Source organism: Formosa haliotis (assembly GCF_001685485.1).
Classification (GTDB): domain Bacteria; phylum Bacteroidota; class Bacteroidia; order Flavobacteriales; family Flavobacteriaceae; genus Formosa; species Formosa haliotis.
Window position 1 is genome coordinate 2945997 of sequence record NZ_BDEL01000001.1, and the last position, 115343, is coordinate 3061339.

89 protein-coding genes, 2 tRNA genes and 2 pseudogenes (2 of these 93 cut by a window edge) are annotated in these 115343 nt (G+C 35.1%); 60 read left to right on the forward strand and 33 right to left on the reverse strand.

Annotation, left to right across the window (positions count from 1 at the left end; translation table 11 throughout):
- Together A9D35_RS12280 and A9D35_RS12285 are read left to right on the forward strand one after the other, a co-directional pair.
- Positions 1–2727: the 3' portion of a PA domain-containing protein gene (locus A9D35_RS12280; RefSeq protein ID WP_066223437.1), read on the forward strand. It extends 480 nt beyond the left edge of the window; the window shows 2727 of its 3207 coding nt (coding positions 481–3207); its start codon lies off the left edge, out of view; the stop codon is at positions 2725–2727.
- Positions 2728–2918: 191 nt separating this feature from the next.
- Positions 2919–3794, forward strand: coding sequence for an alpha/beta hydrolase (locus A9D35_RS12285; RefSeq protein WP_066223439.1), 876 nt, complete (start codon positions 2919–2921; stop codon positions 3792–3794).
- Positions 3795–3812: 18 nt separating this feature from the next.
- Here A9D35_RS12285 and dxs read toward each other — a convergent pair whose 3' ends face one another.
- A complete protein-coding gene (gene dxs / locus A9D35_RS12290) occupies positions 3813–5585 on the reverse strand; it encodes a 1-deoxy-D-xylulose-5-phosphate synthase (protein WP_066223441.1) in 1773 nt (590 codons plus the stop codon).
- Between the two features lie 40 nt (positions 5586–5625).
- Here dxs and A9D35_RS12295 point away from each other — a divergent pair, with 40 nt between their 5' ends.
- Positions 5626–6075 carry a nucleoside deaminase gene (locus tag A9D35_RS12295; RefSeq protein WP_066226062.1) on the forward strand — a complete coding sequence of 150 codons (450 nt, stop codon included), beginning with the start codon at positions 5626–5628 and terminating at the stop codon, positions 6073–6075.
- On the opposite strand, the gene A9D35_RS12300 is transcribed toward A9D35_RS12295, so the two are convergent.
- From A9D35_RS12300 to A9D35_RS12335, 8 genes are all read right to left on the reverse strand, one after another.
- The gene (locus A9D35_RS12300) at positions 6072–6311 is read right to left on the reverse strand and encodes a hypothetical protein (protein WP_066223444.1); all 240 of its coding nucleotides are present in this window, start codon (positions 6309–6311) and stop codon (positions 6072–6074) included. The two genes, A9D35_RS12295 and A9D35_RS12300, sit on opposite strands and share 4 nt — an antisense overlap.
- A gap of 188 nt (positions 6312–6499) precedes the next feature.
- Positions 6500–8287 (reverse strand): chloride channel protein, encoded by a 1788-nt coding sequence (locus A9D35_RS12305; protein WP_066223446.1) that lies wholly within the window; start codon positions 8285–8287, stop codon positions 6500–6502.
- Positions 8288–8339: 52 nt separating this feature from the next.
- Entirely contained in the window at positions 8340–10133 is a 1794-nt protein-coding gene (locus A9D35_RS12310) for a chloride channel protein (RefSeq protein WP_083191692.1), read from the reverse strand.
- Positions 10134–10173: 40 nt separating this feature from the next.
- Positions 10174–11928 (reverse strand): aspartate--tRNA ligase, encoded by a 1755-nt coding sequence (gene aspS, locus A9D35_RS12315; RefSeq protein ID WP_066223450.1) that lies wholly within the window; start codon positions 11926–11928, stop codon positions 10174–10176.
- A gap of 105 nt (positions 11929–12033) precedes the next feature.
- Positions 12034–15513, reverse strand: a complete 3480-nt coding sequence (locus A9D35_RS12320) for an efflux RND transporter permease subunit (RefSeq protein ID WP_066223453.1) — start codon at positions 15511–15513, stop codon at positions 12034–12036.
- A gap of 9 nt (positions 15514–15522) precedes the next feature.
- A complete protein-coding gene (locus tag A9D35_RS12325; protein WP_066223455.1) occupies positions 15523–16689 on the reverse strand; it encodes an efflux RND transporter periplasmic adaptor subunit in 1167 nt (388 codons plus the stop codon).
- A gap of 14 nt (positions 16690–16703) precedes the next feature.
- Complete coding sequence (locus A9D35_RS12330; RefSeq protein ID WP_066223458.1) at positions 16704–18044, reverse strand: TolC family protein; 1341 nt, start codon at positions 18042–18044, stop codon at positions 16704–16706.
- Complete coding sequence (locus A9D35_RS12335) at positions 18044–18652, reverse strand: TetR/AcrR family transcriptional regulator (RefSeq protein ID WP_066223459.1); 609 nt, start codon at positions 18650–18652, stop codon at positions 18044–18046. The genes A9D35_RS12330 and A9D35_RS12335 overlap by 1 nt, the downstream gene beginning before the upstream one ends.
- Before the next feature lie 128 nt (positions 18653–18780).
- Between A9D35_RS12335 and A9D35_RS12340 the strand changes: the two genes are divergently transcribed.
- Entirely contained in the window at positions 18781–19755 is a 975-nt protein-coding gene (locus A9D35_RS12340; protein ID WP_066223461.1) for a polyprenyl synthetase family protein, read from the forward strand.
- 14 nt (positions 19756–19769) lie between these two features.
- Entirely contained in the window at positions 19770–20117 is a 348-nt protein-coding gene (locus A9D35_RS12345; RefSeq protein WP_066223463.1) for a hypothetical protein, read from the forward strand.
- Between the two features lie 243 nt (positions 20118–20360).
- Here the strand turns inward: A9D35_RS12345 and A9D35_RS12350 are convergent, their stop codons facing one another.
- From A9D35_RS12350 to A9D35_RS12365, 4 genes are all read right to left on the reverse strand, one after another.
- A complete protein-coding gene (locus A9D35_RS12350; protein ID WP_066223465.1) occupies positions 20361–22370 on the reverse strand; it encodes a TonB-copper family protein in 2010 nt (669 codons plus the stop codon).
- A 90-nt stretch (positions 22371–22460) separates the two neighbouring features.
- The gene (locus A9D35_RS12355) at positions 22461–23312 is read right to left on the reverse strand and encodes a hypothetical protein (protein ID WP_066223468.1); all 852 of its coding nucleotides are present in this window, start codon (positions 23310–23312) and stop codon (positions 22461–22463) included.
- Between the two features lie 107 nt (positions 23313–23419).
- Positions 23420–23689, reverse strand: coding sequence for a hypothetical protein (locus A9D35_RS12360; protein ID WP_141675532.1), 270 nt, complete (start codon positions 23687–23689; stop codon positions 23420–23422).
- Between the two features lie 222 nt (positions 23690–23911).
- Positions 23912–24310 (reverse strand): alpha-ketoglutarate decarboxylase, encoded by a 399-nt coding sequence (locus A9D35_RS12365; protein ID WP_235817896.1) that lies wholly within the window; start codon positions 24308–24310, stop codon positions 23912–23914.
- 246 nt (positions 24311–24556) lie between these two features.
- On the opposite strand from A9D35_RS12365, the gene A9D35_RS12370 reads away from it, so the two are divergent.
- Together A9D35_RS12370 and odhB are read left to right on the forward strand one after the other, a co-directional pair.
- Positions 24557–27316, forward strand: coding sequence for a 2-oxoglutarate dehydrogenase E1 component (locus tag A9D35_RS12370; protein ID WP_066223472.1), 2760 nt, complete (start codon positions 24557–24559; stop codon positions 27314–27316).
- A 33-nt stretch (positions 27317–27349) separates the two neighbouring features.
- Complete coding sequence (gene odhB / locus A9D35_RS12375) at positions 27350–28567, forward strand: 2-oxoglutarate dehydrogenase complex dihydrolipoyllysine-residue succinyltransferase (protein WP_066223474.1); 1218 nt, start codon at positions 27350–27352, stop codon at positions 28565–28567.
- 615 nt (positions 28568–29182) lie between these two features.
- Here odhB and A9D35_RS12380 read toward each other — a convergent pair.
- Together A9D35_RS12380 and A9D35_RS12385 are read right to left on the reverse strand one after the other, a co-directional pair.
- Positions 29183–29815 (reverse strand): response regulator transcription factor, encoded by a 633-nt coding sequence (locus A9D35_RS12380; RefSeq protein WP_066223476.1) that lies wholly within the window; start codon positions 29813–29815, stop codon positions 29183–29185.
- A gap of 42 nt (positions 29816–29857) precedes the next feature.
- Complete coding sequence (locus A9D35_RS12385; RefSeq protein ID WP_066223478.1) at positions 29858–30310, reverse strand: retropepsin-like aspartic protease family protein; 453 nt, start codon at positions 30308–30310, stop codon at positions 29858–29860.
- 52 nt (positions 30311–30362) lie between these two features.
- Between A9D35_RS12385 and A9D35_RS12390 the strand changes: the two genes are divergently transcribed.
- The 8 genes from A9D35_RS12390 (at position 30363) to A9D35_RS12425 (ending at position 35585) form a co-directional block, all read left to right on the forward strand.
- Positions 30363–31130: a TatD family hydrolase gene (locus tag A9D35_RS12390; RefSeq protein ID WP_066223480.1), complete on the forward strand. Its 768-nt coding sequence runs from the start codon at positions 30363–30365 to the stop codon at positions 31128–31130.
- A 2-nt stretch (positions 31131–31132) separates the two neighbouring features.
- A complete protein-coding gene (locus A9D35_RS12395; RefSeq protein ID WP_066223482.1) occupies positions 31133–32164 on the forward strand; it encodes an asparaginase in 1032 nt (343 codons plus the stop codon).
- 73 nt (positions 32165–32237) lie between these two features.
- A tRNA-Ser gene (locus A9D35_RS12400) sits at positions 32238–32325 on the forward strand.
- Positions 32326–32413: 88 nt separating this feature from the next.
- Positions 32414–33184, forward strand: a complete 771-nt coding sequence (locus A9D35_RS12405; RefSeq protein ID WP_066223484.1) for a MotA/TolQ/ExbB proton channel family protein — start codon at positions 32414–32416, stop codon at positions 33182–33184.
- Positions 33185–33292: 108 nt separating this feature from the next.
- On the forward strand, positions 33293–33616 hold the full coding sequence (locus A9D35_RS12410) for a hypothetical protein (RefSeq protein WP_235817897.1): 324 nt from the start codon (positions 33293–33295) through the stop codon (positions 33614–33616).
- A 6-nt stretch (positions 33617–33622) separates the two neighbouring features.
- Positions 33623–34261 (forward strand): ExbD/TolR family protein, encoded by a 639-nt coding sequence (locus A9D35_RS12415; protein WP_066223488.1) that lies wholly within the window; start codon positions 33623–33625, stop codon positions 34259–34261.
- 14 nt (positions 34262–34275) lie between these two features.
- On the forward strand, positions 34276–34761 hold the full coding sequence (locus tag A9D35_RS12420; protein WP_066223490.1) for an ExbD/TolR family protein: 486 nt from the start codon (positions 34276–34278) through the stop codon (positions 34759–34761).
- A gap of 104 nt (positions 34762–34865) precedes the next feature.
- A complete protein-coding gene (locus tag A9D35_RS12425) occupies positions 34866–35585 on the forward strand; it encodes a porin family protein (RefSeq protein ID WP_066223492.1) in 720 nt (239 codons plus the stop codon).
- On the opposite strand, the gene A9D35_RS12430 is transcribed toward A9D35_RS12425, so the two are convergent.
- Positions 35580–36176, reverse strand: coding sequence for a hypothetical protein (locus tag A9D35_RS12430; protein ID WP_066223494.1), 597 nt, complete (start codon positions 36174–36176; stop codon positions 35580–35582). The two genes, A9D35_RS12425 and A9D35_RS12430, sit on opposite strands and share 6 nt — an antisense overlap.
- Before the next feature lie 361 nt (positions 36177–36537).
- Between A9D35_RS12430 and A9D35_RS12435 the strand changes: the two genes are divergently transcribed.
- Both A9D35_RS12435 and A9D35_RS12440 read left to right on the forward strand, forming a co-directional pair.
- Positions 36538–39564, forward strand: a complete 3027-nt coding sequence (locus tag A9D35_RS12435) for a SusC/RagA family TonB-linked outer membrane protein (RefSeq protein WP_066223496.1) — start codon at positions 36538–36540, stop codon at positions 39562–39564.
- Positions 39565–39581: 17 nt separating this feature from the next.
- The gene (locus tag A9D35_RS12440; protein WP_066223497.1) at positions 39582–41123 is read left to right on the forward strand and encodes a RagB/SusD family nutrient uptake outer membrane protein; all 1542 of its coding nucleotides are present in this window, start codon (positions 39582–39584) and stop codon (positions 41121–41123) included.
- Positions 41124–41196: 73 nt separating this feature from the next.
- On the opposite strand, the gene rpoN is transcribed toward A9D35_RS12440, so the two are convergent.
- From rpoN to rplM, 10 genes are all read right to left on the reverse strand, one after another.
- A complete protein-coding gene (gene rpoN, locus A9D35_RS12445; protein ID WP_066223498.1) occupies positions 41197–42660 on the reverse strand; it encodes an RNA polymerase factor sigma-54 in 1464 nt (487 codons plus the stop codon).
- A gap of 88 nt (positions 42661–42748) precedes the next feature.
- Positions 42749–44182 carry an asparagine--tRNA ligase gene (gene asnS, locus A9D35_RS12450; RefSeq protein WP_066223500.1) on the reverse strand — a complete coding sequence of 478 codons (1434 nt, stop codon included), beginning with the start codon at positions 44180–44182 and terminating at the stop codon, positions 42749–42751.
- Between the two features lie 49 nt (positions 44183–44231).
- Complete coding sequence (locus tag A9D35_RS12455) at positions 44232–46643, reverse strand: efflux RND transporter permease subunit (protein ID WP_066223501.1); 2412 nt, start codon at positions 46641–46643, stop codon at positions 44232–44234.
- Positions 46644–46702: 59 nt separating this feature from the next.
- A complete protein-coding gene (locus A9D35_RS12460) occupies positions 46703–47980 on the reverse strand; it encodes a DUF5686 family C-terminal domain-containing protein (RefSeq protein WP_066223503.1) in 1278 nt (425 codons plus the stop codon).
- 106 nt (positions 47981–48086) lie between these two features.
- Positions 48087–48644: a ribosome recycling factor gene (gene frr, locus A9D35_RS12465; protein WP_066223504.1), complete on the reverse strand. Its 558-nt coding sequence runs from the start codon at positions 48642–48644 to the stop codon at positions 48087–48089.
- A 46-nt stretch (positions 48645–48690) separates the two neighbouring features.
- The gene (gene pyrH, locus A9D35_RS12470; RefSeq protein WP_066223506.1) at positions 48691–49398 is read right to left on the reverse strand and encodes a UMP kinase; all 708 of its coding nucleotides are present in this window, start codon (positions 49396–49398) and stop codon (positions 48691–48693) included.
- A 225-nt stretch (positions 49399–49623) separates the two neighbouring features.
- The gene (gene tsf / locus A9D35_RS12475) at positions 49624–50589 is read right to left on the reverse strand and encodes a translation elongation factor Ts (protein WP_066223508.1); all 966 of its coding nucleotides are present in this window, start codon (positions 50587–50589) and stop codon (positions 49624–49626) included.
- 100 nt (positions 50590–50689) lie between these two features.
- Positions 50690–51454, reverse strand: coding sequence for a 30S ribosomal protein S2 (rpsB, locus tag A9D35_RS12480; protein ID WP_066226065.1), 765 nt, complete (start codon positions 51452–51454; stop codon positions 50690–50692).
- A gap of 202 nt (positions 51455–51656) precedes the next feature.
- Positions 51657–52043, reverse strand: coding sequence for a 30S ribosomal protein S9 (gene rpsI, locus A9D35_RS12485; RefSeq protein WP_066223510.1), 387 nt, complete (start codon positions 52041–52043; stop codon positions 51657–51659).
- Positions 52043–52498 carry a 50S ribosomal protein L13 gene (rplM, locus tag A9D35_RS12490; RefSeq protein ID WP_066223511.1) on the reverse strand — a complete coding sequence of 152 codons (456 nt, stop codon included), beginning with the start codon at positions 52496–52498 and terminating at the stop codon, positions 52043–52045. The genes rpsI and rplM overlap by 1 nt, the downstream gene beginning before the upstream one ends.
- 373 nt (positions 52499–52871) lie before the next feature.
- Here rplM and A9D35_RS12495 point away from each other — a divergent pair, with 373 nt between their 5' ends.
- From A9D35_RS12495 to A9D35_RS12505, 3 genes are all read left to right on the forward strand, one after another.
- Positions 52872–53204, forward strand: coding sequence for a DUF2853 family protein (locus A9D35_RS12495; RefSeq protein WP_083191693.1), 333 nt, complete (start codon positions 52872–52874; stop codon positions 53202–53204).
- 205 nt (positions 53205–53409) lie between these two features.
- Positions 53410–53970: a type 1 glutamine amidotransferase domain-containing protein gene (locus A9D35_RS12500; protein WP_066223513.1), complete on the forward strand. Its 561-nt coding sequence runs from the start codon at positions 53410–53412 to the stop codon at positions 53968–53970.
- Between the two features lie 124 nt (positions 53971–54094).
- The gene (locus A9D35_RS12505; RefSeq protein ID WP_066223514.1) at positions 54095–54904 is read left to right on the forward strand and encodes a TspO-related membrane protein; all 810 of its coding nucleotides are present in this window, start codon (positions 54095–54097) and stop codon (positions 54902–54904) included.
- A gap of 33 nt (positions 54905–54937) precedes the next feature.
- Here the strand turns inward: A9D35_RS12505 and A9D35_RS12510 are convergent, their stop codons facing one another.
- From A9D35_RS12510 to polA, 3 genes are read right to left on the reverse strand one after another with little or no spacing between them, the layout of a single operon-like run.
- The gene (locus A9D35_RS12510; protein ID WP_066223515.1) at positions 54938–58075 is read right to left on the reverse strand and encodes a DUF3427 domain-containing protein; all 3138 of its coding nucleotides are present in this window, start codon (positions 58073–58075) and stop codon (positions 54938–54940) included.
- A complete protein-coding gene (locus A9D35_RS12515; protein ID WP_066223517.1) occupies positions 58072–58458 on the reverse strand; it encodes a (deoxy)nucleoside triphosphate pyrophosphohydrolase in 387 nt (128 codons plus the stop codon). The genes A9D35_RS12510 and A9D35_RS12515 overlap by 4 nt, the downstream gene beginning before the upstream one ends.
- Positions 58459–58461: 3 nt before the next feature.
- A complete protein-coding gene (gene polA / locus A9D35_RS12520) occupies positions 58462–61293 on the reverse strand; it encodes a DNA polymerase I (RefSeq protein ID WP_066223519.1) in 2832 nt (943 codons plus the stop codon).
- 199 nt (positions 61294–61492) lie between these two features.
- Here polA and A9D35_RS12525 point away from each other — a divergent pair, with 199 nt between their 5' ends.
- The 4 genes from A9D35_RS12525 to A9D35_RS12540 all read left to right on the forward strand — a co-directional run bounded on the left by A9D35_RS12525 (position 61493) and on the right by A9D35_RS12540 (position 65266).
- A complete protein-coding gene (locus A9D35_RS12525; protein WP_066223521.1) occupies positions 61493–62116 on the forward strand; it encodes a TetR/AcrR family transcriptional regulator in 624 nt (207 codons plus the stop codon).
- The gene (locus tag A9D35_RS12530; RefSeq protein ID WP_066223523.1) at positions 62109–63506 is read left to right on the forward strand and encodes an aldehyde dehydrogenase family protein; all 1398 of its coding nucleotides are present in this window, start codon (positions 62109–62111) and stop codon (positions 63504–63506) included. The genes A9D35_RS12525 and A9D35_RS12530 overlap by 8 nt, the downstream gene beginning before the upstream one ends.
- Positions 63507–63605: 99 nt before the next feature.
- Positions 63606–64841 carry a metallophosphoesterase gene (locus A9D35_RS12535; RefSeq protein WP_066223527.1) on the forward strand — a complete coding sequence of 412 codons (1236 nt, stop codon included), beginning with the start codon at positions 63606–63608 and terminating at the stop codon, positions 64839–64841.
- Positions 64842–64969: 128 nt separating this feature from the next.
- On the forward strand, positions 64970–65266 hold the full coding sequence (locus A9D35_RS12540; protein WP_066223529.1) for a thioredoxin family protein: 297 nt from the start codon (positions 64970–64972) through the stop codon (positions 65264–65266).
- On the opposite strand, the gene A9D35_RS12545 is transcribed toward A9D35_RS12540, so the two are convergent.
- Both A9D35_RS12545 and A9D35_RS12550 read right to left on the reverse strand, forming a co-directional pair.
- Positions 65263–65889, reverse strand: coding sequence for a polysaccharide deacetylase family protein (locus tag A9D35_RS12545; RefSeq protein ID WP_066223531.1), 627 nt, complete (start codon positions 65887–65889; stop codon positions 65263–65265). The two genes, A9D35_RS12540 and A9D35_RS12545, sit on opposite strands and share 4 nt — an antisense overlap.
- 3 nt (positions 65890–65892) lie before the next feature.
- The gene (locus tag A9D35_RS12550) at positions 65893–69198 is read right to left on the reverse strand and encodes a glycosyltransferase family 117 protein (protein WP_066223533.1); all 3306 of its coding nucleotides are present in this window, start codon (positions 69196–69198) and stop codon (positions 65893–65895) included.
- Positions 69199–69350: 152 nt separating this feature from the next.
- Between A9D35_RS12550 and A9D35_RS12555 the strand changes: the two genes are divergently transcribed.
- Together A9D35_RS12555 and A9D35_RS12560 are read left to right on the forward strand one after the other, a co-directional pair.
- A tRNA-Gln gene (locus A9D35_RS12555) sits at positions 69351–69423 on the forward strand.
- A gap of 126 nt (positions 69424–69549) precedes the next feature.
- The gene (locus A9D35_RS12560; protein ID WP_066223536.1) at positions 69550–70005 is read left to right on the forward strand and encodes a hypothetical protein; all 456 of its coding nucleotides are present in this window, start codon (positions 69550–69552) and stop codon (positions 70003–70005) included.
- Between the two features lie 612 nt (positions 70006–70617).
- On the opposite strand, the gene A9D35_RS12565 is transcribed toward A9D35_RS12560, so the two are convergent.
- Positions 70618–71445, reverse strand: coding sequence for a universal stress protein (locus tag A9D35_RS12565; RefSeq protein ID WP_066223538.1), 828 nt, complete (start codon positions 71443–71445; stop codon positions 70618–70620).
- 155 nt (positions 71446–71600) lie between these two features.
- On the opposite strand from A9D35_RS12565, the gene rimP reads away from it, so the two are divergent.
- From rimP to infB, 3 genes are read left to right on the forward strand one after another with little or no spacing between them, the layout of a single operon-like run.
- Positions 71601–72062, forward strand: coding sequence for a ribosome assembly cofactor RimP (gene rimP, locus A9D35_RS12570; RefSeq protein ID WP_066223540.1), 462 nt, complete (start codon positions 71601–71603; stop codon positions 72060–72062).
- A 12-nt stretch (positions 72063–72074) separates the two neighbouring features.
- Positions 72075–73307 (forward strand): transcription termination factor NusA, encoded by a 1233-nt coding sequence (nusA, locus tag A9D35_RS12575; protein WP_066223542.1) that lies wholly within the window; start codon positions 72075–72077, stop codon positions 73305–73307.
- Between the two features lie 30 nt (positions 73308–73337).
- Positions 73338–76283, forward strand: coding sequence for a translation initiation factor IF-2 (gene infB / locus A9D35_RS12580; RefSeq protein WP_066223545.1), 2946 nt, complete (start codon positions 73338–73340; stop codon positions 76281–76283).
- Positions 76284–76339: 56 nt separating this feature from the next.
- Here the strand turns inward: infB and A9D35_RS12585 are convergent, their stop codons facing one another.
- Positions 76340–76735, reverse strand: coding sequence for an SPOR domain-containing protein (locus tag A9D35_RS12585; RefSeq protein WP_066226071.1), 396 nt, complete (start codon positions 76733–76735; stop codon positions 76340–76342).
- A 210-nt stretch (positions 76736–76945) separates the two neighbouring features.
- On the opposite strand from A9D35_RS12585, the gene A9D35_RS12590 reads away from it, so the two are divergent.
- The 31 genes and pseudogenes from A9D35_RS12590 to A9D35_RS12740 all read left to right on the forward strand — a co-directional run.
- Positions 76946–78235, forward strand: a complete 1290-nt coding sequence (locus A9D35_RS12590) for a c-type cytochrome (protein WP_066226074.1) — start codon at positions 76946–76948, stop codon at positions 78233–78235.
- Between the two features lie 30 nt (positions 78236–78265).
- The gene (locus A9D35_RS12595; protein WP_066223546.1) at positions 78266–81550 is read left to right on the forward strand and encodes a TAT-variant-translocated molybdopterin oxidoreductase; all 3285 of its coding nucleotides are present in this window, start codon (positions 78266–78268) and stop codon (positions 81548–81550) included.
- Positions 81551–81580: 30 nt separating this feature from the next.
- A pseudogene (nrfD, locus tag A9D35_RS12600) lies at positions 81581–83002 on the forward strand (NrfD/PsrC family molybdoenzyme membrane anchor subunit); the annotation flags it as partial.
- Between the two features lie 39 nt (positions 83003–83041).
- Complete coding sequence (locus tag A9D35_RS12605) at positions 83042–83575, forward strand: DUF3341 domain-containing protein (RefSeq protein WP_066223550.1); 534 nt, start codon at positions 83042–83044, stop codon at positions 83573–83575.
- A gap of 9 nt (positions 83576–83584) precedes the next feature.
- Positions 83585–84142 (forward strand): c-type cytochrome, encoded by a 558-nt coding sequence (locus A9D35_RS12610; RefSeq protein WP_066223552.1) that lies wholly within the window; start codon positions 83585–83587, stop codon positions 84140–84142.
- Between the two features lie 28 nt (positions 84143–84170).
- Positions 84171–85535, forward strand: a complete 1365-nt coding sequence (locus A9D35_RS12615; protein ID WP_066223554.1) for a quinol:cytochrome C oxidoreductase — start codon at positions 84171–84173, stop codon at positions 85533–85535.
- 41 nt (positions 85536–85576) lie between these two features.
- Positions 85577–86647, forward strand: a complete 1071-nt coding sequence (locus A9D35_RS12620; RefSeq protein ID WP_066223556.1) for a cytochrome c oxidase subunit II — start codon at positions 85577–85579, stop codon at positions 86645–86647.
- 32 nt (positions 86648–86679) lie between these two features.
- Positions 86680–88473, forward strand: coding sequence for a cytochrome c oxidase subunit I (locus A9D35_RS12625; protein ID WP_066223558.1), 1794 nt, complete (start codon positions 86680–86682; stop codon positions 88471–88473).
- 84 nt (positions 88474–88557) lie between these two features.
- Positions 88558–89373: a DNA/RNA non-specific endonuclease gene (locus A9D35_RS12630; RefSeq protein ID WP_066223560.1), complete on the forward strand. Its 816-nt coding sequence runs from the start codon at positions 88558–88560 to the stop codon at positions 89371–89373.
- A 59-nt stretch (positions 89374–89432) separates the two neighbouring features.
- On the forward strand, positions 89433–90455 hold the full coding sequence (ruvB, locus tag A9D35_RS12635; RefSeq protein ID WP_066223561.1) for a Holliday junction branch migration DNA helicase RuvB: 1023 nt from the start codon (positions 89433–89435) through the stop codon (positions 90453–90455).
- 242 nt (positions 90456–90697) lie between these two features.
- Complete coding sequence (locus tag A9D35_RS12640) at positions 90698–91375, forward strand: hypothetical protein (protein WP_066223563.1); 678 nt, start codon at positions 90698–90700, stop codon at positions 91373–91375.
- Complete coding sequence (queG, locus tag A9D35_RS12645) at positions 91368–92288, forward strand: tRNA epoxyqueuosine(34) reductase QueG (RefSeq protein ID WP_066223565.1); 921 nt, start codon at positions 91368–91370, stop codon at positions 92286–92288. The genes A9D35_RS12640 and queG overlap by 8 nt, the downstream gene beginning before the upstream one ends.
- A 176-nt stretch (positions 92289–92464) precedes the next feature.
- Complete coding sequence (locus A9D35_RS12650) at positions 92465–94738, forward strand: NADP-dependent malic enzyme (protein WP_066223566.1); 2274 nt, start codon at positions 92465–92467, stop codon at positions 94736–94738.
- 74 nt (positions 94739–94812) lie between these two features.
- Positions 94813–95394 (forward strand): Holliday junction branch migration protein RuvA, encoded by a 582-nt coding sequence (gene ruvA / locus A9D35_RS12655; protein ID WP_066223568.1) that lies wholly within the window; start codon positions 94813–94815, stop codon positions 95392–95394.
- Positions 95395–95400: 6 nt separating this feature from the next.
- Positions 95401–102603: a T9SS outer membrane translocon Sov/SprA gene (gene sov / locus A9D35_RS12660; protein WP_066223570.1), complete on the forward strand. Its 7203-nt coding sequence runs from the start codon at positions 95401–95403 to the stop codon at positions 102601–102603.
- Positions 102604–102671: 68 nt separating this feature from the next.
- Positions 102672–103052 carry a glycine cleavage system protein GcvH gene (gene gcvH, locus A9D35_RS12665; RefSeq protein ID WP_066223572.1) on the forward strand — a complete coding sequence of 127 codons (381 nt, stop codon included), beginning with the start codon at positions 102672–102674 and terminating at the stop codon, positions 103050–103052.
- Positions 103045–103425, forward strand: coding sequence for a VanZ family protein (locus A9D35_RS12670; RefSeq protein ID WP_235817978.1), 381 nt, complete (start codon positions 103045–103047; stop codon positions 103423–103425). Before gcvH ends, A9D35_RS12670 begins: the two co-directional genes overlap by 8 nt.
- Before the next feature lie 60 nt (positions 103426–103485).
- The gene (locus A9D35_RS12675; RefSeq protein WP_066223573.1) at positions 103486–104205 is read left to right on the forward strand and encodes an energy transducer TonB; all 720 of its coding nucleotides are present in this window, start codon (positions 103486–103488) and stop codon (positions 104203–104205) included.
- A 130-nt stretch (positions 104206–104335) separates the two neighbouring features.
- On the forward strand, positions 104336–106447 hold the full coding sequence (gene remB / locus A9D35_RS12680) for a gliding motility outer membrane protein RemB (RefSeq protein ID WP_066223574.1): 2112 nt from the start codon (positions 104336–104338) through the stop codon (positions 106445–106447).
- Between the two features lie 130 nt (positions 106448–106577).
- Positions 106578–107404, forward strand: a pseudogene (gene cyoE, locus A9D35_RS12685) (heme o synthase).
- 1 nt (position 107405) lies between these two features.
- On the forward strand, positions 107406–107987 hold the full coding sequence (locus A9D35_RS12690; RefSeq protein WP_066223576.1) for a cytochrome c oxidase subunit 3: 582 nt from the start codon (positions 107406–107408) through the stop codon (positions 107985–107987).
- A gap of 44 nt (positions 107988–108031) precedes the next feature.
- Positions 108032–109012 (forward strand): cytochrome c oxidase subunit 3, encoded by a 981-nt coding sequence (locus A9D35_RS12695; RefSeq protein WP_066223578.1) that lies wholly within the window; start codon positions 108032–108034, stop codon positions 109010–109012.
- 25 nt (positions 109013–109037) lie between these two features.
- On the forward strand, positions 109038–109418 hold the full coding sequence (locus A9D35_RS12700) for a cytochrome C oxidase subunit IV family protein (protein WP_066223580.1): 381 nt from the start codon (positions 109038–109040) through the stop codon (positions 109416–109418).
- Between the two features lie 141 nt (positions 109419–109559).
- The gene (locus A9D35_RS12705; protein WP_066226079.1) at positions 109560–110276 is read left to right on the forward strand and encodes a hypothetical protein; all 717 of its coding nucleotides are present in this window, start codon (positions 109560–109562) and stop codon (positions 110274–110276) included.
- On the forward strand, positions 110269–111015 hold the full coding sequence (locus A9D35_RS12710) for an SCO family protein (protein WP_066223582.1): 747 nt from the start codon (positions 110269–110271) through the stop codon (positions 111013–111015). The genes A9D35_RS12705 and A9D35_RS12710 overlap by 8 nt, the downstream gene beginning before the upstream one ends.
- A complete protein-coding gene (locus tag A9D35_RS12715) occupies positions 111008–111556 on the forward strand; it encodes a DUF420 domain-containing protein (RefSeq protein WP_066223583.1) in 549 nt (182 codons plus the stop codon). Before A9D35_RS12710 ends, A9D35_RS12715 begins: the two co-directional genes overlap by 8 nt.
- The gene (locus A9D35_RS12720; RefSeq protein ID WP_066223584.1) at positions 111556–111777 is read left to right on the forward strand and encodes a hypothetical protein; all 222 of its coding nucleotides are present in this window, start codon (positions 111556–111558) and stop codon (positions 111775–111777) included. The genes A9D35_RS12715 and A9D35_RS12720 overlap by 1 nt, the downstream gene beginning before the upstream one ends.
- A 130-nt stretch (positions 111778–111907) precedes the next feature.
- A complete protein-coding gene (locus tag A9D35_RS12725; protein ID WP_066223586.1) occupies positions 111908–112609 on the forward strand; it encodes an ABC transporter ATP-binding protein in 702 nt (233 codons plus the stop codon).
- The gene (locus tag A9D35_RS12730) at positions 112602–113846 is read left to right on the forward strand and encodes an ABC transporter permease (RefSeq protein WP_066223587.1); all 1245 of its coding nucleotides are present in this window, start codon (positions 112602–112604) and stop codon (positions 113844–113846) included. Before A9D35_RS12725 ends, A9D35_RS12730 begins: the two co-directional genes overlap by 8 nt.
- A 1-nt stretch (position 113847) precedes the next feature.
- Positions 113848–115107, forward strand: coding sequence for an ABC transporter permease (locus tag A9D35_RS12735; RefSeq protein ID WP_066223588.1), 1260 nt, complete (start codon positions 113848–113850; stop codon positions 115105–115107).
- A gap of 21 nt (positions 115108–115128) precedes the next feature.
- On the forward strand, positions 115129–115343 hold the 5' portion of the coding sequence (locus A9D35_RS12740; RefSeq protein WP_066223591.1) for an efflux RND transporter periplasmic adaptor subunit. Its footprint extends 943 nt past the window's final position; only the first 215 of its 1158 coding nucleotides appear in the window; the start codon lies at positions 115129–115131; its stop codon lies beyond the right edge, outside the window.

Here is a 115343-nt window from a genome sequence, read left to right on the forward strand (position 1 = left end):
TGGAGAAATACTAAAATATCCGATCCTAATTCGGTTTGGACGAGTGTAAATATTCCAGAAAACTTAAATATTACTTGTATTACTGTCGATCCTAATAACTCTAAAGTCATGTACTTGGGTACAGGTGAATCTTATGTCTCTGGCGATGTTAATGGGAATGGTGTTTGGAAATCTACAGATGGTGGTAATTCTTGGTCTCATATTTTTGGAGGTCCAGTTGGTGAAACCATTATTCAAACAAGTGCAAGTGTGGTAATTAATGCTCCGAATACTATAGCAGGAACCAATGTAGCCTCTAGTGCTAGTTTTGGCCCTAAACCTTTAGAAGACATAACTAGCAATTTGGTAATAGCTACAGACGGTACCGCTTTACCAAACGAGGGATGTAATGCTTTAACCAATGCAGCGGCTATAAAAGGTAAAATTGCCTTAGTTTATCGAGGAAGTTGCGATTTTGTTGTTAAGGTTAAAAATGCTCAAAATGCTGGAGCGATTGGTGTAATTGTTATAAATAATGTGGCTGGAAATCCGATTGGAATGGGAGGCGATGATCCTTTAGGAGATATAAAAATTCCTGCGGTTATGATTTCTAATACCAATGGAGCTAAAATAAAAGCTCAAATAGATGCTGGAAATACGGTTAACGGTACCATTAAAGGTGGTTATGGCGATTTTGTTGGACAATATGTTCTTAATGGAAATCAGCATGTAAACGATATCGCAGTACGAAATAATAATGGCGTATCCGAAGTGTATATTGCTGCAGGAGCAACAGGGTATTTTGTCTCGAATCCAACTACAGTCTTAGGACCAAATGATTATGGTTTATATAAATCTGTAGATGGCGGAGCTTCTTGGGCCGAATTAGGCTTGCCAACAACCGATTCAGGTTATAAATTCGAACCAAACGATATTGAAATTGGCCCAGATAACACTGTGTGGGTGGCTACAAGACGTAGTGCATTATACGGAGATGGCGGCGGAACAATATTATCATCGAAAGATGGTGGTATATTTACGGTAAAACACACGTTGGCTGCTAGACGTACGCAAATAGCAGTATCTTCTACAGATGCTAATAAAATTTATGTGTTAGCAGAAGGGACTAATGTTCCTGTTATTATTGAAAAAACAACCAATGGGTTTGCAACAACGACATCTATGCCTTTACCAAACGATGCCGATGATGATATATCAGCCGATGATTTTTGTAGAGGGCAAGCATATTACAATTTGGTAATAAAACTAGATCCTAAAAATGATGAAACGGTGTTTGTAGGGGGTATCGATTTATTTAAAAGTGTAAATGGAGGTAATGCCTGGACTCAATTATCGCACTGGCATGGGGGTTACGATTTACCTGAAATGCATGCCGATCAACATGCCATAGTATTTGGGCAAAACGACACCTCTAAAATGTTATTTGGTAACGATGGTGGGGTATATTATTCTACTACATCTGGAACAAACCCAGAAGTAAGAAACGATGGTTATAATGTAACACAATTTTATACCGTAGCGGTGTCTCCAACTTCGCCTTTTACCGAAGAGCTTATGGTCGCTGGGTCTCAAGATAATGGGAGTCAATTTTTTCAACAGGTAAGCGAAGGTATTAATTCTACATTTCCTGTGTACGGCGGCGATGGAGGAGCAACCTTTTTCGATCAAGATGGTACAGATACCTATTGTATCGTAAATTATGTGTATAATCTTGCCATTACTAAAATAGATTATGCTACAGGAGCTCGAACAACCATAAATGAAGAAGAGGAGCAGTATGGAGAATTTATAAACCCACAAGCCCTAGATTCTCGTTTAGATTATTTATTCTCAAATTACTCAAAAGGTAACGATTATGCCTATAGAACTTATCGTACCAAATTAGCAATTGGCCAACCTGGTTTCTTAGTAAATACCATTAAAAACGATGCTTTAGATGCCTCAGCAACAGCTATGGCAGTATCTCCACATCAAACAACCGGAGATCATAGTATATTGTATTTAGGTTTAGAAAACGGAAAATTATTAAAGGTGACGAATGCTAGTGCCCCTTTATTTCAAACGTGGACAGATATTTCTTCACCTCAGTTTCTAGGAAGTATTTCAGATATTGAATTCGGACAAACATCAAACGATATTTTTGTGACGTTCCATAATTATGGTGTAAATAATATTTGGTACACCACTGATGGAGGAACCACTTGGAGTCAGAAAGATGGAAATTTACCAGATTTACCTGTTAAAGCCATTCTTCAAAATCCATTAAAATTAGATGAAGTAGTCGTAGGAACAGAATTAGGTGTTTGGTATACGGCTAATTTCTCTAGCAATTCTCCAACTTGGAAATCGGCTTTTAATGGTATGAGTAATGTTAAAGTGTTAGACCTTGATATGAGAGATAATAATACTATTTACGCAGCAACATACGGAAGAGGTGTTTTTTCGGGGAAATTTACAAGTGCCAGTTTAAGTGTAGAAGACAATGTATTGGCTTCTGGAATTTCGTTGTATCCAACAGTATCTAATGGTGAATTTAAAATTAATTCTAAATCGAATTTAGGAAAGGTAAATCTTCAAATCTTCAATTTAAACGGACAGTCGGTTTATGTTAAAGATCTAGAATTAAACGGTAATACTGCTCAAGATGTGCGCTTAAATGTGTCATCGGGTGTGTATTTAGCGAAGTTTACTGAAGGGGCAATAACCACAACAAAAAGTTTATTGTAAAATAATATTCAAGCTTTTATAGTCTTTAAATAGGCTGTCTGAAAAAAAATCGGAATGACGGATTTTAATACTTTTTTAGACAGCCTATTTTTTTTTTGTGCCATAAATTCTGCAACAGTAGAGTTTAACAGCGTTAAGAGTTGATTTTCTATTATATTTGCTTTTATGATACATCTAAATTTAAACGACTAATGAAAGCTTATTTTTTATTATTTGTACTCACTTTAGGAAGTTTTTTTAAGGTGTCCGCTCAAGAAACCTCGTATAAGCCTGTTGCCTTTCCAGCAGGTTATAAAGCTGAAATAGATGTGGTTTATACTACCGTTAAGGATTGGGAAGGCCGGATGGATATATATTCCAATCCTAGCGCAGAAGCACCTACCCCTCTTGTTATTAATATTCACGGTGGCGGATGGAGTCATGGGGTTAAAGAATCTCAAACGGGTTTTGGTTCCTTTTTTAAGGAAGGATATGCCGTGGCCAATGTTGAATATCGCTTGGTAGACGTTTCGCCCGCTCCGGGATCGATCGAAGATGTGCGTTGCGCTCTAATTTATCTTGTTAAACATGCTAAAACATTAAATATAGATACCACTAAAATTGTGATTAAAGGTGGCTCTGCTGGAGGGCATTTAGCACTCATGACGGGTTTGTTGGCCAACAATACTAAATTCGATACAAACTGCGAACACGAGTCTAATATTAAAATCGCAGCGATTATAGATCAATACGGGCCTACAGATTTAACGCTAATTTTAAAGGGGTCTGTTAAGAGATGGATGGGAAATCGGTATCAGGATATAGATTTTGTAAAGTCGGTTTCGCCGCTGTATTATGTCGATAAAAATAGTCCGCCCATATTTATTGTTCATGGCGATGCAGATACCGTTATTCCTTATAATCAGTCTAAAATTCTTTATGATGCACTGAAAGCGCACCAGGTAAAAACCGCATTTTTAACCATAGAAGGGGGAGGCCATGGAAAGTTTTCAAAAGAAGATAAATCTAAATTAAATGAAAACATGTGGAAATTTTTATCTGAATTAGGTTTAACCAAACCAAAATAGACACTGTTCCATAAAAAATTATAATGTTTTTAAAAACGTTTCGGCTAAATGTTTTGCGTCGAGATGGAGTTCGGTTTGCAGTTCGGCTACCGATCCTTGTTCTATAAATGTATCCGGTATGCCTAGTACTTCAATAGTTGTTTTGTAATGGTGTTTTGCAGCAAATTCTATTACGGCGCTTCCAAATCCACCTAAAATAGTACCGTCTTCAATAGTAAAGACTTTGGTGTAGCTACTTAAAATATTATGAAGCAAGTCTTCGTCTAAAGGTTTTACAAATCGCATATTGTAAAAAGCAATCTCCTCTTGGTCTGTATGTTCTAATAGTTGTAGGGCATCTTCAACATTGTAAGCCATAGTGCCTATAGATAAAACAGCAATCGATTTTCCTGATTTTAATTTTTCAGCTTTACCAATTTCAAGTTTCGAAAAGGGCTGTTTCCACTCTAGTTCCCGGCCTCTTCCACGCGGATATCTAATCGCGATAGGATGTTTTAAACCTTGTTGAGCGGTATACATGATGTTTCGTAATTCGACTTCGTTTCTAGGTGCAAAAATGATGAGGTTTGGTATGCATCGTAAATACGCCAAATCGAAAACTCCTTGATGAGTTGCGCCATCTTCACCAACCAATCCGGCACGATCTAAACAAAATATTACCGGTAAATTTTGAAGCGCCACGTCGTGAATGATCTGATCGTATGCCCGTTGTAAGAAGGTAGAGTAAATATTGCAAAATGGTATAAAGCCTTGAGTTGCCAATCCTGCCGATAAGGTTACAGCATGTTGCTCGGCAATCCCGACATCGAAGGCGCGATCGGGATAGGCTTCCATCATATACTTTAACGAACTTCCTGTAGGCATGGCAGGCGTAATACCTATAATTTTTTCGTTGTCTTTTGCTAATTCTACTATGGTTTTACCAAAAACATCTTGAAATTTTGGAGGCATCACCGTGGTCGATTTAGCAAATAAATCGCCAGTTTTAGCATCAAATTTACCAGGTGCGTGGTATTTTACTTGGTCTAATTCGGCTTGTTTTAACCCTTTTCCTTTGGTGGTAATAAGATGAAGAAATTTTGGTCCGGGAATGTGTTTTAAACGCTCCAATTCCGAAATTACTTTAGGTAAATCATGTCCGTCTATAGGGCCAGAATAATTAAAATTTAGGGCTTCAAAAATATTGTCTTGTTTTTGCGTGCCTTTTTTAACATTGGTTAAATACATTTTTAAGGCTCCTACACTTGGGTCTATTCCTATAGCGTTATCATTTAAAATAACGAGTAAATTGGTATCTGTAACTCCCACATGATTAAGGCCTTCAAAAGCCATCCCGCTAGCAATTGAGGCGTCTCCAATAACAGCGATATGTTGCTTGTTAAAATCGCCTTTAAGTTTAGAGGCAATGGCCATACCTAAGGCAGCAGAAATGGAGGTAGAAGAGTGTCCGACCCCAAAAGCATCATAGGCACTTTCTTCCCGTTTTGGAAATCCGCTTAAACCACCAAGTTGTCTGTTGGTGTCGAATTGTGCTTTTCTGCCCGTTAATAATTTATGTACGTAAGCTTGGTGGCCAACATCCCAAATTAAAATATCGTCGGGCGTATTAAATACATAATGCAAGGCTATTGTAAGTTCTACAACACCTAAACTAGCACCCAAATGCCCTTCTTTAGTAGCTACAATTTGAATTATAAATTCGCGTAATTCTTTAGCGAGTTTAGGTAATTCAGATTTCGATAACTTACGAAGTTCTAGGGGCGAATTTATATGTTGGAGTAAATGTGTCATGCAGGTACAAATGTACGTTTTGAAATTGTATTTTTACATTATGGAAAATATTTTTGATGATACTTATTTTATGAAGAAAGCGCTTCAGGAAGCCGAAGCGGCATTCGATAAAGGTGAAATTCCTGTTGGAGCGGTTATTGTTATTGATAATAAAGTGATTGCTCGAGCTCATAATTTAACAGAAACCCTAACCGATGTTACTGCACATGCAGAGATGCAAGCCATTACAGCTGCAGCGAATTATTTAGGCGGGAAATATTTAAAAAAATGCACCTTATATGTTACTCTAGAACCCTGCCAAATGTGTGGCGGTGCGTTATATTGGAGCCAAATTGCAAATATAGTTTATGGTGCTAGAGATATAGACCGAGGATGTATCAATTTAAATACTAAGTTACATCCTAAAACAACTTTAAAGGGAGGCGTGTTAGCAGAAGAAGCGTCTGCATTAATGAAGCGTTTCTTTATTGAAAAACGAAATTTAAACTAGATTTTTCTATCGTCGCCTTCGCGCTCTCGCATTTTAGCTAAATTTTCTTTAGTAAGCATGTAATCTTTTGGGTCTTTATCTTTCCATCGGTAATAAGAAAATAATGGGAATACGAGAATAAATAAACCTAGTACCCCAAAGCCTATTAGTTTTTGAGCATAGGGAACATCTAGAATTAATCCAGAAAATATACTTCCTAAAGCCAATAGAGTTAAAATGATAATGAGGTATTTCATATTACTTTGTACTGTTTATTAAGTGGTATTTATAAGCCGTTAAAAGTACCAATTACTTATAAATATTTAGTGGTTTACGCTCTTATAATATTAAATGTTTTAATATTTAATAAGGTTTCGATACTAACCGATGTGGGGTGTATCTCTAACTTTTTCGTAATTATTTGGAATTTAAGGTACTCATAATTTTAACTGGTAAATTCTATAAGTTGATGCCTATAGGCTGTTAAAAGCTTCGATTTAGAGATATAGCCATAGTATTTTTCATCTTTAATTACAGGTAAATTCCATGCACCACTCGTTTTAAATTTATCCATAATAACGTTCATGGAATCTTTATTGTAATCAATAAGATTTGTAGGAACTTGCATCAGGTTTGAAACCGTAACAGTGTCGTACTTCTCTGTATCAAACATAATGTGTCTAATGTCGTCTAGCCTTAACGATCCTAGAAATTCATGATTGTCATTAACGACAGGAAAGTGATTTCGTGACGATTTAGATACTGCATTCTTTAAAATATGCCCCAGTTTCATATCGGGTTTTAAAATGATAAAGTTTTTTTCAATAACCTTATCAATATCTAAAACCATGAGTACATTTTTATCTTTATCGTGGGTCATAAGTTCGCCGCGCTCGGCCAATCTCATGGTATAAATAGAGTGTGATACGTAGTGTTTTGTTATGGCAAACGAAATGGCAGAAACTATCATTAAAGGCACAAATAATTCGTAACCACTGGTAATTTCTGCAATAAGGAAAATAGCCGTAAGCGGTGCATGAAGTACGCCTGCCATGAGTCCGGTCATGCCAATGAGTGTAAAATTGGTTTCCGATACATGAAACCCAAATCCGATATTGTTTATTATTTTTGCGCAAGCATGTCCTAAAGTAGAGCCCATAACAAGGGTTGGAATAAAAATACCACCTACACCTCCGGCTCCAAAAGTCGTGGTCATGGCTATGGCTTTAAATGCTGAAATCCCTAAAAGTAGAACAATAACTATCCAAATGTTAGATAAGTCTATATTAAAAGGGGTGTGACCAATAGCAGTGATATGATCGCCTTTTAAAAGATTATTCATGAGGCCGTAACCTTCACCGTAAAGTTGAGGTATAAAATACAACATGGTCCCAATGGCAACACCTCCTATTAAAAGACGTAAAGCACGACTTTCAAATTGTTTAAAAAACGCGGTAATCGTGAAAAACACTTTTGAAAAATAGATAGAAGCGAATGCAGTAACTAAACCTAATAGGATGTAAAACGGGATGTCTTCAACCATAAATTGTTCAATTAATTTAAAATTAAGTAGCACATCGGTTCCTAAAAACAAGTAGGAGGTAACTACTGCAGAAATGGATGCTAATAAAAGCGGAACTAAAGAAACAAAAGCAATATCTAAGCTAAAAATTTCTACAGCAAAAACGATTGCGGCTAATGGCGCTTTAAACATTGAAGCCATAGCACCAGCTGCAGCACAACCTATTAACAGCATTCTTGTTTTTGTATTCATGTGAAACAATTGCGCGGTGTTAGAACCCAAAGCAGCACCAATACTAACGGCTGGACCTTGTAATCCTACCGATCCTCCAAATCCGGCTGTTAATGGCGCTGTAATTAAGGAGGCATAAATGTTGTATCTAGGGATGATACCATTAAGTTTAGAAATGGCATGTAGAGTAGATGAAATACCGTGTCCGATATGTTTTGTTAGCCAAGTTTGTTTAATGATGTATACTAGTAATAGACCAATAATTGGAAGAATAAAGTATAAGGCACTTTCAGAGTCCTTGAATATCTCTAAGTCGAAAAGTGAGCGAATAAAATAGGTGAGGTTTTTAAGAATTACCGTACCCATTCCAGATAAAAAGCCAATAAGTATACTAAGGATATAAACAAATTGCCGTTCGGAAATATGTTTGTATTTCCAAATTAAAAATTGACGAAGAAGGCTTTTTGTGCTAAATGGCATAGTATAAAAATACTAAAAATTAAAACGCGTCAAAAGATTTCGTTTTCTGGTATTAACTCGTGAAATTAATAAGTTGACGACGGTAAGCCGTTAATAATTTAGATTTAGAAATAAAACCTATGTATTTATCGTCGCGTACTACAGGAAGATTCCAAGCGCTAGTGTCCTGAAATTTTTTCATAATATCTTTCATTCTATCCACGTTCAAATCTATAATTTCTGGTGGTGCTTGCATAACATCGCGAGCAACCACATCATCGTATAAAGTTTGATCGAACATGATAGGGCGTATGTCGTCTAACAAAATAATTCCTTCAATTTTTTTCGTTTTAACACTTATAACAGGAAAAATATTTCGATTCGATTTTACAACTGCTTTATGAACAATATCCCCTAAGGTCATATCTGGACTAACCTTAACAAATTTGGTTTCAATTAGGTTTTCTATATTCATTAATGTTAAAACAGCCTGATCCTTATCGTGTGTAATTAAATCGCCTTTTCGTGCTAACTCCATACTGTATACAGAGAACGGTAAGAAGTATTTGGTTACGGCAAAACAAATGGCAACGGTAATCATTAAAGGGGTAAATAGTTTATAACCACCAGTTAATTCGGCAATTAAAAATATGGCCGTTAACGGAGCTTGTAGTACACCTCCTAAAACGCCAGCCATTCCAACTAGTGTAAAGTTACTTTCGGATAAATGAATTTTAAAAAAGTCTAAAGTGTTTATAAATTTTGCAAATCCGAAGCCTAATACAGAGCCCATAAATAAACTTGGAGAGAAAATACCTCCAATACCACCAGCACCAAAAGTTAAGGAACTAGCAATAACTTTAAATAGTACCAACCCAATAAGTAAAGCTATAATTGCCCAATTATTGGTAATATCGATATGCATAAAGTTGTTGGTAACAACTTCGTTAAAGTTTCCGGTAACCATATTATTGATAACTTCGAAACCTTCACCATATAAAGGCGGAATGAAAAATACGATAATTCCCAGTCCGACTCCTCCAATTAATAATCGTTTTATAGGAGATTTAATATGGTCGAAAAAATCGTGAAAATACTCGTATACTTTTGTGAAGTAAATCGAAGTTAATGCTGCTAATACACCAAATACGATAAAAAATGGGACTTGACTTAATTCAAAATTATCGACTAACTCAAATGGTAATATTGTATCCGATCCGTAAAAGAAATACGATAACAATACGCCAGAAATAGACGAAATTAATAAAGGCAATAAGGAAATTAAGGTGAGGTCTAGGCTAAAGACTTCAATCGCAAACACAATCGCAGCAATAGGTGCTTTAAAGATACATGCAATGGCTCCAGCAGCAGCACAACCAATTAATAAGGTTCGAGTAGATTGGTTAGTATGAAATAATCTGGAGATATTAGAACTAATAGCAGCAGCGGTAGACACGGTTGGTCCTTCTAGACCTACAGATCCACCAAACCCAACGGTTAAAGGCGCAGTTAATAAGGCCGAAAACATTTGAAACTGGCGCATAATCCCTTTTTTCTTGGCTATAGCTTGTAGCGTAGAGGGAATACCATGGCCAAAATCTTGTCTTATTACATATTTTTTAACCAAATAGGTTAGGGTTAAACCTATAATTGGAAACAAAAAGTAAAACGGATGATGGTAACTACTTACCACTTTATTCTCCATTAAATGCTGAATAAAGTGTGTGGAGTTTTTAAGTATAACCGCACCTAAACCAGCAATTAAACCTACTAACACACTTAAAAAGAAAACAAAGTTGGTATGCGAAACATGTTTCGTTTTCCAAAGTAAAAATCTTGTAAGTAATGATCTTTTCTGTGTCGGCATAGTTAAAGGGTTAAAATCCCGCCGAGGCGGGATTTTAAATTTACGCTTTTATATTAAGTTTTAAGCTAAGCTCTTCAAGTTGATTATTATCTATTGGTGCGGGAGCATCAATCATAACATCGCGACCAGAGTTGTTTTTCGGGAAGGCAATAAAATCTCGAATTGTTTCTTGTCCACCTAAAATGGCTACCAATCTATCTAATCCGAAGGCTAATCCGCCGTGTGGTGGTGCGCCGTACTCAAAAGCATTCATTAAGAATCCGAATTGAGCTTTAGCCTCTTCTTCTGTAAATCCTAAATAATCGAACATTAAAGATTGTGTTTTCTTATCGTGAATTCTGATAGATCCTCCTCCGATTTCATTTCCATTTAAAACTAAATCGTAAGCATTAGCTTTTACCTCGCCAGGGTTGGTAGACAATAATTCTAATTGTCCTGGTTTTGGAGATGTAAACGGATGGTGCATCGCATGGTAACGTTCTGTGTCTTCATCCCATTCTAAAAGTGGGAAATCCATTACCCATAATGGTGCAAATACTTTAGGGTCTCTTAAGCCTAAACGCTCTGCCATTTCCATACGTAAGGCACTTAATTGAGTACGCACTTTATGGGTTGGCCCTGAAAGTACACAAACTAAATCGCCAGGTTTTGCGTTTGTAATTTCCGCCCATTTTGCTAAATCGTCTTGATCGTAAAATTTATCTACCGAAGATTTAAATGTACCATCGTCGTTACAACGTGCGTACACCATGCCTAGAGCGCCAATTTGCGGACGTTTAACCCAGTCTATTAATTTATCAATGTCTTTACGGGTATAACTATTTCCGCCAGGGATGGCGATACCAACCACCAATTCGGCTTCGTTAAACACTTTAAAGTCTTTGTGTTGTGTCACGGCATTTAGTTCTCCAAATTCCATCCCAAAACGGATGTCTGGTTTGTCGTTTCCGTATAAACGCATGGCATCATCGTAAAGCATTCTTGGGAAGGCTTCTACTTCTACGCCATTTACTTCTTTAAGTAAGTGTCTTGTTAAACCTTCAAAAACATTTAAAATATCTTCTTGCTCTACAAACGCCATTTCACAGTCTATCTGTGTGAATTCTGGTTGTCTGTCTGCACGTAAATCTTCGTCTCGGAAACATTTTACAATCTGAAAATATTTATCCATGCCTCCAACCATAAGTAATTGCTTAAAGGTTTGTGGCGATTGGGGTAGGGCATAAAATTCGCCTTCGTTCATTCTAGATGGAACCACAAAATCTCTTGCTCCTTCTGGAGTCGATTTTATTAAGTAAGGCGTTTCAACTTCTATAAAATCTTGGTTTGATAAATAGTTGCGAACTTCTTGCGTTACTTTATGACGGAATATCAGACTGTTTTTTACCGGATTACGACGAATATCTAAATAACGATATTTCATACGTAATTCTTCGCCACCATCGGTTTCATCTTCAATGGTAAAAGGTGGTAGAAGCGCATTGTTTAAAATGGTTAATTTAGATACTAAAATTTCAATATCACCAGTAGCAATATTTGGATTTTTAGATGTACGTTCTATAACCGTTCCTTCTACTTGAATAACAAATTCACGTCCTAGTTTTTGAGCCTGTTCCATCATGGCCTTTGGCGTGCGTTCTTCATCAAAAATAAGTTGAGTAATTCCGTAGCGATCGCGTAAATCTACCCAAATCATAAATCCTTTATCACGTACTTTTTGAACCCAACCAGAAAGAGTTACTTCGTTATTTATATGTGAAGATCTAAGTTCTCCACAATTATGACTTCTATACATATCTAAAATTTTGAAGTGCAAATTTAATGAAGTTAAATGACTAAAAAACAAAAATCCGAAGCATTATGCCTCGGATTTTCACTTTATAACGTTATATCGTTTTTATTATGCGGGAATTGATTTGGTAGTTTTTTTACGTAACCACATTTTAAAGCGGGTTATTAAGAAGAAAAATACCGGTACAACTATTAAAGTTAAGAAGGTGGCAATGAATAAACCATAAATTACGGTCCATGCTAGAGGCCCCCAGAATACCACATTATCTCCACCCATGTATATATTAGGATCGAAATCGCTAACCAGAGTAAAGAAGTTAATATTTAACCCAATGGCTAAAGGTATTAATCCTAGAATAGTTGTTATAGCCGTTAAAAGTACTGGGCGTAAACGGGCTTTTCCGGCTTTTACTATACTTTCATATAAATCTTTACTAGATAGATATTTGTCTTCATCTAAACCTAAGGCATTCTTTTTTCTATCTATTAAGAGTTGTGCATAATCGAGCAATACCACACCGTTATTTACTACAATACCAGCAAGGGAAATAATTCCCATCATGGTCATCATAATCACGAAAGCGTCTCCCGTAATTACCAATCCGCCAAATACACCAATAAAACTTAAGAAAATAGCTAACATTATAATTCCTGGTTTTGAAACCGAGTTAAATTGGAAAATTAGAATGAAAAAGATAAGTGCTAAACCTGTAAAGAATGCTCCAACTAAAAAGGACATTTGCTTGTTTTGCTCTTCGATTTGTCCTGTGTAATCAATTTTTACATTGGCAGGTAAATCTTTAAACGTTTTCATTTCACGTTGAATTTGACCTACAATTGCTGCCGCATCTGTAAACCCAGGAGATAAAGCTGAATACACGGTCACTACACGCTTGGTATCTTTGTGTTTAATAGCATTAAACCCAGATGTGTTATTTTGCTTGGCAACAGCCGATACAGGAATTTCTTTAATTTGACCTGTATTGTCTCTAAAAGTCATTTTCTGGTTGAAAATAGCACTAGTATTGTATCTGTTAGCTTCGTTGAAACGGACATAGATATCGTAATCGTCGCCATTTTCTTTATAAACACCAGCTTTACTACCAAAAATAGAGTTTCGTAATTGTGTACCTACCTGACTTGCGCTTACACCAAGTTCACCAGCAGTCTTACGATCTACTTCTACTTGCATGGCAGGTTTGTCTTTATTAACATCTATTTTTAATTCGTCGATTCCGGCAATATTCTTTTCGTTAATAAAATCGCGCATTTCTTGTGCGATACCTATCAATTCAGAATAATCGTCTCCTTCAATTTCAATGTTTATAGGAGAACCTGCAGGTGGACCATTTTGATCTTTTTCAACAGATATTAATACCCCAGGGTAAATACCTACTAATGCTTTTTGTACTTTCTGACGTAATAATTCACTATCGGCACCTCTTCTGTATTTATACTCACGCATCGAGGCCGTAATTTTTGCTTTATGAGGCATTTCGGCAGAAGATCCACCATCGGTTTGAGGGTTACCAGCACCTTCTCCAACTTGAGATACTGCACTTTCTACCATGAAATTATAGTCGCCATCTTTATACTCGTCTTGATTAACAACACTGTATACGCGTTCTTCTATTTCTTTGGTTATGGCGTTTGTTTTTTCAATATCTGTACCTTCAGGATATTCGATGTAAACAATAATTTGGTTGGGTTTGTTGTCTGGGAAAAACTCAACCTTAGTACGTTGCGATGCTAAAGATGCTCCGAAAGAAATAAAAGAAATAATTAATAAAACAAAAGTAGTGATGCTTACAAAAATAGGCCATTTTTTACTTAAGGCACGTCTTAACTCACGCTCGTAAAGGTTTTCAAGTTTTACTAGCGTATTTGTTTGGAAGTAGTTTGCAGCTTTACGTAAGAACAAACGGTAAATCCATAGCATTATGGCTGTAAAAAGCATAAGACCTCCAAAGCCTCGGTAAGCACCTCCAAAAATTAATATTAAAAGTCCGATTCCTCCAACAATACTCGTTATAAAAATAATATTACGTAGAGGCATATCTTTATCTTCTGTGGTCATGAATTTTGAAACCAATACAGAGTTAAAGAAGATAGCTACAAATAACGAAGATCCTAATACAGTTGATAAGGTAATAGGTAAGAGAATCATAAATTTACCCATTACACCTGGCCAAAGGCCTAGTGGAATAAATGCGGCTACTGTAGTCGCGGTAGAAATGATAATTGGAAAGGCAATTTCCCCGATACCCACTTTTGCTGCTTCCTTTCGGCTCATGCCTTCTTCGTCCATTAAACGGTAAACGTTTTCTACAACCACAATACCATTATCTACTAGCATTCCTAGTCCCATAATAAGTCCGAAAAGAATCATGGTATTTAAGGTATATCCTAGTAAGTTTAATATTACTAGCGACATAAACATGGACATAGGGATGGCAAAACCAACAAAAAGTGCATTTTTAAACCCTAAGAAAAACATAAGTACCACAACCACTAGTATGATACCAAATATGATATTGTTTACTAAATCGTCTACTTGACCAATAGTAACTGGCGATTGGTCGTTAGCAATAGTTACCGTTACATCTTGCGGGAAGACATTTTCTTTAGTGTCTTTTACAATTTCTTGAATTTGATTGGCGGCATCGACCATGTTTTTACCAGCACGTTTTTTAACGTCTAGCATAACCACACGATGGCCAAATTCTCTTGCGTAGGTTGTTCTATCTTTTTCTTTAAACGATACTTTAGCAACGTCCTTTAAATAGATAGGATTATTATGATCGGATTTTATTACGAAATTCTCTAACTCATGTGGGTTGTCTATTTCTCCTAAAATACGAATAGTACGGCGTTGCCCGCTAGAAATTAAGTTACCCGCAGACATGGTAACATTACCGCCTTTAATGGTGTTTATAACATCGTCGAAACTTACTTGTGCCGCCATCATTTTATAGATGTCTACAGCAACTTCTACCTCTTTTTCTTGGGCACCACGAATGTCTACTTGTTTAATTTCTTGTAAATCTTCAATTTCATCTTGAAGGTACTCACCAAATTCTTTTAACTTTTCTACCGGATAATCTCCAGAAATGTTAATGTTTAGAATTGGCATTTCTTCAGATAAATTTAAATCGAAAGCCGATGGTTCTACCTTTGCACCATTAAATGTAGGCCAATCTTCGCTCGCGGTTTGCGAATCTATTTCGTCTTTAACTTTTTGTTTGGCGTCATCAACGGCGATGTTTTCATCGAATTCTACAATAATCATAGAATAATCCTCTTGCGAAGTCGAAGTAATTTCAACCACATTACTTATGGTTTTTAACTTGTCTTCTAACGGATCTGTGATAAGCTTTTCTATATCTTCGGCCGTGTTTCCAGGGTATAAAGAGCTTACATAAATTTTAGTTTCCTTAATTTCGGGAAAGTTTTCTCTAGGCATATTGTAATAGGCTTTTACACCTAAAAACAATATAACAGCCATTAAAACGTAAATCGTAGTTTTGTTATTAATGGCCCACGACGACATTCCAAATTCCTTGTCTATTTGTTTTTTTTGTTTTGACATGTCTTGGTCTTAATAGGTTATTACTTTTACGGTTTGGCCGTCTCTTACACTACGAGCACCTTCTTTAATAATTTCGGCACCATCCTCTATTCCGTCTAATATTTCAATGATATCGCCTTGTGTTTTTCCTGTTTTAATTATAACACGTTTAGCGGTAGCCTCATTATCTTTATTTTTGTTTTCAATAACATAAATGTATTGCTCGCCGTTAGCATTTTCTGAAATAATACTTAACGGAATTAGCATAGCATTTTCGCTAGAATAATCGTTTATTTTAAGTTTAGCCGTTAAGTTTGGTTTAATGTTTTCTTCTTTATTAGGAACAGGAACTTCTACTTTAAACGTTCGGTTTGCTGGATTGATAAAGTTGCTAGCTTGGCGTACTTTAGTTTCTAAATTAGTGCCTAATACAGGGAATTCTACCAATACTTTTTTGTTTACTACAACATCTGTAATATAGTTTTCTGGAACTTCGGTTTCTATATACATGTTTTTAAGGTTTACAATACGCATAAGTTGCGATTGTCCTGGGCCAACAACACTTCCTTTTTCGGTAATAATATCGTCTATTACACCAGTAAAAGGCGCAGAAATATTAGTTTTTGCCAATTGAATTTTGGTTTGGTCTACCGCTTGTTGTTGTGCTTCGAAATTAGATTTTGCTTGTAAAAACTGAATTTCACTCCCGATTTTTTGATCCCATAAACGTTTTTGGCGTTCATAAGTTGTCTTAGCTAATGCCAATTGAATTTCCATTTGAGACACTTGCTGGCCCAAACCACCATCGTCTATTTTAGCTAAAATTTGGCCTTTAGTAACATGTTGCCCTTCTGTAACGTAAATTTCTTCTAAAACTCCAGAAGTTTCTGGGTAAATAACAATGTTTTCTTTGGTTTGTACGCTACCTTGTAACTCTAAATAATGAACAAACTGCTGTTCTTCTGCTGTTACGGTAGTAACAAGTGGAAGTTTTTTGTTATCGTCTAATTCGGCAATTCTTTCGTCTATTTCTTTTAATTGCTCGCTTATAGCAATGTTTTGAGTTTCAATTTCTACACGTTTAGCACGAATAGCTTCTAGATTGCCTTCTGCTAAAATTTGATCTAAAGATTGTTCTTTTCCTCCGCATGAAATTAAAAGAAAAGTAAAAGCGGCGATTGTGTATATATGTTTCATTAGTGTATGATTTATTAATTAATTGTACTTAAAATAGAATCTAGTTCTGCCTTTTTGTTGATGATGTCTAACATGGCTTTCAAATATTCCTGTTGCGCGGTATATAATTGAGTTTGTGCCTGACGTAGGTCGAAACTTGAAGCGATTCCTTCAAAAAATTTGGTTTCATTTTTACGTTCTATACGTTCGGCTAATTCTAAGTTTTCTTTTTTATTGGCGAAATCTTCAATAGCATATTGGTATTCGCTTTTTGCGGTTGCAATTTGAAATTTAAGGTTTTGCTCGGTATCTATTAAAATTTCGTTGGCTTTGTCTAAATCTATTCGGGCTTGTTGAGTTGCCGCCGAACGTCCTAAAGAGCTAAAAATTGGAATATTTAAACTTACTCCAAACAAAGAGGAACCGTACCATTTTTGATCGCTATTAAAAAATCCGAAGGTTTGGCCAAAGGCGCTATAGCCACCATTTATAAATGCGCTAAGCGTTGGCATACCTTTACTCATTGCTAGTTTTACCAGTAAATCTTTACTTTCTACGTCGTTTTCTGCAATAAGGTAGTCTATAGTTTGTTCTACATTTTCATCGGCAGTTAATGCTTCTAAAGAGGTATATTGCAGACTTAACATTTCTAAATCGTCGGTTAGAGTAATGTCTGTATTGTAATCTAGCCCTAAAGTAATGTTTAGCATTTTGTATGATAATACATTTAAACGGCTCACATTATTTAAATCGCTAATTAAGCTAGAAAGGGTAATTTTTATTTGTTCTACACTTTCTTCTTCTTCTAAACCATTTTCAAAAGTTTTCTGAATTTCATTTAAATTCGATTCTAAAATGGCTTTGTTACTCTTTAAAATCTTTAAACTTTCTTCAGATAGTAATACATTTCCATAGGCATTTATCACGGCTTTTCTTATTTCTAAATCGGTTTTTACTTTAGCATTTTCTGCTATTTCTAAATACACTTTAGCCGCTTGTAAACCCACTAAATAAGAGCCGTCAAATAATAACTGACTTAAGGTTGCTGTAGCTCCTATATTTTGTTTCGGACTAAATTCTACAGGAATAAATGTCCCTGCTTCCCCACCAACAATTTCGGCAGGAAGTAAAGATACTTGCTGCTTAATCCAGTTTTGATAGTCTACACCTGCATTTATTTGCGGTAAACCAATAGCTGTGGTTTCCCATTTCTTTTTCTCGGAAATTTCTATATCTCGAACTGCATTTTTTACAATTCTGTTATTTTGTAAAGCATAATCTATAGCTTCTTGTAAGCTAAAAGATACCGGGCCTTCTTGCGCAAAGACCGAGAAGCTTATACATAAACTAAATAATAGGATTAGTTTGTTTCTCATTAGTTATTTTTAATTGTTTTGTGATTCGTTTTTAAATATTCTAAACCTTTTTCTGAACAGATTCCCCTTAAATGATAGTCTAGAAAATTGTTTAATAAGTCTTGAGGAGTAAATAATTCTTGAGGAAAAAGTTCGTGATCCTTTATAGAGACCAAGAAATTAAAATACATTCTAGAGATGAAATCGATATTAACACTGCTACGGTACAATCCTGCTTTAATACCACGATCTAAATTTCCAGAAATACACTCTTTCATGACGTTGAATTGTTTCTGTTTTAAAACTGTAAATATTTTAGGATAATATTTTTTAAACTGATATTGAGCCGATGGCCTTTCATCATTAAGATGTGTTAGTATAAAATGTTTCATTTCAAAAATTTCATCAATCGGGTTAATGTCTTGTTTGAAAATGGAGTTTATCGATTTGTTAATACAGTTAAATTTAAATGAGGCCGTGGCTTCAACTAATTTTGTTTTTGTTTCGAAGTATTGGTAAATCGTTTTTTTAGATATTCCCAATTCACTGGCAATATCGTCCATAGTCACACTTTTAAAACCTAGATTGGTAAAAAGTTGTTCAGATTTCGCTATAATTTTATCTTTCATCTTGCGTAAATTCGGTGCAAATATACACTAGGAAACTTATAAAACAAAAAAAGTTTCCTGAGTTTTACGGTTTCTTAACATTTACAATCTGTTTATGGTAATTACGTTTATTCTACTATTTTTGCAAGATGCAAAACATACTATTCTACCAAGAGGCTTTTGTGTCTTACTTGAAGCAATTTAAAACCGATAAAGAACCCCAATCTTTATACGAACCTATTGACTATATCTTAAATTTAGGAGGTAAGCGTTTACGTCCGGTGTTAACCTTAATGGCGGCAGAGATTTTTAATACCGATTATAAAACGGCTTTAAACGCAGCACTGAGTATTGAGGTGTTTCATAATTTTTCGCTGATTCATGACGATATCATGGATGATGCGCCTTTGCGAAGAGGCCATGAAACAGTTCATGAAAAATGGGATGTAAATACGGGAATTTTATCTGGTGATGCTATGTTGATTATGGCATATCAGTTATTCGAAAATTACGAGCCAGAGATCTTTAGAGATTTAGCTAGGCTTTTTAGCAAAACAGCTTTAGAGGTGTGTGAAGGTCAGCAATACGATGTCGATTTTGAAAATAGAGACGACGTAACTATACCCGAATACTTAAAAATGATTGAGTATAAAACGGCAGTTTTAGTAGGTGCTGCTATGCAAATGGGGGCTATAGTGGCACGTGCCACTATAGAGGAGCAACAAGGGATTTATAATTTTGGTAGATATTTAGGAATTGCATTTCAGTTACAAGATGATTATTTAGATGCCTTTGGAGATCCAAAAACGTTTGGAAAACAGGTGGGAGGAGATATTATTGAAAATAAAAAAACCTTTTTATACCTAAAAACCTTAGAGTTTTCTGATAAAGGACAACAGCAGGAATTACAAGATTTGTTTAGTATCTCGCCAACCGAAAATGATGATAAAGTGCAGTCTGTAAAACAGTTGTTTTTAAGTAGTGGAGCTGCTGATGCGACTACAAAAGAAATTGAAAACTATACCAATAAGGCGTTTTCGGTGTTAGAAACTCTAGATATAAGTGAAGATAAAAAGAACTTACTTAAAACTTTTGGAGAGAATTTAATGACTAGAAAAGTATAATTCGTCTATAAATAATGGAGATAAAAACCATACAAGAGTTATTAAATACATCGTTGCAATACGAATTGTATGGAAATTTGGTATTTCAGCTTAATAAGGATTTTAGACTTGCAAATATCGATTTTGAAGTGGAGGCTTCTATTTTACCAGAAGATTTAAAACTCCAACTTCACGAAACGGTGTTTCGTTTAATTCAGGAAGCCTTTGCCGATTATTTGAATTTACTGTACATAATAGATGTGTCTGAAAAATCAATTAAACAATTAGATGGTAGCGATGCTTTAAAACTCTCTGAGCAAGTTGTTTTTTTAATTTTGAAACGCGAATGGCAGAAAGTGTGGTTTAAACATCAGTATAAATAGTTTCGGTGGTTGTTAGTAGATTAGATAATAATTAACAGTAAATGTTAGATCGCTCGAAATGCCCTTTCGACAAGAAGTGAATTTTATTAAAACGACGTTATTCTGAACGTGTTTCAAATCTCCATTAGTAAGACCCTGAAAGGAATTCAGGGTGACGATGAAGGGTAATTAAAGTATAACACCTATTCACTTCTTTAAATCACTACTTTTATCTTATTGCTACACTATTACATTAATCAATTTTTACCGAAATATATACGAAATGTTGGCATAAAAATTACGGCCTTGTCTTGGGATATTGTTCCAATCGGCATAAGTAGAGTAGTAGGCATCTAGTACATTTTCTACACCGTATTTTAAAATGAATGAATTCGATTTAAAATCTATTACATTCCCAAAATTCAAGTTCAGGATGGCGTAATCTGCAGTTTCGCTTTCACCAAAATAGCTGCTATATCTGCTTTGGTTTCCATTTCCATCAACTTGTACGGCAACATTAAATTTTTCGGTTTTGTAGTTGATTTCTCCTAGATATGAAAACGGTTTAATAAGTGGTAAGTTTTCGCCGGTATTACTACTTCCGTAATTATACCCAATACTTGCATTTATAGATAAGCGCTCGGTAAACCTATACGATGTATTTAAATACGTATCGAAAATCGTGGCATAATCTAAAGCTGTGTAAATGCGAACACCATCTGCCCCTATAGTCATGGGGCTTAAGTTTGGATCGGTTTCTCCTATAATGTAATCTAAAATATGAAAATAAGAAGCTTCAAGGCCGATAGTAAATTTAGTGAAGTTGAAATCTGCTTCAGCGTTTGCTTCAAGTGATTTTTCATTCTTCAGTAGAGGATTTCCAATATAATCGTAATTATCGAAACTATTAAAAAGGAAAAATCCATAACCCTCGCTAACCGAAGGAGCGCGTTCGCCATAACCTAGGCTAAAATTGTAAATCGCGTTTTGTTTTTTTAACTGATAGTTAGAAGTAATACTGGTTAAAAACCGTTGTTTACTATCATCTAAATCTGGATAAAAAATCTGTAAACTTTCTAATCCAACTTGGCTTGCAATATGGTTGTTTTGAAATCCGAATCTTATCGATGAGGTTAAACTTGAGTTTTCATTTATTTGCACATGATCTTTAGCAAAAATACCAGTATATAACGTGCGAACATCTGGCCAAGTGTACATAAACATATCTGCCTCGTTAGGATTGTTAGGGTACATGGTCATCTCGGCAAGCGATCTATTGTAATAGCCGTTTATATTTAAATTTAGGTGATGCTTATCGTTAAGCGTCGTTTTTGCTTTGGTATAAAAACCGTAGGTATCGCTCCAGCCAGGCATATCCATACGGATGGGAACATCGGGACGTTTGGAGTCGTCCATAACATGGGTAATTGTATTATAATATAATTTGGTTTCCCAGTGGTTAAAGGTTGCCTCAGAATTAGAATAAGTATGAGCAATAGAACCAATAGAAGCTTTAGCTAAAGACACATCCATTGGTAATGCAGGATATCCTACGTTGTTGGCTTGGTCGTAAATGAAATTTACATTAAGCGTATTGTTTTCATTTAGTTTATACCCGGTTTGTAGTGAAATATTATACTTCTCGAACTGAGAATACATAATTTCTGTATCATTCCCAGCCTTATAATTATCGGAATTCCTATAAATACCATCTACATTAATATAGAAGGAATTTGTAGAATAATTTAAATCTAAACCAGCTGCCTTGTAGTTTCCGTTGGTTTCGTAACCGATATCTGCACTGCCTTGTAGGCCTTTATTGTAGAATGTAGATTTAGATAATTGTAAATCGATACCCCCGCCTATACTATGCCCGTTTTCTGTACCTTCTTGTCCAGATTGAATACTAACTTGGTCTAGGTTCGATACGTCTACATACGACGTTATCGGGTCCATTTTATCTGTACATGCTCCAAAAATTTGCATCCCGTCTATGGTCAGGTTTAAACGCTCGCTAGTCATATTATTAAGGGTAGGTTCCCAAGCGTAGTTACCACGTTTTATCATGGTTGCTTTGTTAGATTTCTCTAAATAATCATCTATACTCGAAAGCGTTTTTTCTTGCCTGTAATTACTGAGTTTATATTGCCCAACGAGAATGACCTCTTTTAAAATAGTGGTGTCTTGTTGTACTTTAATATCGGTATGTTGTTCTTGCGCCAGACTATAGGTTGAAAAGATTAGCACACAAAAAAGCACGAGGGAGTTTTTCATTTTAAAATGAATTTAAAGTTGAAAAAGTTCTATACACCGCTTAAAGTTTATTGCGGTGTATAGAATGAAATTGTAAAAGCAGTGACTTGTTTAGAATTCTATTTCTAAGTTTAAGCTGCTTTCTTCGTGGTCATCGGTAATAGTTTCACCTTTTAAAAGGTTACCAAATGTGTCGTAAAGTTGTAAGTTTAATACCCAGTACCCACTCATAGTTAAATTAAGTTTTCCTTGATACATCATGTTGTCTGATGTATAGGTTAAATCTTCATTATTTGGCGAGCTATGATTTCCCATACTTGGCATACGCGGATCTAAAGTGATGGAGTAATCTTTGACAATAGGAAAACTCATCATACTTTCCATTTTGTATAAACCTAAATTTAGGTCGTTGCTACCAATAATAGGATCTTGAGGTGCAATGTAGGCAAGGATATACTTTGTTTCATCTGCACCTGTAAACGTAGTCACATTTTTTAATTCAGATTGAGTAACTGTGATAGGCGAAGACAAATTATATGAGATATCGTTAATCATAATGTCGAAATCTAGAGACCAACCAGAACCATCTTCAAAAGTCATCTGGTATATTACCATAGCATGCTTAAGGGTGTTGGTGTTTTCGGTGTTCTCGAAATTTGAATGCGGACAAGCATGTTCCATGGTTCCCATATCCATTTTTGGCATCCAAGAGGTAATGGTGTAATTTTCTATATACATATCGGTAGATTCGTCTTTAATTCTAACCGTTACATCATTATAGCCTGTTTCAAATTTTCCGGCGGCGTTGTAGAGTTCTAAGGTGTAACCATCGGTTTCAATATCTTGTATTTTTTTTAAATCGCCTATTTCATCAATGATATCAGAAGTGTTATCATCGTCAGAGCTACACGATGTCATAAATAAAGCAAATACGATTACAGGAAGTATAAATTTTAATTTCATTTTAGTGTTTTTTATGTGTTTTAATAGGGTACAACGAAGTATTCAGCACAAATCGTTGTGTGAGTTGAGGTTTCAATAGAGGGAATTGAAATAAATGCTATAAAAAATTAAATGAAATTGGGTGGAGGTGTATCGATATCTAAAACCAGACTCGAAACATTAAAGGTATACGTAATTATAATTTTTTTATTCTCTAGAGTTTGATTCCAAACGGGAGGAATGTGATTTATTGTAGGTAATTGGTAAATGTCTAAAGCTAATCGTTTTTCGGCCGAAATAGGGGTTTTAGTAGAGTCGTTTAATTCGTGTTTTCTTAACTCGTTTATTAAGTGACATTTACCATTACACCCTTGTTGATCGCTTTTTTGAACACACAAATTTTTAGCAATGTCGTCTTGGTTAACAATAAAGTTTGATATAATCAATAAATTTCCAACACTATGAGCGCTTAAAATAAGAGTCAGTGCAGAAGCTATGATGATATTAAAAAAAGTAGATTTCAGGGCGCAAAATTATACTTGCAAATATACTGTTTTTAATGATACAACGATCTAAAAAAGATAAATTTGTCCGATAATAATTATGCTACAGTTTCCTTTCTAAAAATAGACTCTAATAAAAGGCGCCCACGGCGATGCGTAAATACTTTTGTAGTCGTCGTAAAGCACATCGTAACGCACACCAACAGTAACGTTTTTTGTTTGAAATCCAATACCAAACAACAAGGCAGGTGCCCAATACTTTTCGTCTTGATATAATACGCGGTCGTTATCATAATTTCTGTTTACGTGCAATTGTTGGTATTCTCCAGAAATTTGTAGGTACGAAATAGGATTGTAAAGCGCGGTAAGTGTACCTCCTAAAATGGTAGAATGATAAAAATCTTTTTGCGAGTTATAGGTAAAATTTATACCTGCACCCAAAGCAAATTGTGGGTTAAATTGATACAGTGCAGTTGGTTCTAAAGTCCCGCTAAAGAATTCGTTACCAAAACTCAATCCGATACCACCTCCATATCTAACTTTTGAGAAAAATTTGAGTTTTGCGCAACAATTGTCTTAAAACACAATAAAAATAATAATATTAAGATTGTGTTATTGATAAAAATTCTGCTAGATTTTTTCATAGTTCGGAAAAATATTCTTTAAATAGAGCTTATAAATATAATAAAATCACAGCTAATTTTAGTAAAAGTTGTATTTTTGACAAAATTTAGTCTAAGCGAGAATGTCTCAAATAAAATAATGGATAAGTATTCCTTTTTAAACACAGCACACACAGCATATTTTGCTGAATTATACGATCAATATTTACAAAACCCTGATTCTGTTGAAGCTAGTTGGAGAGCCTTTTTTCAAGGCTACGATTTTGGTAGTGAAAACAGCGAGGTGGACGCAGAACAAATGGAAAATTTCTCCTGCGACCATGTCTCTGAAAATCTAACAAAAGAATTTCAAGTAGTTCAGCTTATCGACGGTTACCGTACCCGAGGGCATTTGTTTACAAAAACAAATCCTGTTCGCGATCGTAGAACCTACACACCAACATTAGCCATAGAAAATTTCGGATTATCTAAAAATGATTTAGATACCGTGTTTTCTGCCGGTGAAATTCTTGGTATTGGTTCCCAAACCTTAAGAGAAATTATTATTCACCTTGAAAAAATTTACTGTAGCTCTATTGGTATAGAGTATATGTATATTAGAAATCCGGAACGTAGAACCTGGATTCAAAACAAGTTGAATGATAATGATAATCAGCCTAACTTCGACATAGAGCATAAGAAATACATTCTTAAAAAGCTAAACGAAGCGGTTTCTTTTGAAAGCTTTTTACATACCAAATATGTAGGGCAAAAGCGTTTCTCTCTAGAAGGAGGGGAGTCTTTAATCCCTGCTCTTGATGCAATTATTGAAAAAGCTGCAGATTATGGTGTAAAAGAATTTGTAATGGGTATGGCTCACCGTGGTCGTTTAAGTACACTTACAAATATTTTCGGAAAATCTGCTAAAGATATCTTTAGTGAATTTGATGGAAAAGATTACGCAGAAGAAATCTTTGATGGTGATGTTAAATACCACTTAGGGTGGACGAGTAATCGTGAAACCGTTACAGGTAAAAAAATCAATCTAAATATTGCACCAAACCCTTCGCACCTAGAAACTGTTGGTGCGGTTGTAGAGGGTATTGTTCGTGCAAAGCAAGACGATAAGTATGCCGAAGATCCATCTCAAGTATTACCAATCGTAGTACACGGAGATGCTGCTATTGCAGGTCAAGGTTTGGTTTACGAAATTGTACAAATGGCACTTTTAGATGGTTATAAAACCAATGGAACCATACACATTGTAGTAAATAACCAAATTGGTTTTACAACAAACTATTTAGATGCGCGTTCAAGTACCTACTGTACAGACGTAGGTAAAGTAACTTTATCTCCGGTATTACACGTTAATGCAGACGATGTTGAAGCCGTAGTACATGCCGTACTTTTTGCATTAGATTTTAGAATGCAATTTCAACGTGATGTCTTTATCGATTTATTAGGATATAGAAAATACGGACATAACGAAGGTGATGAACCGCGTTTTACACAACCTAAATTATATAAGGCAATTGCAAAGCATAAAAATCCGAGAGATATTTATGCCGAAAAGCTTTTAAAAGAAGGTGTTATAGATAAGGATTACGTTTCTGAATTAGAAGCGGCATATAAAGCGACTTTAGAAGAAGAATTAGTTGATTCTAGAAAAGAAGAAAAGACCGTAATTACACCGTTCATGCAAGATGAATGGCAAGATTTTGTTCGTGTAACAGAACAAGATATGATGGAGCCTGTAGATACGACTTTTCCTAAGGAAAAATTAGCAGAAATTGCCGATGTTGTTTCGACGCTTCCAGCAGATAAAAAGTTTATTCGTAAAATTGAACGCCTAGTACAATCGAGAAAAACGATGTTCGACGAGAATAAGTTAGATTGGGCTATGGCCGAACATTTAGCATATGGAACCCTATTAGAAGAAGGATTCGATGTTAGAATGTCTGGACAAGATGTTGAGCGTGGTACCTTCTCTCACCGTCACGCTGTAATAAAGGTTGAAGATAGTGAAGAAGAAGTTGTATTATTAAACAACTTAAAAAATGCGCCAGGTAAATTCTTTATATTTAACTCACTATTATCAGAATACGGGGTTGTAGGTTTCGATTATGGTTATGCTATGGCAAGTCCTAAAACCTTAACCATTTGGGAAGCACAATTTGGAGATTTCAGTAACGGCGCTCAAATTATGTTAGACCAATATATTTCTGCAGCAGAAGATAAATGGAAACTTCAAAATGGTTTGGTAATGCTATTACCACACGGTTATGAAGGTCAGGGTGCAGAACACTCATCGGCACGTATGGAGCGTTATTTACAATTGTGTGCAAAAGATAATATGTTTGTAGCCGATTGTACAACACCTGCTAATATTTATCATTTGTTACGTAAGCAAATGAAATCTAACTTTAGAAAACCTTTAATTGTTTTTACACCGAAGAGTTTATTACGTCATCCAAAAGTTGTATCTACTGTAGACGAATTTGCGAACGGTAGCTTCCAAATGGTTATCGATGATGAAACAGCTCAGGTAGATAAAGTAAAATCTCTTGTTTTTGTAACGGGTAAATTCTATTACGATTTATTAGAAGAAAAAGAAGAACAAGGAAGAGACGATGTTGCTTTAGTAAGAATAGAACAATTATTCCCATTACCAGCAACAGCCATTAGAGATGCAATTGCAAAATATAGCAATGCCGAGGAAGTGGTTTGGGCCCAAGAAGAACCTAGAAACATGGGGGCTTATGCACATATGTTAATGCATTTAGATGAAGCAAAAACATTTAGATTTGCATCTAGACGTCCTTATGGAGCACCTGCAGCGGGTAGTTCAACACGATCTAAACGCCGCCATAAAGAAGTGATTGACTTCGTTTTTGATAAAACAAAAAACAACCAACGATAATTAATAAATAAGATTAAACTAAAATATTGAACGATGATTTTAGAAATGAAAGTACCTTCTCCGGGAGAGTCTATAACAGAAGTTGAAATAGCAACATGGTTAGTTCAAGATGGTGATTATGTAGAAAAAGATCAAGCCATTGCTGAAGTTGATAGTGATAAAGCAACATTAGAACTTCCTGCTGAAGAAAGCGGAATTATAACGCTTAAAGCAGAAGAAGGAGATGCTGTTGCCGTTGGTGAAGTTGTATGTTTAATAGATACAAGTGCAGCAAAACCTGAAGGTGATGCTCCAGCGAAAGAAGAGAAAAAAGAAGAAGCACCTGCTCCTAAAGCAGAAGCACCAAAAGCTGCTCCTGCACCAGAAAAAACATATGCATCTGGAACAGCAAGTCCTGCTGCTAAAAAGATTTTAGCAGAAAAAGGGATGGATGCTGCTAGTGTTGTAGGTACTGGTAAAGCAGGTCGTGTAACTAAAGAAGATGCTGTACAAGCTAAACCATCTATGGGTACGCCTACAGGTGGAAGCAGAGGAGAATCTCGCACTAAATTATCTATGTTACGTCGTAAAGTGGCAGAACGTTTGGTTACTGTGAAAAACGAAACAGCCATGCTTACTACGTTTAATGAAGTAGATATGTCTCCTATCTTTGCATTAAGAAACGAGTATAAAGATGCGTTTAAAGCGAAACATGGCGTTGGTCTTGGTTTTATGAGTTTCTTTACTTTGGCAGTAGTTAGAGCATTAGAGTTGTATCCAGCTGTAAATTCTATGATGGATGGTAAAGAAATGATTTCTTACGATTTCTGTGATATTAGTATTGCTGTATCTGGTCCGAAAGGATTAATGGTACCTGTAATTCGTAATGCAGAAAACTTAACGTTTAGAGGTGTTGAAGCCGAAGTTAAACGTTTAGCACTTCGCGCAAGAGATGGTCAAATCACTGTCGATGAAATGACAGGAGGGACCTTTACAATAACAAACGGAGGGGTATTTGGTAGTATGTTATCTACACCAATTATTAACCCACCACAAAGTGGTATTTTAGGAATGCACAATATAGTAGAACGTCCTGTAGCTGTAGACGGTCAGGTTGTAATTAGACCTATAATGTATGTTGCCTTATCTTACGATCATAGAATTATTGATGGTAAAGAAAGTGTTGGTTTCTTAGTGGCTGTAAAAGAAGCTTTAGAGAATCCTCAAGAATTTTTAATGAATAACGATGTTAAGAGAGCGCTAGAACTATAGTCTAATCTTAATATTAAATATAAAAAAAAGCAGAATCGTGAGATTCTGCTTTTTTTATGTCTTATCGTAAAAAATAAATAAAAAGGTTCAAGCCTATAACAGCTAAAGCTAAAAGGAATAGGCCTACAATAAGAAATTGGTTTTCTGAATTGGTAGAGTTTTCCATCATACTTGAATTGACAGTTTTTAGATTGAATAAAATCAAAAACTCTGCACTGTTACCATGCAGAGCTTTCTTTTTAATAATTCTCCCTAAGAACTAATTAATAGCATTGTAAAGATAAAGGATTGGTTTGATGTATGAAATACGTATATATGTGTATTTTTTTCGAGTAAGGTTCTAAAAAACAAAACTCTACACCAGTTACGATGTAGAGTTCCTTAAATAATTCTCCCTAAGAACTAATTAATAGCATTGTAAAGGTAAAGGATTGATTTGTAGTATGAAATACGTATATATGTGTATTTTTTCTGAGAAGGTTTCTTAAAAAACAAAAACCCTACACCGGTTAAGATGTAGGATTTTCTGAATAATTCTCCCTAAGAACTAATTAATAGCATTGTAAAGGTATAAGATTAATATATAGTATGAAATACGTGGATATACGTATTTTTTTAAAAGATTTCCTTGTTTTCAACAGCCCACATGTATAGGGCATTGTGTTTCCCGTGAAGTTTTAGTTTGGTAACAATGTTGCTTCGGTGTTTTTCTACGGTTCTTGGTGATATTCCAATTTCTTCAGCAATTTCGTTGCTGGTTAAATTACTAGCAATAAACTTAAGAATTTTTATTTCAGTTTTTGTAAGCTTATTTAAGGCTATTAAATCGGAATGTTTATATGTTTTTTCAAGGCTAGGAATAAGATCTCTGCTAAAATAAGGGGTGTTGTTTTTAACACATTCAATACAGTTTTCTAACTCTTCGACAGCAAATTCTTTTAATATATAGCCATAAACGTTTAATTCTTTTGCTTTTAGGTAAATATCTTCACGCTTTTCAAAAGTAAATAATATGATTTTCGTAGGAATTTCATTGATTTTACAATCGGCAGCAATTTCTAAACCCGTTTTGTATGGCATTCTTATGTCTAAAATTGCTATTTGGGGTTCTAATTTTATAATTAGGTTATAGGCTGCTCTCCCGTCTGTAGCTGTATCTAAAACTTCGTATCCCGCAGAAGTTAGGAAATTAGTCATGCCTTTTAGCATTAAAGGATGATCGTCTGCTAATACGATTGAAGTTTTCATTGAGGGAGTTGCTTATTAATTTGACTTTTAAAGATAAGAAACTTATTTAATAATCAGTCTTTTAAGGTATAGATATTTCCGGTCGTAATCAATAATTCCTTTTCCTTTTTTCAAAATATCGGCACCAATAATACCATCTACAGGAGTGGAATTATGATTAACCAAAGCGGTATTTACATGGGTCATATTAAACAAAATTAAAGCAACCTTGTCTTTTTTCCACTTTCCAATTTTTATATTATTTTTTTTAGACAGTTGGGTAGTCATATTAATAGCACCGGCTCCAGCGGCTTTTATTTCAGAATCTTTTACCTTTAAATTAAAGTTTTCTATAGCATCAAAATCGACGCAAGAACTAGAAGCGCCCGTGTCTAATATAAAAACACCTTTTTTACCATTTATACTCGCCTTAATTTCAAAGTGATTGGTTTTAGTAAGTTTCAATTTTATTTTAACGTAATCTCTGTTTAATAGAAATTCTTGAAGTGAAGTCATCTTAAAAATAATTTACACAAAGATAGTAATGTAAAACTATTAATTTTGCAAAATGATAATTACAGATACACACACACATTTATATAGTGAAGCTTTTGAAGCTGATAGGGATGAAATGATTCAACGTGCAATTGATGCTGGTATTTCGCGATTTTTTATTCCTGCTATCGACTCTACTTATTCGGAACGTATGTTGCAGTTAAAACGTGATTTTCCAGAACATATGTTTTTAATGACAGGTTTGCATCCCACACATGTTAAAGACGATTTTAAAGACGAGCTACTTCATGTGCAAACACTATTAAAGGAGCACAAATATTATGCAATTGGCGAAATAGGTATTGATTTGTATTGGGATCAATCAACTTTAGCCATTCAGCAAGAGGCTTTCAGGCAGCAAATTCAGTTAGCAAAACAATGCAATTTACCTATTGTAATTCACTGTAGAGATGCTTTCGATGAGGTTTTTGAAATTTTAGAAGAAGAAAAGGGAGATGATTTATTCGGAATTTTTCACTGTTTCACTGGGGATTTCGAACAGGCACAACAAGCCATTTCTTATAATATGAAATTAGGTATTGGTGGCGTTGTAACCTTTAAGAATGGTAAAATAGATCAATTTTTAAATAAAATCGATTTAAAACATATTGTTTTAGAAACCGATTCGCCGTATTTGGCCCCTGTTCCGTATCGCGGGAAACGCAATGAAAGTTTTTATATTATGGAGGTTTTAGAAAAGCTTTCTGGATTATATCAGCTTTCAGAAAAGGAGATTGCTAAAATAACTACAGAAAATTCAAAAGCCATTTTTGGTATCTAATTATGACAAAAACAAGACCAAATATTTTACTTATATATACAGGTGGTACTATAGGTATGGTAAAGGATTTTGAAACAGGAGCTTTAAAAGCCTTCGATTTTGAGAATTTATTAGTCCGTATTCCAGAAATAAAACAATTAGATTGTAATATTGAAACATTTTCGTTTGCCGAACCTATAGATTCTAGCAATATGAATCCGGTATACTGGGTGGAGATTGCTGAAATTATAGAACGCAATTACGATACTTTTGATGGATTTGTAGTGTTGCATGGTAGCGATACGATGAGTTATACTGCTTCTGCCTTAAGTTTTATGCTAGAACATTTGGCAAAGCCTGTAGTGTTTACCGGTTCGCAATTGCCTATTGGAGATTTACGTACCGATGCCAAGGAAAATTTAATTACCTCGATACATGTGGCATCACTCCAGCGTTATAATAAGCCCGTAATAAAGGAGGTGACCTTGTATTTCGAGTATAAATTATATCGTGCAAATAGAACTACAAAAATAAACGCCGAACATTTTGAAGCTTTTGCATCACTTAATTATCCAGAATTGGTAACCTCTGGGGTGCATTTAAAGGTAAATCATGATTATTTATTTAAACCAAATACCAAAAAACGACTTAAAGTACATAAGAATTTAGACGAAAATATAGCCCTTGTAAAATTGTTTCCAGGCATATCTTCGCCTTTGCTTTGTAGTATTTTTAATACACCTGGATTAAAAGGTGTAATTTTAGAAACTTATGGAGCTGGAAATTGTACAACAGAAAATTGGTTTTTAAATATTTTAAAAGAAGCGATTTCTAATGGAATACATGTGGTAAATATTACACAATGTTCGGGAGGAAGTGTGCTTATGGGCCAATATCAAAGCAGTGAAAAGTTGAAAAAAATAGGTGTTATTTCTGGAAAAGACATCACAACAGAGGCGGCTATTTGTAAAATGATGTATTTGTTAGGCCAAAATGTTTCGTCTAAGGTCTTCAAAACCATATATGAAACTTCTTTAAGAGGAGAATTGACTTAAAATTAACTGATAAAATTTTCAGGTCTAGCAGATTTTTTGTTATTTGCCGTACTGTAACTAAAAAGTTAGAAACAGAGAGGTGGCCGAGCGGTCGAAGGCGCACGCCTGGAAAGCGTGTATACGCCAAAAGCGTATCGAGGGTTCGAATCCCTTCCTCTCTGCAGAAAATTCTGAAGACGTTTTTTATTTTTTAATTACAAAATTTTTATATCTTTAACACTTTAACTAATAAAATTAAGATCAAGAACAATGAAAAGATTATTTTCTATCCTAGTCATTACACTAATGATGGCATTCGGAACTGTTAATGCAACTACAAATGCAGCTACTGTAGCTACAACCGTGGTTTCTTCAATTCAAGACGATGCAGCAGCGACTGCAACTGAAGATTTAGGTTTTCATCAAGAATTAAAAAAGCGATTCATAGAAGGAGGAGCTGGATTCATGGGAATCGTATTATTATGTTTAATTCTTGGACTAGCAATTGCTATTGAGAGAATTATCTTTTTAAATCTTTCGTCTACAAACACAAAAAAATTAACTCAACGCGTAGAAGATGCATTACAATCAGGTGGTGTTGAAGCTGCTAAGGAAGTTTGTAGAAATACAAAAGGACCTGTTGCTTCTATTTTCTATCAAGGGCTAGACAGAACCGATGAAGGTTTAGAAGCTGCTGAAAAAGCTGTAGTAGCTTACGGTGGTGTTCAAATGGGGCAATTAGAGAAAAACGTGTCTTGGATTTCATTATTTATCGCTTTGGCTCCGATGTTAGGATTCATGGGTACGGTAATTGGTATGATTCAAGCCTTCGATAAAATTGAGGCAGCTGGAGATATGCAACCATCACTTGTTGCAGGGGGTATTAAAGTAGCCTTATTAACAACTGTATTCGGTTTAATTGTTGCAATTATTCTTCAAATTTTTTATAATTACATTATTGCTAAGATTGATAGTATCGTAAACGATATGGAAGATGCTTCAATTACATTAATGGACTTGTTAATCAGATACAAGAAGTAATAATTTAAAACATTTTATAAGATGCACAAAATATTAACAATTATTGTTGGAATACTTTCAGTAATAGGTATCATCTTCGCTTTGATGATCATGTCTGGAAATGAAAGTATGATTGACAATATGCTATATGTTACTTATGTGGTTCTTGCTATTATACTTACACTAGTTATTCTGTTTGTATTAAAAGGATTATTTGAAGGTGACATTAAAAAGACTTTATTATCTGTAGGAGCATTCTTAGCTATATTATTTATCGCTTACGCAATGTCTTCTGGAACAGATTTAGATTTAACACCATTTAGAGATAAAGGAATGGACGTAACAGAAGCAACATCTAAGTATGTTGGGGCTGGTTTATATGCCTTCTACGCATTAGCTATTATTGCAGTAGCATCTATGGTGTATGCAAATATTAAAAAATTAATAAACTAAGTAATTATGGCAAAAAGATCAGCACCAGAAGTTAATGCAGGCTCTATGGCTGACATCGCTTTCTTACTTTTAATATTTTTCTTAGTAACAACAACTATTGAAACCGATTCTGGATTAAGCAGAAAACTGCCTCCAATTGAAGACAATCGTGATGACAATGTAATTATCAAAGAGAAGAATATTTTTCAATTAACCGTTAATAAAAATAACGACTTGTTATTGAAAACTGGAGGAGAAGAGAAAGTTGTTGAAATCAAAGATTTGCGTAAAGCTGCGGTTGCTTTCTTAGATAATGGTGGAGGTACTGGCCCGGATGCATGTAAAAATTGCCAAGGTGCTAGAAACCCAAAGTCATCTGATAATTTTGATAAAGCGATTATATCATTACAAAACGATAGAGCAACTAAATACGATGTGTACATTGCTGTACAAAACGAAATTTTAGCAGCCTACAATCAAATTAGAGATAGAGAATTTAAAAAAGCTTATCCTAATCTTGATATGAGTTTTGTAGAAGCCGATAGAAAGTATTCAGATCCTAGAACATCAGCTTCTGAGAAAGAAAGTTTAAAAGAGAAAATTGAGAATATCAAAATTATGGTGCCTCAAAAATTCTCTGAAGCAGAGCCTAAAAAGTCTAATTAGATAAACAAAATATTATGTCTAAATTTAAAAAGAAAAAAGGAGGGGAATTACCTGCAATATCTACCGCATCATTACCAGATATTGTATTTATGTTATTATTCTTCTTTATGGTGGCTACTGTAATGAGACAAAATACCTTAATGATTGAAAATAAATTACCTGCTGCAGATCAAGTTGAAAAACTAGATAAAAAGGATTTGGTAATGTATATCTACGCTGGGAAACCAAGCCAGAGATACGAAAGTCAATATGGTACAGAGTCTAGAATTCAGTTGAATGATAAATTTGCAGATGTATCAGACATTGCAGCTTTTATTTCATCTGAAAGAGCTTCTAAACGAGAAGAATTAGTTCCTTTTTTAACAACAGCATTGAAAGTTGATAGTGATGCTAACATGGGTTTAGTGTCAGATATTAAACAAGAATTACGTAAAGTAAATGCGTTAAAAATTAATTACACAACTAGAAAGGGTGATGCACTTGCTGGTTTAAAAAAATAAGTTTACTCTTAATTTTATATTTAAAAGGTGTTTTGATATTTCAAAGCACCTTTTTTTGATTAATACAATATCCTATTACTATTTGACTCTTTTTTAATTCATTAATGAAAAACTATTGTATTCTTATTCCGCTTTTCTTTTTTGGTTTTATACCATTGGGTTTAGCTCAAACTCTCGATTTACCATCTACAAAGGTTATAGATTCCTTATACAAAGAAGATCAGTTTTACTTTGCCCTTACCTATAATATCTTGGCCAAAATGCCTACTGGTGTAAGACAAACCGGTTTTTCTGTAGGTTTGCATGGTGGATTTCTTAAAGATATGCCTTTAAACAAACAACGTAATATTGCTATCGCTGCTGGTTTAGGATATTCGTATAATTCATTTAATCAAAATTTAGGTATTATTAAGGACGAATTTGGGGATACCAATTATATTGTTTTAAATGAAAACTACGAATTAAACTATAGTAGAAATAATTTTTATCAACATGTTATAGAATTGCCTATAGAATTTAGATGGCGAACTTCTACTGTTACAGACTACCGATTTTGGCGTATTTATGCCGGGTTTAAGGTAGGTTATGTGTTTTCTAGTATCACAAATTTTAAAGGGGAACTAGGTAAGGTAAGATACACCGATGTGAAGGGTTTCAATGATTTTCAATACGGTTTAACATTGAGCGCAGGTTACAATACATGGAATTTTTACGTTTATTATGCTTTAAATCCTATGTTTAAAGACGATATAAAAACTGTACTTACTCAAGAAAGTATAGATATGTATGCCATTAAATTGGGTTTAATTTTCTACATATTATAACCAATGTGGTATTAAAATCAGCTGCGGAATAATGCCCACGGCACAACCTATTATAAGTTCGGCAGTACTATGAGCTTTTAAACTTAATCGCGAAGTAGCTATTAGTCCCATTAAAAATATTACGAGTGCTATACTGCCTAAAATATTTATACTAAAATGTATACTTAGGCCTATAAAAAACATAAATACTCCCGATATCGCGATCATATGTATACTTGCCTTATATTTTAATAAGACTAGCATTAAACAGCTTAAAGTAGACGCTAACATACCTACAAAAAAGTAATATAATTCTATAAATTCATAAGCGGTTAAAACACGTTTTAATACTATTAGTATGATACCGCAATAAATAAATAAGGGTAACACCCTGTCTTTCGTCTGTTTTAACTCAATCGAAGAGATTCTTCCTAAAGTTTTTAATAGTAAAATACCCAAAATGGGTAACAGTATAGTAAGGATACTTATAGCTATAAGTTTATCTTTTATTATAGGTAAAGGTATATACCTTGGTGACTTCGAAAAATAAAAAAGTACGCCTACCAAAGGCATCAAAACGGGATGAAAAATGTAAGAGATACTTTTTTGCATAGTCTGTAATATTGGTCTTATTTTACTCGAATATTAACGAATACCTAAACGAAATGATGATAAATATGTTAAATTATTAGTTTTAATTAAAATTTAACTTTTCATTAACAAACTCGTATTGATATTATTTTGTCAAATGTTTTTTCATAGCTGTTAAGTATCAACAATCTATTTGTACTAGCTGTCTAGGGTTTTACCAAATTTTGGCTTAAACAAAGGATAAATAGTACTGATATTATTTTACGCAAACGTTTTCGTAGAATGTAGTTTATTGTTAATATATTTATGAAAGCTAGTTGGTAATTACCTAACCATGTTTCAATTAGCGGCTATTTCAAACTAACTTAAAACAAACAAAAGTATGAAAAAACAACTATTTCAAAGTGTATATCTGTGGGTATTTTTACTGATGGGTTCCACTATTTTTGCTCAATCAATTTCCGGTACGGTATCAGATACGAACGGCCCTCTCGCAGGAGCAAGTGTTATAATTAAAGGTACCGATGATGGAACAGTTACCGATTTCGATGGAAATTTTAGTTTAGACGATGTTCCCAGTAATGCGATTTTGGTTGTGAGTTATGTGGGGTATTCAGCACAAGAATTAAGTGTACAAGGTAAATCTACTATTAATGTTATTTTATTAGAAGATATATCTGGCTTAGAGGAGGTTGTTGTTATTGGTTATGGTGCCAAAGAAAAGAGCTTGGTTACTGGAGCAATTTCAACAATAGATTCCGATCAAATTCAAAGCTCTTCAAATCAACGTGTTGAACAAGTCTTACAAGGACGAACTTCAGGTGTATCTGTGGTGTCTTCTTCAGGTTCTCCAGGAGCAGCAGCTAAAGTTCGAATTAGAGGGACCGGTTCTAACGGTAATTCAGATCCTCTTTATATTGTAGACGGGATGAAAGTTTCGGCTATCGATAATATCGCTCCTAACGATATAGAGAGTATAGAAGTTTTAAAAGATGCGGCATCTTCTGCAATTTACGGTACTCAAGGGGCTAATGGTGTTATAATTATTAGTACGAAACGTGGAAAAGAAGGTCATTCTATTATTAGTTATAATACGCAATTGGCCTCGCAGATGGTTAGAAGTAAAATGAAATTAATGGATGCCTCTCAATTTGTTAATTATATGCAAGAAGCAGGGCAAACAGGAGTTGTAGATAATGGTATAAATACAAATTGGATAGATGAAACGTTTAACGATGCTTTTATGCAACGTCATGACTTGAGTTTTTCTGGAGGTTCAGAAAACATATCGTATTACTTATCGGGATCATTTTTAGACCAGAATGGTATTGTAGGTAAAGATAACTCTGCATATTCTAGAGCCACTTTAAGAGCTAATATTGTAAGCGATGTAGCTGAGTGGTTAGAGGTAGGTGTAAACATTAGTTATACCAATACCCAACAATCTACGATTACAGAAGATGATTCTTATAGAGGTGTAATTAATAACATGCTTTTAATAGATCCGTTAACACCAGTTATTTATACTGGCGAATTACCTGAGAAAGCCCAAAACGGCGTTAATAATGGTACGGCCATGTACGATAGTAAAGGAAACGTTTATGGGTACCCAGCTTACTCTACCGGAGAAGTTATTAACCCAGTAGCGTATGCCAATTATATTTTTAATGGTGATATAGATACCGACAGGATGTTATCTACGGTTTATGGAAAATTTAAATTGCTAGAGAATTTATCATTTACAACAAGATTCGGATATGAAAGATCTAATGAAATAGATTCGCAATGGACGCCAATTTACGAGGTATCTTCAGAAGCTAGTAATCCAACGGCTACCCTAAGTGACAATATTAGACGAAACTCAAGATGGTTATGGGAAAATTTTGCGATATACGACCAATCTTTTGGCGACCATAATTTTACTGCATTATTAGGATATTCTGCCGAGCATATAAATAATCCGTACTACAGTTTAAACGGTGCAAATATTAGTTACGAATCTGATAATTTCGCTTATTACGATTTTTCAAACCGTGATAATGACAGAATAGGAGGAAGTGTTTACGAAAAAGCAATGACTTCTATCTTTGGAAGATTATCTTACGATTACGCAGGGAAATATTTAATTGAAGCTTCTTTAAGAAGCGATACATCGAGTTTATTTCCGGTAGATAATAGAACAGCCGTTTTTCCAGCAATATCTGCAGGTTGGGTGATTTCTAAAGAAGGCTTTTGGGGAGAAGATGCAATCATTAATTATTTTAAAATAAGAGGAAGTTGGGGTCAAAATGGTAGCGATTATAATCTAGATCCAAGAAGTCCGTTACAAACATTTACCGTTTCTGCCTCAGATGGCGGTCAGGTAACATCTGTAGTCTACGAAGGCCAAACAGGGGTTACTCCAGGCGATTTACCTAACGAAAATTTATCTTGGGAGGTATCAACGCAATTAGACCTTGGATTCGATCTTAGAGCGTTTGATAATCGGTTTAATTTCGCTTTCGATTATTACGATAAAACTACCGAAGATTTATTAATTCCTGCAAGCCAGTCCGATGTTTTTGCTACACCATCTTTAGGGTTAACCTTACCAGGAATTAACGGAGGAACCGTTAATAACAGAGGTTTAGAATTTGAAGTCGGCTATAACACGACAACTAAAGGAGGATTTTCTTATGGTATTAATTTAAACCTTTCTACCCTTAAAAATGAAGTTACCGAAGTTTTAGGAAACGCAGCAATAAATGGGGCGACCATTCCTGGAGGACCAACCGTAACACGTTTTGAAGAGGGTTATCCGCTGTGGTATTTCTATGGGTATAAAACTTCCGGTATCGATCCGCAAACGGGAGAGCCAATCATTGTAGATACAGACGGTGTAGACGGCATAAGTGCTACCGATAAAACGATGATAGGATCTCCGCATCCCGATGTGCTTTATGGAGGTAATTTTAGTATGGGATATTTAGGCTTCGATTTTAATTTAATGCTACAAGGTGTCTCTGGAAACGAAATATTTTCTGCATACCACCAACCTTCCCGACCTATTACTAATAAACCCGTAGAGTATTATAACGGCCGTTGGACCGGACCTGGAGATGCAAATGCAACATACCCGGGAGCGTCTTCAATTAATCAAGCTTACGACACCGATTTAATGATTCAAGATGGTTCTTACATGAGGATAAAGCAAATTCAATTGGGGTATACTTTGCCGCTTAATGTTGTCGAGAAAATTAAACTAAAACGTATCCGTGCTTATATTTCCTTAGACGATTTCTTTACTATTACAGATTATGAAGGCTTAGATCCAGAATCTGGAAGTTTTACAGATAATAGTCAAGGTGTAGATCGTGGATTTTATCCTGTAGCAGCAAAAGTAATTTTTGGTTTATCGGTTGATTTATAGAATATAAAAGAAGAATTATGAAAAAAATATATATAACTACAATATTATCATTGATTTTATGTGCCTCTTGTTCAGACGATTTTGTTGAAATAGATGAAGTTGGCGCACTAGATACAGCAACCATTTTTGGTTCAGACGACTATGCAGAGCAAGCCATTATTGGTTTGTACGATGTAATGCAATATAATTATGCAAAAGATTGGGACAGTGCCTTTTTTGTGAAATTACTACCTGGAGACGACTCGAATGCCGGTGGTGGTAGTTCTACAGATCAAGCGCAGTTACAAGATATAGACGATTATAGCAATGTGTCTGTAGATAATGTTTCTATTGTTAGTAACTGGACCCTATTTTATAGAACCATTGCTATTGCAAATACCATTATTGCAAATGTAGAAGTTGGAGATCTTTCTAAAAAAGAGATGTACTTGGCCGAAGCCAAATTTATTAGAGCATGGAGTTATTTTGAGCTAACAACCATGTGGGGAGAAGTACCATTACGACTAACCAACCCAACCGAGTTAAATCCGTCAGCTTTCGCGGCACCAAAAGCTACAATAGCAGAACTTTATGCACAGATAGAATCCGATTTAACAGATGCCATAGCAGGGCTTCCAAATAAAGGAAGTACAGATCAAAACTTTAGAGTTTCTAAAGGTGCGGCTCAAGGTTTAATGGGAAAAGTGCTTGTTTTTCAAGAAAAGTATTCGGAATCGATCCCGTTTTTTGAAGCCGTGATATCTAATTCCGCTTATGGATTAGAAGAAGACCCAATGCATGTTTGGTCGGTTAATTCAGAGTTTGGTAAAGAATCATTATTAGAAATCGGTTTTATTACTACAAACGGTTATGATTGGGGGAATTTTCCTTGGGGTGGCCGTACAGAAAGTAATATTCATCAGCAATTAATGGGGCCTCGAGGCGATGGGATTTTTAATGTTGCACCAGTAGGTTTAATAAATGGTTGGGGATTTAATTTACCAAGTAAAAAGTTAATTGATGCTTTTGAAGCCGCTGGAGATACGCAACGTAAGGCCGCAACCTTAATGACCGAGAGCGAGCTAATAGCTGGTGGAGGTAGTGTAGATCAATCTATTGCAGATGGTGGTAAAGTATGGGATTACGATGGTGCCATCCGGATTAAATATGTAACACGTGCCGAAGATACGAGTGCCGATGGTGTACGGGACTTAAATTATGGTACCAACTGGAGATTGTTTCGTTATGCCGAAGTTTTATTATTAGCGGCCGAAGCTTATAATAAAGTAGGACAAGATGATCAAGCCTTAATCGAGTTAAATAAAATACGGTTTAGAGCAGGTTTAGATGACTTATCTGGATTATCTGGAACCGCTTTGTTTGATGCTATTGTAGATGAAAAGTACTTAGAATTGGCGTTTGAAGGTCAACGTTTTTGGGATTTAGTACGCTGGGGCAAAGCCGCATCAGAATTATCGAATACAGGGTATTCTTCTAAAAATAACCTATTCCCAATTCCATTAGCCGAATTGGAATTAAATGAAGCCTTAACAACGGCAGATCAGAATCCAGGATATTAGTTAATGTTGTTTGTTTGGTTCAAGAGCAGTGCATCCACTCTAGATGCACTGCTTTTATTTGTAAAAGCTAAACTTATATTTTCTTTCTTAAACGTGCTACAGGAACATCTAATTGTTCTCTATATTTTGCAACCGTTCTACGGGCTATAGGATAACCTTTTTCTTTTAATATTGAGGCTAAATTCTCATCGGTTAACGGTTTTCTTTTATCTTCTTCATTAATCACCGTTTCAAGAATCATTTTAATTTCTCTTGTAGAAACATCTTCTCCTTGGTCGTTTTTCATAGATTCAGAGAAGAACTCTTTGATTAACTTTGTGCCATAAGGGGTATCTACATATTTACTGTTTGCAACCCTAGAAACCGTTGATACGTCCATGTTAATTTCGTCGGCTATATCTTTTAAAATCATGGGTTTTAAATTCCGCTCATCACCAGTTAAAAAATAATCTTTTTGGTAATGCATAATAGCACTCATGGTTACAAATAAGGTTTGCTGGCGCTGCTTAATAGCTTCTATAAACCATTTCGCCGCATCTAACTTTTGCTTGATAAAGGTAACAGCATCTTTTTGAGACTTCGACTTGTCTTTAGTGTCTTTGTAACCCTTAAGCATGTCGTTATATTCTCTAGAGACATGAATTTCTGGAGCATTTCTTCCATTTAAGGTTAATTCCAATTCGCCATCTACAATACGTATGGCAAAATCGGGAACAACATGTTCTACAATTCTATTGTTTCCGGAATAAGAACCACCCGGTTTAGGGTTTAACCGTTCTATTTCTTCTATAGCATCTTTAAGTTGTGCCTCGCTAACATCGAATTTTTGCATTAATTTTTCGTAATGCTTTTTTGTGAATTGATCGAAAGCATCATCGATTATTTCTTGTGCTAAAACAATATCTGCCAGCTTTTCTTTACGGTGTAACTGTATGCTAAGACATTCTTGTAAATCACGTGCACCTACACCTGCAGGGTCTAATTGATGGACTACATTAAAAACTTTATTTATAGTGGCCTCATCGGTATAAACGTTTTGTGTAAAGGCCAAATCATCCATGATGTCTGGTGTAGATCGTCTTATATAGCCGCTTTCATCGACACTACCTACTAAAAATTCAGCAATATCGCGTTCTTCATCGGTTAAACGAAAGGTGTTTAATTGTGAGATTAAATGTTGAGTAAACGAGGTGCCAGCCGCATAAGGCATGGTTTTTTCTTCGTCGTCGCTACTGTAATTATTGGCTTGTGTTCTATAATCTGGAATTTCATCATCGCTTAAATATTCATCCACATTAATCTCGTCTGAAGCGATGGTTTCATTCTCGTCGTTATAGTCGTCTTTTGTATTATCGAAGTCGTCATCAAACTCACTTAAAGGCTCTTCTTTTCCGCCTTCTAAGGCAGGATTTTCTTCAAGTTCTTGCTTTAAGCGTTGTTCAAAAGCTTGCGTAGGCAACTGTATCAACTTCATTAATTGAATTTGTTGCGGCGATAATTTCTGCGATAATTTGAACTGTAAATTTTGCTTTAGCATAAAATATAGATGCGATTAAACATAAAAATAAAAAAAACAATCTACATAGTGTGTGTACATAGATTGTTTTTGTGAGTATTTTATGAGATTAAAACTCTGCGTTCTGCGGTGTTCTTGGGAACGGAATCACGTCGCGAATGTTGGACATTCCTGTTGCAAACATAACTAAACGCTCGAATCCTAGTCCGAATCCAGAATGCACAGCACTACCATATTTTCTTAGGTCTAAGTACCACCAAAGTTCTTCTTCGTCTATTCCTAAAACGGCCATTTTTTGTTTTAATACATCTAATCGCTCTTCACGTTGTGCACCCCCAACAATTTCTCCAATACCAGGAAATAGAATATCCATGGCGCGAACTGTTTTTCCATCTTCATTTAAGCGCATATAAAAGGCCTTGATGTTTGCTGGATAATCGAATAAGATAACCGGACATTTAAAATGCTTTTCTACTAAGAAACGTTCGTGTTCACTTTGTAAATCTGCACCCCATTCGTCGATTATATATTTAAATTTCTTTTTCTTGTTAGGCTTACTGTTACGTAAAATATCGATAGCTTCTGTATAGCTTACACGCTTAAAGTTGTTATCTACCACAAAACGCAGTTTTTCTATAAGCGTCATTTCGCTACGTTCTGCTTGAGGTTTCTTTTTATCTTCGTCTTGTAAGCGGGCGTCTAAAAATTCTAAATCTTCAAAATTATGTTCTAGCACATAGCCAATTACAAACTTCATAAAATCTTCTGCCAAATCCATATTCCCGGCAAGATCCATAAATGCGACTTCTGGCTCTATCATCCAGAATTCTGATAAGTGTCTTGAAGTATTCGAGTTTTCTGCTCTAAAAGTAGGCCCAAAAGTGTAGACTTTTCCTAAAGACATCGCGTAAGTTTCGGCTTCTAACTGACCAGAAACCGTAAGGTTTGTTTCTTTTCCGAAGAAATCTTTAGAGTAATCTATAGCACCATCTTCTGTTAACGGAGGGTTTTTTGCATCTAAACTCGATACGCGAAACATTTCTCCAGCACCTTCGGCATCACTTCCTGTTATGATAGGAGTGTGTACATAGAAAAAACCATTATTGTTGAAATACTGGTGAATTGCGAAAGATAAAGCGGAACGCAATCGCATTACCGCACTAAATGTATTTGTTCTTGTACGTAAATGCGCGTTTTCTCGTAAAAATTCGAACGAGTGTTTTTTAGGTTGAATAGGGTAGGTTTCAGGGTCTGAATCTCCTAAAATAGTAATAGATTTTACTTGAATTTCTACCGTTTGACCTTTTCCAAGACTCTCTGTTAATTCTCCTTTTATATGAACAGCAGCACCTGTAGTGATACGTTTTAAAGTATTTTCGTCGGTGTTTTCGAAATCGACAACACACTGAATATTTTGTAATGACGAACCATCATTTAAGGCAATAAAACGGTTCGCTCTAAATGTTCTTACCCAACCTTTAACTTCTACATCGTGTAGATTAATGTTTTGTTTTAATAATTCTGAAATTGTTATTGGTTTCATTTTAAATATTTTTAAACATGCAAATATAAGTCTTTATGCATATCATGTTTTAATTGTTAGCATTGTTTTCGTCCTCGTCTTCGTCATTTTCTTCCGGAATAATATTTATTGCGGGTTCTCTTAAAACGGTTTTATTTGCAATATTACGTTCTAATGATAATAATAAAGAAGGTAACAGTAATAAATTAGATAACATAGCAAATAAAAGTGTTACCGATACTAAACCACCTAAAGCCACGGTACCTCCAAAACTTGAAATCATAAATACCGAAAATCCGAAAAATAAGACCGTAGAAGTATAAAACATACTCACTCCGGTTTCGCGTAACGCACCGTAAACAGATCGTTTAATTTTCCAGTTATTGGCTTGTAATTCTTGTCGGTATTTTGCTAAAAAGTGAATGGTGTCGTCTACAGAAATTCCGAAGGCAATACTAAACACTAATATTGTAGATGGTTTTATTGGGACACCCAAATATCCCATTAATCCAGCTGTAACCAGTAAAGGTAATAAGTTTGGAATAAGGGAAATTAAAATCATTTTAAACGATCTAAACATATAGGCCATAAATAACGAAATAAGCAGGATGGCTAGCGATAGCGAAATGGCTAAATTTTTCACTAAATAGGTGGTTCCTTTTTGAAAAACCAAAGCTTTTCCCGTCATGGTTACTTTATACCGGTCTGTAGGAAATAATTTGTCTATTTTAGTCTGAAGGTCGTCTTCAATGTCTTGCATTTTATCTGTACCAATATCTTTCATAAAGGTGGTGATTCGTGCATAGCGCCCTGTACTATCTACAAAACTTTGAAGTAAATCGGTATCGTTTGAAGAGTTTTTGGCATAACTTAATATAAAACTATTCTCTTGAGACGTTGGTAACTGATAGTATTTTGGGTTTCCATTATAGTACGCTTGCTTAGAATATTTAACTAAACTAACCACAGAAATCGGTCTAGATAACTCCGGAATATCTATAATCGCATCTTCCAACTCATCCATACGTTTTAACGTACTTAGCTTCATGACGCCTTTTTTTCGTTGCGTATCTATCATTAATTCTAAAGGCATGATGCCATCAAACTCCTGTTCAAAAAACTCAATATCTTTAAAGAATTCTGCTTTTTGAGGCATGTCTTCAAGCAAACTACCCGAAATTTTAATTTGATACACTCCTATAATACTCAGGGCAATTAAAGCCACAGCAGTAATGTAAATAGAGATTCGTCTGTGGCGTACCATATGTTCCATCCAATCCACAAAAGCGCCAATCCAACGTTTGTTTAAATGTTCTAAATGGCGTTCTTTAGGATAAGGTAAAAAGGTGTAAAGAATAGGAATAATAAGTAAACACAAAATAAAAATAGCAATGATGCTTAAAGAGGCTACTACACCAAACTCTTTAAGCAAAGTACTTTCTGTAAGCATGAACGTAGCAAAACCAGACGCCGTTGTAATGTTCGTCATTAACGTAGCATTTCCTACTTTAGTAATAACCCGTTGTAAGGATTTTACTTTATTACCATGCGATTTAACTTCCTGTTGATATTTATTAATTAAGAATATACAGTTTGGAATTCCTATTACAATGATTAACGGCGGAATTAAAGCTGTTAAAACCGTTATTTCATATTTTAAAAGGCCGAGTATTCCTAGAGTCCACATAACCCCAATCGAGACTACAATTAGCGATATAAAAGTGGCTCTAAACGATCTGAAAAAGAAGAAAAATATAAGCGAGGTAACCAATAAGGCCATGCCTACAAATAATCCAATTTCATCAACTATATTTTGTGCATTTAACGTTCTTACATAAGGCATACCCGAAATATGAACGTTAATGTTAGTGTCCCGCTCGAAAGCTTCCACTTTTGGGATAAGAACATCGATAACAAAATCTTTTCGTGCAGGCGTGTTCACTATATCTTTGTTCATATAGATTGCGGTACGAATGGTTTTTGTTTTTTTATTGAAAAGGAAATTGTCGTAAAACGGATATTTTTCAAATAATTCCTGCTCTAAAGTGTCTACTTGTAAACGTGTCGATAAGGAATCTTTTATAAAAGGTTCTAGGGTGAATTTTTTAAGGCTATCGTTTTTTATTAATTTTTGTAAATCTTTAATAGATATTACAGCGTCTACTTCGGCTGCAGATTTAAAAGATTCGGCTAATTTATTCCAGGCATTTAATTTATCGACTGTAAAAAAAGTGCTGTCTTTTACCCCTAAAACAATAAGGTTTCCTTCTTCACCAAAAATATCTAAAAAGTCGTTATATGTTTGATTTACCTCGTGGTCGTCTGGTAATAAATTCGCTTCGGTATAGGTGAAACGCATGTATTTCCATTGCGTACTTAAAAATACGGTTACAAGAACAATAGCGATTAATATGGCTATTTTATTTCGTAAAATAAGTCTGGCAACACGTTCCCAAAAGCCTGTAGTAAATAGTTTAAGCATAAGATTATTAAAGAACCGCAAATGTAGAAAAAAGCTGCGTATTACTTTAGCCTAATGTGTTATAATGTAACGTTAAATGTGAATTTTAAAGCGATGTTATCTTCCAATTCTGGTAAATGATAAGCACCATATCTGTACGTTAAGCTGAGTCCGAATCCGAAGAGTAATTGATTAATTTCGAACCCCGATTCTAAATACCCCTTATCTAAAGTATTAAAAGTAATCCCTTGGTGGCGTTCCTTATGCTGCATATCGCCAATAGCAAAACGGGTTAAAAATACCAATTGAGGTCTTGAAAAGGTAGAGTGATATAAGGGTGCAAAAAAATGTTTAAACTGCACTACAGAAAACATGTCCGAAAAAAATTCGTTAAAATACATGGTTTCAAAACTATTTAAGCCCGCAACCGAGAATCGTTGCATAATGGTTGCTTTGTTTATGTTGTTTGGGTAGGCGTGATACAGGTGTGTAAGTGGAGTGTCTCCAACGGCAACTCCCGAAGCGAAATCTAATTCGGTATGAGAGGCTTTGCTATGTATAAAATGATAGGTGGCCTTAAAATCTAATTTCTGAAAATTAAAATCGCCTTGAAGCGGGCCATTAAAACTTTGGGTGTATTGGAAGGTAAGTTTAGGAAAACCATTATACGTTTTTATACGTCCTTTTTTGGTGTCTTTATAGATATCAAACGGACTCCAATATAACGCAGATTTAACAACGGTAAGTTCGTATTTGGTGTAAGCGCCATCATCGGTGACAAAGGTATAGTCGAATTTGGGGTTTACATTACTAGCAAAAAACTGGGTTTCTGTATTTAACTTCGGGCCAAAGTCATGTTGTAAAGAAATGGAATTGGTTATATGGTGATAAAACAAACTGATATTAAGTAACCGGGGTTCGAAAAATTGAAAAATCCGTTTGTCTGTTAAGTATTTTGTACTTGCTGTTTCTTGTAAATCGTTAACGTAATAAGCGTTTAACCAAGTGTTATGAGTTTCGTTTATACGGTAGCCTCCACCAATACTATATTTGTATTGCCCATCTTTAAAACCGTAAACAACATAGCCGTTTATTCTAAATTTTTCTGATAATTTATCACTCGTCGTTCCGCCTAATCCGGTTCTTATTCCTTCGTACTGATTAAATTTTATCAGGTATCGTAAATCTAAATTGAAATATTTTAAAGGAATGTATCCGTTCCCGATGTGGTGAATTAAATCGGCTTTCTTTTTTGCTTTAATGCTGTCTCGAGCAGCGTTTGTATCTGTAGGTATACCTTGTGCGCTACTTGTAAAAATAGAGAATAGGAATATAAAACATATACAGTATTTAAGCATGTAAGCGTTGTCATAAATTGTGGCGACAAAGTTAACAGAATTATGCTTACAATCTGTGCTTAGAATATAGAGAATAAAAAAAGCGACGGTTAGGTCGCTTTAAATATTATACAGTCATGATTTCTTTTTCCTTGACAGCTAGAATGTCGTCAATCTTTTTAACGTAAGCATCGGTAAGCGTTTGTACGTCTACTTCTGCGTTTTTCTTAGCGTCTTCAGAAATATCATCAGATTTTTTAATTTCGTTATTGGCTTCTTTTCTTGCATTACGCACACCAATTTTACCATCTTCGGCTTCAGCTTTTGCTTGTTTTGCTAAATCGCGTCTGCGCTCTTCTGTTAAAGGCGGTACATTAATTATAATAGTATCTCCATTATTCATAGGATTAAAACCAAGATTTGCAATCATGATTGCTTTTTCAATTTCATGAAGCATGTTTTTTTCCCATGGCTGAACTGTTATTGTTCTACCGTCTGGTGTGTTTACGTTGGCTACCTGACTTAAAGGGGTTTGCGACCCATAATAATCTACCATAACACTACCAAGCATTGCTGGGCTAGCTTTTCCTGCTCTAATGTTTACAAACTGCTTTTCAAGATGTTTAACAGCAGCATCCATGGCTTCTTTTGTGGAATCTATAATAAATTGAATATCTTCATTCATGGTTTAAAAACTTTTCTGTTTATAAAGGTAAAAAATCGAATTAGATTTAAATGTTTACTTGCGTGCCTATGTTTTCGCCAGAAACTACTTTAAGTAAATTTCCTTTAGTATTCATATCGAAAACAACAATGGGTAATTTATTTTCTTGACTAAGTGTAAACGCAGTGGTGTCCATAACTTTTAGACCTTTGCTTAAAACATCGTCGAAACTTATAAAGTCGAATTTCTCGGCATTGCTATCTTTTTCTGGATCTGCGGTGTAAATACCATCTACACGAGTACCTTTTAAAATAACATCGGCTTCGATCTCTATGGCTCTTAAAACGGCAGCAGAATCTGTTGTAAAATACGGGTTTCCTGTACCTCCACCAAAGATTACCACGCGGCCTTTTTCTAGATGACGCATTGCTTTTCTTCTAATAAAAGGTTCTGCAACTTCGTTAATTTTAATAGCTGTTTGTAAACGGGTAGGAATCCCAGCATCTTCTAAAGCGCTTTGAAGTGCTAAGCCATTTATTACCGTGGCAAGCATTCCCATATGGTCGCCTTGAACACGGTCCATACCGTTACTTGCTCCAGAAACTCCTCTAAAAATGTTTCCTCCTCCAATTACAATGGCTACTTCAACACCATAATCTATTATGGTTTTTATGTCCTTAGCATATTCTGCTAATCTAACCGGGTCTATACCATATTGACGGTCGCCCATTAATGCTTCGCCAGATAATTTTAAAAGGATGCGTTTATATTTCATAGTATGTTTATAGAAGTTGTGCAAAATTACACATTTTTTTTAAAATGCGTATTTAAAATTTAGTTTCTAATATCTGTCCTAATTTTGAATTTAGGTGCGTATAGTTTAGGCGGTTGGTATGCTTTTGAAGTCTAAAATTTTAATAGACGGAATAAAAAAAGCCACTACTCTGTAAAGAATAGTGGCTTTTGTATGTTAAGATTTCTGTTTACACAGAATCTAATATTATCCTAATGCAACACGTGTAAATCCTGTTACAGATACACCGTTATAAGACTCTACATATTTAGCAACGCTAACTTTTTCGTCTTTGATAAACTTTTGATCTAATAAACATTGTTCTTGATCTAAAGTTGTGTTATCAGAGATGTAACGCTCCATTTTTCCTGGAAGAATTTTGTCCCAGATTTGCTCTGGTTTTCCTTCAGCTTTAAGTTCTGCTTTTGCAGATTCTTCAGCTTGAGCTAATACTTCAGGAGTTAATTGAGCCATAGAAATGTATTGAGGTACATTTTTAAGAGTTTTACCTAAACGTCCTAATTCAATATTATCTTTTTCGATAACAGCAATTCTAGCTTCAGTTTCTGAGGCTACGAAAGCAGGATCGAAATCTTTGTAAGATAAAGTAGTGGCACCCATAGATGCTACTTGCATAGCTAAATCTTTAGCTAAAACGTCTACGTTATCTACTGCGCTAGAAAGACCAACTAAAGCAGCAATTTTGTTAATGTGTACGTAAGAACCAACGTAAGGAGCTTCTAATTTAGAGTATTCTTTAACTTCTAATTTTTCTCCAATTACACCAGTTTGCTCAACTAATTTGTCGGCTACGGTCATACCATCGAAATCTGCAGCTAAAAGTTCTTCTTTAGAGCTTACAGTCATTGCTATATCAGCAAGTTTGTTTGCTAAAGCAACAAAGTTTTCATTTTTACCAACAAAGTCAGTTTCACAACCTAATACTATAGAAACACCAACAGTATTATCGTCGTTTACTTTTGCTACGGCAGCACCTTCACTAGATTCTCTGTCTGCTCTGTTTGCAGCTACTTTTTGACCTTTTTTACGTAAAACTTCGATTGCTTTATCGAAATCTCCTTCAGCTTCTACTAATGCTTTTTTACAGTCCATCATTCCTGCACCAGTAGCTTGTCTTAGTTTGTTTACCTCTGCGGCTGTTACTTTTACCATAATTTCTAAGTAATATTATTTAAAAAAAGTCGTTCAATTTTTTTTCTGCAAAGAAAAGAACTAAACGACTTATTTATGTTATGTAATGATTATTTGTAGTTTATTCCTCTTCTTCTGTAGCAGTTGCTTTTTTCTTAGAAGTCGAAGGTTTATCTGCTTTAGCAGAATCTTTATCAGCTTTACGCTCAGCTAATCCACCTGCAACAGCTTCAGTTACGTGAGATAAAACTTTATCGATAGATTTAGAAGCATCATCATTTGCAGGAATCACGAAATCTACCTGACGTGGGTCAGAGTTTGTATCAACCATTGCAAAGATAGGAATGTTTAATTTTTGTGCTTCTTTAATCGCGATGTGCTCACGCTTAATGTCTACTACAAATAAAGCTCCTGGTAAACGTGTCATGTCGCTAATAGAACCTAAGTTTTTCTCTAACTTAGCTCTTAAACGATCTACTTGTAAACGTTCTTTTTTAGAAAGGGTTAAAAAAGTACCATCTTTCTTCATTCTATCAATAGAAGCCATTTTCTTAACAGCTTTTCTAATAGTTACAAAGTTCGTTAACATTCCACCAGGCCATCTTTCAGTAATATAAGGCATGTTAATTGCCCCAGCTTTTTCTGCTACGATGTCTTTAGCTTGTTTTTTTGTTGCAACGAAAAGGATTTTACGTCCAGAGGCAGCGATTTTGCTTAATGCTTCACCAGCTTCCTCGATTTTTGCTGCAGTTTTATATAAATTGATAATATGGATACCGTTACGTTCCATATATACGTAAGGAGCCATGTTTGGATCCCATTTACGAGTCAAGTGACCGAAGTGTACACCTGCTTCAAGTAATTCTTTTACTTCTACTTTTGCCATTTTGTAATAGTTTACGTTCTGTTGAATTAGCAATGTTCCATTGGGCTTAAGCGCTATGCTTTGGGCTGTTGGCTTCATTTAGATGCTAAACTAAATCCTGTTTTTCAACTAGGACAACAATAACTTATTTTTAATTTTAATAACATTCAACCAGATTGAGAGTGCTAACAAGCGATTCCCAATCGAGTTGAGGATGATAATATTAACGTTTCGAGAATTGGAATTTCTTACGCGCTTTCTTCTGACCGAATTTCTTACGCTCTACCATTCTTGGATCTCTTGTTAATAAACCTTCTGGCTTAAGAATTGTTCTGTTTTCTGCATCTACTTCGCACATTGCACGAGAAATTGCTAAACGGATCGCTTCTGCTTGACCAGTAATACCACCTCCATATACATTTACTGTAATATCAAAGTTGCCATCATTGTTAGTCATGGTTAAAGGTTGGTTTATTTTGTACTGTAAAGTTGCAGTACTAAAATAATCCGCCATGTCTTTTTTGTTCACTGTTATTTTACCTTCCCCTTGAGCAAGATAAACACGAGCAACAGCCGTCTTTCTACGGCCAATTTTGTGAATTACTTCCATTAATTGAATTCGTTTAAGTTAATTGCTTTTGGTTTTTGTGCTTCATGAGCATGAGCTGTACCAACAACAACATTTAGATTACGGAATAATGCTGCACCTAATTTGTTTTTAGGCAACATTCCTTTTACTGATTTTTCTACTAATCTTGCTGGGTCTTTTCCAAACATTTCTTTAGCAGATAAACTTCTTTGACCACCTGGGTAACCTGTGTGACGAATGTACGTTTTGTCATTCCACTTGTTTCCCGTTAAGTTGATTTTTTCTGCATTAATAACAATTACGTTATCGCCGCAATCAACGTGTGGTGTGAAGTTAGGCTTATGTTTACCTCTAATAAGTTTTGCAACTTTAGAAGCTAAACGACCTAAACTTTGACCATCAGCATCAACTATAACCCACTCTTTAGTAGCAGTAGCTTTGTTGGCTGAAATCGTTTTGTAGCTTAATGTATCCACACTTTTTAAATTTTCTAATTAAACATTCCTCTCTTAAAAAGAGTTTGCAAATTTACGATTATATATTTGATTACCAAATAGTGTGGTGCTATTTTTTGATATTTAATATTGTATTTCAGTTTTTTAGCTTATTTAAAGAGTTTCAGTTATTTAAGTGGTAAGCTCTTAAAGATTGCTTCATAAAATTGAATTTTATTTATTTTCCATCTCCGTTGTTTTAATTGGTTTAAAGGAAATACCTAAAAACTTCTTTGCATTTTAACGCCATATTTTTAAATATTAATATTCCGTTAAAGCCCTTAGCTGTTTTAAAGATTCTTTTTATCTTACTTGCTGATAAAAATCAATTTAATACAAATTAAAATTTTATATTATGAGTGATGTACAATCAAAATTAGCTCAATTGAAAGCTACTGCCGAAAAACAATTAACAGCATGTGGTGTTAGTAGTATCGATCAAGAGAAATTAGATACTTATGTAAACAGTTTAAAAACGATGGTAGACAACCAAGATGCGACTTTAGTAGCAGGGGCAGATCCATCAGAACTAGAAACTGTTCGTCGTAATTTTGTTGAGAAAAAACTAGGTGTTACAGATAAAGAGCAAGCTATGGCTGCAATTGAGTCTGTTGTAGAAAAAATGTCTGAATTTAAAATGAAAAGCAGGCCAGCCTTTTATTATTTAGTATCAGAAGCTTTAGCTTAATACCAAAATAAAATATACTTTAAAAGTCATCTCTAACGGGATGACTTTTTTGTTTGTGTTCATTTTCTATTTAAATGCATCAATACGAGTGTTTAAGGTTTCCGAAATTTGTAAAACCATGATTTAAGAGACGTATGTGCAGGAATAACAACTCATACGACTTCTTATTGGTAACAATAACATTAGAAATTAAAACGCATTGAACATGAAAAATTTAAAAGATAAGACCGTTGCTATTTTAGCAACGAACGGATTTGAAGAAAGTGAATTAAAATCGCCTAAAGAAGCCTTGTTAGAAGCAGGAGCCGAAGTACACATCGTGTCTCTAGAATCTGGAGATATTAAAGCTTGGGCAAATGGCAATTGGGGAGATAATTATAAAGTAGATAAAACATTAGATGAAGTATCGGAGTCAGACTATAACGCTCTTGTACTTCCTGGCGGCGTAATAAACCCAGATTTACTACGTCGAGAAGATAAGGCAGTACGTTTTGTAAAGTCGTTTTTTAAAAACCAAAAACCTGTAGCGGCTATTTGCCACGGCCCTTGGTTATTGGCAGAAGCCGATGTGTTAGAAGGCCGACAAGTAACCTCTTTCCATTCTATAAAAACCGATATTAAAAACGCTGGTGCTGAATGGGTAGATAAAGAAGTTGTGGTCGACCATGGTTTAGTGACTAGTCGCTCACCAAAAGATTTACCGGCTTTTAATGCCAAGCTTATAGAAGAAATTAAAGAAGGTAAGCATGAGAAGCAAACGGCATAACCGTAAGTAAGCTCATTTACTAAAAGGTTAGATTTTAGAAGGTCTAACCTTTTTTACTATGTCATTATAAAAAAGAATATCTAAAGTAAGCTTCTAATAATTTTCGCGTAATAAATTTATAGGTATGAAAAAACTACTACAACTAGCCAATGCACTTAGTTTTATAGGTATGGTTATTTTAAACTATCTTTCTAATACGGGGATATTAAATAATACCACTATTGGTGAAGTGTCTAAACACTACACGACTTTATTTACACCGGCAAGTTATGCCTTTTCCATTTGGGGATTAATTTATGTGTTGGTTCTAGGGTTTGTTATTTACCAAGGACGGAGTTTGTTTGTAACCGTAAGAGACGACGATTTTGTGCTAAAAACGGGTTGGTGGTTTGTGTTATCTTGTATTGCTAATTGTTTATGGATTGTGGCATGGATTTATGAATATACCTTGTTATCTTCTGTATTTATTTTTGTGCTACTCTTTGCGTTAATCCAAATCGTTTTAAAACATAAAATGGAATTGTATGACGCTCCAATTTCTGTAATTGCTTTTCTGTGGTGGCCTTTTGTGTTTTATAGTGGTTGGATTACGGTAGCAAGTATCGCAAACGTATCGGCAGTATTAGTAAAATATAATTGGGATGGTTTTGGGCTATCGCCAACCTTTTGGGCGGTGAGTGTCATTGCCATAGCAACGATTATAAATTTAGTAGTAACTTGGAGAAGAAATATGAGAGAATTTGCCTTAGTTGGTGCTTGGGCTCTAGTGGCTATTTATGTAGCCAATAACGCTATAAACATGACTGTTGCTTATACAGCCCTAGGTGCAGCAATACTTTTAACGGTAAGTAGTTTGTATCAAGGGTATATAAATAGAGAGACGAATCCGGTAACGAAGTGTTTGGAGTTTTTTAAAACACGAAAATTGAGTTAACCATTGATTGTGTTTATAAGTTTGAAAATTTACCTAGCCTACCGAAAGCTTTGCAGCATCTTTCCATAGGTAATGTGGTAGAGGTTCGCTGAGTTCCCAATTAATGCTCATGGGCTTAGATCCATAATGGTCTTTTAGTTCTCCTTCACCAATAAATACATAACCATTACTATTGCCAAATTCATTTTTTGCTTTTTCTCTAACAAAAAGTAGAATTTTTTTATCTGTTTTTTTATGATTGATATACGATAATCCTTTACCAGAATCTGGTCTAGCAGAGTTCTGTGTTTGCCAATGAAACAATAATTCATTTACAGCATAATCATCGTACATTGTGGTTGGTGAGAAATTTTCTTCAGATTTAATAAGATTAATGAAAAGTATTTCTGTATTCAATTCTTTATTTAAAGCAGCACCTTCTCTATTGGATGATTTTTTATGGAAAGTACTTAAGTTAAAGGCGCTTAAAATTTGGTCTCTTGTATAACGACTATGAAGCTTTAAAGGTTGTTTATATGGAAGGTGTATAGGTAATTCTTTGAAATCTATTTTTTCAATTAAAATTTCTAACACCTCTGTTATTTCTTCAACCAAAATGCGGTTTAGTCCAATGGCCTGTATGCTTTTTTCTAAAGATTCGAAACCTCCTTCTTTCTGCCAAACATCATAATGAAACATGAGAAGCATTGTTCTTTCGCCGGTATTAAAATCGGAAATATTTATATTGAACTTTAGTTTTGCAATGTTTAGTAGAAAAGTAAAATAGCTTAACGATTGTGTTGATAGCCATTTGTTAGAGATTGCAGATACAATTTCCTTTTCATTTGTTGAATTGAAGTCATTTATTCTTCCTGCCAGTTGACATAAGCGTTTCCAACTTCCTCTTTTGTAAATAGTTTGTAAAGGAATATTGTAAAAGGAACTAAAGTTTCCTAAAGTTAATGGTAAATAGGTGTCATGTTGAAACTGTTGAATTTTTTGAATTAGTTTGTTTTTGGTTAAAGATGTTGCTGCAGAGATGTTTTTTAGAATCGTTTCTTTAGTCTTTTTTTCTAAGACAATAGAGCAACCCAAAGGTAGGTGTGGAAAATCATCTTCTATTTCTTTTAAAACAGTTGTATTTGTTTTACCAATTAAGGCTCTAAATTTGCTTTCAAAATTATATTCGGGTTTTGAGTTTCCCACAAAATCTAAAACCGTTAAACAGTCTTTCTCATCATGTAATCTTAAACCTCTTCCTAATTGTTGCAGAAAAATGGTTAAACTCTCTGTAGGTCGCAAAAAAAGAATAGTATCGATTTCTGGGATGTCTACTCCTTCATTAAATATGTCTACTACAAACAAATAATTAATATCTTTTTTCTCTAAATCTCGTCGAATTGAATCTCTGTTGTTAGAATTTTGACTTGTTAAATAATCGGCTTTAAATCCAGCCAATGTAAATTTTTCGGCCATGTATTTCGCATGCTCCATAGAGACACAGTAGCCTAAAGCTCTAACGTCATATTTGTCTTTTGTATACTTTTCTAGGGCATCAATTATTTCTCTAACTCTTCTGTCGCTTTCTGTATATAAATTTGTAAGCTCGCTAGCAACATATTTACCTCTTTGCCACTTAACATTGGTTAAATCAATGCTGTCTGTGATTCCGAAATATTGAAAAGGACATAGAAGCTTTCTATTCATAGCTTCGGGTAACCTTATTTCTGCTGCAATTTTATTATCAAAATCCTCTAAAATATCACCGCCATCCATACGTTCTGGTGTGGCTGTAAGCCCGAGCAAAATTTTTGGATTAAAGTAATTAATAATCTCTCGATAACTGCTAGCTATTTGGTGATGGCACTCATCAATAATGATATAATCGTAATACTCCTTTGTTAAATTATGGTCTTTAAGTTGATTATTTACCGTTTGAACAGAAGCAAATACAAATTCAAAATTATCAGGTACATATCCGTCTACCCATAATTCACCAATATTATTATTTCTTAGAATACCCTGAAAAGTGGAAAGAGACTTTTGAAGTATTTCTTTTCTATGAGCAAGAAAAAGAAGTCTAGACGAATTATTTGCTTCTTTAAACCGTTTATAATCAAAAGCAGAAATAACTGTTTTTCCTGTTCCAGTAGCAGCTACTACTAAATTTCGGTATCTGTTATGAATACTCCTTTCTACTTCTAATTTTTCTAAAACTTCAAGTTGATATGGAAATGGTTTAATGTCGAAAAAAGCAGTTAAATTCTCAAAAGGCTTGCTAAACTTGCTTTGTTTTAGAGCATTTTGAAGTTTGTCTTTATGGATGGAGTCGTCAAATAGTTCGAAGTCATCACTTTGCCAATACGCATCAAAAGTCTTTTGAAATTTGTCTATGATGTGACTAACTTCCTTCGTTGTAATTTTTAAGTTCCATTCAAGTCCATCAGTTAAAGCCGATCTCGAAAAATTTGAGGAGCCGATATAGGCTGTATGGAATCCTGAGTCTCTATAGAATAAATACGCTTTGGCGTGTAATCGTTCGTTGGATGTGTTATACGATATTTTTACTTCAGTATTTGGGAGTTTCGCTAGTAATTGGATTGCTTTATAGTCGGTAGCTCCAATATAAGTTGTGGTAATTATTTTTAGTTTTCCACCACGTTCGGTAAATTCCCTTAATTCCTTTTCAAGAATTATGATGCCTTTAAATTTTATAAAAGAAACTAATAAATGGATTTGATTAGATGATAAAATCTCTTTTTTTAGTTCACTTTCTAAGGATAATCCGCCATTTCCCCCAGTAAAAAGTTCACTTTGAGTTAATGTTGTATACGGTGTTATCTCTTTAAGGCGTAAATCTAGATTTGAAAAATGAGCGTCGGTTTTGGAAAAGACAGCTTTTAGAATTTCACCTTCTATATGTATTAAATCATCATTAAATTCCTGTTTGTTTAGTTCTTCTTTAAGTAGATTAATTATTTTATTAGCTATTTTAATTTGTTCATCTACCTTGGTTTTTCCTATAATATTAAAAGCCTGTTTTATAGTTTTTGCTAAATGTTTAGATAGAATATTTGAAGCCTCTTCTTTATCTATTAGGCTTCGTTTTAAAAAGAATTGGTCGGTATCTAGTTCGCTTAGTTTTGTATTTATAAGCTGCGTTATTAATTCTTCGTAAATACCTTGATTCATAAGTTTAAATATTCTTTTAAAATAGGCAAGTCTGCTTCTGCCCAATCTAAATTAAGCAATTCTTTATGGTTAGCTAATATAAAATTACAATGTTCTTTAAGTTTTAATTCTCCTGAAGCAAATTCTGCTAGGAAGGGAATAAGTTTAATTTTGAAAGTAGGGTATTCATGAATTACAGGTGTAAGTCTGTCTTGTACCTTAATTCGAATATTTAATTCTTCAAAAATCTCTCTATGAATACAGTCAATTTCGGTTTCTCCCGATTCAATTTTTCCTCCAGCAAACTCCCATTTCAATGGTAATTTCATGGTTTTACTTCTTTGAACAGCCAAAGTTTTATCTTCAAACTGAATTATAGCACAAGTAACAGAGATAGTTTTCATTTACTAATGCGCCTCCAACCAGTTATCACCAGTATCTAGTTCAACATCTAAAGGGACATCGAGTTTAAACGCATTTTCCATTTCTGTTTTAACCAGTGTTTTAATGGTTTCCAATTCTGGTTTATATACGTCGAACACCAATTCATCATGTACTTGTAGGAGCATTTTAGTTTTAAATTGGCCTGCAGTTAATTTTTCATGTATATTAATCATGGCCAGTTTTATAATATCGGCAGCACTTCCTTGGATAGGGGCGTTAACGGCATTTCGTTCTGCTGCACCACGAACCACTGCATTTCTGGAATTGATGTCTTTTAAATAGCGACGGCGGCCTAGTACGGTTTGTACGTAGCCGTTATCGCGTGCAAAATCGACCAATTCGCTCATATAGGTTCTCAGTTTTGGATAGGTTTTGTAATAGGTATCGATAAGGTCTTTAGACTCGCTTCGTGACAGATTGGTCTGGTTGCTTAATCCGAAAGCCGATACCCCATACACAATCCCGAAATTCACCGTTTTAGCATTGCTACGTTGCTCTCTTGTAACCTCGGCTAAAGGCACATTAAATACTTTGGCAGCAGTCGAGGCATGAATGTCTTCGCCATTTTTAAAGGCTTCAATCATGGTTTCTTCCTGACTCAACGCCGCAATAATACGAAGTTCTATTTGGGAATAATCGGCAGCAAGTAAAGTGTAGTCTTCATTTCTCGGAATAAAGGCTTTACGCACTTGTCGGCCACGTTCGGTACGAATCGGGATATTCTGTAAATTCGGGTTGTTACTACTTAAACGTCCAGTTGCGGCAACAGTTTGCATATAATCTGTGTGTACGCGACCTGTAGATGGTTCTACTTGTAATGGCAAGGCATCGACATAAGTGCTTTTTAGTTTTGCGAGTCCGCGGTAATCTAAAATATGCTGAATAATGGCGTGGTCTTTCGCTAAGTACGATAAAATATCTTCGGAAGTTGCAAACTGCCCAGATTTGGTTTTTTTAGGTTTGTCTACCAGTTTCATTTTTCCGAACAAAATATCACCCAACTGTTTAGGCGATGCAATATTGAATTCCTCGCCGGCTGCTGTAAATATGTTGTCTTGCAGGGTTGCAATATCGTTGTTTAGCGCAGTAGCCAACTCGTTTAAAAAGGGCACATCTAAATTGATGCCTTCCAGTTCCATATCGGCTAACACGCGAACCAAAGGAATCTCGATATCGTTAAATAAGGTTTGGGTGTTGGCCTGGCCTAATTCGTTTTCAAAATGCTCTTTGAGTTGCAGAGTGATATCGGCATCTTCAACCGCATATTCCGTTTGTTTATCTAGAGGTACTTGTCGCATAGACAACTGATTTTTTCCTTTTTTACCAATCAGGTCTACAATTGGAATCGGTGTGTAATTTAAATAGGTTTCGGCCAAAACATCCATGTTGTGTCGCATATCTGGATTAATAAGATAATGCGCTAACATGGTGTCGAACAACGGGCCTTTAACCGTGATATTATATTTATGAAGTACTTTAATGTCGTACTTTAAATTCTGACCAATTTTTTGAATGTCTTCCGATTCAAAAAACGGACGCAGTTGCTCGATAAGGTCTTGAGCTTCGGTTTTATCTTCTGGAAACGGCAGGTAAAATCCTTTACCAACTTCCCAAGAGAATGCAATCCCAACCAATTCTGCAGTTAACGGATTCAAGCCTGTGGTTTCTGTATCGAAACATACACTGTTTTGCTTCATTAAATTTTTAATGAAGAGTTTTGTAGCCATACCACTCGCTATACTTTGGTAAAAATGCGAGGTGTTTTCTGCTGTTTTTCTTTGGTTAGGATCTGTAGTTGTAGTATCTGTTTGCGTTCCTGGATCTCCGCCAAATAAAGAGAATTGTCCGGCTCCCGCTGTAGAATTTGATGGCGCTGTTGTTTGGCTAGGCTGTTCTGCCGTAGTGTCTGTGCTTACTGCAAACGTTTTTTCAAAATTATCTATTAATCGTCTAAATTCTAAGTCTTGGAAAATGGTTTTAACAGCTTCAATATCGGGGTGCGACATTTCGAAATCTTCTTCATTAAAATCTACAGGAACATCGAGCATGATGGTCGCTAATTTTTTAGAAAGTAATCCTAGCTCCTTGGCGGCTTCAACCTTCTCTTTCATTTTGCCTTTTAACTCGTGTGTATTGGCTAAAAGGTTTTCCATGCTGCCGTATTGGGCAAGGAATTTCTTCGCAGTTTTTTCGCCTACACCTGGTAGACCAGGAATATTATCGGAGGAATCTCCCATCATTCCTAAAAAATCGATGACTTGTTCTGGGCGTTCTATTTCAAATTTTTTCAAGACTTCAGGAATGCCCCAAGTTTCGTAACCGCCTCCAAAAACAGGGCGGTACATAAAAATATTATCAGAAACCAATTGTGCAAAATCTTTATCTGGAGTCACCATAAAGGTTTGGTAGCCTTCTTTTTCGGCTTTTTTAGCTAGTGTACCGATTACGTCATCTGCTTCATAACCCTCTTTAACCATTATAGGAATGTGCATGGCTTCTAAAATATTGCATATATATGGAATAGCAACTTTTATGGCTTCTGGGGTAGCATCGCGATTGGCTTTATAGGCCTCGAACATTTCGGTACGCTCGGCACTTCCACCTTTATCAAAACACACAGCCAAATGGTCTGGACGTTCACGTTTAATAACATCTATTAAGGAGTTTGTAAATCCTAAAATAGCCGAAGTGTCTAAGCCTTTAGAGTTAATTCTTGGGTTTTTTATAAAAGCATAATAGCCACGAAAAATTAGGGCATAAGCATCGACTAAAAAAAGACGTTTTTGTTCTGACATGATTTTGATTTTGAAAGAATGTCAAATCTACAAAAAATGGTGTGTTATTCAGAAATAAATTCAAGATGAGCCCAATTTAAATCATTATTAATTTAAAGTTGCTAATAATACAGATTTGGGTTTTTATTATGTCGTGTTTTTCATGCCTTTTGGCCTTTATTATGTATTTTTAGTTCCTTAAATTAAGCAGAAAAGGAATATGCAGACCAGTAGACGAGAACAAAATAAAATTGAAAAACGGGAGCGAATTATTAAAGCTTCGCTGAGTTTGTTTTCGGAAAAAGGTTTAGAAAACACTTCTATAAGTGATATTGTAGAAGTTAGCAAAATTGGAAGAGGTACGTTTTATAATTATTATAATACGCCAAAAGATGTGTTTTGCGAGATTATAGACCGGTTAAATTGCGAAATTAATTTCGAAGTTAAAGAAGCGCAAGCTGGGGTAGATAATGCATACGATTTTTTATATGCTTCGTTTAAGGCGTATTTCGATTTGGTAAGCACTGGAAAAATGGCTATGTTTCATAAAAATAATCAGAATCAGATTAGAAGCGTATCTTATAACAGTGAAAGCATTTTAAGTATAGTAAAAAACATGCAAGACGATATTAAGCGTTTTCCAGAAGTCTCTTTGGTAGACGATATGTATTTTAGAATGTTTAGCTTGGTGGCCATTTCGTCGGCTTCAGAATTATTTATCTGTTCGCATCAGAAATATTTTGAAGCATCGAAAGAAAAAATGGCACACTTTTTAGCAAATTTATTTGTGAAAGGATTGCATGATTTTTCGGCTTCTACTCATAATAACGCCTTAGATGTCTAATACATTTCAGCAACTATTTAATGCACAAAAAGAAAATCAATTTGCAGTAGGAAATTCAACCTACAGCGAACGGATTTTAAAATTAAAAGCATTAAAAAAGGCGATAGAAACAACCTACAAACAACGTATTAGAGAGGCTATTTATGCCGATTTTAAAAAGCCTTATATAGAAACCGATTTAACCGAAATTTATCCGGTTATTGGAGAAATTAACCACGTGATTTCGGAATTAAAAGGGTGGATGAAACGACAAAAAGTGCATACGCCTCTAGCATTATTAGGTGCATCGTCGTGGTATACTTATGAGCCAAAAGGTGTGTGTTTAATTATTTCGCCTTGGAATTTCCCGTTAAACTTAACCTTTGGGCCACTAGTCTCGGCCATTGCGGCTGGCAATACGGTTATTTTAAAACCATCGGAATTAACGCCTCATTGTTCGCAATTAATGGCTGAAATTATTTCTAATCTATTTTCGGAACAAGAAATTGCTTTGGTTCAAGGTGAGGTAGAGGTGTCTACAGCATTGTTAAAACTACCTTTTAACCATATCTTTTTTACGGGTTCGCCCAATATAGGAAAGGTGGTTATGGAAGCGGCTTCTAAACACCTTACATCGGTAACTTTAGAGTTGGGAGGGAAGTCGCCAGCAATTATTGATGCTTCTGCAAATTTAAAAGCAACAGCTAGCAGAATTGCCTGGGGGAAGTTTGTAAATAATGGGCAAACTTGTATTGCACCAGATTATATTTTAATAGAAGAATCGGTTAAAGAGGCATTTTTAAAGGAATTAAAAGTGGCGTTACATACGTTTTATGGCGATGCGTCTTTGTCTGAGGCTTATGCTAGAATTGTAAATGAAAAACATTTTAACCGGCTTATAAACCACATTGAAGATGCTAAATTAAAGCATGGCGTTATAGAAATTGGAGGTGCAAGTAAAGTAGCAGATTGTTTTATAGAGCCTACTGTAATGTCTAATGTGCCAGAAGATGCTAGTTTGCTTCAAGAGGAAATTTTTGGTCCTATATTACCAATTAAAACATATAAGACCATAAACGAAGCCATTACTTATGTCAATTCAAAAGAAAAACCTTTGGCGCTATACATTTATAGTAAAAATAAAACCCAGACCCAGTTTATAATCGATAATACGCGGGCGGGTAGTACCTGTATTAATACCAATGTGTTGCAATATAGTAATCATCATTTGCCTTTTGGAGGTAGCAATAATAGCGGAATAGGAAAGGCGCATGGAATTTTCGGGTTTCAAGAGTTTTCTAATATGCGTTCGGTATTAAAACAACATACCAAAGGGAGTATAGAATTTTTGTTTCCGCCGTATTCTAGCTTAAAACAAAAACTTGTCGACTTCACTCTAAAATGGTTTTAAACTAGGTCTATGTTAGGTCATTATAGGCTTGTAAGCTTTAACACTTTAATAAGACAGATTGAAAGTGTAATTATTAATTTTACCAATTAAATTCAATTTATGCTTCGCTGGACAATTTTTTTAATTCTTTATATTCTTTTAGATTGGTATGCTTTTCAAGCGGTTAAATCGGCTACAAAGAGAAGTTGGATGTATTGGATTTATTGGGGTTTAAGTACCTTGGTGTTGGGTAATTTTATTTATCAAGTTATACTTAATCCTAGTCATGCAAAAGTACTTAATCATATAAGAAGTTATGCTTTTGGATTTCTATTAGCGGTTATCGTGCCAAAAGCCATTCTACTTATCGTGTTACTTTCCGAAGATATCGTGCGTATGCCTCGTGCATTGTATAGGTATTTTTATAAAGATAAACCTGAAGCAGGGTATATCGCCTCCAGACGTTCGTTTATTAGTAAAGTCGCTTTAGGGTTGGCATCTATTCCGTTTGCCGGTTTGTTATATGGCATGTTTAAAGGGAAATACGATTTTAGAGTGTTAAAATACACTTTAAATTTTGAAGATCTCCCCGATGCTTTTGACGGGTATCGCATTACTCAAATTAGCGATGTGCATAGCGGAAGTTTCGATAATAAAGAGAAGATAGAATATGCTATAGACTTAATAAATGAACAGCAATCGGATACCATTTTATTTACCGGAGATATGGTAAATAATATGGCTTCGGAAATGATTCCTTGGAAAGAAACCTTTGGCAGATTAAAGGCTAAAGATGGTATGTTTTCGGTATTGGGGAATCATGATTATGGCGATTATGTGGAATGGGATAACGAAGCGGATAAACTTCAGAATTTAGAAGAATTAAAAACGATACAAAAAGAGCTAGGTTTCGATTTATTGCTGAACGAAAGTAGGTATCTAGAAAAAGATGGAGATCGTATAGCGTTAATTGGTGTTGAAAACTGGGGGAGAGGACATTTTAAAAAGGCAGGCGATTTAAAGAAAGCCGTATCTAAAATCGATCCAAACGATTTTAAAATTTTAATGAGTCATGATCCGTCACACTGGGAAGACGAAGTCCTTTTTGATGATTTACATTATCACTTAACATTAAGCGGACATACACATGGAATGCAATTTGGTATTGAAATTCCGGGTTGGATTAAATGGAGCCCTATAAAATGGCGTTATAAATATTGGGCCGGTATTTATAAGGAAAAAGGACAGCTTATAAATGTAAATCGAGGTTTCGGTTTTTTAGGATATCCTGGACGTGTTGGTATATGGCCAGAAATTACCGTTATCGAGCTTAAAAAAGGCCCTGAAACTGCATAATTTAACAGAAATGTTATTATTAATATAGAAATGCTTATTTTTATATTACATAACTTGAGCAAATGTCTTGTTTAATTAATAAAACAAGAACATTGTAATTTTTAAAATGAGCTCATAAACTCTTAAATATGTCAAAATTCGGAGAATTAATAGATGTAAACATTCCAGTATTACTTAACTTCTTTACGGAGTGGAATGAGCAATCTACAGCCATGCATCCTGTATTACGCGATGTGGCCGCTGCTCTTGGAGACAAAGCTAAAGTAATTAAAATTGATGTTGAAAAGAACAAAGAATTAGCAGAGGCGCTACGTGTAAAGGGTTTGCCTACCTTAATTGTTTATAAAAATGGCGAAATGAAATGGCGACAAAGTGGCGAGCAAGATGCGAATACCTTAATAGGGATTGTTCAGAAATTTATTTAAAAGGAAAGCGCTTTAAAATCGTATCCCTTTTCGCTAAAATGTGCTAACACTTTGGGTAGTGCGTACTGCATGTTTTTAGCTGCTTTTAAACTATCGTGAAACACAATAATATGTCCGTTCTCTGTATGCTTAATGGCATTTTTAAAACAGTTTTCTTCAGCTAAGTTTGTATCCCAATCAAAAGTTATAATACTCCACATAATAATTTGGTAGCCTTGCGCTATTAATAGTTTGGCTTGTTTTCTTTTAATTTTCCCGTAAGGAGGTCTAAATAATTTAGAAGGAATTAACTGGGCTGCTTTTTCTACATTGTGTATATAATCTTCTGTATTTGTTTTCCATCCTTTTAAATGATTAAAAGTGTGGTTTCCTACGGCATGACCATCGGCTAGAACCGATTTAAAAATGTCTGGATATTTACGAACATTATCGCCAATACAAAAGAAGGTTGCTTTGGCATTATAAGTTTTTAGAGTCTTTAAAACCCATGGTGTAATTTCTGGATTTGGGCCATCATCAAAAGTGAGATAAATGGTTTTTTTATCTAAAAAAGGCATATCCCAAATGTAGTTTGGGTATATGCCTTTTATAAGTTTTGGTATTTTAACCGGAATTAAATCCATGCTTTACTCTATTGGTACTACGCTGCTATCGACATTAGGTTGTAAGTCTAAATCTGTTGGTGCTTGTGGTTGTTCCGGACGGTCGCTATAGAAATGCTCGAACAACTGTAAATTGTTGTTAAAAGTCTTCATTTCTGTTTTAGCAAAGTCGTCATCGTATCGTAATAATACATCGACTAAAGATTTGTAGCGCTCTATATTGGTTACAATCTCTTCGGCTACCTCATATTGTTTTTCAACTTTTAAAGTGCTGTAATACGCTAAATACTCTTGATATTTTGTAGCTAATTCGGTAAATAATTTACGTGCTTTATCTTCTGCACCAACTTCGTAATATCCGCTAATATATGGTTCTAATAAGGTGTAATATCCGAAATAATCTACAGGCATATTTTTCATTGCTATATCAGCAACATCTTCTGCTTTGTCTAGTTTATTTTCGTTTATTAATTGCTCCATTAATCGCGCTAAGTTTCCGCGGTAAGAAATTGAGTTTTTACGGGTTTCTGGATCGTGATAAATATCTGGACTTCCGCTGTTACCCCAATCCCAATTTTTAACTTTTTCGTACATTAATTCTGAATCTACGCGACCCATATCGAACGGATTGTTACGGTTTAAAGGCGTTTTTATCGGAACTAATTTATAACACATTCCATCTAGTTGAAGATAGTCTTTCATCCATAAATAATCGTCGTCGCCAAAACTTCCACCTGTAAAATAGATAGGGCGTTTCCAGTCGTTGTTTGCAATAATATCTAACATTAACAAACGATTTTTATAAAGGGCATTCTCCTTTATTTTCAGATAAATTTTATCTACAATCTTATCGGCATCTTTTGGTGCTACTACGCCGTTTTCTAGAACCGCTTGCTTGTTTACCGGAACCGTTATGTTTTCTACAGGGAAATAGTTTGAGTTTTGTAATTGTGTAGGGTAATAACTAGGGTCTTCGCCTTGAGCCTCCAAGATGTATTTAAATTTTGTTTTTGGGTTATCGCTACCTACAAAATTTATAAAATCTTTAATGTTCATGGTGTCTGTAGAGACAATACGTTTCATGATATAATCGCGAGTTCCGTAGCGGTATTGTTCATGTGTAAGCTGAGAAGGAATAGGGTCGCTCTCGTAAGCTTTACGTTTCATCTGGTCGATATACCAATCCGTTTGGAATAAACTGGTGTTTACAATACGCACATCGGTACGGTAGCCTTCAATTTCTTGAGCATACCAAAGGGCAAAGGTGTCGTTATCTCCAATGGTAAATAAGATGGCGTTTTCGGCACAAGAATCTAAATACATCTTAGCCATAGAACGCGCCGTGTATTTGTCAGATCTGTCATGGTCGTCCCAGTTGTTTGCAGCCATAATACCAGGTACAAGTACAAGGCAAGCAAGGGTAACTGCCGGTGCTAATGCTGGAGATTTTATATGCTTTTTAAGGGCTTCGAAAATGGCATACACTCCGAAACCAATCCAGATGGCGAACACATAAAACGATCCTACTACCGAGTAATCACGCTCTCTTGGCTCGAAAGGGCGTACATTGGTGTAAACCTGAATGGCAACACCTGTAAATAAGAAGAATACCAAAAGTACCCAAAACAATTTTTTGTCTTTATTGAAAAGGAAAAACAATCCGATTAGTCCTAAAATAAAAGGTAAGAAATAATAGGTGTTTCTCGCTTTATTGTTTTTTACATCGGACGGTAGGTTGGTTTGTGGCATACCTAAATGCCATTCGTCAATAAAATTAATTCCGCTTAACCAATTCCCGTGATTGTCGTATTTCCCCTGAATATCATCCTGTCTACCAGTATAATTCCACATAAAATAACGCCAATACATATAACCTAATTGGTATTCGAACATGTAAATAATATTACTCATTAAAGATGGTTTTTCAACATCTAAATACTGTCCGAATTGTTTTAAAAAATTATGGTAACCTCTAAAATCGACATTACCCTGTGCCACATCGTTTTTAAAGTTTGAAACCGCAGAGCGCAGTTGGTTTTCCATTTGGTATTCAGGTTTCAATTTAAAATCTAAATACCCTGTAAATAACATATAGTTCTCGGCATGCTCTGTACTCCACATTCTAGGAAGAATAGATGCTTGCTTCGAGTTAAAATTTTGTTTTGCTCGTTTGTAGTCGTTTACAATAACATATTTTCCTTGCGCTTCATCTTTTTCGTAATTGGGTTTATCGTCAATATATGGATTGTTTTCATCTAAACCAGCATATTGATCGGTAAATTGAGGTCCGTAAAATAAATGGGTCTCAGGATATTGTTCTAAATTGTAATAAGCCAATAATTCGCGAGCATCAGACGGATTGTTTTCGTTTACAACCACATTAGCATTGGCCCGAATAGGAAGCATAAGCCAAGAAGAGAATCCTATAAAAATAAATAATAAACAAAGTACTAAAGTGTTTAAGTGTACATAGCCTTTTTGTCTGGTATATTTTAAACCAAAATAGAATGCAGCAATAAGTACAATGGCAGCGATTATGGTTCCAGAATTAAAAGGCATCCCGAAAGAATTTACAAAGAATATTTCTGAGGTACTAAAGAATTTTAAGGCGTTAGGAAGTAATAATTTAAAAATGAATAACAAAATAGCAACCGCAACCACATTTGCAATAATGAAATTTTTAACCGTGACTGTTTTATAGTGTTTAAAATAGTAAAGTAATGCTATTCCAGGAATAGTTAATAATCCCATAAAGTGAACACCAAACGATAGACCAATAACAAAAGCAATGATAACCAGCCAGCGGTTTCCGCGAGGTGTGTCCATATCTTGTTCCCAACGTAAGCCTAACCAAAACATGGCAGCCATAATTAAAGTCGCCATGGCATACACTTCTGTTTCTACAGCATTAAACCAAAACGAATCGGTAAAAGTGAAGGCTAAACTACCAACTAAACCACTTCCAAGAATGGCCATATATTTAGATTTTGAAAGTACTTTATCTTTAGAAATAATATTTTTTAATAATAAAGTAATGGTCCAAAACATAAATAAAATAGTGAATGCACTAGCTACGGCACTCATTAAATTTAGCATGATTCCTATCTGACTAGGTTGAAAAGCGAACATTGAAAAGAATGCACCAAGCATTTGAAAGAGTGGTGCCCCTGGCGGATGCCCTACTTGTAGTTTTGCTGAGGTTAAAATGTATTCTCCAGCGTCCCAGTAGCTTACTGTAGGTTCTACTGTTAGACCATACGTTAATAATGCAATTGCAAAAGTCACCCAGCCTAAGATGGTATTCCACTTTTTAAAGTTGAATTGTGTCATGAAATTCAGTGTTTATTTGGTGGAGCGAATTTAATAATAATTATGTAACGGGGAAGCGTTTTTAGTAAACCTTAATAATTAGATAAAAAAATATTAAAAAAATGTTTGGATATATTAGAATATGTTCTAAATTTGCACTCTCAAATTATTGATGGCCTATGGTGTAACTGGCAACACGTTGGTTTTTGGTACCAAAGAGTCTAGGTTCGAGCCCTAGTGGGCCAACAACAAACCCTAATCTTGAAAAAGGTTAGGGTTTTGTTTTTTCCATACTTAGCTATTTGTTTTTGCTTTTAAAGCTTTCTTTTTTGCGTATATTCGTAATATTATTAATTAATAAAAATATACACAATGAAAAAAATCTTACTAATCTTAACAGTACTATTCTGTTTTCAAGTTTCTGCGCAACAAGCCGAGCTAGATGCTTTTAAAGATTTATTTAATTCTGAAAAGAAAACAGTACTTGGAGAGTTTATGGAGCTAGATGCTAATCAATCTATGACCTTCTGGGAAATTTATGATGCTTATACTGCGGAGCGCGAAACAATTTCTAACCGTAAATTGGAGCTGCTTAAGACTTACGTTGATGAGTATAGCAGTGTAACAGATGAGCAAGCTGATGCTATTGTAAAAGAAACATTTTCAATTCGTGCAAAGAATGAAAAAATTCAGAAAAAATATTATAAAAAAGTAAAGAAAGCTTTAGGAGCTAAAAAAGCCTCTCAGTTTTTACAATTCGAACGCTATGTGCAAACTTCTATCGATGCAGATTTGCAAGAAGCTTTACCTTTAATAGGAGAGAAGTAGTCGTTTTAAATTATATTTTATTCAAAACCTTCAAATGCAGCGAATGTTGTTTGAAGGTTTTTTTTTGTGTTGTTGTCCCTAAATGTGTTGTTTTTTACCAGTGTTTTTCTCAATAATTTATAAATGGCAGATCTTTTTCTTTTTAAATCGCTGTCTGATAGTCTGTTAAAAGTAAAAAATATTGGTTTATGTGTTTGGTGTATATAGTATTGTCGAAAAAATAGGTGCTTCAACTAATTTGTGAATAGTGTATGGTGTAGTGTTGTATTTTTAATAGATCCTAAAATTCTATTAATTAATGGATTACCTGCTTTTAAAACCTTACTACTATGGAGCAAATTTTACGATACAGATTTAAGCGCCGTTCTAAAAATCATTACGATTGGTTGTTAAATATTATTAAGTCTGAAAAGTATTATCAGGCGGAGGGGATGATAGTTTCTATGAAAAATAGGGAGCGCCCCCAGTGAGTATTTAGCATTTATCTTTTTTTAGGTTATAAAAAAGAGGCTGTATAAAATTATTTAAAAGCTGTCATGCTGAATGTTGTTCAGGGAAACGACAATGTAATATTTATACAGCCTCTTTTAAAGCAAACCTGTTAGCTAGGTTTTATATTTTAAAAGTAATTACCGGTCTTATGGCATGATTAACAATGTCTTCGCTTATGCTTCCGTTAAAGAAGTGTGCAATACCTTGTCTGCCATGTGTACTTATGCCTATAACGTCGGCTTTAATGTGTTCTGCGAAATCTAAAATTCCTTTTTCTACGGTATCATCGTTGTAAATGTTTATCGTGTAATTAGAATAATCAGTCTGCGATACAAAATGTTTAATTCGTTTTGTAGCTTCGGTCGTGGTTATAAAGTTATTTGGCGTGTTAACCAAGAGTAGGTGAATCTTCGAATTAAATTTCTCTGCAAACTTAACAGCTTGTAAATAGGTGTGTTTGTTGTCGAGTTTAAAATCTGATGCAAAAACAACATCGTCTGCTTTAAAGTGTTCTGTTTTGCTTTTAATTACTAAAACAGGGATGTGAGATGTTCTTACAACTTTTTCTGTGTTCGAGCCAATAAACATTTCTTTAAATCCGGTAGCCCCATGAGACCCCATAACAATTAAATCTATGTCTAATTCTTTAGCGGTTTCTTTTATGCCTTCAAAAGTGGTGTTTGTTTTTATAGAATGATGTACGGTAAGGTCGCTTAAAAAATCTTTCGCCAATAATTCGCTAAAGCGTTTTTTTGCCAATTTTATAAAAAACAAGGCTTCTGGTATTTCGCTGTAGCTAGAATTAAATCTATCTATCTCTGGTATAGGTAATTCTAACATGTGTAGAAAGTAAATTTCACTGTTAAATTGTTTTGCAAATTGCGCTGCAATCTTTGTAGCGTATTCTGCTTCTTTCGAGAAATCTGTAGGGACTAATATTCGTTTCATAGCTTTAATTTTTGCTGTTAAATATCTATATAAAAATACGGATAAAAATTGATATTTGAAAGGTTGCGAGAATCAATAAAAAAATTGTATATTTGCCCCGTTGTAAGAAAAAAGAATATGCGAGGGGACAGAGTCCCCTCTTTTTATACTAAAAAATGTTTAGAACAACTGTTGAGAATTTATTAGAAAACGCCTTACAAGAACGAAACGATTTGTTTTTGATAAGTTTAACCATTTCTGGAGATAATGCCATTAAGGTAATTATTGATGGTGATGAAGGTGTGAGTGTCGAGGATTGCATGTTTGTTAGCAGAGCTATTGAGAATAATATAGATAGAGAGGAGCAAGATTTTTCTTTAGAAGTTATGTCGGCAGGAGCAGCGTCTCCTTTATTGCAAAGCAGACAATTTGTTAAAAACATAGGAAGAACACTAGAAGTTAAAACAAAAACAGAAGATATAGAAGCTGTTTTGGTAGACGCTAATGAAGACGTAATAGTTTTAGAATGGAAAGCAAGAGAGCCTAAACCAGTTGGTAAAGGTAAAGTTACTGTTCAAAAAGAAGCTAAAATTGCTTATAACGATATTGTAGAAGCAAAAGTGATGATTAAATTTTAATTCAAAAGAGTTATGGAAAATCTGGCGTTAATTGATTCTTTTTCGGAATTTAAAGACGATAAATTAATAGATCGTGTAACGTTAATGGCGATTTTAGAGGATGTTTTTAGAAATGCCTTAAAAAAGAAATTTGGAGATGATGATAATTTTGATATTATTATAAATCCAGATAAAGGCGATTTAGAAATATGGAGAAATCGTGTTGTTGTGGCAGATGGCGAGGTTGAAGAGCCTAACCAAGAGATTTCATTAAGTGAAGCTCGTAAAATTGAGCCTGATTTTGAAGTTGGTGAAGATGTGTCTGAAGAAGTAAAGTTAATAGATTTAGGTCGTCGTGCTATTTTAGCATTACGTCAGAATTTAATTTCTAAAATTCACGAACACGACAATACTAATATTTACAAGCAATTTAAAGATTTAATTGGAGATATTTATACGGCCGAAGTGCATCATATACGTCACAGAGCTATTATATTATTAGACGACGAAGGAAACGAAATCGTCTTACCAAAAGAAAAACAAATACCTTCAGATTTCTTTAGAAAAGGAGATAATGTTAGAGGAATAATAGAAAACGTAGAGTTAAAAGGTAGCAAACCGGCAATTATTATGTCGCGTACATCACCTTTATTCTTAGAAAAATTATTCGAACAAGAAATACCAGAAGTATTCGATGGTTTAATTTCTGTTAAAAATGTAGTAAGAATTCCTGGTGAAAAAGCAAAAGTAGCTGTAGATTCTTACGACGATAGAATAGATCCTGTAGGAGCCTGTGTGGGTATGAAGGGATCTAGAATTCATGGCATAGTTCGTGAGTTAGGAAACGAGAATATCGATGTTATCAATTATACAAATAACCTTCAATTGTACATCACTAGAGCGTTAAGTCCAGCAAAAGTGACTTCAATCAAAATTGATGAAGAAAACAAACGTGCAGAAGTTATTTTAAAACCTGAAGAGGTTAGTAAAGCCATTGGACGTGGTGGACATAATATTAGATTGGCCGGTCAATTAACTGGTTATGAGATAGATGTGTTTAGAGAAGGTGCAGAAGAAGATGTTGAGTTAACAGAATTTTCTGATGAAATTGATAGATGGATTATTGACGAGTTAAGCAAAGCTGGGCTTGATACAGCAAAGAGTGTTCTTGAGCAAGATGTTGAAGATTTAGTGAAAAGAACAGATTTAGAAGAAGAAACAATTAACGAAGTTATTAGAATTCTTAGAGAAGAGTTTGAAGAATAACTTATATTTGGGGTATATTAAAGGCAATTTATGGCTGAAACAATAAGATTAAATAAAGTTTTACGTGAGTTAAACATCTCTATCGATCGTGCAGTAGATTTTTTAGAAACTAAAGGCATAGATATCGATAAGCGTCCTACTACGAAAATTTCTCAGGAAGTTTACAATGTACTTTCTGGCGAATTTCAAACCGATGCTAGTAAGAAGGTGGCCTCTCAAGAAGTAAGTGAAGCAAAGCTGAAAGAAAAAGAAGCCTTGCGTGAGCAGCGAGAGCGTGAACTTGAAGCAAAACAAAAAGAAGAAGCTAAGAAGGAGCAAATAGTTAAAGCCAAATCAACACTCTCGGGTCCGAAACAAGTGGGTAAGATCGATTTAGATCCAAAGCCAAAAAGTGTTTCAACACTTGAAGAGAAAAAGGAAGCGCCTGTTCAACCAAAAGTTGAAGATGTAAAACCTGAAACTACAGCTCCAAAAACAGAAACGGTTAAAGTGGAAGAGAAGAAGGAAGAGAAGCCAGTTGAAAAAACTGAGCAGAAACCTGCAATGAAGGAAGACAAACCGGAAAAAAAGGAAGCGCCAAAAGTTCAAGATACTCCAAAAGTAGAACAAAAACCAAAATCGGTTACCGCTCCAGCAAAACCTCCAGTTGCATCTAAGCCTAATACGCCAAAGCAGGAAAATACTGCTAAGCAAGAGGAGAAAAAAGTAGTTCCTTCGAAACCATCTGAACCTGCTAAAAAGGAAGCTCCAAAAGCAGAAGACGATAAACCTGTTGAAGAAGAACGCTTAAAAACGCAATACCAAAAGCTTTCTGGGCCAAAGATTGCGGGAGAAAAAATAGATTTATCTCAATTTAATAAGCCTAAAAAGAAACCAGTTGCTAAAGCTGGTGCAGATAATGCGGCTAATACAAATAAAAGAAAACGTCGCCGTATTAGTAAACCAGGCGATAATAAACCTAATGCTAAACCAGGAACTACTGGAGGACCAAGATCTGGAAACGATCGTTTTAAAGGTAAAAAACCAGGAGGGCCAGGTCAAGCTAGACGTCCAATTGTAAAGGAAGAGCCTAGCGAAGCAGAAGTTCAAAAACAAGTTAGAGAAACCTTAGAGAAACTTCAAGGGAAATCTAGTAAAGGTAAAGGTGCTAAATACCGTAGAGATAAGAGAGATTCTCACAGAGAACAAAGTCAGAAAGATCTTGATCAGCAAGAAGTAGAAAGCAAAATCTTAAAAGTAACAGAATTTGTTACGGCTAGTGAAGTGGCTACCATGATGGATGTTTCGGTAACTCAAATTATCTCGGCTTGTATGTCGTTAGGTATGATGGTTACCATGAACCAACGTCTAGACGCCGAAACACTTGCAATTGTTGCCGATGAATTTGGTTATAAAGTAGAATTTGTAACTTCAGATCTTGAAGATAATATAGAAGTTGTAGAAGATAAACCAGAAGATTTAATTGAACGCGCACCAATTATTACGGTAATGGGACACGTAGATCACGGTAAAACATCTTTACTAGATTATATTCGTAAAGAAAATGTGATCGCTGGAGAATCTGGAGGAATTACACAGCATATTGGTGCCTACGGGGTAACTCTTGAAAACGGTCAGAAAATCGCGTTCTTAGATACACCTGGTCACGAGGCCTTTACAGCCATGCGTGCTCGTGGTGCTCAAGTAACAGATTTAGCAGTTATTGTTATTGCTGCCGATGATGATATTATGCCACAAACAAAAGAAGCAATTGCCCACGCACAAGCAGCGGGAGTACCAATTGTTTTTGCTATAAATAAAATAGATAGACCAGCAGCTAACCCGGACCGTATTAAGGAAGGTTTAGCACAAATGAACTTATTAGTAGAAGACTGGGGAGGAAAAATTCAATCTCACGATATTTCTGCGAAACAAGGAACTGGTGTTAAAGAATTATTAGAAAAAGTTTTACTAGAAGCCGAATTATTAGAGCTTAAAGCAAATCCTAATAAATTAGCTTCAGGTACTGTAGTTGAAGCATTCCTAGATAAAGGTCGTGGTTATGTATCTACAATTTTAGTACAAGCCGGAACATTAAAAATTGGAGATTACGTTTTAGCTGGTAAAAACAGCGGTAAGGTAAAAGCCATGCACGACGAACGTGGAAAAGAAGTTAAAGAAGCAGGTCCAAGTACACCAGTGTCTATATTAGGATTAGATGGTGCGCCACAAGCCGGTGATAAATTTAATGTTTTTGAAGACGAACGTGAAGCAAAACAAATTGCTACGAAACGTGCACAATTACAACGTGAGCAATCTGTACGCACACAGCGTCATATTACTCTAGATGAAATTGGTCGTCGTATTGCATTAGGTGATTTCCAAGAATTAAATATCATCCTTAAAGGAGATGTGGATGGTTCTGTAGAAGCCTTAACCGATTCATTCCAAAAACTATCTACCGAAGAAATTCAAGTCAATATTATTCATAAAGGTGTTGGTGCCATTACAGAAAGTGATGTGTTATTAGCTTCTGCATCAGATGCGATTATTATCGGATTTAATGTTAGACCAATGGGTAATGCAAGAATGATTGCAGATAAGGAAGAAATAGATATCCGTACTTACTCAATTATCTACGATGCGATTAACGATCTTAAAGATGCGATGGAAGGTATGTTATCTCCAGAGCTTAAAGAAGAGATTACTGGTACTGCAGAAATTAGAGAAATCTTTAAAGTTTCTAAAATTGGTAGTATTGCAGGTTGTATGGTAACTAGCGGGAAAGTTGTTAGAACTAACGGTGTACGTTTAATTAGAGATGGTGTTGTTGTTTACACTGGAGAATTAGCGTCGTTGAAACGATTTAAAGATGATGTAAAAGAAGTGTCTAAAGGATATGATTGTGGTATGCAAATTAAAAACTACAATGATATTAAAGAAGGCGACGTTATTGAATCGTTCCACGAAATAGAAGTAAAAAAGAAACTTAAATAAAGTAGTAAAGTATATTACATAAAAAAAGGCGACCATTTGGTCGCCTTTTTTGTGTTTTAACTTTTTACTTTGGGCATAAAAATAAATCCATTCGGATATTTTTCTTTAATAACTAACAAGGCGCGATCGGCTTCCAAACGGGTTCTAAAACTTCCTACCCAAATTTTATAGTTAGGTGTTTCGTAAACCAAAGTCGATTTCCATTGGTGATTTTCCTTTTTAAAGTCGCTAAGCGTTTCTTCTGCAGATGCGCGATTACCAGAGTAAATTTGAATTTTAAACCGGTCTGAAGCGTTTTCATCCTTGTCCATTTCTTTCTTAACGTCCAGAAGTTTGACTATTTTTTCATCCTGATTAACAGCAATGTTTCCTTGTTGGGCAAAGCTTTTAGTAGAGAATGATGCAGCACAAATCCCAGTGATTACAATAAGTTTTATTTTCAATAATTTCATTTTCAAGTTATTTGCTACAAATGTAAAAGTAATTCCCATAAACAGATAATAATTTTTTATTTAGAACCCATCTAAATTAAGGTTAACCGTAATCTTAGGTTTTCACAATCCACTTTAAATGTTATTTTTGTTCAGATTTTAAAATTGTATTTTTTTCGATTATAAATGAAAAAATCATACCAAAGTTTAGAAGTTAATTCAACCAATAATATGAAACAGGTGATTCACCGTAAATTTAGCAAAAACATCTTTCGTTTAGCTATAGTTATTTTACTTGCGTTTACAAGCTCACTTTCGGCTCAAGGAGATCCGGCAAAGGGAAAGGCTTTATTTAATTCTAATTGTGCAGCATGTCACCAATTAGATAAAAAAATGACAGGTCCAGCTTTGCGTAATATCGAAGCAAACCTAAGTGAAGAAGGCGTTGATAAAGATTGGATCCATTCTTGGATTCGCAACAGCTCAGGACTTATTAAGTCGGGAGATGCATATGCCAACAAAATTTTCAAAGAATATAATAATGTTCCGATGACAGCATTCCCTCAGCTGTCAGACGAAGATATTGATAATATATTAGCGTATACGGCAGAGGAAAAAGCTGCTCCTGCGCCAGCAGCTGCTGGTCCGGTAGGTGTTGCAAAGGCTAGTGGTGAAGGCGATGGTATTTCTAATAAAATTATATTAGGAGCCTTAGTCTTATTATTCGGTTTACTAGCAATGGCTTTAATTTTAGTACGCCAAACCTTAAATAAGTTTGCAGAAGCTAAAGGTGTAGCGGTTGAAAAAACGTCTCGTTTACCACTTTGGAAAGCCTTTGTTCAAAATCAATTCTTAGTGTTAGTATCGGTTATTTTATTACTATTAGTAGGGGCGTATTATGCCTACGGATATATGATGCAAGTAGGTGTAGACCAAGGGTATCAACCGGTACAACCAATTCATTATTCTCATAAAATTCACGCTGGAGATAACGGTATCGATTGTAAATATTGTCACTCTTCTGCAAGAGTTAGTAAAACTTCAGGAATTCCATCATTAAATGTGTGTATGAACTGTCATAAATCTATTTATGAAGTAGCAGAAAGCACGGCTACGCCAGAACATAGTAAAGAGTTTTACGATGGCGAAATTCAAAAGTTATATAAAGCTGTAGGATGGGATGACGAAGAGCAAGCCTATACAGGTGAAACGCATCCGGTTAAATGGGTTAGAATTCACAATTTACCAGATTTCGTATACTTTAACCACTCTCAACACGTAACAGTAGGAGGTATAGAATGCCAAACATGTCACGGTCCTGTTGAAGAAATGGAAGTTATGTATCAGCATGCGCCTTTAACTATGGGATGGTGTGTTAACTGTCACAGAGAAACAAACGTAAAAGTAAAAGACAACGATTACTATACAAAAATCCACGAAGAATTATCTAAAAAGTACGGTGTTGAGGAGCTTACAGCTGCGCAAATGGGTGCTTTAGAATGTGGTAAGTGTCATTATTAATTTATTTAAGAAGTAATTCAATTATACAATATGTCATCAAACAAGAAATACTGGAAAAGTGTTGAAGAGCTAAACGAAAATAGCTCTATTGTTGAGGCGCTAAAACAAAACGAATTTGTTGAAGAAATTCCTACAGACGAGTTTTTAGGTGATAAAGCAACGCTTGAGTCATCTTCTACAACTCGAAGAGATTTCTTAAAATATGTTGGTTTTAGTACAGCGGCCGCATCGCTTGCAGCTTGTGAAGGACCAGTTATTAAATCGATTCCTTATGTAGTTCAGCCGGAAAACATCATTCCAGGTGTTGCAAACTATTATGCTACAACGATAGCCGATGGTTTTGATTTCGCTAGTGTTTTAGTTAAAACACGTGAAGGTCGTCCTATTAAAATTGAGAACAATTCCTTAGCAAAAACTAATGGAAACGCAAATGCAAGAGTGAATGCTTCTGTGTTAGGTTTGTATGATAGTTTAAGAGTTCAGGGGCCTTTAAAAGAAGGTAATCCTATTTCATGGAGCGATTTCAATGCCGAAATAACTTCAAAATTATCTAGTATAGGTAGTGGTGGAAAGGATATCGTGTTATTAACACAAACTTTTGCTAGCCCGTCTACAGAACGCTTAATTAATATTTTCAAAGAAAAATACGGAAATGTACGTCATGTAGTTTATGATGCCATTTCAGAATCTGCAGCTTTAGACGCCTACCAAGCGAAATACGGAAGACGCGGATTAGCAAATTATAATTTTGCTCAAGCCGATACTATTGTTTCTATAGGAGCAGATTTTATTGGTGACTGGCAAGGTGGTGGTTACGATGCAGGATATTCTGCTGGTCGTATTCCTAAAGAAGGTAAAATGTCTCGTCATATTCAGTTTGAAGCTAATATGTCTTTAACGGGAGCCAATGCCGATAATCGTATTCCTTGTACTCCAAGTCAGCAAAAAGTAGCTTTAGCTAAATTATATGGTTATATAGTAGGTAGCTCGGTTTCTGGAACTTTGCCAGAGCATATTGAGGCGGCTGTTAAAAAGGCGGCAGATTTACTTAAGAAATCAGGTAGAGCTGGTGTAGTAGTTACAGGAATTCAAGATGTAAACGCACAAGCTTTAGTTTTAGAAATTAATGCTGCATTACGTAGTAAGGCGTTTAAGCCTAGAGTTACTGTATTTACAAGACAAGGTAACGATAAAGATGTTGCTAAATTAGTAGCAGACATGAACGCAGGTCGTGTAGGTGCTGTTATTATGAGTGGTGTAAACCCATTATATACGCTACCAAACGCTGCTGCATTTGCCGAAGGATTAGCAAAAACAGATTTAGCTGTAACATTCTCTATGAAATTAGATGAAACAGCTTCTCAAACACAATATTTAGCAGCAGCACCTCACTATTTAGAATCATGGGGTGATGTTGAATTAAAACGCGGACATTATGCGTTAACGCAACCAACTATTCGTCCGTTGTTCGATACAAAACAATTTCAAGATGCTTTACTAGCATGGACAGGTAATTCGTCTACTTACCATGATTTTATTAAAGAAACATGGAACTCTGGTATTTTAGGAGATTCTAATTTCAACCAAGCATTGCACGATGGTTCATTTATTCCAGGTCCATTAGGAGCTTTAGTAAATGGCGTTTCTAAGCAAACTATCGAAACGACTAAAACAACTTTAGTAGGTAAAAAAGATAGAACTTGGGCTGGAAAAGTTATTCATGATGCCGCTGTAGGTATTGGTTTAGCAAAAGAAGATCAAGAAGGTTACGTAACTACAACATCTACTAAAACGGTTGGTGGAGATGCAGATTCAAGTTCAAATGAATTTGATGGTGCTAATGCCATTTCTGGCGCAGCTGCTGCTTCTGCATTAGTTGCTTCAGCGACTTCTGAAGGCTTAGAATTGGTATTGTATTCTAAAACAGGAATGGGAGATGGTCAACAAGCCAATAACCCATGGTTACAAGAATTTCCAGATCCAATTTCGCGTGCGTCTTGGGATAACTATTTAACCGTTTCTAAAGCCGATGCTGAAGCCTTAGGTTTATCTAACAGACACGTGGCAAACGGTGGTTTAAACGGAAGTTATGCTAAGGTTACTGTTAACGGTGTTACTTTAGAGCGTGTACCAGTACTTATTCAACCAGGTCAGGCTAAAGGTTCTGTTGGTTTAGCATTTGGTTACGGTAGAACCGAAGGCTTAAAAGAAGAAATGAAAACGGGTGTAAACGCTTTTGGTTTATATCAAGATTTTAATACAGTTCAAAATGTTAGTGTAAGTGCTGCAGCAGGCGAGCATGAGTTTGCTTGTGTACAGTTACACAATACATTAATGGGACGTGGAGATATTGTTAAGGAAACGACTTTAGAGATCTTCAATACTAAAGATAAGGCAGAGTGGAATTCTACTCCAGTGGTATCTTTAAACCACGTAGAAACTCCAGTGACGTCTCCAGATGTAGATTTATGGTCTGAATTTGATCGTACTATCGGTCATCACTTTAACTTATCGATCGACTTAAACGCTTGTACAGGGTGTGGTGCTTGTGTAATAGCTTGTCATGCCGAAAATAACGTACCAGTTGTTGGTAAAAGTGAAATTCGTCGTAGCCGTGATATGCACTGGTTACGTATAGATAGATATTATTCTTCAGATGACACATTTAGTGAAGATAACACTAAGAAAGATGAGTTTTCTGGACTATGGGGTGATAAAGGATCTTTAGGAGGATTTGGAGAATTAGAACACGCTTCAGACAATCCGCAAGTTGCTTTCCAACCTGTAATGTGTCAGCACTGTAATCACGCACCATGTGAAACTGTTTGTCCAGTTGCGGCAACATCACACGGTCGTCAAGGACAAAACCATATGGCATATAACCGTTGTGTAGGTACACGTTACTGTGCTAACAACTGTCCATATAAAGTACGTCGTTTTAACTGGTTCTTATACAATGGTAATGATGAGTTTGATTACCATATGAATGATGACTTAGGACGTATGGTATTAAACCCAGATGTAGTAGTACGTTCTCGTGGTGTTATGGAAAAATGTTCTATGTGTATTCAAATGACACAAAAAACGATCCTTGATGCGAAACGTGATGGACGTTTTATTAAAGATGGTGAATTCCAAACCGCTTGTTCTGCAGCATGTAGCAGTGGAGCCATGGTATTTGGAGATATTAATGACAAAGACAGTAAGGTATCAAAACTTACAGAAGATAATCGTACGTACCACTTGTTAGAGCATATTGGAACAAAACCTAATGTGATGTACCAAACAAAAGTGAGAAATACAACAGAAGCATAATAACGAATCAAGAAATAATTAGATAAGGATATGGCGTCTCATTACGAAGCACCTATTAGAAGACCTTTAGTTACAGGTGAAAAATCATACCACGATGTATCGGTGGATGTAGCACGACCTGTAGAAGGAAAAGCGAATAAATTATGGTGGATAGTCTTTTCTATTGCCTTAGTAGCTTTCCTTTGGGGATTAGGATGTATTTTATACACAGTATCAACTGGTATTGGAACTTGGGGTTTAAATAAAACCGTAGGTTGGGCCTGGGATATTACCAACTTTGTTTGGTGGGTAGGTATTGGTCACGCAGGAACATTAATTTCTGCAGTACTTTTATTATTCCGTCAAAAATGGAGAATGGCAATTAACAGATCTGCAGAAGCAATGACCATTTTCTCGGTTGTACAAGCAGGTTTATTCCCAATTATTCACATGGGTCGTCCATGGTTAGGATATTGGGTATTACCTATTCCAAACCAATTTGGTTCGTTATGGGTTAACTTTAACTCTCCTTTACTTTGGGATGTATTTGCAATTTCTACTTATTTATCTGTATCATTAGTTTTCTGGTGGACAGGTTTATTACCAGATTTTGCTATGCTTAGAGATAGAGCTGTTAAACCATTCCAAAAACAAATCTATTCTATTTTAAGTTTTGGTTGGTCTGGACGTGCTAAAGACTGGCAACGTTTTGAAGAGGTATCTTTAGTACTTGCAGGTTTAGCAACACCACTTGTACTTTCTGTACACACTATTGTATCTTTTGACTTCGCAACTTCGGTGATACCAGGATGGCATACTACCATTTTCCCTCCTTATTTCGTTGCAGGTGCAATTTTCTCTGGATTCGCAATGGTAAACACACTTCTTATTATTATGAGAAAAGTGTGTAACCTAGAAGATTATATTACAGTACAACATATCGAATTAATGAATATTGTAATTATGTTAACCGGATCTATTGTAGGGGTAGCATATATTACAGAGTTATTCATGGCTTGGTATTCTGGAGTAGAATACGAACAATACGCGTTCTTAAATAGAGCAACTGGTCCTTATGCTTGGGCATACTGGATGATGATGTCTTGTAACGTATTTTCACCACAATTTATGTGGTTTAAAAAACTAAGAACAAGTATCATGTTCTCCTTCTTTATCTCTATCGTGGTAAATATAGGTATGTGGTTCGAGCGTTTCGTAATTATTGTAACATCGTTACACAGAGATTACTTACCATCGTCATGGACCATGTTCTCTCCTACATTTGTAGATATAGGAATTTTTATTGGAACCATAGGATTCTTCTTTGTATTATTCTTATTATATGCTAGAACATTCCCTGTTATTGCACAAGCTGAAGTTAAGACGATTTTAAAATCATCTGGAGAGCGTTATAAAAAGATTAGAGAAAGAGGTGATAGTTTGGTAGGAACCGGAGCTGATGCTAGAACATCTGGAACCTCAGTTAATAACTCAAAAAATTAAAAGTAGCATATGGAATCTTCAAAAGTTATTCACGCTATTTATACAGACGACGATATTTTAATGTCTGCGGTTAAAGATGTACGTGCAGCAAAATATCATATAGACGAAATATATACACCTTTTCCAGTTCACGGACTAGATAAAGCCATGGGATTAGCACCAACACGTCTTGCCATTACAGCTTTTATTTACGGATGTATTGGTTTAACAGTGGCTACAGTTATGATGAATTTTATTATGATTGAAGATTGGCCTCAAGATATAGGTGGTAAGCCAAGTTTTAGTTATCTAGAAAACATGCCGGCTTTCGTGCCAATTATGTTCGAGCTTACGGTATTTTTTGCAGCCCACTTAATGGTTATTACCTTTTACTTAAGAAGTAGAATGTGGCCATTTAAATCGGCTGAAAATCCAGATCCAAGAACAACCGATGATCATTTTTTAATGGAACTATCAGTCGCTAATCACAATGAAATTGATATGGCTGAATTCTTAAAGAATACAGGTGCAGTAGAAGTTAATTTAGTAGAAAAAGCGAATTAATACAGACCAATGAGAAGCTTAATAAAAATATTAGTCATAGCCGTAGTTTTAATATCTGCAGTATCTTGTCAAGAAAACGGCAGACCTAACTATCAGTTTATGCCAAACATGTACGAGTCTGTTGGGTACGAAACATATAGTGAAACTTCAGCTTTTAGAAATGGAGTAGAAGCACAATTACCTGTAGAAGGGACCATATCTCGAGGACATCTTCCTATAGATATCGATAACACTTTAGAAGGGTATAACGACGCTAAAGAAAATTTAAAAAGTCCGTTAGATTCTACAGCTATAGATACCAAACGTGGTAAAGAATTATACGACATTTATTGTGGTATTTGCCATGGTACTAAAGGTGATGGTCAAGGTAACTTAGTAAAGAGAGAAAAGATTTTAGGAGTTCCTCAGTACGACGATAAAGGACGTAACATCACTGTAGGTAGTGTGTATCATACTATACATTACGGAAAAAACGCAATGGGTTCTTATAGCAATCAATTGTTAGAAGAAGAGCGTTGGCAAGTTGCTGCTTATGTTATGAAATTAAAAGCAGATTTAGAAAAGTAAGTCGATTAGATAAAGATTATATATAGATATGTACACATTTTCAAATAAATTAAAGACATTTTCTTTCGCTCTAATGATTTTAGGAGTATTAGGAGTAGGATATGGTTTTTTGTCTTCTCATAAATCTTTAGATGAAGTAAAAACTATGTTGGCCGATGAAGCTGCGCATCATGGAGGAGGACACGGTGAGGCGCATGCCACACATGAAGTTGAAAGTCACGACATGCATGCCGATGCAGAACATGGTGAAGTTGCACATGCAGAAGCCGATGCTCATCATGGCGATGAACACGCTAAACACGTACAGCACCAAATTGCTAACAGACCTTGGTCTGCATTATACGTAGCGGCTTTCTTTTTTATGATGATTGCATTAGGAGCCTTAGCTTTCTACGCTATTCAATTTGCCGCTCAAGCCGGATGGTCTCCAGTACTTTTTAGAGTTATGGAAGGTATTACAGCATACTTATTACCAGGGGCAGTAATTGTACTTTTAATTGCTGTTGCTTCCGGTACTATTGGCCATTACAATTTATTTGTATGGATGGACCCAGAAGTTGTAGCACACGATAAATTAATTCAGAATAAATCGGGTTGGTTAAACATAGGTATGTTTGCTTTTAGAGGTGCTATCTTTATTGCAGGATGGTGTACTTACAGACATTTTGCGCGTAAATTTTCACTGGCTCAGGATGAATCTGATGACAATAGAAACTTTAAAAAATCATTCCGTATCGCAGCAGGATTCTTAGTATTCTTTATTTATACAGAATCTATGATGTCTTGGGATTGGATTATGAGTGTAGATCCACACTGGTTTAGTACCTTATTTGGATGGTATGTATTTGCAAGTTTATTTGTAAGTGGTATTACAGTTATAGCGTTAATTACAATTTACTTTAAATCGAAAGGATTATTACCATTAGTAAACGATAGCCATATTCACGATTTAGCTAAATTTATGTTCGGGATTAGTATTTTCTGGACGTACTTATGGTTCTCTCAATTCTTACTTATATGGTATGCAAATATTCCAGAGGAAGTAACGTATTTCGTTACTCGTATAGAAGATTATAAATTACCTTTCTTCGGTATGGTAGCCTTAAACTTCTTATTTCCTTTATTAATATTAATGAATAGCGATTATAAGCGTATACCTTGGTTCGTAGTTTCTGCAGGTATCGTCATTTTATTCGGTCACTATATGGATATTTTCGTAATGATTATGCCTGCAACTGTAGGAGATAGATGGTTTATTGGTATTCCAGAAATTAGTTCAATAATGCTTTTCGCAGGATTGTTTATATTTGTGGTGTTTACATCATTATCTAAAGTATCTTTACTTGCAAAACGAAACCCATTAATTAAGGAAAGTGAACACTTCCATTATTAACGACCACTAACAGTAACATATAAAGACCAACAACAACCAATATGACTGCTTTATTTACAATTTTAGTTTTAGTATTTATATTAATTGCCATCTGGCAAATGGTAAAAATTTTCGATCTTGCTCAAGTAGGTCAGGAAGAAAATAACCAAATCGCTACAGATAAAGATAATTCTATGAATGCTTACCTTATGGTAGGTTTCTTAATCTTTATTTATGCTATAACCATAGTATGTATCGTAAAATGGGGCGATTTACCACTGTTGTCTAATTCAGCTTCAGCGCACGGACCAGACATAGATAATTTAATGATTATCTCTTTAGTGCTTATTTTTATTGTTCAGACTATAACTCAGTTCTTATTACATTATTTCGCTTTTAAATATAAAGGTGAAAAGGGTAAAAAAGCATTGTTTTTTGCCGATAACAATATGTTAGAAGCGATTTGGACCATTATACCAGTTATTACTTTAGCAGGTTTAATTATTTATGGATTATTCACTTGGACGAGCATTATGAATGTGAACGAAGACGATGATCCTATAGTTATCGAATTATACGCACAACAGTTTAACTGGAAAGCGCGATATGGTGGTAACGATAATACCTTAGGAAAAGCAAATGTTAGATTGATTGATATAGATCGTGCTAATATTTTAGGTTTAGATGAATCTGATCCAAATGCACAAGACGATATTATAACTTCAGAATTACATTTACCAGTAGGTAAGCCAGTATTATTTAAAATGCGTTCGCAAGACGTATTACACTCGGCTTATATGCCTCACTTTAGAGCACAAATGAACTGTGTTCCAGGTATGATTACACAATTTGGCTTTACACCAACCATTACTACAGCCGAAATGCGTCAGAATCCTGATATGGCTAAAAAAGTAAAACGTATTAATGAAATTCGAACTGAAAACAGTAAAGAATTAGTGGCCAAAGGTGAATCAGCTTTAGACCCTTACGAATTCGATTATTTATTATTGTGTAATAAAATATGTGGAAAATCACATTACAATATGCAAATGAAAATAATCGTAGAATCTCAAGAAGATTACGATGCTTGGCTTAAAGAGCAAAAGATTTTCAAGAATTCTCTAGTTAACTAATACCAATAAGACTTAAAAACCGAAATTAGATTATGTCAGCACACGCAGATACTCACGCACACGACGACGACCACGGACATCATCATAAACAAACTTTTATTACCAAATATATATTTAGTACAGATCATAAAATGATCTCTAAACAATATTTGATAACAGGAACACTTATGGGGGTTATTGGAGTCCTTATGTCTATAATGTTCCGTATGCAAATTGCATGGCCAGAACAACCTAATGTTTTATTTGAAGCATTATTAGGAAAATGGGCACCAGGAGGTGTTATGGATGCCGATATTTATTTAGCCTTAGTTACTATACATGGTACCATCATGGTTTTCTTTGTACTTACTGCGGGTTTAAGTGGTACGTTTAGTAACCTGTTAATTCCGTTGCAAATTGGTGCACGAGATATGGCCTCTGGATTCCTTAACATGGTATCGTACTGGTTATTTTTCTTATCTAGTATTGTTATGTTATCTTCTCTATTTGTAGAGGCAGGACCAGCAGCAGCAGGGTGGACTATTTATCCGCCGCTATCAGCCTTACCAATGGCACAAGGTGGTTCTGGTATGGGAATGACACTTTGGTTAGTATCTATGGCATTGTTTATTGCTTCTTCTTTATTAGGATCGCTAAACTATATTGTAACCGTTATTAACTTACGTACAACTGGTATGTCTATGACGAGATTACCACTTACTATTTGGGCATTCTTTGTAACTGCTATTATAGGTGTGGTATCGTTCCCAGTATTATTATCTGCGGCTTTATTATTAATCATGGATAGAAGTTTTGGAACCTCATTCTTCTTATCAGATATATTTATTCAAGGTGAAGTATTACATTACCAAGGTGGATCTCCGGTATTATTCGAACATTTATTTTGGTTCTTAGGTCACCCTGAAGTATATATTGTAATCTTACCTGCCATGGGTATCGTTTCAGAAATTATGGCGGCAAATTCACGTAAACCTATTTTTGGTTACCGTGCGATGATTGTTTCTATATTAGCGATTGCATTCCTTTCAACAATTGTTTGGGGTCACCACATGTTTATCTCAGGAATGAATCCATTCTTAGGTTCTGTATTTACATTTACAACCTTATTAATTGCTATACCATCTGCTGTAAAAGCCTTTAACTGGATTACAACCATCTGGAAGGGTAATATTCAAATGAATACGGCCATGTTATTCTCTATTGGTTTTGTTTCAACTTTTATAACTGGAGGTTTAACAGGAATCATCTTAGGTGATAGTGCTTTAGATATTAACGTACACGATACGTATTTCGTTATTGCTCACTTCCACTTAGTAATGGGTATATCTGCCCTTTATGGTATGTTTGCTGGAATTTATCACTGGTATCCTAAAATGTTTGGTAGAATGATGAATAAAAACTTAGGGTATATTCACTTCTGGGTTACGGCAATTTGTGCTTACGGTGTATTTTTCCCAATGCACTTTATCGGAATGGCAGGTTTACCAAGACGTTACTATACAAACTCAAATTTCCCATTATTTGATGATTTAGCCGATGTAAACAAAGTAATTACTGTATTTGCTATTATTGGTGCTATCTTCCAAATAGTATTTTTATACAACTTCTTTGTAAGCATGTTCTACGGAAAACGTGCGCCACAAAACCCTTGGAGATCTACAACTTTAGAATGGACTACACCAGTAGAACATATTCACGGAAACTGGCCAGGAGAAATTCCTTCTGTACACCGTTGGGCTTACGATTATAGTAAACCAGGTTACGATGTAGATTTTGTACCTCAAAATGTACCATTAAAAGAAGGAGAAGAGGAATTACAACACTAATTCAATATCCTAAAACATATTTAAAAGCCTTTTCATACCGTTTGAAAAGGCTTTTTCTTTATATTATAGCTTTGTAAATTGTATATGAAAAAAGTCTTTACCATACTCGGAGTTATATTAATAGTTGGTGTTTATGCTTATGATTATTATCTGAGTCATGAAGTTGATTTTACCTCAGATGGTACGACTTTGCCTAAAGCCCACAATAATACAAAAGACAATGCCTATTACTTACCAACCTCTACTACGGGGGCGGTAGTGTTTCATAATAATTATGTGTTGTCGTATAACGAAAATCATGAACAAGCAGAGTGGGTAGCCTATCATTTAAAACAATCAGATATTGTTTATACCGATAGGAAACGACCTTATTTTAATGAAGATAAGGCTGTAAAAACGAAATCTGCAGATTGGCGTAGTTATAAGAACTCCGGATACGATAAGGGGCATTTATGTCCGGCAGGAGATCGTAAATATTCTGAAGATGCCTATCACGAAACGTTTTTAACTAGTAATATTTCCCCTCAAAATCACGATTTTAATGCTGGAATTTGGAATGATTTAGAGCAAACCGTACGGTATTGGGCAAAATCTTATAACGATGTGTATGTCGTTACCGGTGGTATTTTAACCGATAATTTAAAAACCATAGGAAAAGATCCGGTGTCGGTTCCAAATTACTTTTATAAAATTGTTTTTAAAGATGATGGAAAACAATCTAAAATGATTGGTTTTGTCATGCCCAACAAACCTAATGTAAACGGTTCTCTTAAAGATTATGTGGTATCTGTAGACGAGATAGAAGCGCGTACTGGGATCGATTTTTTTCCTAAATTAGAAGATAGCCTAGAAAATAAATTAGAAGCCAGTACCAATACAAGAGGATGGCGATTTAGATAATAGCTTAAAATCTTTCAATCGACTTAAATAATGATTTACTTTGTAGTTTTATATAGCTTATGAACGAAAACCTGAATCCAGATAAAGAACATTTTTCTTCGGAAGAGATTGATATCGAAAAAGCATTACGGCCCTTATCATTTGATGATTTTGCTGGTCAAGATCAGGTTTTAGAAAATCTTAGTATTTTCGTAGAAGCTGCAAATAGACGTGGAGACGCCTTAGACCACACCTTATTTCATGGTCCTCCAGGACTAGGTAAAACCACTTTAGCACACATTTTAGCCAACGAGTTAGGTGTTGGTATTAAAGTTACGTCTGGTCCTGTTTTAGACAAACCTGGCGATTTGGCTGGTTTACTTACCAATTTAGAAGAACGAGATGTGCTGTTTATAGACGAAATCCATAGATTGAGTCCTATTGTAGAAGAATATTTGTATTCGGCAATGGAAGACTATAAAATAGATATCATGATCGAGTCTGGACCAAATGCTAGAACGGTTCAAATTCATTTAAATCCGTTTACACTAATAGGCGCAACAACGCGTTCCGGATTGCTAACCGCACCTATGCGTGCACGGTTTGGGATTAGTAGTAGATTACAATATTATTCTACCGAATTATTATCGACAATCGTCGAACGTAGTGCCGAAATTTTAAATGTACCGATCCATATGGATGCTGCTATAGAAATTGCAGGAAGAAGCCGTGGTACACCACGTATTGCTAACGCCTTATTACGTCGTGTTCGGGATTTTGCAGAAATTAAAGGTAATGGAACCATAGATTTGGCCATCGCTCAGTTCGGATTAAAAGCCCTTAATGTAGATGCCCACGGTTTAGACGAAATGGATAATAAAATACTAACCACCATAATCGACAAGTTTAAAGGTGGTCCTGTGGGGATTACTACTTTAGCAACTGCCGTTAGTGAAAGTGCCGAAACCATTGAAGAAGTTTACGAACCCTTTTTAATTCAGCAAGGCTTTATAATGCGTACACCACGCGGACGTGAAGTTACCGAAGCGGCTTATTTGCATCTAGGACGCACCAAAGGACCGGTACAAGGCGGTTTGTTTTAAAGCCAATCCTAGTCTTTCAAAAAAGAAAGATAAACAGGCTAAATAGATGTGTTATTTTAATTAAAATGAGCAATCGACATATACAGGGTTTGGGTGCTCTCTTCCTGGAGTTGAGAGCACTTAAGCCCTGTAGGGGAGAAACAGTTATAAATAGGATTCAGATTGTAACGGATTTTAAATCCGTGCTTATAGTCTTTTATAACCAGGGCCTCAATAGATTGACTTTTTTAAAAACTACTTATATGAAATATTTAATTATCTTTTTTTTATTCATATCCACAGTTTCAGCTCAGGAAAAAGTGCAGAGCCGTCAGTTTGATAAAGTGACCAATATGACGGTTACCGAGTCTACTGTTATTTATGACTATGATACAGGAAAATTAATTGATATAAGCGATATTAGTAATTTTGGTAAGTTACTTAAAAAGTATCCTAAGGCGGATTTAATGGTCAAGGACACTGATTTAAATGGTTACCCCACGACGTATTATTTTATTAAAGATGCAAGTCTTGCTCATGATAAAAAAGAAAATCTAAATGTAGTCAAGATTAAACAGAAAGATATTACTAATTCAATTTTCGATTTAAGTAATATTGACACGAAATATACCTTAATAATTTTACAGCATGAACTCGAATTTCCTAGAATTAATGTAGAAAGCATTAGTGAAGTTGAAAACGCTGCTTTGGATAAAGGATTTACGTCTTTAATATTAACAGAATCTATTTATAATCAGGCAAAAACTTTTGCCAGTTCCGAAGGATTAAAATCAATAATTATTCCCAACGCTTCTGCATTAATTAGATCTTTCGATACAAATAGATACCCGTTTTTTGTGTTATTAAATGCAGATAAGGCTATTGTTTTTTCTTGTGTTAGAGATTATGAAATTATTGATAAGTTGTTAACCCTTGAATAAAAAAGCGGACTATACTCGTTGGATTAAAACCGAAGCCAAACGTCTCGGTTTTATGTCTTGTGGTATTAGTAAATCCCAATTTTTAGAAGCCGAAGCCCCACGTTTAGAGCGGTATTTAAATCAGAATTTCCATGGCGAAATGCAATACATGGAAAATCATTTCGATAAACGTTTAGACCCAACAAAACTAGTAGAAGGTTCTAAATCTGTGATTTCTGTACTGTTGAATTATTTTCCTGCAGAGCAACAAATTTCAAGCAGTTATAAATTATCTAAATATGCTTATGGCACCGATTATCATTTCATTATAAAAGATAAGTTAAAAGCATTACTGGAGTTTATTCAAACCAAAATAGGCGAGGTCGAGGGCCGTGCTTTTGTAGATTCGGCTCCGGTGTTAGATAAAGCTTGGGCAGCGAAATCGGGTTTAGGGTGGATTGGGAAACACAGTAATCTGTTAACCCAACAAGTGGGATCTTTTTATTTTATTGCCGAATTGATTGTGGATTTAGAATTAGAATACGATACTATTACTACAAACCATTGTGGTACATGTACCAAATGCATCGACGCTTGTCCAACAGAAGCCATTACAGAACCTTATGTAGTTGATGGTAGCAAATGCATTTCTTACCTAACTATAGAGCTAAAAAACAATATTCCAACAGCATTCAAAGACAAAATGGACGACTGGATGTTTGGTTGCGATGTGTGCCAGGATGTTTGTCCGTGGAATCGTTTCTCAACCCCACATAACGAACCACTTTTTAATCCGCATCCAGATTTATTTCAAATGACTAAAAACGACTGGGAAGACATAACCACCGATACCTTCAATAAAGTTTTTAAAAAATCGGCAGTAAAACGTACTAAGTTTGCGGGATTAAAACGTAATATTGATTTTTTGAAATAATCTTTTAAAAGACAGCTTTAAACTATTTTCAGACTATATAAATACGAAAACGATTGCATTTAAATTTTGATAGAATCAATCAAAATAAATCATCAAAAATAAACATCTTCCTATAAAATAGATTAGAGTTTCACGCATAGGATTGTTACATTTGTTAGTCATTAACATTTGTAATTATGAGTAAACAGAGCAAGAGAAGAGAAGCACTAATTTATCATGCCAAGCCAACACCTGGTAAAATTAAAGTTGTTCCAACTAAAAAATACGCTACCCAAAGAGATTTAGCATTAGCCTATTCGCCAGGAGTAGCAGAGCCTTGCTTAGAAATAGCAAAAAATAAAGAAAACGCTTATAAATATACCACCAAAGGAAATTTGGTTGCCGTAATCTCTAATGGTACAGCCGTGTTAGGTTTAGGAAATATAGGTCCAGAAGCCTCTAAACCGGTTATGGAAGGTAAAGGTTTGCTGTTTAAAATATTCGCAGATATTGATGTGTTCGATATTGAAGTGGATACCGAAGATGTTGAAACCTTTATTCAAACCGTAAAAATGATTGCTCCAACATTTGGAGGAATTAATTTAGAAGATATTAAAGCTCCAGAAGCTTTTGAAATTGAACGTCGTTTAAAAGCAGAATTAGATATTCCTGTAATGCACGACGATCAGCACGGAACGGCAATTATATCGGCGGCAGCTTTAATTAATGCCTTAGAGCTTTCTGAAAAGAAAATTGAAGATGTACAAATTGTAATTAGTGGGGCTGGTGCAGCAGCTATTTCTTGTACGCGATTATACCAAGCTTTTGGTGCAAGACGAGAAAATATCGTGATGTGCGATAGTAAAGGTGTTATTAGAGACGATCGTGAAAATTTAACAGCAGAAAAAGCAGAATTTGCAACCCATAGAAAAATAGACACTCTAACCGATGCCATGAAAGATGCCGATGTATTTATTGGCTTATCTATGGCCGATGTGGTTACTCCAGAGATGCTATTAATAATGGCCGAAAACCCAATCGTATTTGCTATGGCTAATCCCGATCCAGAAATAGCGTACCAATTAGCAATAGATACTCGTAAAGATATTATTATGGCTACAGGGCGAAGCGATCATCCTAACCAAGTGAATAATGTTTTAGGATTTCCGTTTATTTTTAGAGGTGCGCTAGATGTACGTGCTACTAAAATTAACGAGGAAATGAAAATGGCAGCGGTTGTGGCTTTAGCAGAGTTAGCAAAAGAGCCCGTACCAGAACAAGTAAATATTGCCTATGGCGAGACCCGTTTAACTTTTGGTAAAGATTATATCATTCCAAAACCATTCGACCCTCGATTAATAGCTCAAATACCACCAGCAGTTGCAAAAGCCGCTATGGAAAGTGGTGTTGCTAAAGAGCCTATTTTAGATTGGGAAGATTATGAAAACGAATTAGAAAGCCGATTAGGAACAGATAATAAGCTGATTAAATTACTATTTAATCGTGCTAAAATGAATCCGAAACGTGTGGTGTATGCCGAAGCAGATAAGCTAGAAGTTTTAAAAGCGGCACAAATCGCATTCGATGAAGGGATTGCAAAACCTATTTTACTAGGGCGTCGCGAAACCATTTTAAAATTAATGGAAGAAATCGAGTTTGATGCCGAGGTTGAAATTATTGACCCAAAATCTGATGAAGAACAAGATCGTAAATTACGATATGCAAAAGTGTATTGGGAACAACGTAAGCGTCGCGGAGTAACTTTATATTCTGCAGAAAGCCTTATGCGCGAGCGTAATTATTTTGGTGCCATGATGGTAAACGAAGGCGATGCAGATGCTTTAATTTCTGGATTTTCTAGAGCTTACCCAGCAGTAGTAAAACCTATGTTAGAGGTTATCGGGATGGCAAAAGGTGCAACACGTGTAGCAACAACCAATTTGATGATGACACAACGTGGTCCGATGTTTTTAAGTGATACCGCTATAAATGTAGATCCGTCGGCTAAAGATTTAGCTACTATTGCTAGAATGACTGCTACGGCAGTAAAAATGTTCGGATTAGAACCTGTAATAGCCATGACTTCATATTCGAATTTTGGATCGTCGACTAACGAACGCGCTTCAAAAATACGTGAAGCCGTTTCATTTTTACATAGACAATACCCTAATTTAATTGTAGATGGTGAAGTGCAAACAGATTTTGCTTTAAACAGCGAATTGCTTCAAGAAATTTTCCCATTCTCGAAATTGGCTGGTAAAAAAGTGAATACCTTAATTTTTCCAAATTTAGATGCAGCCAACATCACCTATAAACTATTAAAAGTGATGAACAATGCAGAGTCGGTAGGACCTATTATGTTAGGAATGCGTAAACCTGTTCATATATTACAATTAGGAGCAAGCGTAGACGAAATTGTAAACATGACGGCCATTGCTGTTGTTGATGCACAACAAAAAGAAAAGCGATAAGGAGATTGCATGAAAAGCAATGAGTTAAAATGTGAAAAAAAATGTTACATTTGGAGCTATAACAATCCTAGCTAATGATTTCACATATTCAAGGGAAATTAGTAGAAAAAAATCCAACAAATGTCGTTATAGATTGTAATGGTGTTGGATATTTTTTAAATATTTCGCTGCATACATATTCGCAAATTCCAGATCTGGAACACATAAAATTATACACACAACTTTTAGTAAAAGAAGACTCCCATACCTTGTATGGGTTTTCTTCTATTGCCGAACGCGATATGTTTAGATTGCTTATCTCGGTAAGTGGTATAGGCGCGGGTACTGCGCGTACCATGCTGTCTTCTTTAACTCCAAAACAAGTTCGTGAAGGTATAGCCAAAGAAGATGTTGCTTTAATACAATCTATAAAAGGAATAGGTGTAAAAACAGCGCAACGAGTTATTATAGATTTAAAGGATAAAGTTTTAAAGATTTACGATATTGATGAAGTTTCTGCATCATCAAACAATACCAACAAAGATGAAGCGTTATCTGCTTTAGAAGTCCTTGGTTTTGTTAAAAAGCAAGCAGAGCGTGCTGTAGACAAAATTGTTAAAGCAGAGCCAGATGCATCAGTAGAAACCATTATAAAACAAGCTTTAAAAAATTTATAATAGATTTTGAATACAACTCATTTTAACGCTTTTAATCTTACCATAAAAACAGTTGTTGTTTTCTTAGTACTGTTTTTAATTACAGTTACAGGGGTTGCGCAAACAACACCAACTATACCTCAAGATAGTATTAAAACGGGTCATACTTTAGGGCGTATAAATATGCCAAACCCTACAAGTATTGTTTCAAAATATACTTATGATGCGTTTACAAATCGTTATATCTACACCGAGTCTGTAGGCGAGTTCAATATCAATTATCCTATAATTTTAACCCCAGACGAGTTTGAAGAATTGGTGCAAGCCGAAAATTTAAAATCGTATTACAAGCAAAAAATTGATGCTTTCGATGGTAAAAAAGAGGGTTCCGAAGACGGAAAGAAAAACCTATTGCCTGCTTTTTATGTGAATTCTAGCTTTTTCGAATCTATTTTTGGAGGGAGTACCGTAGAGGTTATTCCACAAGGTTCGGTAGAGATGGATTTGGGAGTTTTGTTTTCAAAGCAAGACAATCCGGCGTTTTCTCCTAGAAATAGAAGTAATTTTAGTTTCGATTTCGACCAACGTATTAGTTTAAGTTTACTAGGAAATGTTGGGACACGTTTGCAGGTTACAGCAAATTACGATACACAATCTACATTCGACTTTCAGAATTTAATAAAATTAGAATACACCCCAACCGAAGACGATATCATTCAAAAAATTGAAGTCGGTAATGTGAGTATGCCTTTAAATAGTACTTTAATTACAGGTGCACAAAGTTTATTTGGTGTAAAAACGCAATTACAATTTGGTAAAACTACGGTAACCGGTATTTTTTCTGAACAAAAATCGGAAACGCGTACTGTGGTAGCTCAAGGTGGTGGAACACTAGAAGAATTTGAATTATTTGCGAGAGACTACGACGAAAACCGTCACTTTTTCTTAGCACAATACTTTAGAGAAAAATACGATGAGGCTTTATCAAATTATCCGTTTATAAATACAAACGTTCAAATTACCCGTATTGAAGCCTGGATTACCAACCGTACCAATAGTACAGATAATGTTAGAAATATAGTAGGTTTTCAAGATTTAGGAGAGTCGAATTCTGAATTAATTGGTTCTGCAGTAAATATTTTTAACAGTCCGGGTGCCTTTCCAGATAACGGAAACAATGCTTACGACCCTACTTTAATAGGTAAGGCTAATGGGCAATTAACATCGGCGGTAAGAGATATTGCCACCGTACAATCCGGAATTTTAGTTCCAGGAACTAGCGAAGGAAAAGATTATGCAAAACTAGAAAATGCTAAAAAATTAGTTCAGGGTACAGAATTTATTTTAAATACGCAATTGGGGTATATTTCCTTAAATCAGCGATTAAATAATGATGAAATTTTAGCTGTTGCCTTTCAGTTTACGGTAGGAGGTAAAGTGTATCAGGTTGGGGAATTTGCCAACGACGGTGTAAATGCTACAGATATTGAAGGCGACGACGATGAGAATGCGCAAACGGTAATTACAAATAATAGTTTAGTATTAAAATTACTTAAGAGTCCGATTACAAATGTAAATCAGCCAATTTGGAAGCTGATGATGAAAAACATCTACGATACGGGGGCTTACCAATTAACCCAAGAAGATTTTAAATTAAATATATTTTATACAGAAGCATCACCGTTAAACTATATTTCCCCAGTTGGTGGAGATTTTGGAACAACCTTCGATGGCGACCCTATTCAAGAAGTACCATTACTGCGTTTATTCAATTTTGATAAATTAAATTATAACGGAGACCCGCAAGCGCGAGGAGATGGATTCTTCGATTATGTAAGTGGCATGACTGTTATTCCGTCTAACGGAAAAATTGTGTTTACCAAAGCTGAACCTTTTGGATCGTACCTATTCGATGTGTTACACATCCCTTCAAGTTCCGAAGATTATAACGATCCTAACACTTACAACCCTAACCAGCAGAAGTATGTATTTAACGAGTTATATGAAGTTACGAAAACGAAGGCTCAAGATTATGCCGAGAAAAATAAGTTTCAAATAAAGGGACGTTATAAATCTACCGGAGGCGAAGGTATTCCTATTGGCGCGTTTAATGTACCACGTGGTTCGGTTACTGTAACCGCTGGTGGACGTGTGCTAGTAGAAGGTATAGATTATACGGTTAATTACCAGTTGGGACAAGTTCAAATTTTAGATGAAGCTTTAAAAGCATCAAATACACCAATCCAAGTATCTACAGAAAACAACGCTGTGTTCGGGCAGCAAACAAAACGTTTTATGGGGGTTAATGTAGAGCATCAATTTAGCGATAAATTTGTGTTAGGGGCTACCATGTTAAACCTTCACGAACGGCCAATAACGCAAAAAGCAAATTATAGCACAGAACCTATAAATAATACCATTTTTGGGTTTAACGGAAATTACTCTACCGAAGTACCTTTTTTAACCCGCTTGGTTAATAAATTACCAAACATAGATACCGATGTGCCCTCAAATTTATCGGTTCGTGGGGAATTTGCTTATTTAAAACCTGGAGCCCCAAAAGGAACAGATTTTAATGGAGAAGCTACGGCCTATGTCGATGATTTTGAAGGCTCGCAAAATGCCATTTCTTTAAAGGCACAACAGTCTTGGTTTTTATCAAGCAGACCTGTAGGTTTAAATGTGCCTAGCAATCCTAACGAAGACCAAAACGGGATTCAAAACGGGTACCAGCGTGCTATGTTAAACTGGTATATGATCGATCCTATTTTTTATTCGAGTCAACGGCCTTCGGGAATGACAGATAATGATATTTCGGGTTTATACACCAGTCGTGTGTTTATTCAAGAATTATTTCCAGAACAGGGAATTGCACAAGGGCAATCTACTGTTTTAAACACCCTAGATTTGGCGTATTATCCAGACGAACGTGGGCCTTATAATTTCGATCCGAATACAAAAAGTGGAACCATTCCAAATCCAGAAGATAGTTGGGCCGGAATTACTAGAGCTTTAACTTCTACAGATTTTGAGCAAGCCAATGTTGAATATATCGAATTCTGGTTACAAGATCCGTTTCAAGAAAATGAATCGAATCCTGGAGGAAAACTGGTTTTTAATCTAGGAAATATTTCGGAAGACATTATTAAAGACGGAAGAAAACAATACGAAAACGGATTGCCTAAAGACGGAAATTCTTCTTTATTACCAACCACCGAGTGGGGAACAGTTGTACCACAAAACCAATCGTTAGTTTATGCTTTCGACAGTCAAGGAAACGAACGTACCAATCAAGATGTTGGTTACGATGGGTATAGTGATGAAGAAGAAGGAATTGCTTTTGGAATTGATTTTGGACCCGACCCGTCGAACGATAATTACACATATTTCCTAAACACAAGTGGAGATATTTTTCAGCGTTATAAAGGTTATAATGGAGTGGATGGAAACTCGCCAGAAGTTTTTTCTGATACAAATAGAGGATCGACTACCCAACCCGATGTAGAAGATATTAACCGTGATAACACTATGAATACCATAGATAGTTATTACGAATACGAGTTAGATTTAAACCCGACGAATTTACCGAAAAGTCCGAGTGATGTTGGAAATATACCACCAACTAACCCATTAAGTGAATACATAAAAGATATTAAAGTTGAGCCGAGATTATTGGCCAATGGGCAAACAACAAATGTAAGATGGTATCAATTTAGAATTCCTGTTGAAGGTTCGAATGTGAAATCGGTAGGGGGTATCACCGATTTAAGATCGATACGATTTGCACGTATGTATGTAAAAGGTTTTATAGAGCCAACCGTATTTCGTTTTGGAACTTTAGATTTAGTACGAAGCGATTGGAGGCGTTATACTTTAGCGTTAGACAAGGATGACGTTACACCAGACGATCCAGAAACAGAATTTTCTGTAGGTGTGATTAGCACCTTAGAAAATGATGGTATTTACCAATCTCCTCCAGGTGTAGATCCAGAAGAATTATATAATAACAATACCGTAATTCAGCAAAACGAGCAATCTTTAGTTCTAAATGTTTGTGGTTTAGAAGAAGCGGATTCTAGAGCTGTTTATAAAAATATTAGCATAGACATGCGTCAATATAAACGTCTGCGTATGTTTGTGCATGCCGAAGACGATGGTACGATGGGCTTAGACGATTATCCGGTGGCGTTTATTAGAATGGGTAACGATTTAACTCAGAACTATTATCAGATTGAAATTCCGTTAAAAAAGAGCGAAGGCACCTCTAGGGAAGCGCTTTGGCCAGAAGAAAACGAAGTCAATTTAGCCATAGAATTACTTCAGCAAATAAAATCGAAAGGTTTAGCCGACGGAAGTTTGGCCAACGAAGATCCCACATTTTACGATGTAGAAGGTAGCGATTTAACTTTGGTTACCGATCCGTATAGTGGTTATGTGCTAGGGCAGCAACGTATAGGGATAAAAGGAAATCCGAATTTTGGAGATATTAGAACCTTAATGTTAGGAGTTAAAAACGGCGCTAATAGCCCGCAATGTGGTGTGTTCTGGTTTAACGAATTACGTTTGTCTGATATGGATAACGATGGGGGTTGGGCAGCGATTTTAAGTGTAGATTCTAACTTAGCCGATTTTGCCAATGTAAGTGCAACAGGAAGACAAAGTACGGCTGGTTTTGGTAGTATAGAACAAGGGCCAAGCGAACGTAGTTTAGAAGATGTGGTGCAATACGATGTGGTAACCAATGTAAATATTGGGCAACTACTTCCAAAAAAATGGGGTGTTCAAATTCCATTTAATTTCGGGCAAAGTGAAGAAACCATCACCCCAAAGTACGATGCATATTACCGCGATTTAGAATTAGATACACAGTTAGATAATACTAACAATGTGGATTCGGTTTTAAAAGTGAACGAGAATTATACCAAGCGAAAGAGTATCAACTTTATTGGTGTTAGAAAAATAAGAACCACAGAGGATAAGCCACATTTTTACGATGTAGAGAATTTTACTTTAAACTACTCGTTTAACAAAACCGAGCATCGCGATTTCGAAATAGAAAATTCTGTTGATAAGGCGGTACGATTAGGAGCAAATTACGCGTATAATTTCACTCCAAAAACCATAGAGCCTTTCAAGAAAAACGATTCTTTATTTACAGGTAAATATTGGCAGATTTTAAAAGATTTCAACTTTAATTATTTGCCTACAACTTTTACGGTGAGTTCTAATATTTTAAGAAATTACAATAAACAACGATTTAGAGAAGTCGAACTTGGAGAAGGAAATATCGGGTTAGAGGAGCTATACAGACGTAATTATACTTTCGATTTTCAATATACCTTTAGTTATAATTTAACTCGGGCCTTACAAATTAACTTTACTACCTCGAAGAATAATATTGTAAGGAATTATTTTAAAGACAATATTATTAATGGCGAACAAGACCCCACCTTAGATGTTTGGGATGGATTCTTAGATATAGGTGCGCCGAATAGGCAGTATCAGCAATTAGGAATTAATTACGAGTTACCATTGTATAAAATCCCATTTTTAAGCTTTTTACAAGCGACGTATGCGTATACCGGAGATTTTCAATGGCAAAAAGGTTCAGATTTATATGGCGATTTAGAAATAGATGGCGCTACTTACGACTTAGGGAACACTATTCAGAATGCGAATGTGCATAACCTAAACACGTCTATGGATATGAACAAACTCTATAAATATCTGGGCTTGGTGAAAAAACCTGCGGCGAGAGCAGCACCAAGACGCCCACAACCGCAAGGCGCAGCAGAAGCTAATCCAGAACAAGCGAGTAATAAAAGTAACGCTTGGGTAAATGCAGGTATAGATATTTTAACGATGGTTAAACGTATCCAATTAAATTATCAGGAAAATAATGGAACCTATTTACCAGGATATTTACAAACTCCAGGATTTTTAGGAACCGTACAACCAACATTTGGATATACGATAGGAAGCCAAAGCGATATTAGAGATTATGTTGCCAAAAAAGGTTGGTTAACTGTGTATCCAGATTTTAACGAACAATATACAGAAACACATAATAGACAATTAGATATTTCGGCAAACTTAGAACCTGCCAAAGATTTAAAAATAGATTTAATTTTTAATCGTTTGTATTCCGAGAGTTTTACAGAAAATTATGTTATCGATCAATTAAATGGTGAATACGAGTATAATGCACTAACGCCAAATACTTATGGTAATTTTAATATTTCTACGTTATTGATTAAAACGGCATTTGGAACAAGCGATGAAAACGGTTCGAAAGCGTTTACCGATTTTAGATCGAATCGATTAATTGTATCGAGACGTCTAGCTCAACAAGCAGGTGTAGATATGAGTAATCCAGATAACTTTGAAAACGGAGATGTTAATGGATATGCCTTAGGATTTGGTAAAAGTAGTCAGGCTGTCCTGCTACCATCTTTTTTAGCGGCGTACCAAGGGCAAGATGCCGATGGTGTAAGTTTAAGTGCTTTTAGGAATATGCCTTTACCTAACTGGGATTTAAAATACACTGGGTTTATGAAAATGGCTTGGTTTAAAAAACACTTTAAACGTTTTTCTGTTGGCCATGGTTACCGTTCTACGTATACCATAAACCAATTTACTACCAATTTAGATTACAACTCTATTAATTACGATTTAGATTATACGCAACAACCCGACGACGTGTTAAACCAGTCAGGCGATTATAAAAATGAAAACTTATACAGTAACATCAATTTAACCGAGATGTTTAGTCCGTTAATTCGTTTAGATTTCGAAATGCAGAATTCTATTAAAATTCTTACCGAGATTAGAAAAGATAGGTTACTGTCTTTAAGTTTCGATAATAATTTAATGACCGAAATTATAGGAAACGAATATATAATAGGTTTAGGGTATCGTATAAAAGATGTAAGAATGCGTTCTAAATTGGCTGGCCCAAATAGAACGATAGTAAGCGACATTAATATGAAAGCCGATGTGTCTTTAAGAGAAAATAAAACGATTATTAGATATTTAGACCTAAATAATAATCAAGTTACTTCCGGACAAACAATATGGGGATTAAAATACACGGCAGATTATGCCTTTAGTAAAAACCTATCGGCGATCTTTTATTTCGATTATAGTTTTTCAGAATACGCCATTTCTACAGCATTTCCACAAACCACATTGCGCTCTGGTTTAACCGTGCGATATAATTTTGGGAATTAGTAATTAAAGTTTGATATTCGGTCGCGAATAAATACATTTGTTAAACCTAATTAAAATAGAAATATAAAATGAATATTCCATCAGAATTAAAGTACACTAAAGACCACGAGTGGGTAAAAATTGAAGACGACATCGCAACTGTAGGTATCACCGATTTTGCACAAAGCGAATTAGGAGACATCGTTTATGTTGAGGTTGAAACCGTAGACGAAACTTTAAATATAGAAGAAGTTTTTGGAACTGTTGAAGCTGTAAAAACAGTTTCAGATTTATTTTTACCATTATCTGGGGAAATTATTGAATTTAACGAAAGATTGGAAGACGAGCCTGAAATCGTAAATTCAGATCCTTATAGAGACGGATGGATGATTAAAATTAAATTTAACAACCCATCAGAGTTAGAAACATTGCTTTCAGATGAAGATTATAAGGCTTTAGTTGGTGCTTAATAAACGCCTACTAATACCAGCTGCAATTTTTTATACCCTTGTTTTATCAACGGTAAGCCTAATTAATTTAGGCAATTTAACAGCAGGAACTCCAAAAAACAGCGATAAAGCGTTTCATTTTTTGGCATATTGTTTGTTAGCATTAGTATGGTATGTAGTGTTTAAAATAGGTTTTAAATGGCCGAAAACCAAATCATTAGTTACATCTGGTATTGTTTCTATATGTTTTGGAATCTTAATTGAATGCCTTCAAGGTGGGTTTACCCAAAGCAGACAATTTGATGTTTTAGACATAGTAGCGAATAGCACTGGTGTTTTTTTAATGCTCATTATTTTGGCATTTATTAAAAAAACTAATTATAAAAAAATATAAACGTTTGCTTTTTTGCCAAATAAATGGTTATTTTAGCAATCCTGAAAACAAGATATTATTATGGAACTTAAGAAAAACCCTAAAGCAAATGTTTCCCGTAACAGCGCTTTATACTTTGCAATTGGTTTAGCTTTAATGTTAGCCTTAACTAATTTTGCAATTAATTACAAAAGCTACGATAAAGAGGCTATCGATATTGGTATGATTAATATGGATCAAGAATTGGAAGAAGAAATTCCAATTACTGAACAAATAAAAACGCCACCACCTCCACCACCGCCACCAGCAGCACCTGAAGTTATTGAGGTTGTAAAAGATGAGGTAGAAGTTGAGGAAACTGTAATTGAGTCTACAGAAACAAGTCAAGAAGAAGAAATTGCTGAGGTAGAAGAAGTTGTTGTAGAAGAGGTGGAAGAAGATGTTGAGGTACCATTCTCTATTATTGAAAACGTTCCTGTATTCCCAGGATGTGAAAAAGGAGATAACAATGCTAAAAAAGCTTGTATGTCTGAGAAAATTTCAAAATTCGTAGGGAAAAACTTTAATACAGATTTAGCGGGTGAATTAGGTTTATCAGGAAGACAACGTATTAATGTGATCTTTAAAATCGACAAAAAAGGAAATATTACAGGGGTACGTGCTAGAGCACCACATCCTAAATTAGAGCAAGAGGCTGCACGTGTAATTAATAAATTACCACAAATGAAGCCAGGTATGCAACGTGGTAAGGCGGTAATTGTACCTTACTCACTTCCAATCGTATTCCAAGTACAAGATTAAATTATAAGTGTTTAAATATTAAAATCCCGATACATATTGTGTCGGGATTTTTTTTGTCTTCATTTTTTTAATTTCAGAGTACTCAAAAAATAGTATCTTTCGGCCCTTAACTATCAGCCGCAATTTTTATATGAGACTATTAATTGTAATGTTACTACTCGTTCTACCAATACGACAGTATGCACAACAACCACAATTAGAACAACCTTTTTTAGAAAAACCTCCCGTATTTAATCAGTGCGAAAACTCGAATTTCGATGAGCTTCAAGCGTGTTTCGATAAAACGGTTTTCCATACCATTTACGATAACTTTCAAGTGCCAGAAGAGGTGGTTAACAACCAGTATAAGGGTGAGATTGTCGTGCTTTTCGAGGTCGATAAAGAAGGGGTTTTTAAAGCGTTTTACACCGATGCTGTGTACAATTCTCTTCAAGAAGAGGCTAAGCGTGTGTTTACATTACTTCCAAAAATTCAACCGGCTACATTTAACGGGAAACCTATAGCTAAACAGTATTCTTTAACTATTAAAATTCCGTTAGTAGCCTATCTGGACCAAACGGAAACGGCAAGCCCTGTTAAAACTGTAAACCCCATAGAGGAACGTGTAAAAAATGAATTAGACAGTATCAATAAGTCGGTTAAATTCAATACAAAAAAACAGTTTAGTAGTACCTTGAATATTCCGTTTAATCATAGTTATTATGCGAAATTCGATAGACAAATAAATCTTGTTGGTACAAATAGTCACACGGCCTCGAAACCTTTAATGTATAGCGATGTCAATACCTACTACGATTTTGAAGCTGAACAAAATAAAACTAAAAAGGATGTATCAACCTGGTTAGGGCGAAAATTTTGGAACGATCATTTGGTAGAGCTTGAAGGTAAAAACTATTGGTTTTTATTAGATCCTGTATTCGACCTTCAAATTGGAAAAGATACCGAAGCCGATTTTTCTTCTACATTTATGAATACTAGAGGGATTGTGTTTCAAGGAGGATTAGGAAAACATTTTAGTTTTTATACCTCATTCTATGAAAGTCAGGGGCGTTTTGCACAGTATTTTAACACCTATGCCGAAAGCATTAAAGCTTGGGGGCCAGATCCTGCTTTAATTCCAGGTAGAGGTATTGCCAAAGGTTACAAGGACAATGCATACGATTTTCCGGTGGCGGAAGCATACATGTCTTACACGCCAGCCAAGTTTCTAAACTTGCAGTTTGGTAGTGGTAAAAATTTTATTGGAGACGGTTACCGATCGCTATTACTTAGCGATGTGGCTACGCCAACACCCTTTTTAAAACTTAATGTTTCTTTCTGGAAATTAAAATATACAAGTACCTGGATTTGGGGAAAAGATGTTAGGCCAGAAGTTACTGTAGATAAAACCTATTTAACTAAGTATATGTCGAATCATTATTTGAGTTTAAACATTACCAAACGCTTAAATATTGGGTTGTTTGAATCTGTGGTGTGGAGCAATACTAACGATAGGGGGTTTGATGTGAATTATTTAAACCCGATAATTTTTTTAAGAGCTGTAGAATTTGAAACTGGACAAGGAGCCGGAAATGCCATACTTGGATTTACCTCTAAATATAAGCTGAACGATGACATGAATTTATACGGACAATTTATTTTAGATGAGTTTTCGTTAAGCGATGTTACAGCAGGGGAAAAAAGCTGGAAGAATAAATTTGGATTTCAATTAGGATATAAGTATTTCAATGCCTTTAAGGTTGATAATTTATTGCTTCAAGCAGAGTATAATCAAGTAAGACCTTATACATATTCTCATAATACCATAGTTTTAAACTACGGTAATTATAATCAGTCTATGGCACATTTATGGGGGGCTAATTTTAGAGAGTTTATTTTAATAGGACGATATAATTATAAACGCTGGTCGGCAGATGCCAAGTTAATTTTTGGAGTAAGAGGATTAGATTTTGATAAGGCAGAAGACGATTATAGTTATGGAGGCGACATTTATCGCGATTATAACGATAGACCTTACGATACCAATGTTAAAATTGGACAAGGAATTAAAACAAAAACTATAAATGCCGAATTGCAAGCTGGCTATTTAATTAACCCTGCAACAAATTTAAAAGTATTTACAAATATAAGTTACCGAAATTTCAATCCAGACGCTACTACAGCCACCACTTTTAAGAGTAATACCGTGTGGTTTAATGTTGGATTACGCAGCGATCTATTTAATTGGTATTTTGATTTGTAGAATTAACTTTTCAAAGTATATTTGCGCACTTTGAATTTATTAAAACGATTAAGTAATCGATACCTTGGCTAGTACACAAACGTCCGTAAAGACACATTCCCTAATTTCAGATTTTAAAGAAATCACCAAGATGCGCTTATCTTTAAGTGTGGTGTTTTCTTCATTAGCCGGTTATTTATTGGGGGTAGATGTGGTAGATTTAAAAACATTGGTGCTTTTGGCCTTTGGAGGATACTTTATGGTAGGAGCATCGAATGCGTTTAATCAAATTATAGAAAAGGACCTCGATGCTTTAATGGATCGTACAAAAGATCGTCCGGTACCGGCAGGAAGAATGTCTGTTAATACAGCTTTTATAATTGCATCTATATTCACCCTTCTAGGCGTTATCGTTTTATATGCTATAAACCCTAAAACAGCTATGTTTGGGGCTATTTCTATATTTATTTACACCTGCGTCTATACGCCTTTAAAAACCAAAACACCATTATCTGTTTTTGTAGGCGCTATTCCCGGAGCAATACCTTTCATGTTAGGATGGGTTGCAGCAACCAATAATTTTGGAATTGAACCGGGGGTATTATTTATGTTGCAATTTTTCTGGCAATTCCCTCACTTTTGGGCTATTGGTTGGTTTTTATACGACGATTATAAGAAAGGTGGATTTTTTATGTTGCCAACCGGGAAACGAGACAAAGGGACTGCGGTACAAACCATAATGTATACCATTTGGACCATTATAATTTCTATTATCCCTGCTTTTGGCTTTACAGGTAAATTATTTTTAACGCCATTCGCTGCAGTTATTGTATTTTTGTTCGGATTGGTTATGCTTTACTATGCATTGCAGTTATTTAAAAAATGACGGCTGTTGCTGCAAAGCAATTAATGTTGGCGAGTGTTTCGTACATCACACTAATACAAATCATTTACGTATTAGATAAATTTTTAAGATAGCATGGATTTAACACAGGGTACTATAGAAGAAAAAACATACAGAGCTAAAAAAGTAATGCTTTGGTTTGGTATTATTTCTTTAATTATGTCGTTTGCAGGATGGACAAGTGCGTTTATTGTTAGTAGTACACGCCCAGATTGGCTATCAGATTTTCAACTTCCAAATGCTTTTTTAGTTAGTACCATTTTAATTTTATTAAGTAGTGCCACCTTCTTTATGGCAAAACAAATGCTTAAAAAAGGGAATAGACAAGCTACAACGATACTCTTGTTGGTAACCTTAGGCCTAGGGATTGCATTTGTTGTTAACCAATTTGCAGGGTTCAGACAAATTATAGAAGCAGGTTACAATTTTACCGGTCCAACTAGTAATATTACAATGTCTTATGTGTATATTATTGCAGTAATGCATATTATTCACGTTATTGTGGGCTTAATTTGCCTTATAGTTGTAATTTATAATCATTTTAAACAAAAGTATAGTGCCTCGAAAATGCTTGGTTTTGAACTTGCAGCGACTTTCTGGCATTTCGTAGATTTTCTATGGGTTTACCTCTTTTTGTTTTTATATTTCTTTAAATAAATAATTTGTATATTTTTGACTAACCATAAAACCAATTAATTAATATGAATACTACAGTTGTAAATACTGGAACCGAAGGTAAAACTTGGGGCGGTGGTAACGAACCACTTCGCGCAAGTTATGGTAAAATGATGATGTGGTTTTTCATCGTTTCCGATGCCTTAACTTTCTCTGGCTTTTTAGCAGCCTACGGATTTTCAAGATTTAAATTTATCGATTCATGGCCTATAGCAGATGAGGTGTTTACACACGTTCCGTTTCTACATGGTCAGGATTTACCAATGATTTATGTTGCTTTCATGACGTTTATCTTAATTATGTCGTCTGTTACTATGGTACTTGCCGTAGATGCAGGACATCATTTAAATAAACAAAAAGTAACGATTTACATGTTTTTAACCATTATAGGTGGTATCATTTTCGTTGGATCTCAAGCTTGGGAATGGAAAACATTTATTACAGGTGAATATGGTGCTGTACAAACACGTTCTGGTAACTTACTTCAATTTGTAGATACAGATGGTCATCGTGTAGCTATTAGCGATTTCGCTATACCAGCACACGGAGAACGTGTACAACATGAAAGAAATAAAGGACTTTGGTTTACAAATGAAGCATCGCTTCCTCCATTTTCTGTAGATGAAGTTGTAAAAGGTTTAGAGGCTAACGAACATGTTTTAGTAAGAACAGAATTACTAAACGAAGAAGGTCAAAAAACAGTATTATCAAGAGCAGAATCTTTAAGACAATTAAAATCTCACGGACAGCTAGTTGTTCAAGGTGCTAATCTTGAAGTAAACGAATATGGGAAACCTATTTTTGCAGATTTCTTCTTCTTCATTACAGGATTCCACGGGTTTCACGTACTTTCTGGAGTGATCTTAAACATTATTATTTTCTTTAATGTTATTATTGGTACTTACGAAAGACGTAGAAGTTACGAAATGGTTGAAAAGGTTGGTTTATACTGGCACTTTGTAGATTTAGTTTGGGTATTTGTATTTACATTCTTCTACCTAGTTTAATTTTAAAATATAATCTTTTAGAAAAATGGCACACGCACATAAATTAGAAATATTTAGAGGGGCAATTAAATTTAAATCGAATACAGATAAAATCTGGGGTGTATTAATTTTATTGTCGGTAGTTACCGCTGTAGAAGTTGTTTTGGGTATTTACAAGCCTGAAATTCTTATGGGGCATATTTTTGGAATGAAAATTTTAAACTGGATTTTCATTATTTTAACCTTAGTTAAAGCCTATTATATTACATGGGACTTTATGCATATGCGAGATGAAACTCCAGGACTAAGACGTGCTGTAGTTTGGACGGCTATATTCTTAATCTGCTATTTAATGTTTATTTTATTAACTGAAGGTGGATATATAGAACATGTGTATTCTTCAGGATATATGACTCACGATTTTTAAAATACTTTAAGTGTTAAAAGATAGTATAAGGGCGGTTTATTAAACCGTCTTTTTTATTTTTGCCCGAGATTTAAAACTGTCTTAAATAGTTTTTGTCGGCATCAGAATAAAATGTCTAATGCCATTATTAAAGCCCAAATTATGAACACGAAACAAATAAAAAGAAATGCGATATTAGGTATTTTGTTTTTTCTGCCTGTTACCTTTTTATTGTTTTTATATCCAGCAAAACACAATTACAATACTTTAGATGTGTTAACTAATGGAGTTCTCGATTTAAACGGGTTTTCTTCAGATGCCGATGCACCAATTCTTTTAGAAGATCATTTAACGGTTTTAGGATTCTTCGGAATGCATCCTATAGGAAAACATACTACGGCTTCAAATCTTAAAGAACTCGTTTACGATAAATTTAAAGGATTTAAAAAATTTCAAATAGTTATAGTACTTCCTGAAGGCACCGAAGAAGAAGCCCGAACTTTAAAGGCAGAACTAATGAAATACGAAGAACTTAAATTCTGGCATTTTGTATATGGCTCGCCTAATAGTATTAAAGCCATTCACCAAAGCCTTAATGTACCCGATGCATTAGATGCCAATTTAGCCACAGACCATGTTTATATTATAGATAACGAGTTAAGTTTAAGAGGGCGTTTAGATGATAGAACAGATAACGAATTGGCAAGTAAAAAGCCAGTCTACCAAAAAGCGTCTTACGATGCGATTAAAGTAGCCGATTTAAAAAATAAAATGAGTGAAGATGTTAGAGTCTTGTTTACCGAATATCGTCAAAAACGTAAAGGTAATTTCGATTCTACATCGCGCCGAGCAAACGATTTAAAAGGAACAGATGAGTAGTAAAACTAATTATTCGTATATAGGTATAGCCTTTATTATTTTAGTATTCGGAATTATTTTTATTCCGAAAATTGTCGACAGAATTAAAAATAACGATGTCTCGCGTAGCGATAGAATGAGTAATGTGCCCGATAATCATTATTCATCTAAAGAAAAATTAGCATTTTTAGAAATAAACGGTGAAGCAAAAAAAGTACCTGAATTTAGCTTTACTAATCAGGATGGAAAAACCATTACCAACACCGACTATCTAGGGAAAGTCTATGTGGTTGAATTTTTCTTTACTACATGCCCAACTATTTGCCCGATTATGAGCGAGAATTTAATTCAAATTCAAGATCGATTTAAATCTATAGACAATTTTGGGGTAGCGTCATTTACCATAAACCCAAGTCATGATACCCCAGAAGTTTTAAAAGAGTATGCCGAAAAATATGGGATCACCAATCCGAATTGGAATTTACTTACCGGAGATCGCGAAGCTATTTACAATTTAGCTAATCTTGGTTTTAATTTATATACTGCCGAAGAGGAGGGAGCTGCAGGTGGCTTCGAGCATTCTGGAAATTTCGCTTTAATAGATAAAAATGGATTTATAAGATCTAGAACAGATGCTTATGGGAATCCTAAAATATACTATAGAGGAACCATTACCGAAAAAGCAAAGTACGATGAAGATGGGGAAGAGGAAGAAATCACGATGCTTAAAGAAGATATTAAAAAGCTATTAAATGAATAATTCAGAATACATTGTAGATTCTAAAAAGGCAGCAAAATATAATAAATGGATTATTGTTTTATCTGTTGTTATCCCTATTGCGGTGGCTGTTTTATTTGGTGTTAAAATTCCAAATGTAGAGCCTTTATGGTTTTTACCTCCAATTTATGCGAGTATAAACGCTATAACTGCCGTTGTTTTGGTGCTCGCCTTTCTGGCAATTAAAAAGAAAAATGTAAAAAAGCACGAGTTGTTAATTAAGGTAGCCATGACGTTATCTGTTATATTTTTAGTGTTGTACGTGGCATACCATATGACTAGCGATTCTACAAAATTTGGTGGTGAAGGGGCTATAAAATATGTGTACTACTTTATTTTATTTACTCATATAGTGCTATCTATAGTTGTTATTCCGTTTGTGCTAATTACGTATGTACGCGGTATTACAAACGATATTGCCCGACATAGAAAAATTGCAAAAATTACGTTTCCACTGTGGTTATATGTAGCCGTAACAGGAGTGTTGGTTTATGCTTTAATATCACCTTATTATACATTTTAATGAAAAAACGCTATATCATTTTAATGGTTTTCATTTTGGCGGTCTCACTTTCTGCAGAGGCCCAATGTGCCATGTGTAGAGCTGTCTTAGAAACTGAAGAGGGTCAAGGTACAGCAAAAGGAATAAATGATGGTATAGTGTATTTAATGGCTATTCCGTACATATTGGTAGGGGGAATTAGTTATGTAATGTATATGAAATTCTTCAGAACAAAAAAATAATTCACTTTAGGGTGTAACAATTTTCCAGATTAGCAGTCTAATTAATGATTGTATATACAAAAGTCTTAACACTTTTTTAGTATACAATAATTTGGGTTTTGTTTAACATTGCACCTCTAAGCTAGCTAATATGATTGAAATTAAAGATTTACATAAATCTTACCATATGGGAAGTAACACACTTCACGTTTTAAAAGGTATAGATTTTAGTGTTAAAGAAGGCGAATTGGTTTCTATAATGGGGTCTTCAGGATCTGGTAAATCTACACTACTTAATATCTTAGGAATGCTAGACGAAGCCGATTCTGGTAGTTATACACTAGATGGTTTTCCTATTAAAAATTTAAACGAAAAGATTGCGGCGAACTACCGTAATAAATTTCTTGGTTTTATATTCCAATCCTTTAATCTTATCAATTATAAATCTGCTCTAGATAATGTTGCTATGCCTTTATATTATCAAGGTATGAAACGTAAAGAGCGTATAGATAAAGCAGCACATTATTTAGAAAAAGTAGGCTTGGCAGATTGGTCTCATCACTTACCAAACGAAATGTCTGGAGGTCAAAAACAACGTGTGGCGATAGCTCGAGCTTTGGCAAGCGATCCGAAAGTACTTTTAGCCGATGAGCCAACGGGAGCTTTAGATACAAAAACATCTTACGAGGTTATGGACCTTATTCAGGGGATTAACGAGGAAGGAAAAACCATTCTTATTGTAACTCACGAGCCCGATATTGCACAAATGACGAAGCGTATTGTGAATTTAAAAGATGGCTTAATTATAAATGACACCAAAGTAGAACAAGTTAGAGCTTTAGCAAATGTTTGATATTGAACGTTGGCAAGAAATTTTTGAAACCTTAAGAAAAAACAAGCTAAGAACCTTTCTTACTGGGCTTTCTGTGGCTTCGGGTATTTTTATTTTGGTTATTCTTTTAGGTTTCAGTAAAGGTATTCAAAATGGTGTAACCTCTCAGTTTGAACGCGATGCATCAAACTTGATAAGTATCCGGCCGGGACTAACCACCAAGGAGTATAAAGGTTTAAACCCTGGACGACAAATTCAATTTAAAAACAGCGATTTTAATACCATATCAAGGAAATACGCTAACGAAATAGAATATAAATCTGCCTACTATACCATTTGGGGTGGATTGGTAAATTATAAAAATGAATCGGGGAATTACAGAATTCAAGGTATTTTACCTGGCAATCAGTTTATAGAAAATGCAGATATTGGCCAAGGGCGTTTCATAAATTATTCCGATGTAGAAGAATCTAAAAAAGTGGCTGTAATAGGAAATCGGGTAAAAAAGGATTTGTTTAAAGACGAAGATCCTATAAATAAAGACATTTCGGTTTACGGTATAAGTTATAAGGTGGTAGGTGTGTTTTTTGATCCAGGAGGAGAACGCGACGAAAGTAAAGTCTTTCTGCCATTATCATCGGCACAGCTTGCTTTTAATGGTTCCGATAAAATTAGAAACATGATGTTTACTCTAAAAATGTCGGACAATTTTGATACGGCAGTCGAAGAATCAGAGGCGATAACTCAAGCTATGTTAACCGATTTAAGAGCGCAACATACCGTTTCTCCAGACGATATTAGTGCCATTCGTGTACATAATACCATGGAAGAAGCTAAGAAAATTTATACACTTATTGGAACCATTTCTGCGGTCTTTTGGTTTGTAGGTATTGGTACCATTATCGCTGGTGTAGTAGGGGTGGGAAATATCATGCTTATTATTGTGAAAGAGCGAACCAAAGAGATAGGAATACGTAAAGCATTGGGTGCCCAGCCGTGGTCTATTGTTGGTATGATTCTTCAGGAATCTGTTTTTGTAACTATGTTTTCGGGTTTGTTTGGGTTAATTCTAGGACTCGGTTTGCTGGAAATAGCAGGGCCATTAATTGAAAGTGATTTTATAAAATATCCGCAAGTAGATTTCAACACCGCTTTAACAACCGTGTTTATTTTGGTGTTTGCGGGCGCATTAGCAGGATTCTTTCCGGCGTATCGTGCGGCACAAATTAAACCAATAATAGCTTTAAGAGACGAGTAATATGTTTAGTAAAGATAGATGGGATGAAATATTAGAAGCCTTAAGTGCAAACAAGTTTAGAACCTTGTTAACTGCTTTTGGTGTCTTTTGGGGTATTACAATTTTGGTGCTTTTATTGGCGTTAACCAATGGTTTAAAAAATGGAGTAACTGCCGATTTCGGAAATTTTGCTACAAACTCCATGTTTATGTGGACGCAGCGAACTTCCATTTCGTATAAAGGAATGCCAAAAGGACGGACCTTCAATTATAAATTAGAAGATGTTGAAGCTTTAAAATCTGAAATTCCAGAACTTAAATATGTGTCGCCAAGAAATCAGTTAGGCGGATTTAACGGAGCGAATAATGTAACTCGTGGTACCAAAACAGGAGCTTTCCAAGTAAACGGAGATTACCCCGAATTTATTAAACAACAACCCTTAGATATAACCGATGGACGTTTTATAAGCTATTCCGATATTAATGCGAAACGTAAATCGTGCGTTATTGGTACCGACGTTGTAAAAGGGCTTTACAATAAAGGCGAAAATCCATTGGGTACCTATATTAAAATTAACGGAGTAAACTTTATGGTGGTTGGTACGTTTAAAACGAGTAATTCTCAAGGCGACCAAGAAGAAGACGCTAATACTATTTATGTGCCATTTACATCGTTTGGCCAAGCTTTTAATACAGGAAATAATGTGGGCTGGATGGCTATTACGGGGCAAGATGGCATAAGTATAACAAGTTTAAAACCTAAAATTTTCGATGTTATAAAAGCGAGACATAAAATAGATCCCAAAGACGATCGCGCCATAGGGAATTTCGACTTGTCTGAAGCCTTTGGTCGTGTAAACGGTTTGTTTGCAATCTTAGGTTTTGTAGGCTATTTTGTAGGGTCTTTAGTCCTTATGTCTGGTGTAATTGGTATTAGTAATATCATGCTAATCGTAGTAAAAGAGCGTACTAAAGAAATTGGTGTACGTCGTGCTTTAGGAGCTTCTCCATGGAGTATAAAATCGCAAATATTACAAGAGAGTTTAATTTTAACTATAGTTTCGGGTATGGTAGGGATTTCGTTTGCTGCCGGAATTATTTGGTTAATGAACTATATTTTAGATGCCAATGGCCCTGTAGAAAATTTCGCAAACCCTAGTGTTAGCATGAGTGTGGTATTTACAGCCCTATTTATATTAGTAGTTTCTGGATTATTAGCAGGTTTAATACCGGCAAATAGCGCCACAAAAATGAAACCCGTAGACGCCTTAAGAATTGATTAAAAAGTAAAGAAGTACATAAACATGAAAAGAACATCAACCGTAGTCGTATTAGTCCTAATTGTTGTCATTTTTGCAACATCTCTGTTTTATTTATGGAATAAAAATCAGGAAGATCCAATTACTTATGTTACAGAATCGCCAGTAGACCAAACCATTATTGTAAAAACGGTGGCTACAGGAAATATTGTACCTAAAGAAGAGGTACTTATTAAACCCAATATTTCGGGAGTTATAGA

Excerpts from the sequence above, each read along its gene's own strand:
- A9D35_RS12285 (WP_066223439.1), top strand. The coding sequence starts at position 2,919 with ATGAAAGCTTATTTTTTATTATTTGTACTCACTTTAGGAAGTTTTTTT.
- dxs (WP_066223441.1), bottom strand. The coding sequence starts at position 5,585 with ATGACACATTTACTCCAACATATAAATTCGCCCCTAGAACTTCGTAAG.
- A9D35_RS12295 (WP_066226062.1), top strand. The coding sequence starts at position 5,626 with ATGGAAAATATTTTTGATGATACTTATTTTATGAAGAAAGCGCTTCAG.
- A9D35_RS12300 (WP_066223444.1), bottom strand. The coding sequence starts at position 6,311 with ATGAAATACCTCATTATCATTTTAACTCTATTGGCTTTAGGAAGTATA.
- A9D35_RS12305 (WP_066223446.1), bottom strand. The coding sequence starts at position 8,287 with ATGCCATTTAGCACAAAAAGCCTTCTTCGTCAATTTTTAATTTGGAAA.
- A9D35_RS12310 (WP_083191692.1), bottom strand. The coding sequence starts at position 10,133 with ATGCCGACACAGAAAAGATCATTACTTACAAGATTTTTACTTTGGAAA.
- aspS (WP_066223450.1), bottom strand. The coding sequence starts at position 11,928 with ATGTATAGAAGTCATAATTGTGGAGAACTTAGATCTTCACATATAAAT.
- A9D35_RS12320 (WP_066223453.1), bottom strand. The coding sequence starts at position 15,513 with ATGTCAAAACAAAAAAAACAAATAGACAAGGAATTTGGAATGTCGTCG.
- A9D35_RS12325 (WP_066223455.1), bottom strand. The coding sequence starts at position 16,689 with ATGAAACATATATACACAATCGCCGCTTTTACTTTTCTTTTAATTTCA.
- A9D35_RS12330 (WP_066223458.1), bottom strand. The coding sequence starts at position 18,044 with ATGAGAAACAAACTAATCCTATTATTTAGTTTATGTATAAGCTTCTCG.
- A9D35_RS12335 (WP_066223459.1), bottom strand. The coding sequence starts at position 18,652 with ATGAAAGATAAAATTATAGCGAAATCTGAACAACTTTTTACCAATCTA.
- A9D35_RS12340 (WP_066223461.1), top strand. The coding sequence starts at position 18,781 with ATGCAAAACATACTATTCTACCAAGAGGCTTTTGTGTCTTACTTGAAG.
- A9D35_RS12345 (WP_066223463.1), top strand. The coding sequence starts at position 19,770 with ATGGAGATAAAAACCATACAAGAGTTATTAAATACATCGTTGCAATAC.
- A9D35_RS12350 (WP_066223465.1), bottom strand. The coding sequence starts at position 22,370 with ATGAAAAACTCCCTCGTGCTTTTTTGTGTGCTAATCTTTTCAACCTAT.
- A9D35_RS12355 (WP_066223468.1), bottom strand. The coding sequence starts at position 23,312 with ATGAAATTAAAATTTATACTTCCTGTAATCGTATTTGCTTTATTTATG.
- A9D35_RS12370 (WP_066223472.1), top strand. The coding sequence starts at position 24,557 with ATGGATAAGTATTCCTTTTTAAACACAGCACACACAGCATATTTTGCT.
- odhB (WP_066223474.1), top strand. The coding sequence starts at position 27,350 with ATGATTTTAGAAATGAAAGTACCTTCTCCGGGAGAGTCTATAACAGAA.
- A9D35_RS12380 (WP_066223476.1), bottom strand. The coding sequence starts at position 29,815 with ATGAAAACTTCAATCGTATTAGCAGACGATCATCCTTTAATGCTAAAA.
- A9D35_RS12385 (WP_066223478.1), bottom strand. The coding sequence starts at position 30,310 with ATGACTTCACTTCAAGAATTTCTATTAAACAGAGATTACGTTAAAATA.
- A9D35_RS12390 (WP_066223480.1), top strand. The coding sequence starts at position 30,363 with ATGATAATTACAGATACACACACACATTTATATAGTGAAGCTTTTGAA.
- A9D35_RS12395 (WP_066223482.1), top strand. The coding sequence starts at position 31,133 with ATGACAAAAACAAGACCAAATATTTTACTTATATATACAGGTGGTACT.
- A9D35_RS12405 (WP_066223484.1), top strand. The coding sequence starts at position 32,414 with ATGAAAAGATTATTTTCTATCCTAGTCATTACACTAATGATGGCATTC.
- A9D35_RS12410 (WP_235817897.1), top strand. The coding sequence starts at position 33,293 with ATGATTGACAATATGCTATATGTTACTTATGTGGTTCTTGCTATTATA.
- A9D35_RS12415 (WP_066223488.1), top strand. The coding sequence starts at position 33,623 with ATGGCAAAAAGATCAGCACCAGAAGTTAATGCAGGCTCTATGGCTGAC.
- A9D35_RS12420 (WP_066223490.1), top strand. The coding sequence starts at position 34,276 with ATGTCTAAATTTAAAAAGAAAAAAGGAGGGGAATTACCTGCAATATCT.
- A9D35_RS12425 (WP_066223492.1), top strand. The coding sequence starts at position 34,866 with ATGAAAAACTATTGTATTCTTATTCCGCTTTTCTTTTTTGGTTTTATA.
- A9D35_RS12430 (WP_066223494.1), bottom strand. The coding sequence starts at position 36,176 with ATGCAAAAAAGTATCTCTTACATTTTTCATCCCGTTTTGATGCCTTTG.
- A9D35_RS12435 (WP_066223496.1), top strand. The coding sequence starts at position 36,538 with ATGAAAAAACAACTATTTCAAAGTGTATATCTGTGGGTATTTTTACTG.
- A9D35_RS12440 (WP_066223497.1), top strand. The coding sequence starts at position 39,582 with ATGAAAAAAATATATATAACTACAATATTATCATTGATTTTATGTGCC.
- rpoN (WP_066223498.1), bottom strand. The coding sequence starts at position 42,660 with ATGCTAAAGCAAAATTTACAGTTCAAATTATCGCAGAAATTATCGCCG.
- asnS (WP_066223500.1), bottom strand. The coding sequence starts at position 44,182 with ATGAAACCAATAACAATTTCAGAATTATTAAAACAAAACATTAATCTA.
- A9D35_RS12455 (WP_066223501.1), bottom strand. The coding sequence starts at position 46,643 with ATGCTTAAACTATTTACTACAGGCTTTTGGGAACGTGTTGCCAGACTT.
- A9D35_RS12460 (WP_066223503.1), bottom strand. The coding sequence starts at position 47,980 with ATGCTTAAATACTGTATATGTTTTATATTCCTATTCTCTATTTTTACA.
- frr (WP_066223504.1), bottom strand. The coding sequence starts at position 48,644 with ATGAATGAAGATATTCAATTTATTATAGATTCCACAAAAGAAGCCATG.
- pyrH (WP_066223506.1), bottom strand. The coding sequence starts at position 49,398 with ATGAAATATAAACGCATCCTTTTAAAATTATCTGGCGAAGCATTAATG.
- tsf (WP_066223508.1), bottom strand. The coding sequence starts at position 50,589 with ATGGTAAAAGTAACAGCCGCAGAGGTAAACAAACTAAGACAAGCTACT.
- rpsB (WP_066226065.1), bottom strand. The coding sequence starts at position 51,454 with ATGGCAAAAGTAGAAGTAAAAGAATTACTTGAAGCAGGTGTACACTTC.
- rpsI (WP_066223510.1), bottom strand. The coding sequence starts at position 52,043 with ATGGAAGTAATTCACAAAATTGGCCGTAGAAAGACGGCTGTTGCTCGT.
- A9D35_RS12495 (WP_083191693.1), top strand. The coding sequence starts at position 52,872 with ATGAGTGATGTACAATCAAAATTAGCTCAATTGAAAGCTACTGCCGAA.
- A9D35_RS12500 (WP_066223513.1), top strand. The coding sequence starts at position 53,410 with ATGAAAAATTTAAAAGATAAGACCGTTGCTATTTTAGCAACGAACGGA.
- A9D35_RS12505 (WP_066223514.1), top strand. The coding sequence starts at position 54,095 with ATGAAAAAACTACTACAACTAGCCAATGCACTTAGTTTTATAGGTATG.
- A9D35_RS12510 (WP_066223515.1), bottom strand. The coding sequence starts at position 58,075 with ATGAATCAAGGTATTTACGAAGAATTAATAACGCAGCTTATAAATACA.
- A9D35_RS12515 (WP_066223517.1), bottom strand. The coding sequence starts at position 58,458 with ATGAAAACTATCTCTGTTACTTGTGCTATAATTCAGTTTGAAGATAAA.
- polA (WP_066223519.1), bottom strand. The coding sequence starts at position 61,293 with ATGTCAGAACAAAAACGTCTTTTTTTAGTCGATGCTTATGCCCTAATT.
- A9D35_RS12525 (WP_066223521.1), top strand. The coding sequence starts at position 61,493 with ATGCAGACCAGTAGACGAGAACAAAATAAAATTGAAAAACGGGAGCGA.
- A9D35_RS12530 (WP_066223523.1), top strand. The coding sequence starts at position 62,109 with ATGTCTAATACATTTCAGCAACTATTTAATGCACAAAAAGAAAATCAA.
- A9D35_RS12535 (WP_066223527.1), top strand. The coding sequence starts at position 63,606 with ATGCTTCGCTGGACAATTTTTTTAATTCTTTATATTCTTTTAGATTGG.
- A9D35_RS12540 (WP_066223529.1), top strand. The coding sequence starts at position 64,970 with ATGTCAAAATTCGGAGAATTAATAGATGTAAACATTCCAGTATTACTT.
- A9D35_RS12545 (WP_066223531.1), bottom strand. The coding sequence starts at position 65,889 with ATGGATTTAATTCCGGTTAAAATACCAAAACTTATAAAAGGCATATAC.
- A9D35_RS12550 (WP_066223533.1), bottom strand. The coding sequence starts at position 69,198 with ATGACACAATTCAACTTTAAAAAGTGGAATACCATCTTAGGCTGGGTG.
- A9D35_RS12560 (WP_066223536.1), top strand. The coding sequence starts at position 69,550 with ATGAAAAAAATCTTACTAATCTTAACAGTACTATTCTGTTTTCAAGTT.
- A9D35_RS12565 (WP_066223538.1), bottom strand. The coding sequence starts at position 71,445 with ATGAAACGAATATTAGTCCCTACAGATTTCTCGAAAGAAGCAGAATAC.
- rimP (WP_066223540.1), top strand. The coding sequence starts at position 71,601 with ATGTTTAGAACAACTGTTGAGAATTTATTAGAAAACGCCTTACAAGAA.
- nusA (WP_066223542.1), top strand. The coding sequence starts at position 72,075 with ATGGAAAATCTGGCGTTAATTGATTCTTTTTCGGAATTTAAAGACGAT.
- infB (WP_066223545.1), top strand. The coding sequence starts at position 73,338 with ATGGCTGAAACAATAAGATTAAATAAAGTTTTACGTGAGTTAAACATC.
- A9D35_RS12585 (WP_066226071.1), bottom strand. The coding sequence starts at position 76,735 with ATGAAATTATTGAAAATAAAACTTATTGTAATCACTGGGATTTGTGCT.
- A9D35_RS12590 (WP_066226074.1), top strand. The coding sequence starts at position 76,946 with ATGAAACAGGTGATTCACCGTAAATTTAGCAAAAACATCTTTCGTTTA.
- A9D35_RS12595 (WP_066223546.1), top strand. The coding sequence starts at position 78,266 with ATGTCATCAAACAAGAAATACTGGAAAAGTGTTGAAGAGCTAAACGAA.
- A9D35_RS12605 (WP_066223550.1), top strand. The coding sequence starts at position 83,042 with ATGGAATCTTCAAAAGTTATTCACGCTATTTATACAGACGACGATATT.
- A9D35_RS12610 (WP_066223552.1), top strand. The coding sequence starts at position 83,585 with ATGAGAAGCTTAATAAAAATATTAGTCATAGCCGTAGTTTTAATATCT.
- A9D35_RS12615 (WP_066223554.1), top strand. The coding sequence starts at position 84,171 with ATGTACACATTTTCAAATAAATTAAAGACATTTTCTTTCGCTCTAATG.
- A9D35_RS12620 (WP_066223556.1), top strand. The coding sequence starts at position 85,577 with ATGACTGCTTTATTTACAATTTTAGTTTTAGTATTTATATTAATTGCC.
- A9D35_RS12625 (WP_066223558.1), top strand. The coding sequence starts at position 86,680 with ATGTCAGCACACGCAGATACTCACGCACACGACGACGACCACGGACAT.
- A9D35_RS12630 (WP_066223560.1), top strand. The coding sequence starts at position 88,558 with ATGAAAAAAGTCTTTACCATACTCGGAGTTATATTAATAGTTGGTGTT.
- ruvB (WP_066223561.1), top strand. The coding sequence starts at position 89,433 with ATGAACGAAAACCTGAATCCAGATAAAGAACATTTTTCTTCGGAAGAG.
- A9D35_RS12640 (WP_066223563.1), top strand. The coding sequence starts at position 90,698 with ATGAAATATTTAATTATCTTTTTTTTATTCATATCCACAGTTTCAGCT.
- A9D35_RS12650 (WP_066223566.1), top strand. The coding sequence starts at position 92,465 with ATGAGTAAACAGAGCAAGAGAAGAGAAGCACTAATTTATCATGCCAAG.
- ruvA (WP_066223568.1), top strand. The coding sequence starts at position 94,813 with ATGATTTCACATATTCAAGGGAAATTAGTAGAAAAAAATCCAACAAAT.
- gcvH (WP_066223572.1), top strand. The coding sequence starts at position 102,672 with ATGAATATTCCATCAGAATTAAAGTACACTAAAGACCACGAGTGGGTA.
- A9D35_RS12675 (WP_066223573.1), top strand. The coding sequence starts at position 103,486 with ATGGAACTTAAGAAAAACCCTAAAGCAAATGTTTCCCGTAACAGCGCT.
- remB (WP_066223574.1), top strand. The coding sequence starts at position 104,336 with ATGAGACTATTAATTGTAATGTTACTACTCGTTCTACCAATACGACAG.
- A9D35_RS12690 (WP_066223576.1), top strand. The coding sequence starts at position 107,406 with ATGGATTTAACACAGGGTACTATAGAAGAAAAAACATACAGAGCTAAA.
- A9D35_RS12695 (WP_066223578.1), top strand. The coding sequence starts at position 108,032 with ATGAATACTACAGTTGTAAATACTGGAACCGAAGGTAAAACTTGGGGC.
- A9D35_RS12700 (WP_066223580.1), top strand. The coding sequence starts at position 109,038 with ATGGCACACGCACATAAATTAGAAATATTTAGAGGGGCAATTAAATTT.
- A9D35_RS12705 (WP_066226079.1), top strand. The coding sequence starts at position 109,560 with ATGAACACGAAACAAATAAAAAGAAATGCGATATTAGGTATTTTGTTT.
- A9D35_RS12710 (WP_066223582.1), top strand. The coding sequence starts at position 110,269 with ATGAGTAGTAAAACTAATTATTCGTATATAGGTATAGCCTTTATTATT.
- A9D35_RS12715 (WP_066223583.1), top strand. The coding sequence starts at position 111,008 with ATGAATAATTCAGAATACATTGTAGATTCTAAAAAGGCAGCAAAATAT.
- A9D35_RS12720 (WP_066223584.1), top strand. The coding sequence starts at position 111,556 with ATGAAAAAACGCTATATCATTTTAATGGTTTTCATTTTGGCGGTCTCA.
- A9D35_RS12725 (WP_066223586.1), top strand. The coding sequence starts at position 111,908 with ATGATTGAAATTAAAGATTTACATAAATCTTACCATATGGGAAGTAAC.
- A9D35_RS12730 (WP_066223587.1), top strand. The coding sequence starts at position 112,602 with ATGTTTGATATTGAACGTTGGCAAGAAATTTTTGAAACCTTAAGAAAA.
- A9D35_RS12735 (WP_066223588.1), top strand. The coding sequence starts at position 113,848 with ATGTTTAGTAAAGATAGATGGGATGAAATATTAGAAGCCTTAAGTGCA.